Here is an 85,222-nt window from a genome sequence, read left to right as displayed (position 1 = left end):
CTTGTTGTTTGTTTTTTTGTTTTTTTCTACACCCCCCCCCCCCGGGGGGCCGGGGGGGCGGGGCGGCCCGCCCCCCCCCCCGGCCGGGGGAGCGTGGGGTCGCGGCGGGATCAGTGGCCGTTCGCGAGGACCTTGAGGCGGGTGTACGTGCCGTTGAAGCGGTTGCGGTCACCGACCGGATGGCCCGAGGAGGTGTGCTGCCAGATGCTGTGGTACTGCCAGCCGCGCGGCAGCGAGCCGACGGAGGAGCCGTAGCGCGGGATCCACAGCGGAGTCGTCCTGCCGAACTTCCCGGAGTTGCCGGTGCACCGCCTCCACCAGTTGGTGGAGGTGTAGATGACCGGGTAGCGGCCGGTCTCCTCCCGGTAGGTCCGCACGAAATCGCGGATCCAGCGGACCATGGCCTTGTGGCTCTTGCCGTAGCAGGTCGCGCCGTAGGGGTTGTACTCCATGTCGAGGGCACCGGGCAGGGTCTTGCCGTCCCTGGACCAGTCGCCGCCGTGGTCGGCGAAGTACTCCGCCTGGGAACTGCCGCTGGAGTGGTCGGGCAGCGCGAAGTGGTACGCGCCATGGATCATGCCGGATGAGTACGAGCCCCTGTACTGCTGCGCGAAGTACGGGTTCGTGTAGCTGGTCCCCTCGCTGGCCTTGACATACGCGAAACGCACCCCGGACTTGTGCAGCGCCTTCCAGCCGACCTTGCCGTTGTGGCTGGAGACATCGACGCCGGACACGGCCCTTCTGGACGACGCCCGCGGCTCGGAACCACCTGCCCGGTCGCCGCTGCCTTCGTGGGCCGCGATGGTGGAACCCATCCAGTCCTGTTCGGGGTGGGCGGGTCTCTTCTCGGCATCCGACGCCGTGGCTGAGCCGGGCAGCGCGAGGGGCAAAGCGAGCACGGAGAAGAGAGAAACGAGAGTTCCGGCCGCAATAGGGACTGTACGGCGGGCCGGACCGGATCTGCGCAAGGGCATCGCATGCCTCCGAAGGCCTTCGGTTGAGTCAGGTTCGGCAGCTTTTGAGCAGAATCCTGCCGATAAGAGACTTATACGCAGAACCGCCTGACTCTATGGCCCAACAGGCCGTCGGTCCGCCGACCGGCCCCGCATCTCACCCGTCTGGCGGTCGGAAGACGCCGCCCACGCCCCCGGTCCGGGCCCAGGTGCCGCACGACAGAGCGAAGCGGGCCCCGGCTACTGCCGGGACCCGCTCCACCGCGCAGCGGCGAACGCGCCATTCCGCCGCTTCGCAAGCTGCCTTATGCAGAGCCTGTCGGCTCGCTTGTGTTGTCCGTCATTCCCGTTGCCTCATCCGGCCGGACCGGCTGGGAGGGCCGGCGACGGCTCTTCGGCTCCGTCGGCTCAGTAGGCCGAGTTGACGTTGTCGATCGAGCCGTACTTGTCGGCCGCGTAGTTGGCAGCGGCGGTGATGTTGGCGATCGGGTCGGTGAGCTTCTTGGGCGTGCCGGACACGTGGTACGAGTCGAAGGTGGGCTGGATCACCTGGAGCAGGCCCTTGGACGGCACGCCGTTGACGGCGTTGACGTCCCAGTCGTTGACGGCGTTGGGGTTACCGGCGGACTCGCGCATGATGTTGCGGTGCAGGCCCTCGTAGGAGCCCGGAATGCCCTTGGCCTTCATGATGTCCAGGGACTCGCGGATCCAGCCGTCCAGGTTGTTCGGGTAGTCCTTGACGGCCGTGCGCTCGGTGGAGCGGTTGGCGGCCTGCTGGGCGCTGCGCTGCTTGGCGACGTCGGCGACCTTGACGTGGTCGACGGCCGAGGCGGTCACGGCGCGGCCGGTCTTGGCGTCGTCCGCCTTGGCCGGCTGGCCCTTCGCATCGACGGGCTTGACCGCGGCCGGGGCGTGCGCAGACGCCGCCTGAGCGGTGTCCGGAGCCGAGGTGAGGGCCAGGCCCGAGGTGGCACCCGCGGCGGCCAGAACGGCCACGGCGATCTTGTGGGTGCGGGTGATGCGGGTAATGCGGGCAGCGCGGGGCAGGGTAAAGCTAGGCATGCAGATTGACCTCTTCCAGGTACTGGGGACGGGGAGGCGGCCTTTTTTGGCGGCGCGTTCCGCACCGGAGGTCTTTGCCGCGATCGCCGTGGGGCGTGATTCGCAAGCTCGCTCTCAGTGCGTCGGAATCCATGGTTAACGCCCGTCCCGGATCGAGGCAATGGTGCTCGGTACTACTCATCTTCGTGAGATAAACCCGGATCCCTGAAGTGATAAGCGTCCCTGGCGGCGTTGGACCGGAATGGCCGCATGGAAATCAACTAGGCAGACTCGTAAGTGACGTACGTCGCGTGCCCCGAGTCACCTGAGAGCGGCCACAAAGGCCGCTTGAGCGGTCCGCATAAGTTGCCTGGCTCACACCGGAATTACCGGTCTCCGGCACCGTTCCGCCCGCGGACGGCAGCCGATTTATCCGGGCAACTGCCTGACGGGGAAGGCCGAGAATCCCCAAATGTGGTGCGGGGCACGGTGGCCGGGGCCAAATAGGGCGGCAATTGTGCTCTGTTTCACGAGCGGGCCGGAGTCCGGTTCTGCTGAAGTGCGGCGCAGGGGAAGAGGGTGTGCCGGATGGGCCGTTGGTGAGTCCCCGATACGGCGATACGGCGGTGCTGCTGGTCCGTTCGCAGCAGCGCCCGGGGCTGTCGCATGACTACGGGCCCTCCGCTCCCCGAAGGTGACACCGCACACAGCCATCACTCATCGTAGGGACGTACTCATGCTCCGTCGTCTTACCGCCGTTCTCACCGGTCTTCTCGTCTCGGGCTTCCTCGCGACGGGCGTCGCCGCCGCGGCGCCGGCCGATGGCCACCACCAGCGCGCTGAGCACAGCCGGCATGAACTCACGCCCAGGGAGCGGGCGGGACTCCGCTTCGCCGGCCAGATCCTCGACACCCTCTTCGGCGGCGGCACGGCGCGACGCGACCGCTTCTGACGCGCGATACCGGCCAGCGACGCCCGGCACCACGACTGACGCCCGGCACCACAGCTGACGCCCGGCACCGGCAGCGGCGCCGAACGGCAACGGCAACGGCAACGGCAACGGCAACGGCAACGGCCCCACCCGCGAGATGCGGGCAGGGCCACTGCCGTTGCCATGCCTGGGGCCGCACTGCGGCACCCGGATCAGTCTGCTCCGACCGTCCTCACGGTCGCGTCTCTCCGGCTCAGTAGGCCGAGTTGACGTTGTCGATCGAGCCGTACCGGTGGGCCGCGTAGTTGGCGGCGGCGGTGATGTTGGCGATCGGGTCGGTGAGCTTCTTGGGCGTGCCGGACACGTGGTAGGTGTCGAAGGTGGGCTGGATCACCTGGAGCAGGCCCTTGGACGGCACGCCGTTGATGGCGTTGATGTCCCAGTCGTTGACGGCGTTCGGGTTGCCGCTGGACTCGCGCATGATGTTGCGGTGCAGGCCCTCGTAGGAGCCCGGGATGCCCTTGGCCTTCATGATGTCGAGCGACTCGCGGATCCAGCCGTCGAGGTTGTTCGCGTACTGCTTGGGGGCAGCCTTCGGCGCCGCCTTGGGGGCGACCTTCGGCGTGGCTATGGCCTTGCGCTCGACGGACCGGTTGGCGGCCTGTTTGGCGACGTGGCCCTGCTTCTCGACCGCGGTGACCTTGAGGCGGGCGGCGACGGAAGAGGCGACCTGCTGGTCCTTCTTGCCGTCGTCGGCGCGGTCCTTCGCGGTGAGCGGAAGGCCGTTGGCGCTGACGGGCTTGACCGCGGCCGGTGCGTGGGCGGCGGTGGTCTCGGCGTTGCTCGGCGCCGCGGTGAACGCCAGCGCGGCGGTGCAGCTCGCGGCGGCCACCACCGCTGCGGAGACCTTCTGGGTGCGGGTGATGCGGGCAGGGCGGGGCAGGGTGAAGTTAGGCATGTGAATGTGACCTCTTCCAGGGCGTGGCAGCGGGGGAGGCGGCCTTCGGTTGGCGCGTGAGACCGAGGGTCATGGCCGCGTTCGCCGGTCTGGCCGAGGTCGCAGGCTCGTTCTCGGTGCTACGCCGAACATGGTTAGCGCGGGCCCTGGATGGTGGCAAAGATGCCTTGTACTACCTATCTTCGTGAGATAGAGCGAGATGTCCGTTGTAAATGCCGTGTTTCTCGGTAAGCACGCGGCAGGGCATCGACTAGGCCTGCTCGTACGTGACGTACGTCGCGTGCCGGGCATCACCCGGCACCGGCGTCAACGGCCCTTCCGCGGCACCGCGAAGTTGTCTGGCTCACACCAGGAAGAGGCATTTCTCCAAGGGCGCCGGCGGGTCATCGGGCCATTACGGAGAGGGTTGTTACCGCGCCCGGAGAGGGGCGGCGATAACGCTCGCGCCCCCTATGGAATCCATAGGGGGCGCGAGCGTGCGGCAGAGCCGACCGCGGTATTCAGTTCTCCAGCAGGCGCGCTGCGAGATGCTCGATCCGGTCGTGCCACGCATCCAGTGCGGCGTCCGCGTCGAATCCCCGCGGGCCGGTCTGGGTGAGGGTGAGCCGGGCGCCGTGGCCGGTGCCCTGGCCCAGCTCCCATCGGACCGTGCCCTCCGGGTGCCAGCGGTAGGCGAGCGCCGAGGGGGCCCGTACCTCGGTGACGGGCCCGGCCGGCGCCTCCCGGGCGGTGAAGCCCGCCGGCGCCTGCGCACCTTCCGCGGGCTCGTCTCCCGAGGTCAGCGCCGCCCAGACGGTCTCGGCGGGCCGTACGAGCTGGCGCTCGAAACGGATCCGCGGGCCGTCCGGGGTGTCCTCGACCACACCCTGACCGAGATCGAACTGCTCGATGTACGCCTCGTGCAGCTCCCCGGTGTCGCGGGGGACGGCCGTCGATGCGCCGTCGAGCAGCTGCGAGAGTGCGGTGAGGCACAGATGCCAGCCGGAGGCGAAGCTCGCGCCGCCGAACCGGTCGCCGAAGGTGTGCACCAAGGTCAGCAGTGAGCCGTCGCCGTCCGGTGTGATCTCCCAGCGCAGATGGTCCTCGCCCCAGGTGAAGGCGAAGAGCCGGGGCTCGTCGGCGTCGGTGACCGTACCGCTCATGGCGATACCGCTCACGCCGGGCATGTGGAAGGTCATCGCCCCGCCGGGCCGGAGGTCCACGGTGACCTCGGAGGGGAACCACTGTCCGATGTGCGCCGGGTCGGTGATCGCTGACCAGACCTTCGCGGGCGGATGGGCGAGCTTGCGCTCCATGCGCAGCGCGTTACGGCCGCCGCTGGTGGTGAGGCTGTCGGAGTGCGGGTTCATCGGGGGTCGTCCTCCATGACGTCGAGATGCCGTTCCAGGGCGTCAAGGCTCCCGGTCCACAGATGCCGGTAGTGCGCGAGCCAGGCGTCCAGCTCTGCCAGGGGCTCGGGCCGGAGCTCGTACCAGCGGCGCTGGGCGTCCTGCCGGACCTGGACCAGGCCGGCCTCGCGCAGCACCCGCAGATGCTTGGAGGTGCCGGGCTGGCTCAGTCCGAGCTGCTCCGTGAGCTCGCCGACCAGCCGTGGGCGCTCCAGGAGCAGGTCGAGAATCTTGCGCCGACTCGGCTCCGCGAGTACGTCGAACGGTAGGGGCATGACCCCAGTATGCGGTAGAGGTTATATAACCGCAAGGGAATGTGATCGTCCGTGGCCGGTCACACGCACGCGGGATCGGCCGCCGCCGCCTCCTCGCGCACCACCGGCGCGAGGCAGGGCGCCGAGCTCAGCGGCCCATCGGTGAAGAACCGCGCAGCCAAGTCCGCGACTTCCTGCGGCCGTTCGAGCACCACCCAGTGATCGGCGTCCGGAATCGTCAGAAAGCGGCTGCCCGGGATGGTGGCCGCGAAGGCCCGTTGCCGGGCCGGGGAGGTCACCGTGTCGTGCTCGCCGCTGAAGACGAGCGTGGGGATGCCGGTCAGGCCGCCGGAGAAGTCCGGACGGTCCGAGATCCCGCGCCGCAGCGAGTCGACGGCGTGCCGGGAGTTGCGGGCCGCATGCAGCATCGAGCGCCGGACATAGCGGTACGCCAGCCTCCGGTGTGCGACGTGCCGGCGGTCGTCGAGGCACATCAGGCCCTCGGCGACCAGGGTGGCGAAGGCCTCGGTGTCACCGCGCGAGAGATGGTCGGACGCCCGTCGCCACAGCTCCCTCTGCGCCTCGCTGATGTGTGCCGGAACTCCGCCCAGGGCGAGCCGTGCGATGCGCCCGGGGAACCGGCGGGCGCATCCGTAGGCCAGGCCCGCCCCGTAGGAGAAGCCGAAGAGATTGATCCGCGGGACCTTGAGATCGTCGATGATGCCCTCGATCGCCGCGCACACGACATCGATGCTCGGCCCCGGGGGGAGCGGATCGGCGCTCCCCATTCCCGGCAGGTCGGCGGTCACCACGTCCGCCAGGGGCCCCACGTGATCTTCCATCTGCGGCCAGCCGAACATCCCTTGCAGCGCGCCGCCCAGCACCAGCACGGGCTCGGTGATCCGCTCCGGCTGCTGCAACCGCCGGTAGGAATAGGACACCCCGTGCACCGACAAGGAGCGGATCGTTTCCTTGGACATGTGAGATTCCTTCTCGGGGCACCGGCGGGAACGGGCGCGCGCCGACGCGGCGCGCGGGGCGGTCTAGGGCGTGTCGTTTGGATCATGGCGGGCTCGCGGGGTCTGGCACGCACGCTCGCCGCGTTGTCGTCACTCGCCGACGCTCCGCGTCGACTCCCTCCTCCGCCTTGCGATCGCACGAACCAGACCCCGCTCCCTGATCCGCCCTGATCCAAACGACACGCCCTAGCGGGTCAGCACCAGTGCGGCGTTGTGCCCGCCGAAGCCGAGCGACGTCTTGACCGCGCAGTCGAACGCCGCCTGCCGGGCCTCCTTGTGCACGATGTCGAGCGGGATCCGCGGATCCAGTACCTGGAGGTTGGCGGTTGGGGGCACCAGCTGATGCTCCAGGGCGAGCACGGTGAGCGCGGTCTCGATCCCGCCGGCGGCGCCCAGTGCGTGCCCGGTCATCGCCTTGGTCGAGGTGACCATGGGGTGATCGCCGAGGACCCGCTGCAGCACGGCGGCCTCGATGTGGTCGTTGGCGACCGTCGAGGTGCCGTGCGCGTTGACGTGGCCGACCTCGTCGGCCTGCACCCCCGCGTCCGCCAGTGCGGTACGCAGCGCCAGCTCGATGCCCTTGCCCTCGGGCTCCGGGGCCACCGCCGAGTAGGCATCGCTGGACGCGCCGTAGCCGCGGATGTGGGCGCGGACGGGGGCGCGGCGGGCCCTGGCGTGCTCGGGCCGCTCCAGTACGAGGAGCCCGGCGCCCTCTCCGACCACGAAGCCGTCCCGGCCCGCGTCGAAGGGGCGGCACGCAGTGGCCGGATCGTCCCGGCGGGTGGAGACCGCCTTCATCTGGCAGGCGCTGGCGATCAGCAGCCGGGAGAGGACCGACTCCGCCCCGCCGGCGATGGCGATATCGCAGGCCCCGGCGCGCAGCAGCTGGTGCGCGGTGCCCAGGGCGACGGTCCCGGAGGAGCAGGCCGTGGCCACGCCCAGGCTGGGGCCGTGGGCGCCGAGATCCATGCAGACACTGCTGGCGGCGCTGTTGACGACGGTCAGCGGGGCGAGTTTGGGGGAGACCCGTCGAGCGCCGCGCCCGGCCATGGCGACATGCTGCTGGTCGTAGAACGGCAGCCCGCCGTGCGCGGAGCCGATGACCACCGCGACGCGGCTGCTGTCCCACGCTTCCGGGTCCAGCCCGGCATCGGCGACGGCCTCCCGGGCGGCGATCACCGCGAGCTGCGCGAAGCGGTCCATCAGCCGCTGGGTGGCCACACCGAGCAGCTCGGTGGTGTCCAGATCGGCGATGGTGTACATGAAGTCGCAGGGCAGATCGGCGAGTTCCTCTTGGTGGCTCACTCCGCCGGGCACCGTTTCCTGGGTGACGGAATGCCAGGTGGCCTTCGCCCCCACGCCCGCCGCGGTCACCAGTCCCAGTCCTGTCACGGCCGCGGAGAACGGCTCCTGGCGGGCCGTCATGCCGGCACTTTGCCGTCGACGGCCGCCACCAGCTGGCCCACGGTGTTCCGCGGGGTCAGTGACACCTCATCGAGGTCGATGTCCAGCCGTTCCTCGATGAGGACGCGGAGTTCTTCCAGCGCCAGGGAGTCGAGGCGCAGACCGCGCAGCGGAGCCTCATCGGTGATGTCGGCCGGGGCGACCCCGAACCGTTGGACCAGCAACGTGTTGACAACTTCTGCCGCATTCACGTGGCGCTCCTCCGCTTGTCGTAGGCGATGCTGCCAACCGCGTCGTGGGCGGGATTTCACCGGCGGCTCCGGCTGGTTTGACCACCCTTTATACGCCTTTGTCCTGATGACTCCCCAACCTTGGTAGCTCAATGGGGTGATGAGCGCACCGGGGTGGACAGGGCGTTGGCGCCTCGCCTTGCGGACGCCGCGGAAAGCACCTACGTACGTAACGCCGCGGACCGGCGAGAGGTACGGGCCACAGGCCGGCAGACTCCGGAATCTTCCGGTGTCAGGCCTCGTCGAGGGCGCTGGTCACCCGTCCCAACAGGCCCTGGAGCGTGCGGAGTTCCTCGATGGTGAGGCCGGTCGCGGCCAGCATCCTGCGGGGAACCGGCAGGGCCGCTTCGCGCAGGTCGTCGCCGGCGGGGGTGAGGTGGATGGTGACCGACCGCTCGTCCTCGGTGCTCCGTTCGCGGCGTACCAGACCGGCCGATTCCAGGCGTTTGAGGAGCGGGGAGAGGGTGCCGGAGTCCAGCCGGAGCCGTTCGCCGATGGCCTTGACCGGCTGGGAGCCGTGCTCCCACAGGACCAGCATGACCAGGTACTGGGGATAGGTCAGGCCCAGGTCCTTGAGGGCGTCCCGGTAGATGCCGCCGAAGGCCCGTGAGGCGGCGTGCAGCGAGAAGCAGACCTGGTGGTCGAGGCGGAGCAGTTCGGCGTCGGGTACCGGAGGCCTGGTCGCGGAGGTCATGGGTCCAGGTTAGCTCGCCCCAAGCTATTAAGTTGTGCGCAATCTAGTTGCGAGCAATTTAAATGTGTGTCACTGTGAGGGCATCGAGCGGCCGGGGAACGGCCGCCGCGCCAATGAAGGGGAACTGTGATGGACGCGCTGTACACCGCTGTCGCCACCGCCAACGGCCGCGAAGGCCGGGCCGTCAGCTCCGACGGTCAGATCGACCTGGCCCTGGCCATGCCTCCGGCCCTCGGCGGCAACGGCGCCGGCACCAACCCCGAGCAGCTCTTCGCCGCGGGCTACGCGGCCTGCTTCGCCAGCGCGATGAGCAATGTCGGCCGCCAGATGAAGCTCGACACCAAGGACGTCTCGGTCACCGCCGAGGTCTCCCTCGGCAAGGACGACACCGGCTTCGGCCTGGCCGTCGTCATGCGGGTGGAGCTGCCGGACACCCTCGCGGGCGAGACCGGGCGGCAGCTGGTCGAGGCGACCCACCAGTACTGCCCGTACTCCAAGGCCACCCGCGGAAACATCGATGTCGAGCTGGTCATCGAGTAGGCACACGGCGTGCCCGGCGGACCGGCCCCGGCGAGGTCGCCGGCCGGTCCGCCGGTCACGTACGGCTCAGACCGCGCGCGGGGTGCCGCGGTGCGGCCGGCCGCCGATCAGCTCCGCGTAGTGCCGGCCGCTGTCCTTGAGCGTGCGCGCCTGGGTCGCGAAGTCGACATGGAACAGGCCGAAGCGCTTGTCGTAGCCGTAGGCCCACTCGAAGTTGTCCATCAGCGACCAGGCGAAGTAGCCGGCGAGCGGTGCGCCCTTGCGGGCCGCGCGGGCGCAGGCCGCCACATGCTGGTGCAGATACGCGGTGCGCTCGGGATCCTCGACAGTGCCCTCGGGCCGGACGACGTCCGGGTAGGCGGAGCCGTTCTCGGTGACATAGATCTTGGGTGCCGCGTACTCCTCGGTCAGCCGCAGCAGCAGCGTCTCCAGGCCGCCCGCGTCGATCTCCCAGTCCATGCCCGTGCGCGGTACATGCAGCCGGCGCACCGGGCGGGCGAACGGCGGCGGGCCGGCCGGCTCGGCGGCCACCACGGCCGGGAAGTAGTAGTTCAGCCCCAGCCAGTCCAGCGGCTCCGCCATGGTCTCCGGATCCCCGGCGCGCTCCGGCAGCTCGACGCCGTACACCTCACGCATGTCCGCGGGAAAGCCGCGGCCGTGGACCGGGTCGAGCCACCAGCGGTTGGTGTGCCCGTCCATCCGCCGCGCCGCCGCGGCATCGGCCTCGGACCCGGTGGCGGGCTCGACGGTGCTCAGATTGTTGACGATGCCGATCTCGGCGCCCGGGGCCGCGGCCCGGATCGCCCGTACGGCCAGGCCGTGCCCGAGCAGCAGATGGTAGGAGGCACGCACGGCCGCCGGGAGATCGGTGAGACCGGGCGCCATCCTGCCCTCGAGATGGCCGATCCAGGCCGAGCACAGCGGCTCGTTGAGCGTGGCCCAGTGCGGGACACGGTCGCCGAGCTTCTCCGCGACCACCGAGGCGTACGCCGCGAAGTGCTCGGCGGTCTCCCGCTTGGGCCAGCCGCCACGGTCCTGGAGCGACTGTGGCAGATCCCAGTGGTAGAGCGTGGCGTACGGGGCGATGCCCGCTTCGAGGAGACCGTCGACGAGCCGGTCGTAGAAGGCCAGGCCCGCGGCGTTGACCCGGCCGTCGCCGTCCGGCACGACCCTGGGCCAGGCCACCGAGAACCGGTAGGCGCCGACGCCCAGTTGACGCATCAGCGCGATGTCCTCGCGCCAGCGGTGGTAGTGGTCGCAGGCCCGGTCGCCGGTGTCACCGTTGTCTATCTTTCCGGGGGTGTGCGCGTAGGTGTCCCAGATGGAGGGGGCGCGGCCGTCCTCGGCGACCGCTCCCTCGATCTGATAGGCCGACGTGGCCACGCCCCAGGCGAAGCCGTCCGGCAGGGCGGCGAAGTCGATCCGGTCGGTCACGGAGGTCCTTTCGGCGTGGGTCATTTGACGGCCCCGGCGGTGAGCCCGGCGACCAGATAGCGCTGCAGCAGCAGGAACCCGGCGACCACCGGGACGCTGACGACCAGGGACGCGGCCATGACCTGGTTCCAGTAGACGTCGTTCTGGGTGGCGTAGCCCTGCAGGCCGACCGAGAGGGTGCGGGTGGTGTCGTTGGTCATCACCGAGGCGAACAGCACCTCGCCCCAGGCGGTCATGAAGGCGTACACGGCGACCGCGATGATCCCGGGGAGCGCGGCCGGCACCACGACCCGGAAGAGCGCACCGAGCGCGCCGCAGCCGTCCACGTACGCGGCCTCGTCCAGCTCGCGCGGCACCGAGGCGAAGTACCCGGTCAGCATCCAGATCGAGAACGGGAGGGAGAACGTCAGATAGGTCAGGATCAGGCCGCCGCGGGAGCCGTAGAGGGCGACTCCGGTGGAGTTGCCGATGTTGACGTAGATCAGGAAGAGCGGGAGCAGGAAGAGGATGCCCGGGAACATCTGCGTGGACAGGACGGTGACGGTGAAGACCCGCTTGCCGCGGAACTGGTAGCGGCTCACCGCGTACGCGGCGAAGACCGCGATGACCACCGAGCAGACGGTGGCCGCACCCGCCACGATCAGGGAGTTGCTGAAGTACCGGGCCAGCGGGACCGTGTGCCAGATGTCGAGGTACGGGCGGATCGTCAGCCGGCTCGGCAGCCAGCGGAAGGCGCCCGAGACGTCCTCCAGCGGCTTGAGCGAGCTGCTGAGCATCACATACACCGGGAGCAGCACGAAGCCGGTCAGCGCGGTGAGGAAGATCCAGCGGGTCCACAGGAAGGAGCGGGGCGGGGCGGTGGGGGAGCGCCGGCGGCCGGCCGTACGGGCGGTGGCGCTAGGCATCGGCATGCTTCCTTCCGCGCGAGGTGGCCAGGAGATAGCCGGCCGTCACCACCAGCAGGAAGAGCAGCAGCAGGACGGACATGGCCGAGCCGGTACCGAAGTTCCAGGTGACGAACGAGGACTGGTAGATGTGGATGGAGAGCAGATCGGCGGCCTCCGGCGCGGCCCTGCCGAACAGCACATACGGCGTGTTGAAGTCGTTGAACGACCACAGGAACAACACCAGCACCAGCACCTGGTTGATGGGCCGTAAGGAGGGCAGAGTGATCCGGCGGATCTGCCGGACGATGCCCGCTCCGTCGAGCGCCGCCGCCTCGTAGAGGTCCTTGGGGATGTTCTGCAGCCCGGCCATCACCACGAGGAACGCGAACGGCCAGGTCTTCCAGACGGAGACCACGACCAGCGCGAGGAAGCTGTTGTTGCCGAGCAGCCAGAAGGGCCGGCCGTCGGTGAGGTGCAGCTGGTCGTGCAGCACATGATTGACCAGGCCGTTGTCCCTTTGGAACATGAAGGCCCAGGTGATCACCGCGGCGTAGATCGGCAGCGCGTACGGCGTGAGGAAGACGGCGCGCAGCAGACCACGGCCACGGAAGTTCTCCTGCAGGAAGATCGCGGCCGCGGTGCCCAGGAGCCAGCACAGACCGACCGTCAGCGCACTGAACGCACAGGTGACGAAGAACGAGTGCAGCAGGGTGGCGCCGACCGGGGCGTCGAAATCCACGGTGACGCGGTAGTTGCCCAGCGCCTTCCAGGGGGCCGTGCCCCAATTGCCGATATGGAGCTGGGTCAGGTCCTTGAAGCTCATCACGATGCCGATGACCATCGGGACGAGGTGGACCAGCAGCTCCAGCAGCAGCGCGGGGAGCAGCAGCAGATAGGGCAGGCCGACGCGGCGCAGCCTGGCGACGACCCTCATTTCGCCATCTGCTGCTCGGCCTTGGCCAGCCGCGCCTTGACCGAGGCGGTCGTCACCGGGTGGCCGGCGGCAGCGTCGGCGAACAGGTCCTTGATGGCGGTGCCCACGGACGTCTCGAACTGCGACTCCTCGACGACCTGCGGCAGCGGCGTGGCACTCGTGGTGAGAGTGTCGAGCAGTACCTTCGTGTCCTGGCGGTCGAACGCCGGGTCCTGCTGGGCGGCGGTGACGGGCGGTATGGAGCCGTACGTCTTGTTGAGCAGCCGCTGTTCGCCGTCGCTCGTCATGAACTTCACGAACTTCTGCGCGCCGTGCAGATTGTGGGTGTTCTTGAAGACGGCGATATTGATGCCGGCGAGCATGGAGTTGGTCTGCCGGCCGGTGCCCGGGGTGCCGGCCGGGACGGGCACCGGGACGACGCCCCACTCGTCCGGCTTCATCCCGTCGGCAGTGAAGGTGGTGGCCGCGGCCTGCCACAGCACCATCGCGGTCCGGCCCGTGGCGAAGTCCCTCAGCGACTGGTTCTGACCGTACTCGGCGTTGCCCGGGGCGATGATCTTGTCCTTGGCCATGAAGTCGATGTACTGCTTGACCGCCGCGACCGCGCCGTCCGAGGTGAAGGTGGGCTTGCCGGAGCCGTCGAAGAAGTCGGCGCCGTGCTGCTTGCCGAGGGCGAAGGCCTGATGGATGTTGTTGGTCAGCTGACCGCCCTCGGCGCCCAGGCCCCACTTGCCGTCCTTCGAGATCCGCTTGCCGTCCGCCACCAACTCGTCCCAGGTGGACGGGGGTTTGGTGATCCCGGCGTCCTTGAACATCTGCTTGTTGTAGTACAGCGCATAGGCCAGCGAGTACAGCGGGATTGCGGCCGGGTCCTTGCCCGCCATGCCCGTGGCGTCCAGTGCCGGTGCCAGGAAGCGGTCACGTCCGCCGATCGCGTCGAAGTTCGCCTTGTCCCAGGGGAGCAGCGCACCGGTGGCCTGCAGTGAAGCGGACCAGGTATTGCCGATGTTGAGGATGTCGGGGCCCTGGCCCGAGGTGGTGGCGGTGAGGATCCGGTTGAGCAGTTCGGGCCAGGGGATGACCTCCAGCTTGACCTTGATCCCGGTCTGCCGCTCGAACTTCTTCAGTTCGGGACCGAGGATCTTCTTGTCCGCCTCGACATTCGGTCCCTGGTTGGACGCCCAATACGTCAGCGTCTTGGGGGAGTCGTCGCTGCCCCCTCCGGGGCTCGTCCCGCCCCCGCATCCGGATGCCACGGCGGCGAGCGCGGTGACGGTGGCGGTGACGGTCGCGGCTCGGAGTATGCGCATGACGGATACGCCTCTCTCTGAGGAGTCCGGAGGTCGGCCATGTTCAGTTCCTGAACGGCCTCATGGCTTAACTTAGGATGTGAGTTAAGGCCCGAGAGAAGGGTGCGTCAAGGGATCGGACGCCGCCGGGTTGCGGGCGGGAAGGGAACCAGATGGTCGAGCGTCCCCAACGGACCGTGCGTGACCTGCGGAGAGCCAATCGCACCGCAGTTCTGGAACGGCTGTATTTCGACGGTCCCATGAGTCGGCAGGAGCTCGTGCCCGCAACAGGCCTCAGTTCAGGCTCCGTCAGCAACGTGGTCGCCGAACTCACCGAGGACGGACTGCTGGAGGAGGCCGGTGTGGTCGAATCCGACGGCGGCCGGCCGCGCACCCTGATCCGGGTGGCCCCGTCGAGCGGCTGCCTGATCGGTGTGGACGTCGGCGAGACCCGGGTCAGGGTCGAGCTCTTCGACCTCACGATGACCGAACTGGCCCGTTCGGAACTCCCGTTGACCCATGACGGCTACGACGTGCATCTGATCGTTCGCCATATCTCCGACGGCATCGCCACCGTGCTGCGGGAGAGCGGTACGGCCCCCGGCCGGCTGCTCGGCATCGGCGTCGGCGTCCCGGGCATCCTGGAACGGGGCGGGGCCGGTGGTGCGGTCGTGCACGGCCAGACCATCGGCTGGGACGCCGTACCCCTGGAGGAGCTGCTGCGGGACGCCGTCGAACTCCCCGCCGGTGTGGGCTTCTTCCTCAGCAACGGAGCCAAGGCGCTCGGCCAGGCGGAGATGTGGTTCGGCGGCGGCCGCGGCACCAAGGACGCGGTCATCGTGCTCTTCGGCTCCGGCGTCGGTGCCTGCATCGTGACCGACGGCATCATCGACGGCGGCGCACGGGACAGTGCGGGCGAATGGGGGCATCTGACGGTCAGCGTCCGCGGCCGGCGCTGCCGTTGCGGTGCCCGCGGCTGTCTGGAGGCGTACGCCGGGTCGGAGGCGCTGGTGCAGCGCTGGCAGGAGGCGGGCGGGCAACTGCCCGCGGACGCCGACGAGGAGACGGTGGTCACGGCCCTGATCGCCGCCGCCCACCCGCGGGACGGCAGTGCCGCCGCCGATCCGGTCGCGTGCTCCGTCCTGGACGAGACCGCGGAGTACCTCGGCGCCGGCATCTCCGACCTGATCAACCTCTTCAGCCCCGAACGTGTCCTCATCGGCGGCTGGGCCGGTCTCCAGCTGGGCCCGCACATCCTGCCCGCCGTCCGCGCCTACGCCACCGCCTACTCCCTCGCGCACCCCGCCGGCCGCGTCACCATCGGCCTCGGCATGCTCGGTCCCGACGCCGTCACGGTCGGCGCGGCGACGCTGCCGCTGGCGGACTTCTTCGCCCACGGGGGGCGGCGCGCCGCATCGGCCCGCACGCCGGAGGAGCGGGCCGCGGCGCCGCGAGGGCGCACCGTGCCGTTGGGGCGGGGTGGGTGAAGCGGCGTGGTGGTGCGGCGCCCGCGCGGGAGGCCCGAGCCCGTCGGCGGGAACGCGCCGCAGCCGGCCGCTCCCGCCGACGGGCGGGCCCTGCGCTGTCCCCTCAGGCGTCCTCGGCCGCGTACACCCGGCGCCCCCCGACGAACGTCTGCAGCACGCGGGTCGCGGCGATCTCCTCGTCGGCGCCGTCGAAGGGGTCACGGTCGAGGACGACCAGGTCGGCCAGCTTGCCGGGCTGGATGGTGCCGGTGTCGTCGAGGTGGTTGGCGTAGGCGCTGCCGGCCGTGTACGCGGCGAGCGCCGAGCCCAGGTCGATGCGCTGCTCGGGGAGGAAGACCGGCGCCGAGGGCGGGCCGTCCGGCGCGCGGCGGTTGACCGCGACATGCAGGGCGGCGATCGGGTCGGGGGAGCTGACCGGCCAGTCGCTGCCCGCCGCGAGGGTGGCGCCCGAGCGCAGCAGATCTCCGAACGGGTACTGCCAGGCGGCCCGTTGGGGGCCCAGGAAGGGGATGGTCAGCTCGTCCATCTGCGGCTCGTGGGCCGCCCAGAGCGCCTGGATGTTCGCCGTCGCACCCAGCCGGCGGAAGCGCGGGACGTCGTCGGGGTGGACCACCTGGAGATGGGCGAGGTGCGGCCGGGTGTCGCGCCGGCCGTTCGCCCGCCGGGCCGCCTCGACCGCGTCCAGCGCCTCGCGTACGGCCCGGTCGCCCAGGGCGTGGAAGTGCACCTGGAAGCCTTCCGCGTCCAGCAGGGTGACATAACTCCGCAGGTCCGCGGGGTCGATGAACGAGATGCCGCTGTTGTCGGAGGCACAGCCGCAGGCGGTGAGGTAGGGGCTGAGCATGGCGGCCGTGTGGTTCTCGGCGATGCCGTCCTGCATGATCTTGATGCTGGTCGCCCTCAGCCGCCCGCCCGTCAACTCCTCGCGCAGGGCGAGGAGTTCGGGGATCTGCTCGGCCCCGCGCGACCGGTCCCACCAGAGCGCCCCGGTGACCCGTGCGGTGAGCGTCCCGTCGCGCCGGGCGGCCGCATACGCCGGGATGGACTCGACCGTTCCGGGGCCGCGGCCCAGCATCGCGTCCTGCCAGGCGGTCACCCCGTAGCCGTGGAGCAGACGCTGCGCCCTGAGCAGGCCGGCGGTCTGTTCGGCGAGCGTCGCTTCCGGGATCAGGTCGGACACCAGCTGCATGGCCCCCTCCTGCAGCATGCCGGTCGGGCGGCCGCCGGCGTCCCGTTCGATGCGCCCGTCGGCCGGATCCGGTGTCCGGGAGGTGACCCCGGCCCGTTCCAGGGCGCAGGAGTTGGCCCAGCCACCGTGGTGATCGCGGTTGACGAGGAACACCGGGCGGTCGGGCACGAGGGCGTCCAGGAACTCCCGGGTCGGCATGCCGCCGGGGAACGCCTCCAGGGACCAGCCGCCACCCGTGATCCACGCTGCCTCCGGATGCGCTGCCGCATACGCGCTGATCAGCTCGCGGTACGCCTCAGCGGTGACCGCCGCGCTCAGATCGCACAGCGCCAACTCCAGCCCGCCGCCGACCGGATGGACATGGGCGTCCTGGAAACCGGGGATGAGCAGCTTGCCGTGCAGATCGACGACCTCTGTGGCGGGCCCGATCAGCTCGCGGACCTCCGCGTCGTGTCCGACGGCGACGATGCGGTCACCGCGTACCGCCACCGCGCTCGCCCGGGTGCGCGCGGGGTCGACGGTGTGCACGGGGCCGGAGAGGAAGACGAGGTCGGCGGTGCCGTCACCGGTGGTGCCACGGGGGGCGGCGTCCGGATTCGGCTCGGGGTCCACGGCGGTGCTGAGATCCATAGGGCAGTCGCTCCAGGCGTGTTGCGGGTGTGCCGGGTGTCCGGCGTCGGTGTCGGTGTCGGTGTCGTACGGGAAAGGGGAGGGCGGCTCGGGCGTACGGTCAGCCCTCCGACGGGCTGGGGAGGGCGGCGGCCTCCGCGTCCATCGGCAGGCTGATCGCATCGGCATCCGTCCCCCGGCCGGTGCGGAAGTACGGAGCGCGGCGTACCCACTTGGCCCAGGCGGCGGTGGCCAGACCCAGCAGGATGAACAGCGCGGGCAGCAGCAGCATGAACCAGCCGTTGTCCGGGCTCGCCTCGAAGTGGTCGCTCATGGTCGCGTAGTCCCAGACGAGGTAGATGCCGAGCCCGAACAGCGCCAGCGCGCTCATCGCCGGGACGACCACGTCCCGCAGCGCGCGCACCGCTCCGCTGCGCAGGCTGTCGCGGAAGCGCACCGCGCAGGCGAGCGCGGTGAGTCCGTAGTAGAGGGCCACGGTCAGACCGATCGAGTTGACGGCGGTGAGGATCATGTCGTTGAGCTTGGGGATGCCGACCGCGAGCACGGCGAGCAGCGCGGCGAGCGCCATGATCACGAGGGTGCCCACGGCGGGGGAGCCGTAGCGCGGGTGCACCCGCTGCCACACCGGGCCCAGCGTGCGGTCGCGGGCCATCGCCAGCGTGCCGCGGGCGGTGGGGATGACGCTGGACTGGAGCGAGGCGAAGGCCGAGCACATCAGGGCGGCCAGGGGCAGGGAGGCCCAGGGTTCCGGCGCCAGCTCGCGGCCGAGGAAGGTGAGCGCCTGCGGCCCGTTGTGGATGAGTTCGCCCGTGCTCATCACCCGCTGGAAGGCGAGCGCTCCGACGAGGAACAGCCCCAGCATCGCCACCAGTGCGATCAGTCCGCCGCGGGCCGCGTCGGTGGCGCTGCGGGTCTCCTCGTTGACACTGAACGCGGCGTCCCAGCCCCAGTAGAAGAACACCGCCAGCACCATCCCCTGGGCCAGTGCCTGGGGTGAGGAGATCTCGAAGGGGTTGAGCCAGGACAGCGAGAACGGCTGGTCACCCGTGAAGAGGGCGTAGCCGCAGAAGAGCAGCAGGACCGTGTACTCGAAGATCAGCAGCCACATCTGCAGCCGGGTCGCGGCCCGCACGCCCGTGATCGCGGTGACCGTGACGACGACCAGCGCGCCCAGACCGACGGCGGTGCTGATGCCCGTCGAGGCCGGGTCCAGCTGGAGCCCCCATACGCTGCGCAGGCCCATCTTGTTGAGGAACTGGAGCACGACGGAGCCGGTCACCGCACCCGTGTATGCCATGAAGATCACGTTTCCGACCAGCACCACCCACCCGGTCAGGAATCCGGGCCAGGGGCCGATGGACCGGCCCACCCAGGTGTAGCCGCTGCCACAGTTCGGCTCGGTGCGGTTGAGCCGGGCGTACGACAGCGCGATGCCGAGGATGGGCACGAAGGCCAGCAGCAACAGGGCGGGCGTCTGCCGCCCGGTGTAGGCGGCCAGCGTGCCCATTCCGATGCCGATGCTGGTGGTCGCGGCGGTGCTCGACGCGGCGATCGCCACCCCGTCCTTCACCCCCAGCGAGCGACGCATTCTCGCCGGGCCGGGGTCCTGCTGCACTGCGGAAGGCATGGCACTCACTCCTTGGACGGCGGGCCGGACCGGTCTCGGCCGGGCCAGGGTGACGGGGAGGTGCGGGTGGGGCGGCGGGGCAGGGCGGCGCGGGTCGGGCCCGGGGTCGCGGGACGGCTGCGTCGTACGGAAGGGGAGTGGTGCGGGATGTGGCACCGCGGTGATCCGTGTATGTCCGCCGATGAAACAGCCCCTTCCCCCTTGTGTCAACGGTGTTGACGTAACCTGGTGGTTAACTGATCCCGAGAGGGCCCGGGGGGCCGGGGCGGAGCGAAGCGGAGGGGTTCGGCGTGACGGAGAGCGAGCGCGTCCCGGTGGAGCGCAAGCGGCGTCGGCCGACCAGTTCAGGCGTGGTCCTGTCGGCCGACCTCATCGTCGACGCCGCATGTGAACTGATCGACGCCCAGGGGGCGCAGGCCTTCACCGTGCGCAAACTCGGCGCGGCTCTCGGCGCCGATCCGTCGGCCGTCTACCGCTACTTCCGCAACACCGAAGATCTACTGCTGGCGCTCGCCGACCGTCTCATCGGCGAGTCGATGACCGGCTTCGCTCCCACCGGCGACTGGGCCGCCGACCTGCGCGACTTCGGGCTGCGGGCCTACCGTTCCGCGCTGCGCCACCCGCAGATCGCCGTCTTCAGCACCGTCCGGGTCACGGGTCGGCCCCATGAGCAGCACGCGGTCGACACGGGCATCGGCCTGCTGCTCCAGGCCGGGTTCGACGAGGCCGCCGCCGTCCGCCACTACCACGCACTCGTCGACACCGCCCTCGGTCACGCGGCCCTGGACGCCGGCGTACTGCGGCTGGCTCCCGCCCAGCGCGCGGCGGACGAGCAGGCCTGGCAGGAGGAGTACGCCGGTCTGCCCGCGGAGGACTTCCCCAGCCTCCACCGCGTACGCGAGCACCTTCCGCTCATGGCGGGCTCGGCCGTCGAGCCCGCGCTCGATCTGCTCATTGCGGCCCTGCGACGGGAGGCGGGCGAGCGGGAGCGGTGACGGGCGAGCCAGGCATTTCGTTCCACCGGGTGCAAACATGAGGCATGCCCCTTCCACAGCGGATGCAGCTACGCGGACGGCGGGAACTGAGCCACGTCCTGGTGCTGATCCCGATCGGGCTCATCGCGGCGGTCTGCGTGATCGATGTTCTCGCGCCGCCCGACATCCATCTGGGGCCGCTTCTCGTCGCGGCTCCCGCGATCACCGCGGCCTTCGCCGGGCCGCGCCTGACGGCGGCGATCGGTGCGCTGGCGGTAGCCGCGCAGGTATTCATCGGCATCGCGCGCCAGGTGCTGTTCACCGGGAATCTGCAGGCCCAGATCGCCGCGCTGGTGGTCGTCTCCGGGCTGGTCGTGCTCCTCACCGTCGTACGGGAGCGCAATGAGCGCCGGCTGACACAGAGCCGCTCGGTGGCCGCGGTCGCCCAGCAGGTGCTGCTCCGGCCGCTGCCCGCGCGCAGTGGCGCGCTGGAGATCGCCTCCCTCTACCTCCCGGCCGAGGAGGAGGCGGGGATGGGCGGTGATCTGTTCGCGGCGGCGCGCACCACCACCAGTACCCGGCTGATCATCGGCGATGTCCGGGGCAAAGGGCTGCCCGCCTACGGTCACACCGCCCTCATCCTCGGCGCCTTCCGGGCGGCCGCCCACCGCCAGGCCACCCTGCCCAGACTGGCCGTCCATCTCGACGGCGCCGTCCGCTGGGACAGCAGCCAGTGGTACGACGTGCCGGGCGCCGAGACCGAGACGGAGGCGGCCCCCGACCCGGACCCCGCCCCCGACCCGGACCCCGCCCCCGACCTGGCTCCCGACCCCGGCAAGGATGCCGGCTCCCTTCCCGCCGCTCCGGCTGCCGGCCTCGCCCCCGTCGTCGACAACGACGAGACCTTCGCGACCGTCGCGCTGCTGGACATCCCCGACCAGTTGCCCGTGCTGCGCATCATCAACTGCGGTCACCCGCCTCCGCTGCTGCTGCGCGACGGACGCGCCATCCCCTTGTGGGGCGAGCGGACCGCGCTGCCGATCGGCCTCGGAGGCCTGGCAGGCGCCCCGGACTACGAGGTCGAGACCTTCCCCTTCGAGCCAGGAGATGTGCTGCTGCTCTACACGGACGGGGTGAGCGAGGCCCGTGACGACAAGGGCACCTTCTACCCCCTTGTCGAGCGCGCCGGCGCCTGGAACAACGGCAGCCCGCAGCAGGTTCTGCGCCGGCTGCGCGCTGACCTGCTCGCGCACACGAACGGCCGGCTCGGCGACGACGCCGCCGCGGTCGCGGTGCGGCGCCTGTCCGGCCGACCACAGCCCACCGGGGGGCCGGCGGCCTGACTACCGGGCAGCGGAGCTGACTACAGGGCAGCGGACCTGACTGCAGGGACGATCCGATATCTCAGGGATGAATTCCGTCACACTTAAGATTCCCGGCAATATCGGGCATAGCTCACGCCGCATTCTGCTCGTAAATTCCCTTTTCTCCGCTTCTCTTGCGATTCACCGCATCGCACTGAGTTATCGGCCCTTCCGTCTGCCGGCCCCCCGGTCCGCCGCCCTCCGTCTGACGCTTCCTCAATGCCGCGCCGCTTGATAGACACGTCCGCATCATCCGCAAGTGGCACAGGACGCGCACCATGAACGACCGCAACACCTCTGACCACCAGATATTCGAGCTCGACCTCGTCGCTCACGAAGCCCGGCGGCGGGCCGAGGTCGTCGCGGCGCTGGGTGACACCTGGGACCCCATCGCGGTGATGGAGGGCGAGGACGAGGCGTACCGGCTCCTCTACTCGGGCCTGGACGCGGAGCAGCAGGCCACCTACGACATGCTGGTCGCCGCCGACGTGCTGCCGGCCTCCGGGCAGGCCTGAGCATGCTGCCGCTCGACCCCACCGCCGATATCGGCCGCCGCGCCTGGGTCCCGTGCCCCGGCTGCCAGGACCACCAGGACTGCGCGACCTGCCTCGACGGCCGCACCTGCGGCGACCACTGGCGCTACCTCCTGTCGAACAAGGGCAGCGTGCTGCATCTGCAGTGCCCCAACTGCACCCACCTGTGGGCCTGGCAGTCGGGCTTCGGAGCGGGCGGCCGCACCGACGGCTGACGCCGCCCCCGGCTACCGACCCGGCCACGGCCCCCGCCGCCGGACCGCCGACGCGTACGGAACCGGCATCGGCCGCCCCCGGCGCGGCGCATCGCTCCCCACCGTCGCTCGCCCGCTACATCGGCCGCTCCCTGGCCTCCCCGTACGCCGTCTCCAGCGCCTTGTCAGCCGGTACGGCACGGTCCGGCTGCACCCCGACGCCCTCCCAGTTGGTGCCCGTGACGGAATTGACGGTGCGGGCCGTCGGAACGGTGACCGTGATGTGTTCCGTCACCGGATGGCGGGCGGTGGGGTGCGCACCGCCTCCGGTCACCTCACCGATCACCTCGGCGCGCCCGTGCGCCTGCAGCGTGTACGCCACGTCCTCGCCGCCCGAGAAGGTGGTGGCGCTGGTGAGCACATACAGCGGACGGTCGAGATAGCGCGGCGCGGGCAGATACGGGAGGGTCCAGTACTGCCGGGTGGAGCCGGTGGAGCGCTCGAAGAAGTCGTTGAGGTGCACCTCGTCGTCGGGGAAGAAATAGCTGCACCACATCGCGGCGCCCGCGGGCGAGCCGCCGCGGCACTCCCGCAGATCGAGAAGGAGAGCCCGGGTGTGCGTGACGAGCTCCATGGCCGCACCGATCGCGCGGGCGCCCTGGCCGGCGTCGGGTATCCACCGCACGTCCAGATAGCCGATATTGCCGTCGAGCTGCTCGGAGCGGCGGATCCCCTGGTTCTCGGCCCGCATCAGCGCGAGGAAGGCTGCCCGGCCCGTGTCGTCCGCGGGCTCGGCGGACCGGGGCTCGTCCTGCCACAACAGCCTGAGGTGTCTGTCCGGGCAGGCCTCCTGCAGATGCGCGGTCACCGCCGCGCAGAACGCGGCACCGCTCAGGGCGTCGTACTCACCGGCCGCCAGCCGTGCGCGGACCGCCCGGTCGGCCTCCGCGGCGCGCTGGGGGAAGACATAGCCCGCCATTATCCGGTCGAGGGCACTGTTGATGATCTCTGCGTTGTCGGGCATCACTGCTGATCCTCGCTTCGGGTCGGTGCGCCGAGGGTGCCGGTGCGGGTGTCTTCGCGCTGCGCTGCGGTGCGGTGCGCCCGGCGGCGGTAGCGTGCGGTTCATGGAGCCGCACGCACGATCGCTTTGGCTGTTGACCGAGCCGCTGCATGCGGTCTTCTACTTCGACGACGAGTGCCGTGGTCTGGGCAAGGACCTCGGCCTCAAGGGCTTCTGGATGGGGTATTTCGCCTCCCGCACGGCGCCCTTGGGAGCCGTGGAACCCGCGGCCGCCACGGCCGTACTCGGGGTGTTCGCCCCGGGGATGGTGGCCCGCGCGCTGCCCGCGGCCTGGAGCGTCGTCAGTCCGGCACATGTCCTCGACGAGCGCGGCAGCCGTGCGGCTCATGCACTGCGCGGGATCGACCCCGAGCTGGAGCGCACCGCGGCCGAAGTGCTGCCCCCGCTCCAGACGATCGTCGACGAGGCACCGGCCATCGCCCGCCCCCTGTTCGCCGCCAACCGGGTGCTCTGCGACCACGCCGACCCTGTCGAGCGCCTGTGGCAACTGGTCACCACCGTACGGGAGTTCAGGGGCGATGCACATCTCACCGTGCTCGCCGACGAGGGTCTCGACGGTTGCGAGGCCCTGGTCCTGGCCGCCGCATCGGGCCGCGTCCCCAGGGACACCATGCGGCAGGACCGCGGCTGGAGCGAGGAGGACTGGGCCGCCGCGGCGGACCGGCTGCGCGCCCGTGGCCTCGTGGACGCACAGGGCGACGCGACCGAACACGGCCGGCAGGAACGGGAGCGCATCGAGGAGGCGACCGACCGGTTGGCCGGACGGCTTCTGGACCCGCTGCCCGAGGCGGAGACGGACCGGATGCTGCATGCGCTGGAACCCCTGGTCCGGCGCCTCCTGGCCGCGGATGTGCTGCCTTTCCCCAACCCGATCGGTCTGCCGCACCTCGATGAGCCCGCGCCGCGCGGCGCCAACCCCCGGTAGGACCACATCGATGGAGTCCCCCCGGGGCCGCGGCGCCCGGCACGGCACCTCGCCCCGTTGTCGCCTCACCCGAGTCCGCCCCGTACGCGGCTGAAGCTCGGCCGTGCGGTCCACCGCACCGGACGCCGCGGCCCGCTCCGGGCCGATCCGGAGGACGCGTCCTAACCCAGCCGCTTTCCGGCCTCCTTGAGCTTCTGCGCCAGATCCACCGTGTCGGAAGCGGGCGGCGCCTGGACCGTGACCGGCTTGTTGACGTCGAAGAACCGTATGGTCACGTCCAGCGGGCCCTGGGCCGCCTGCGCACGCTCACGGAACTTCACGGTGCGGTCGCCGGGACCGACCCACATGTCGAGGTTGAGCTTGCTCACCCCGAGCTGCTCGTACTGCTCGATCACCTTCTTGCGGCGCTCGGTATCCAGCGCGCCCTTGGCGGCCCGCTTGTTCAGCAGGTCCGCCACCTCGACCACGCCGGCATAGTGCGTCGTCCGCACCCCGTCGACGGTCTCCTCGCCGACCTTCTTGACGTCGTCGGACTGGGGGAGCAAGGACGCCTGCGCCGCCGGATCCTGGTCGGCCTGCCGCTGCATCCCCCCGAGGCCGCCGGCCCCCTTGCCCTTCATGGCGAACTTGATCCAGTGCTTGCCGTCCATGGCGGCCGCCGCTTTCCCGCCCCCGCCGAGATACACCGCGTCCCCGACGAGCCGCACCGAGAACTCGCCCTCCTCCTTGCCTCCGGAGGCCTTCATCCGCATATCGATGGCGCGCGGGCGGATGCTGAACGACACCTTGCCGTCGACCGTCCCCTGGCCCGGGATCCGGCCGGAGAGCCGGTACGAGACGGAGTTGAGCTTGGCGCCCTTGTTGACGGCCTTCTGCACCGCGGCGACCGGCGTGGCGTTGATGCTCCCCGACGCGGCGGTGCGGCCGCCGGACGCCGTGCAGGCCGCCGTGCCGCACAGCACGGCTCCGGTGAGCAGCGTCCCTGCGACGCGGAACGAGGTACGGGAAAAATGAGTCATGGCCCCCCCAAGAACACATGGAACTATGAAAATGTCATCGATCATGACAGTAGCCCACGGCACCGACAATCCGCGTTGCTTATTTACGCGGACGTGTGACCAGGGAATATGACATCCAGACCACGCTGAGGGCGATCAAGGGCCGCGCACCGGAGTGATTTTCATCTGGTGGTTCGATGGGTGCTTTGGGGTGCTTTGCTGAACCAGATCGGGACACCTCTGCCCAAGAGCCGTTGAATGGGTATGGATCCTAGAGAGTTGTGGGACCGCAACGCCGTGCTGGCAGAAGCGTTTTGTCTGGGCGATGAGCGTGTGCGCGAGGCGCAGGCCAGACTTGACGAGGCGCAGGCCGACCGGTCACGCGTACTGGCGGCATTTGCGGTAACGGTGGGCAGTACCGGCGCGGTGGCCGGTCTGTTCGGTTTGAATGAGCGGGAAGTACGGATCGCCCGGCGCACGGTGGGCAAGGACGACGCCCGCGCCGTCGCCGAGGAGCTGCTGGCGGCCACCACGTCCGCCGCGCCACCGCGGGAGGCGGAGGAGGCCTCGCCAGGCCCCGATCCCGCCGCCGAATATTCCCACCAGAACCCGACTGCCGGAACGCGCCCCACCGGCCTGCCCCGCGAGGGTGCCGGCGGCACGGGGACAGCGGAACAGACCTGGTCCCCGGCGATGGACGCCGTACTCATCGGCAGCTGGCAGACCGGGGTGGACTTGCGCGAACTTGCCGCCGAATTCGGGCTCGACCTCACCCGCCTGGTCACCCGCGCCCAACAGCTCTCTGCCCAGGGGCGGTTCTATCCCGGCCCGGCGGAGAACCATGCGGGACGCCATCGGCGCGGCCCCGGCGATGTGCACGAGTCCGAATACACCATCCCCGCACAGCAGACGGCCGCCTGGAATGCCGCGCCCACGGGACACCCGATGGCGTCCGCCTGGCACACCGGCACGATGCCGACCACGGAGTCCGTCCCGGACATGGCCGCCCTGGCCTCGGAATGGGACAACGCTCTCGCCCCGTGGGGGACCCTCGCGCCCTCCCACGAGGATTCCGCACCGGCTCACCAGCCCTGGGCCCAATACCACCTCAGTTCCTGACACGGCACGATTCACTTGCGAGACGTACGTACCCTGCCTCGCAGGCCGGCACCGGCACTGCGGGGGACGACGCGTCCCCGCCCGGATTCCTGAGCGGGGACGAGGAGAAGGGAGCAGCCCGAGGCCATGGCGACGGATGACGCGCGGGCCGGTGCGCTGGACGGGAAGGTCGCGCTGGTGGCCGGCGCCACGCGAGGCGCCGGGCGCGCGATCGCGGTGGAACTCGCGCGCGCCGGTGCCGCCGTGTACGCCACCGGACGCAGCAGCCGGACCGCGGGCCGCTCGGAGATCGACCGGCCGGAGACGATCGAGGAGACCGGGGAACTGATCACCGCGGCCGGGGGCACCGGCACGGCCCTGCGGGTGGATCACCTCGACAGCGAGCAGGTCCGCGACCTCGTCCGGCGCATCGAGCGGGATCACGGGCGCCTCGACATCCTCGTCAACGACATCTTCGGCGGCGACGCATACGCCCAGTTCGGCACCACCCTCTGGGAGCACGATCTCCCCGGCGGCCTGCGGATGCTGCGCATGGGCATCGACACCCACGCGATCACCAGCCACCACGCGCTGCCGCTGCTCATCCGCCGCCCCGGCGGGCTGGTGATCGAGATGACCGACGGCACCGCGGAGTACAACGCCGCCTACCGTCACCACGAGGGCTTCTACTACGACCTGGTCAAGGCCGCCGTACAGCGGATGACCCTGGCCCAGAGCCATGAACTCGCCCCGCACCAGGGCGTCGCCGTCGCCGTGACACCGGGCTGGCTGCGCTCGGAGAAGATGCTCGAGGCCTTCGGGGTGACCGAGGACAACTGGCGGGAGGCGACCGTGAACGTGCCGCATTTCTGCATCGCGGAGTCCCCGAGCTATGTCGCGCGGGCGGTGGTCGCCCTCGCCGCCGACCCGGACGTCGCGCGCTGGACGGGCACGGTCGTCTCCAGCGGCCAACTCGCGCCCCTCTACGGGTTCACCGACACCGACGGCACCCGCCCCGACTGCTGGCGCTACGTCGTCGAGGTCCAGGACCGGGGCCTTCCCGCCGATGACACGGGCTATCGCTGACGGCTGCCCGCAAGGTCGCCGGCCGGTTGCCAGGTCCTCCGTGGCCCGGCAACAAGGATCCGCCTCGTAGGACTCCGTCCTGGTGGCGCTGCCGGCACGACGGTGTTCACCTCGCCCCGCGCCGGTGGATGTGCGCGGCCCTGTGTGCGGAGTTCAACTCCCGCCGAAATGATCAAGTTGACGATGTAACCATTTGCGCGGCTCATGAGTCTGACTCGTGAAAGGACCGTCACGTTATCCCCACAACTGCATAAGGAGAATCCCCATGCGTAAGACCCTGGCCGTAGCCGCGGCCCTCGCGGCGTGTGCGCTCACGGCCGCGCCCGGCCGGCCGGCGGAGCTCCTCGCGACGGGCTCCGGCTGGAAGCTCGCGACCCGGCTCGGCGTCACCAGCCTCAGCCCGTCCCGCCAGTACACGATCACGTTTGCCACGGCCGCCATGAAGTCCCGCTACACGCCTTACCTGACGGCTGCCGTGTCCCAGGTCAAGGCGGCCGGGGTGAAGCTCGTCATCGGCGGCGTCGAGTTCGTCAACCCGGCGAAGTGCGGTCCCGTGGGGCACATTCAGTACACCGAGATGTACCGGCCGCTCGGCCGCGGCGGCTACAGCCAGGCCATGCCCTGTCCCCACCCGCCCAAGGGCGTCGGCACCGGCGGAATCGTCGCCATCGACACCGAGTACTGGGACGGCAGCTGGCCGATGCCGGAGTACAAGCTGCGCAACACGCTGGTGCATGAGCCGCTCCACGCGCTGGGTCTCGATCACCCCAATCTGGATCTCAACAAGGACGGGAAGGCCGTCGACGGCGAGTGCGTGGCCACCCGCTACGGCAACACGCCGGTCATGTGCTCGCCCAACGGCGGCTACCGGACCTCCGCGAGCATGGGCCGTCTCACGGGCTTCGACACCGCCGGCCTGAAGGCCCTGCTGGCCAACGCCCGGGCGCAGGGCATCAAGTAGCCCGTGCCGCCCGCGGCGCCATGGGGTGTCCGCAGGGGAAACGGCCTCTGGGTCTGGGTGAGCACCTCGATGCCGGCCGACCCCGATGTGGGCTGTCCAGCCCGCCGTCTCCCCCACAACCGGCGACAGCGTCCCCGCCGCGATGCCGCTGGACTTGATCGCGCGGCCGACAGCTTCCTCGTTGTGGTAGGCGGCGGCGGTGTCCAGCAGGCGGTAGCCGGCGGCGAGCGCGTCGGAGACGGCGCGTTCGGTGTCCTCGGCGGGGATCTGGTAGACGCCGAAGCCGAGGAGCGGCATATCGATGCCGTTGTTGAGGGTGACGAACTGCATGAGCGGGGTGTCCTTCGCCGTGTGCCGGCTACGGAAGTGGTGGGGGTTCAGGGGCGGATGAGAGCCTTGAGGACCTGGCGGTCGGCCATGGCCCGGTAGGCCTCCGGCGTCCGGTCGAGGGTGAAGTCCCGGTCGAAGACGCGGCCGGGGGCGATCGTGCCGTCCAGGACGTCGGGCAGCAGGTGCCCGATGTAGGCGCGGGCGGGGCTGGCGCCGCCGGTCAGGGTGATGTTGCGCAGGAACTCGGCGGGGCCGATCGGTCCCTGCTCGTACTGCGGGACGCCCAGGCGGCTGATGACGCCGCCGTCCAGGACGGCGCCGAGGGCGGTGTCGAGGGCCTGGCGGGTGCCGACGGCCTCGATCACCTTGTCCACGCCGCCGGTCAGCTCGTGGACGCGGGCGATGCCCTCCTCGCCGCGCTCGGCGACGACATCGGTGGCACCGAACTCGCGGCCCAGACCGGTGCGTGCCTCATGCCGGCCCGCGAGCAGGATCCGCTCGGCGCCGCGCCTCTTGGCGGCGATCACCGCGCACAGGCCGACCGCGCCGTCGCCGACGACCAGCACCGCATCGCCGCGGCCGACGCCGGCGGTGACCGCGCCGTGATGGCCGGTGGTCATCACGTCCGACAGCGCCAGCAGGGAGGGCAGCAGCGCGGAGTCGGCGGCCACCGGCAGCCTGACCAGGGTGCCGTCCGCATGCGGGACGCGGACGGCTTCCCCCTGGCCGCCGTCGACGCCGTCGACGCCGTACCGGCCGCCGTTCCGGCACGAGATGTGCAGACCCTTGACGCAGTAGTCGCAGGTGTTGTCGCTGTAGGTGAACGGGGCGACGACCAGGTCACCCGCCTTCAGCCCGGTCACGTCCGCGCCGGCTTCTTCGACGACGCCGAGGAACTCGTGGCCCATGGGGCGGCCGATGTCGGTGGCGGGCATCGACTGGTACGGCCACAGGTCGCTGCCGCACACGCACGAGGCGACCGTGCGCACGACGGCGTCGGTCGGCTTCACGATCTTCGGGTCGGGCCGGTCCTCGACGCGGACGTCTCCGGCTCCGTACATCACTGCTGCACGCATGAAAGGGGGTACTCCAAACAGGGGGACGGCCGCCGCGCCGAGCGGCGGGGCGGCAAGCGCAGGATCAGCGTTCGAGCATCTGTGCCTGCGCCTCGGTGTGGGTGTCGCCTGCGGCGGGCGGCAGGCTGCTCAACGCGTCGAGCTGCTCGCCGGTCAGCGTGATCGCGTCAGCGGCGGTGTTCTCCTCCACGCGGCTGACCCGCTTGGTGCCGGGGATCGGAGCGATGTCGTCGCCCTGGGACAGCAGCCAGGCCAGTGCCACCTGCGCGGGTGTGGCGCCGACCTCGACGGCCAGGGCCTGCACCTCGTCGACGATCGTGAGGTTGCGCTGGAAGTTCTCACCGGAGAAGCGGGGGTTGTCACACCGGAAGTCGGATGCGTCGAACTGGTCGGTGGAGCGCACGGTGCCGGTCAAGAAGCCGCGTCCGAGTGGCGAGAACGGCACCAGACCGATGTTCAGCTCCCGCAGGACGGGCAGGATCCGCTCCTCGATCCCGCGCGTCCACAGGGAGTACTCCGACTGCACCGCGGTGACCGGCTGGACGGCGTGGGCGCGGCGGATCGTGTCCGGGCCGGCCTCCGAGAGACCGAAGGCGCGCACCTTGCCCTCGGCGATCAGCTCGGCGACGGCGCCGGCGGTCTCCTCGATCGGCGTGTTCGGGTCCACCCGGTGCTGGTAGTACAGGTCGATGTGATCGGTGCCCAGCCGCTTCAGGGAGCCCTCGACGGCGGCGCGGACGTTGGCCGGGCCGGAGTCCAGGTTCCAGGCCCCCTCACCGCTATGGGAGACCAGGCCGAACTTCGTGGCCAGCACCACCTGGTCCCGGCGTCCCTTCAGCGCCCGGCCCAGCAGCTCTTCGTTGGTGTAAGGGCCGTAGATCTCGGCGGTGTCGATGAGCGTGACGCCCAGTTCCAGCGCCCGGTGTACGGTCCTGATCGACTCCGCCTCGTCCGTGCCGGAGCCGGTGTAGCCGTGGGACATACCCATCGCGCCGAGACCGATCCGGGAGACTTCCAGGTCACGCAACTTGATGTAGCGCATTTCGCCCTCTCCGATTCGTGGCGTGCTCGGCACCCTCACTCGCGCCTGACCAGCCAGATCGCGCCTGGGATGGTTCTTGCGGCGGCCGGGGTACCGGCACCTTGCTCCTTCACCTTCGCCCGGAAGACGCCGATGTGGCAGGGCGGGCTCTTCGGGGGTAATGACAGGGCCCCCCTCCCGTCTGCGTGGCGGATGCTCAGCGGGTGAGACTGGAGTCATGGCATCCGAGAGCGCGCACAGCGAGGGCGCCGAGCTGGGCCGCTACCTGCGCGCCCGCCGCACCCAGACCAGCCCCGAACACGTCGGCCTCACCGTCGGCGCCGGCATCCGGCGCACCCCCGGCCTGCGCCGCGAGGAGCTGGCCACCCTCGCCGGCATCAGCATCGACTACTACGTGCGCCTGGAACGCGGCAAGGAGACCCGCCCCAGCCCCGCCGTCCTCGACTCCCTCGCCCGCGCCCTGCACATGGACGACCAAGAGCACCAGCACCTGCGCGAGCTCGCCGCCCGCGCCGCCCGCTACGTCCCCGAGCCGCCGCCCGCGCCCAGCCGCACCGTGCGCCCCCACCTCAAGCTGTTGCTCGAATCACTGCGCCCGAACCCGGCCTACGTGATCAGCCGCAGCATGGACATGCTCGCCTGGAACCCCGGCGGCCTCGCCCTCTACGCGGGCCTGGAAGACTGGCCTGTCAAGCATCGGAATCTCGCCCGGTATCTGTTCCTGCACCCCGCGGCCCGTGATCTGTTCGTCGACTGGGACCGGCAGATCACCGCGTGTGTCGCCCGCCTGCGGGCTATCGCTGGAACGGCCCCCGACGCTCCTGACCTCACCAGCCTCGTAGGCGAGCTGCTTCTCAAAAGCCCCGAGTTCGCGGGCTTGTGGGAACGCTACGAGGTGACCGGGCGCAAGCCCGCACACAAGACCTTCCACCACCCCCAGGTAGGCACCGTCACCCTCACCTCGCAGTCACTGCACGTGGAAGGCACTCCCGGCCAGCGCATCGGCGTCTACACCGCAGAACCCGGAACCCCCGACCACGACGCCCTGCTCCTGCTCGATCTGACCGCACCTCGACCGGTGAACACTTCCACACCGGCCACCTCAAGAGGTCCTGAGCAGCAGCCGTAAAGCGAGCCTCGGTGACATTGCGTAGCAGGGCATACGCCTTCGTCCGTCGCACGCACGACGAATGCAGTCACCCACCACACTGTGGAAATGCCTTTTCGATGACAGCAACCGTTACCTGACCTCCTCCGCGGTGTGGGCGGGCATCGGGGTAACACGGCCATGACGTGGGGTTGGGGGCGCGTGGTCAACTCCACCGTGACAGTCGGTCTCCGTCCCGGCGGAGGCGAAACCGCCGCGCGTCGCCATCGCCTGCGGTCAGGCGAATCGTCTGTGGCCGGAGAGAAACATCGTGAGTATGGAGACATCCAACCCCGTTGTGCAAAGCGGCATTTCATGGCCCCTTCCAGTGGCCGATACGGTCGGATTCATGAAGTGGAATTTTCCGACGGCCGAAAAACTCGCGGCTGCCTTGCGTGCCGGTGAAGTGACCTCGGCGGAACTGACCGACGAAGCGATCGCCCGTATTAAGCGGGTCGACAAGGCGATCAACGCGATCTGTGTGCCGGACTTCGACCGTGCACGGGCCGCCGCGCGCGGCGCCGACCAGGCGCGCGCCCGGGGTGAGGACCGGCCGCTGCTCGGCATACCGGTGACGGTCAAAGAGTCCTACAACATCGCCGGGTTGCCCACGACCTGGGGCATGCCGCAGTACCGGAACCATGTGCCGCCCGAGGACGCGGTACAGGTGTCGCGGCTCAAGGCTGCCGGCGCGGTGGTGCTCGGTAAGACCAATGTGCCGTTGGGGCTGCAAGATATACAGAGCTTCAACGAGATCTACGGCACCACCAACAACCCGTGGGATCACGGTCGCACGGCGGGCGGGTCCTCCGGCGGGTCGGCGGCGTCCCTGGCGTCCGGATTCGGCGCGCTGTCCATCGGCTCCGACATCGCCGGTTCATTGCGCACCCCCGCACATTTCTGCGGCGTCTACGCACACAAGCCGACGCTCGGGCTGGCGGCCAACCGCGGCATGGTCCCGCCGCCCGCGCCGGCATTGCCGTCCGACCTCGACCTCGCCGTCGTCGGTCCGATGGCGCGCACCGCCCGCGACCTCACGCTCCTGCTCGACGTCATGGCCGGGCCGGACCCGCTGACGCTCGGCGTCGCGTACGACTTGACGCTGCCTCCCGCGCGCCACGAGCGGCTCCGCGACTTCCGGGTCTTGGTCCTCGACGAGCATCCGCTCATTCCGACCGGGTCCGCCGTGCGGGCGGGCGTGAACCGGGTCGCCGCCGCGCTTGTCGACGGCGGCGCCCGCGTCGAACGGCGCAGTCGGCTGCTGCCCGACCTGACCGAGGCCGCGACGCTCTACACGCAATTGCTGATCTCGAGCTCCCCCGCGCGTTTTCCCATCGAATCGCACGAGCAGCTGCGGACCCGCGCCGCCGGACTGCGCGCGGACGACCAGAGCTTGGACGCTGCCCGGCTGCGCGCCACGGTGTTCAGCCACGGCGACTGGATTGAGGCGAACAACCGTCGCGAACTCCACCGCCACGGCTGGCGGCAGCTGTTCGCCGAGTTCGATGCCGTGGTGTGCCCGATCACGCCGACGCCCGCGTTCCCGCACGACCACACCCCCAATCTGTTGGAACGGCGCATCGACATCGACGGCGTCGAGTACCCGTACCTCGACCAGCTCGTCTGGGCCGGTCTGGCCACCATGCCCGGTCTACCCGCCACCGCCATACCAGCGGGCCGGTCCCCCGAGGGGCTGCCGGTGGGAGTGCAGCTCATCGGTCCGATGTTCGAGGACCGCACCCCGCTGCGGCTGGCCGAACTGCTCGAGCAGAAGATCGGCGGCTTCCAGGCACCGAAGTAGGGCGTAACTACCTGGGTGTCCGTCGAGGGCGAGGTGCCGATCACGACGTGATCCTCCGAATGCGCACAGCCGCTGCCCGGCACGCGAATAGCACCAGCCCCCCGCAACACGACAGAAGGTCGTCGCGGCAGGTCAGCGGCGTGCAATTTCATCCGTGGCCCGGCGAACCACGGGTAAACGCAGTGGAGTTGAGAGGGCCCACCGATGAAGAAGCCTGAGACAGCGCAGAAGGCACAGGTCACAGAGCCGCCATAGGAGGCCGAGCGCGAGACCCTACATCCCATTGAAGGGTTTCAGGCTCCGTGTCCTTTCCTCCGCTGCCGTGTCATGGCGAGGGCAGTCCTCACCCTCTAATGCCGCATCAGGCAACGTTCGCCCTGTTGCCGGGCGGTGTCAGCCCGTGCTGAGTGGCGCGGTTCACTCGTCCTCCAGCTGGTGGTCGGCCCAGACGTAGCTTTCGGGCAGCAAGTCGGTGATAAGGACCGTTCGGATGCGGTCGTCTTCGCCGACGATGACCTTGAGGGTGGGGAAGTAGTCGAGGAGGACCTGACGGCACCGGCCACACGGGGGAACAACTCCGCGGTCGCGGTCTCCCACGGCGACGATGGTGTCCAGTTCGTAGGCGCCCTGGGTGGCTGCCGCGCCGATGAGGACCAGCTCGGCGCAGGGGCCTCCCGTGAAGTGGTAGGCGTTCACCGCGGTGACGATCCGGCCGTCCTGGGCACGGGCCGCGGCTGCCATGGTGTGGTTGTCGCCCCGGCAGCGAGTGCGGGCGACGTGAGCCGCGGCCTGGATGAGTTCGTGGTCGACGTGGGGGGTCTGCCTAGTCATCAGGCGACGTTGACCCGCGTGACGAGGGTGCGCAAGCCAATTTCGGCGGTGTGCTTGTTCCGCCAGATGATCTAGCGACGGATCATGCTGCCCTGCCCCTTGTGGCCGGCGTGGTCAGTACCGTCCAGCGCGAAGTAGCGCTGGGAGGTGAACCGGGCGTCGACGCGGTTGAGCCAGGACCTGCTGGTCGGGGCGTACGCGAATTCGACGCCCATCTTTCGGCATGGTCGTCACCTACAGCCGGTAAGGAGAGCGAGTTGCGGTAGTCGATGTCAGCGCGCGGGGTGGCCATGCCGATCAGGAACGCCAGCCCGGCGCGGCGGGTGGCTCGGCCGGCGACCGTGCCGCCCTTGATCCCGCGACTGGTCCGGATCTGCAGGAACACCACCATCACGGTGTTGACGGCGATTGCCAGACCGACGAACCACCGTGGTGCGTCCGCGTGCAGGACCACCCACAGCGGCAGGGCGAACGACAGCACCTCGATTTGGATCCACATGATGCCGTCGAGCACGACGAACGCCACGTACGGCTTGTCCTTGAGCGCGATCCACCGGCCTTCCTCGCGCGGGGACGGCAGGGGTTCCAGCTGCGGCAGCTTGACCAGGACGGCGGCACTGCCGATGAACGTCAGCGCGTTGGCCAAGATGAGGGCTCAGTAGGCGAAGTTGCTGTCGATCTGCACCACCGCACCGGCCGCCAGCGCGCCGAACGTGCCGGCGAGCATGGCCACCGATCGCAGGTAGGAGCGGAACTTCGGCACCTCGTCACCGCCGAAGCGCCGGATCATCGGGCCACGAGCCGCACCGCCGGACGAACCGGCGAGGTCCGTCACGGCCACGGCCAGCGTGAACGCCAGGAACGAGTGGGCGAACAGCAGCGACGTCATGGACAGGGTCTGGATCAGCAGAGTGATCAGAAAGATGTCCCGCGGGCCGCGGCGGTCGGCGAGATGTCCTACCGGATCCCGGCGATCAGACCGACCACCCCCGCGACACTGAGGCCGAGGCCGACCTGCCCGATGGACAGGTGGATCGCCCGAAGGGCGTACAGCGGCACGGTTGCCAGGAAGGCTGCGGTGCCGAGCTGCTTGACGAAGCCGGCGAGGGCCAGCTTCCGTTGGGGGCCGGACTCCAGCAGCAGCCCTCGCCGTACCAGCCAGGATGGGGTCGCGTCGCCGATTTCCCCAGCGGTGCTGTGGGTTGACGTGGTGGGGGCTTGACTCACCCTGTACTCCAATGTCTGTCGATCGTGCCGTTCCGAGATCAGGGGTGAGTACGTGAAGCCGGTGTGCCGCATGGTTTGCTTCGCCGCGAGGATCACGAGGCGGCGAACTGCTCGTCGAGAGACTGAGCGATCATGGACGCGCCTTCCCAACACCCCCCGCACCGTGGAGGCTTGAGACGCGGCAGGCGTGGAGTATGCCCAGGTGAGAGCCATGATGAGAAGGCACCTGGGGTCGGGTGAATGTCACAGCGAAATCGGGAATCTGAGCACGGCAGGCCCGGTTATGGATAGTGGTGCTCGCCTCTCATGGACTCCTGTCACGAGGAGGAGAGCGGCGGTGCCGGTGCCGAGGGAGACGTGCCCTCGCTTGTCCGAACCGCTCTGGGCGGCGGTTCCGCTGCCGCTCTTGTTGGCCGTACTGGAGGACGGCGCCCCGGTGCAGCACTTGGAGAGCTCCTTTGGGGCGAGCAAGCCGCCCGGCCGTGAGGACTTGACGTCGGTGCGCGGGAGCTACGACGCATGGATCGCGGCGGTACTGGAGACCGAGTTCGCCAGCTGACGGCCGGACACCTGCCACGTGGATCCCAGGCCCCGCCGCGCAGCGCCCCTGTCGAGGCGGGGCCGGCTCGTTGTCGGGGGCTCGTGCGACACTGAACTGAGCGCCTGCACCTGCCCGTTGTCCAGGTGTAGGGACCGTGCTCCGTCCGCCTGTCACTGGGAAACCGTGACACCCGGATCTCCGGCTCAAGTCGGGTGGGTCCACTCGCAGCCGCTGCGGTGGCCGCGCCGCCCTCGCCCGTCCTTCGGGCGGAGCGTTGTGCTGTCAGCCGTTGTCCCAGTCGTGCTGGTCGCCCCCGCACCATTCGACCCACGTGCGGTCGTCGAGGAGGGTTCCGGCTGCGGAGTAGCCCGGCCCGGCGCAGGAACTCGACCGCATCGGCAACTTTGGCGACCGGTGGTGTGTTGGAGTCGCTGCTGACATGGACATTTGCGTCGCGTAGGTGTCAGTGACGAGGCGTGGTCCTATGCTCTGCGCATGGGGACGGGCAGCGTGCGGCGGCAACCGGAGTTGGTGGACTGCGGAGGCGATGCGAAGGCGGGTGCGGTGCTGGTCCTGCCGGGCGGCTTCGTCCGCGGCCGCGGTCGGTACTGGCGCTTCGTCGAGATCGAAATCCGCAACCTCCTCCCCCTGCTCACCGGGGAAGTGGACGGCCCGGCCGTCCACCTCCTGCGCTACCACTGCCGCGGCTGGAACGGAGGGCGCGCAGACACCGCCGTCGACGCCCGCTGGGCGCTGGAACGGATCGAAGAGCGGCACGGGGCTGTGCCCGTCGCAGTGGTCGGCAACTCCCTCGGCGGTCGCGCTGCCTTCCGCGTAGCCGACCATCCGCGCATCACCACCGTAGTCGGCGTGGCGCCCTGGCTGCCCGATCAAGAGGGCGTCGAACACCTTGCAGGGCGCCGGGTTTTGATCGTCCACGGAGAGCGCGACCGCAGCGCGGCCAGCGCCCGCCGCTCCCTCGCCTACGCCGAGCGCGCCCGGTCGGTCGTCCCTGACCTGGCCCGCCTGGAGGCTCCCGGCGAGGGCCACTACCTGCTGCGCCGATCCGCCGACGTCTGGGCCGCGACGGCCGGTTTCATCCGCGACGCCCTGGACATCGCCGCCCCGCCCCCGCCGCTGGCCGAGGCCCTGGAGCGGGCCCGGGGCTGCGACCTGCGCACCCCCCTCCCGGTCCTCCGACCCGCGGCATCCAAGTGACCGGGGCGAGCGGGATTCACCGCGGTGACTGCAGATCAGCCTCATCGTCCCTCGTACCTGACGGAGAGAACCCGGGCGGTCGGAAAAACACCCCACGGCGGCCTCAGACGCCCTACAAGCGAGCGATCAGGTCCCAGAAATAGCGGTCGGTACAGTCGTCGCTGTACGCAGCTCCAGGATCTGCTCGCGCGCGGTGACCGGTCGGCCGCCGGTGGCGGACAGCAGATGGACGATGATCGGCGCGTGGTCCCACATCTGCTGGGCGATGGCGATGTGCCGCCGACGTCGTACGCATGCCGGCAGACGCGGTCGGCCATCAGCGCCAACAGTTCGTCCTTGCTGCGCACGTGGTGGTGAGAGGCTGCCTGCGTGGGTGCCAGCGGCTCTCAGTTGCCGCGGCGTACCCGGGCCGCCTTGCGGGCCTCGGCGAGCTTGCGGGCCTCGCCGGCCTTGCGGGACTTGCCGCCGGTGCCGCGGGAGGCGTCCTTGCTGGTGCCGAGGCCGCGGAAGGGGGCGTTGGTGTTCTTGGTCCGGGGTGCGGGGGGCCCACCGTCGAGCGGGGTGCCGGAGGGGGCCTTGGCTCCGGTGATCCGGCTCAGCTCTGCCTCACCCGAGCGCACCTTGGTGGTCGTCGGCTCGATGCCGGCCTCGGCCATCAGGCGGCTCATCTCGCGGCGCTGGCCCGAGAGGACCAGCGTGACGACGCGGCCGGACTCACCGGCCCGGGCGGTGCGGCCCGCCCGGTGCACATAGTCCTTGGGCTCGGTGGGCGGGTCGACGTTGACCACGAGATCGAGGTCGTCGATGTGCAGGCCACGGGCCGCGACATTGGTCGCCACCAGGACGCTGATCTGGCCGTTCTTGAACTGCGCGAGGGTCCGGGTGCGCTGCGGCTGGGACTTGCCGCTGTGCAGGGCCGCGGCGTGCACCCCGCTGGCCCGCAGGTGCCGGGTGAGCTGGTCGACCGCGTGCTTGGTATCCAGGAACAGCAGTACGCGGCCGTCGCGGGCGGCGATCTCCGTGGCGACGGCGTACCGGTCGGGGCCGTGGACGATCAGCACATGGTGGTCCATGGTCGTGACCGCGCCCGCGGACGGGTCGACCGAGTGGACGACGGGGTCATGGAGGTAGCGCCGGACCAGGTGGTCGACGTCGCGGTCCAGGGTGGCGGAGAAGAGCATCCGCTGGCCGTCGTGGTGCACCTGGTCGAGCACCTCGGTGACTTGTGGCAAGAAGCCCAGGTCGCACATCTGGTCAGCCTCGTCGAGGACGGTGATCCGGACCCGTCCCAGGCGGCAGGCCCTGCGCTCGATGAGGTCGTGCAGGCGGCCAGGGGTGGCGACGACGACCTCGGCGCCGTCGCGCAGCACAGCGGCCTGCCGGCCGATCGACATGCCGCCGACGACCGTGGCCATCCGCAGCCGGAGCGCATCGGCATACGGCGCGAGTGCCTCGGTGACCTGCTGGGCCAGCTCCCGGGTAGGCACCAGGACCAGGGCGAGGGGCTGCTTCGGCTCCGCGCGCCGCCCGGCCGTCCGTGCGAGTAGTGGCAGGCCGAAGGCGAGCGTCTTGCCCGATCCGGTGCGCCCGCGCCCCAGGACGTCGCGTCCCGCGAGGCCGTGGGGCAGTGTGGCCGCCTGGATCGGGAAGGGCTCGCGCACGTCGAGCTCGGTGAGCGTTCGCAGCACCTCGGCCGGCAGTTCCAGCTCGGCGAAGGAGGCGACCGAGGAAACCGTCGGGGTGAGGGCCACCGGCCGGGCGAGGTCGCCGTGCGAGGTGCCGAGGCGGTCCGAGTGGTTCATGAAGAGCCTTCCGCGTGGGGAACATACCGAGGAAGGCCCGGCAGGAATGAGCAGCCGACGAACAAGGGGAACCGGACGGACGGAATTGCCGGCCGTCACGGCCGTCCAAACGTTTGAGGCTAACACAAAGTGACAGTGTGCCCCGGCGCTGTGGTGCTTATCGCTCCGCCTGTGCCGGTGACGCGACACATGCTGAGGGCCATTCCGACGAGTCGAGTGGAGCTCTCTCTCAAGGCGTCATCATCTGCATCTGGTGACGAGATTCTGCGAGACCTACCAGGAGCGAGCAGTCGGGGAGGCGGTGGAAACCCGCCTCCGATCAACCCCCTCAGCCCGCCGTTTCCCCCGCATCCGGCGACAGCGTCCCCGCCGCGACCAGGGCGAACAGGGCTATGCCCAGGAGGATGCGGTAGATCACGAACGGCATGAAGGACTTGTGGGAGATGAATTTCATGAACCATGCGATCACGGCGTAGCCGACGACGAAGGCGATGAGCGTGGCGACGAGGGTGGGGCCCCAGGCGACATGGCCCTCGCCCGCGTCCTTGAGTTCGAAGACGCCGGAGGCCAGTACCGCCGGGATGGCGAGCAGGAAGGAGTAACGGGCGGCGGATTCGCGGGTGTAGCCCATCAGGAGGCCGCCGCTGATCGTGGCGCCGGAGCGGGAGACGCCGGGGATGAGCGCCATGGCCTGGCAGACGCCGTACAGCAGGCCGTCCTTGACGCTGAGGTCCGTGAGGGTCTTGCGCTGCTTTGCGGCCCGGTGCCGGCCGCCGGTCTCGTCGCGGGCGGCCAGCCGGTCGGCGATGCCGAGGACCACGCCCATCACGATGAGGGTGGTGGCGATCAGCCGCAGATCGCGGAACGGGCCCTCGATGGCGTCCTTGAGCGTGATGCCCAGGACGCCGATCGGGATCGAGCCCACGATCACCAGCCAGCCCATCTGGGCGTCGTGGTCGTGCCGCAGCTCACGGTTGAAGAGGGAGCGGGCCCAGGCCGAGATGATCCGGCCGATGTCCTTGCGGAAGTAGATGATGACGGCCGCTTCGGTGCCGATCTGGGTGATGGCGGTGAACGCCGCACCGGGGTCCTGCCAGCCGGCGAACGCCGCGGTCAGACGGAGATGCGCACTGGAGGAGATCGGAAGAAACTCGGTCAGCCCTTGGACAAGTCCGAGGACGAAAGATTCAAACCAAGACATGGAAAATACGGTATCCAAGGGTGGTCAAGCGCTGACCTGCGCAAGATGGGGGAAAACGGACCGTGGCGGTCGATGTGGATCATCGTCAACAGGGGGCAGCGTAACGTCCGAAGATGTCCGGGGGACCAAAGGGGCCCGGACGTACGGTGCCCGCCCCGTGGCCGTCGCGGGAGAAACCGGCGCCCGGCCGAACCGCTGTCAGCGTCCGCGCAGCGCCTTGCGTTTGCACCACGCCACCACCAGTGCGGCCAGTGCGCTGACGGCGATGAAGCCCATGGCGAGGAGGAACGCCGGTGAGGTGGGCGTCGAGGCCCGCGCGCCGGCCACGGCGTAGGCCGCGGTGTTCGGAATGCTGCCGAGCGCCGTCGCGACGAGGTAGGGGACCCAGCCCATACGGGAGACCGCGGCGCAGTAGTTCGTGGCGCAGAACGGCAGACCGGGGAAGAGCCGGATCGCCAGCATCGAGCGGAAGCCGTGCTCGCTCAACTGCCGGTCGGCGGCCGTCAGCCAGCGGGCACGCAGCAACGGGCGCAGGGCGTCCTGCCCGAGCAGCCGGCCGAGCCCGAACGCCAGCCCGGCGCCCAGGACCGTACCGGCGAGCGCCGTGGCCAGCCCGGCCTGGCTGCCGAAGAGGGCCCCCGCCGCGAGATTGAGGACCGGGCGCGGGACGAAGGCGGTGGTGCTCACGCCGTACGCCAGAGCGAAGACCACGAGGGCGGTCGGGCCGGACAACTCGGCGGGCCGGGCGTCAGCCAGGAGGTGCTGCGGCTGCCACCAGAGCGTCATGGCCGCGCCGCAGGCCAGCAGGGTGAGCAGCAGGCCCAGCCGGAGCCAGGGGGAGAACAGCACACGCGTGCAGCGCGCGGCGAGGCCGTCGGGCGTTGCGGCGGGCGGGAACATCCCGGGAGCGTAACCGACGGGGGTGACGGGGAGCCGTAACGTTGCCCGCATGGCCCAGAAATCGGACCCGCCGTCGAGCGAACTGGCCGACACCGTCCTGTCCCGGCTGACCGCCGCGTACCCGCCGGCCGGGGACCCCGTACGGGCCGCGGGGTCTGCCGCGTACCTCAAGGGTGTGTGCCCCTTTCTCGGTATCCCCACCACTGAGCGGCGGGCCCTCGACCGCACGGTCCTCAAGGACCTGCCCCGGCCCGACGAGACGGACTGCACGGCCGTCGCGCTGCGCTGCTGGGCCCTGCGCGAGCGGGAGTACCACCACTTCGCGGTGGACTACCTCCGTCGGCATGTGAAGGGTTGCTCGTCCGGCTTTCTGCCGGTCGCCAGGCAGCTGGTGACCACCACGTCCTGGTGGGACACGGTCGATGCGCTCGCCGCCCATGTGGTCGGGGCGCTGGTGGCCGCCGATCCGCGACTGGCCGGGGAGATGGACCGCTGGATCGAGGACGACGACCTCTGGGTGGCGCGTACCGCCCTGCTGCATCAACTGCGGTTCAAGGAGCGGACGGACGCCGGCCGGCTCTTCACCTACTGTCTGCGGCAGGCCGGGCACCGGGACTTCTTCATCCGCAAGGCGATCGGCTGGGCGCTGCGCGAATACGCGAAGACGGACCCGGAAGCGGTGCGCGATTTCGTGGCGGCACACCGGGAGCGGCTCTCCCCGCTGTCGGTGCGTGAGGCCATGAAGCATCTGTGAGGTCCTGACGCGTCGCCAGGCGTCAGCGCGGCGTACCGGGACGGCGGCCATAAATCGGTCGACGCCGCGGCGGGCGCCCGGCACCATATGACGCATGTCCCGGTACGCCTTCCTCCCGCTCCCGTCCGCAGTCGCGGACGAGCCGAAGGCTGCTGTCGATCTCCTCGCGGCCGTCGCCGCGGCCCACTGCGTTCCCGCAGCCACCGCCGTCGCGGCGGTCGCCGTCCCGGCCGCCGCAGCGGCCGACGGCGCACGAAGCTGACCCTCTCCGGATCGTCCGGCGGACCCCGCAGGGGGAGGGTCGGCCGGTCTCAGGGGTCCCCACGGCGCCAAGTCGCCGTCCTCACCGCATTGTTGCGAGGAAGAACACCATGCCCAAGACGGCATATGTGCGCACCAAGCCGCACCTGAACATCGGCACCATGGGTCATGTCGACCACGGCAAGACCACGCTGACCGCGGCCATCACCAAGGTCCTCAGCGACCGGGGGAGCGGGACCTTCGTGCCCTTCGACCGGATCGACCGGGCCCCGGAGGAGGCCGCCCGCGGCATCACCATCAACATCTCGCATGTCGAGTACGAGACCGGCACGCGGCACTACGCGCATGTCGACATGCCCGGCCACGCCGACTTCATCAAGAACATGGTGACCGGTGCGGCGCAGCTCGACGGCGCGATCCTCGTCGTCTCGGCGCTCGACGGGATCATGCCGCAGACCGCCGAGCATGTGCTGCTCGCCAGGCAAGTGGGCGTCCGGCATATCGTCGTGGCCCTCAACAAGGCCGACGCCGGCGACCCGGAGCTCACCGACCTGGTGGAGCTGGAGGTGCGCGAACTGCTGAGCACGCACGGCTACGACGGGGAGCGCGTACCCGTCGTAAGGGTCTCGGGGCTGCGCGCCCTGGAGGGTGACCCGCGCTGGACGGGGGCGATCGACGCGTTGCTGGACGCCGTCGACACGTATGTCCCGATGCCCGAGCGGTATGTCGACGCGCCCTTTCTGCTCCCGGTGGAGAACGTGCTGACCATCACCGGCCGCGGCACGGTCGTCACCGGGGCCGTCGAGCGGGGCACGGTGCGGGTCGGCGACCGGGTCTCGGTGCTCGGCGCGGAGACCGAGACGACGGTCACCGGGCTGGAGACGTTCGGCAAGCCCATGGAGTCCGCCGAGGCCGGGGACAACGTCGCGCTGCTGCTGCGCGGTCTGCACCGCGACCAGGTGCGCCGCGGGCATGTGGTCGCCGCGCCGGGCAGTGTCACACCGCGGCGCCGCTTCACCGCCGAGGTGTATGTGCTCTCCACCGAGGAGGGCGGCCGCCGTACGCCGCTGTCCACCGGTTACCGACCGCAGTTCTACCTCCGCACCGCGGACGTGGTCGGCGACCTCGACCTCGGTGAGCGGGGCGTGGCCCGGCCCGGCGAGACGGTGACGGTGTCGGTCGAACTGGGCCGGGACGTGCCGCTGGAGCGGGGACTGGGCTTCGCCATCCGCGAGGGCGGCCGCACCGTCGGCGCGGGCACGGTGCGCACCGTCGAGGCGTAGGACACCGCAGGTCATCAGGCTGCGCCCGGCACCTCTCCAGGTGCCGGGCGCAGCCGCCTGCTGTCGTGGCGGTCGCGCGGGTGCGAGACTGCTCGCCCGGATGAACGGGCACGAGGGCGATCGCGCCGCGCGGTGCGGGCGGTCGGCCGGACAAGGGCGGGAGACCTGATGACGGGCACGGCACTGGTCCTGGGCGGCGGAGGGCTCACCGGCATCGGCTGGGAGATCGGTGTGCTCGCCGGTCTCGCCGAGGCGGGCCTCGACCTCGCCGACGCCGATGTCGTCATCGGCACCTCGGCCGGATCGATCGTCGGCGCCCACCTCACCTCCCGGCACCTCACCCTGGAGGAGATGTACGAGCGCCAGCTCGCCGTGCCCGAGACCCGCTCGGCCGCACGTATGGGCCCGGCCGCGCTGGCCCGGTTCGCGGCCATCGCGCTGCGCTCCCGGGACACGGAGTCCTTCGGCGTACGGATGGGAAAGCTGGCGGTTGCGGCCCGTACCGTCACCGAGGCCGAACAGCGCACGGCGATCGCCCGGACCCTGAAGCTGACCGACTGGCCGGCCCGCCGGCTGGTGATCACGGCGGTGGATGCCGCGACGGGGGAGCGGACCGCCTTCGACGACACGAGCGGGGTCCGGCTGCTCGACGCGGTGGGCGCGAGCTGCGCGGTCCCCGGAATCTATCCGCCGGTCACCATCGACGGCACCCGGTGGATCGACGGCGGGGTGCACTCCAGCGCCAACGCCGATCTGGCCGCCGGATACGGTCGGGTGGTGATCGTCGCGCCGATGGCGGCCAGTGGTGGGCCGATCGCCGGACCGCGGGCGCAGGGGGAGCAACTGGCGCGCCGGGGCGCCCGGGTGCGGGTGCTCACCCCCGACCGCGCGGCCAGGTCGGCGTTCGGCCGCAATGTCCTGGACCCCGCCAAGCGCGCGGACGCGGCCCGCGCGGGGCGCCGGCAGGCGGCGGCCGAGGCGGCTCGGATCCGTCAGGTCTGGTCGGACTGAACGGCCCGGCGGGACAGGCGGCCGGGGCCGGGACACCGTGGCCGCACCGGCACAATGGGACGGTGGACGAAGCACCCGAGCCGATACCCGTCACCCGGGCCGTGGACTGCGGCACCGCCAAGCTGCTGCCGGACGTGGACCGGCCGCGCGCCTGGCTGCTCACGGTGGACGACGCACCGCAGTCGTACGTGGACCTCGACGCGCCCGCACATCTGGAATTCGAGTATGTGCGCCGGCTGGCACACGTCCTGGACGAGGTGGCCGACCCGGGACGCCCGCTCGATGTGCTGCATCTGGGCGGCGGGGCGCTGACCCTGCCGCGCTATCTCGCCGCCGTCCGTCCGCACTCCCGGCAGGACGTCATCGAGGCCGACCGCGGGCTGCTCGCCCTGGTGACGGAACATCTGCCGCTGCCGGGCGACTGCGGGATCGCGGTGCATGCCCAGGACGCCCGTACGGCACTTGAGGTGGCGCCGCAGGGCAGCGCCGATGTCATCGTGGCGGACGTCTTCGGCGGCTCGCGGGTGCCGGCGCACCTCACCTCGGTCGAGTACGCGCGGGCCGCCGCCCGGGTGCTGCGACCGGACGGCTGCTACGCCGCGAACCTCGCGGACGGTGCGCCGTTCGGCTTTCTGCGCGGCCAACTCGCCAATTTCGCCACGGTCTTCGAGCATCTCGCACTGATCGCCGAGCCCTCGGTGCTGCGCGGCCGCCGGTTCGGCAATGCCGTGCTGCTCGCCTCGCGCGCACCGCTCCCGATCGCCGCGCTCGCCCGGCGGGCGGCCGGTGACGTGTTCCCGGCCCGGGTCGAGCACGGTGCGGCGCTGCGGCGGCTGATCGCGGACGCGGTCCCCGTACAGGATGCCGAGGCGGTGGCGTCCCCGGTGCCACCCGACGGCGCGTTCAGCGTCGGCTGAGCGCGGCCCGCGGCTGCCGCGCACCGGCCGCTGTGAGCGCTCACTCCGCCTCCGCCGCATGCGGTTCCGTCGCCTCGGCCGCACGGGGGACCGCCCGGCCGGCGGCCGGCTCCGGCCTCGTGCGCCGGGTCAGCCGCCGCACCTCGGGCACGCACAGCACCGCCGCCGTCAGCAGCGCGATCAGTGCGGAGCAGCCCCACAGCGCCGCCGTCCGGCCGATGAGGTCCTGTACGGGGCCGGCCAGCGCGGTGGCGAGCGGGACCATGGCCAGGGACCCCAGCCAGTCGTAGGACGAGACCCGGGAGAACTTCTCCTCGGGGATCTCCTGGTGCAGCGCCATCATCCACGTCACCGCGAAGACCTCGACCGCGATCCCGGTGCCGAACATCACCGCGGTGAGTCCGGCCGCGGGGAGGGGGACGGCGAGCGCGGCGGACGGGAGGGCGAGCGGGAAGACGCACAGCGCACCGGTGAGCAGGAGGCGATGCGGTCTGACCCTGGTCATCATGAGGGCGCCGCCCGCCGTGCCCGCACCGAAGGCGGCCAGCGCCAGCCCCCAGGGGCCGGGGCCGCCCAGATGCTGCTCCGCTACCAGCGGTCCGTAGACCGCCTCGGCGGCCGATACCACCGCATTGACGAGGGAGAACTGCACCACCACCGCCCACAGCCACGGCCGGGAGACGACCTCGCGCCAGCCGTCCCGCAGATCGTGCAGCAGCCCACCGCCGGGCGCCCGTGCGGCGACCCCGCTGACGTCGAGGAATGCGCGCAGCACGGCCGCGAGGGCGAACGAGACGGAGTCGATGGCCAGCACCCAGCCGGGACCGACCACGGCGACCAGTGCGCCGCCGAGCGCGGCGCCGCCGATGTTGGCGCCGTTCATGCCCATACGGAACACGGCGAAGGCGCGCCCCGCCTGGTCGCCGGAGACACTGGCGAGCACCATGCCCTCGGAGGCCGGCGCGAAGAACGCCTGCCCGGTGCCGCCGAGGGCCGCCAGCACGGCCATCTGCCACAACCGCGGCTCGCCGGCCAGCACGAGCAGCGCGAACAGGCCCTGGGAGACGCAGCTGAGGGCGTTCGCGGCGACCATCACACGATGCCGGGGCAACCGGTCGGCGACCGCACCACCGATCAGCAGGAAGAGGACGAGCGGGACCGTCCGTGCGGCGGCCACCAGCCCGACGTCGGTGGCGGAGCCGCCGGAGGCGAGCACCGCGAAGGCGGTGGCGATCAGTGCGCCGGAGCTGCCGAGGTTCGCGATCACCGTGGCGCCTGTGAGCAGCAGATAGTTGCGCCCCGCCCACGCGGGGCGGGCCATCACCAAGAGAGCACCTGTGCGGAGGGGACCGTGTGGGACCACTTCCGGCTCGGGGTACCCGCCGCTCGGCACCCGCGGTGTGCCGGCGCCTTCACCCACCCGTCATCGCTGTGCTGTTGTCCTGGCCACATGAGCGTCAACGATAGGCAGGGCAGTGGGGGGGCCGCACAGGGCCGTCCCCTTCCGGCCACCACAGGCCCGGCGTCCGTCGGGTCCCGGTGACCGTCACGGCCGGCGGCCGGAAGGCATCCGCGGCATCCGCCCCTTCACACCTAAGCTACCGCTAGGTAACATGACGCTCATGTCCTCCGAGACCCTGCCGTCTATCGGCGAAATGATGGCGGCATCCGTGCCGATGGCCCGCACCCTGAACCTCGAGTTCGCCGAGACCACCGCCGAGCGCGCCGTGGTCCGCATGCCCGACCAGACCGACTTCCACAACCACGTCGGCGGACCGCACGCCGGCGCGATGTTCACCCTCGCCGAGTCGGCGAGCGGCGCCATCGTGATGGCGGCCTTCGGCGACCAGCTCGGCCGGGCGGTGCCGCTGGCCGTGCGAGCCGAGATCGGCTACAAGAAGCTCGCCATGGGACCGGTCACCGCCACCGCGGAGCTGGGCCGGACGGTGGCCGAGGTGGTCGCCGAGCTCGACGCCGGCGAGCGCCCGGAGTTCCCCGTGAACATCGCCATCACCCGCGAGGACGGCGCGGTCACCGGCGAGATGAGCATCGTGTGGACCCTGCGCCCCAACAAGTGAGCTGCTTCACAGCGGGGTTCTCCCCGGCCCGTCGTGCCCCGCACGGCGGGCCGTCGTCGTCTTTCCGCGGACCGCGCGGCTCCGGATCGGGCCACGGAGCCAGGTGTTGCCTACCGCACATGGATTCGGCTCCCTGACGGCGCGATCGAGTACGCTTCCCGGGCGTGCTGTGGCGCGCCAGGGGATCGACCGGCACCGGAGCCATGAGGATGTCGGGTCACGGCCCACGGGGGCCCTACACCAGCGGAGGAAGCGGCGTTGCACATCCAGGAGTGGCTGGAGACGGTACCGGCCGTGAGCGTCTACCTCCTGGTGGGGGTGGTCATCGGACTGGAGAGCGTCGGCATTCCGCTGCCCGGCGAGATCGTCCTCGTGAGTGCGGCGATTCTGGCGGCGACCCAGGACCACATCAATCCGTTCGTGCTGGGCGCCTGTGCGTCCGCCGGCGCGATCATCGGTGACTCCATCGGGTATCTGATCGGACGCAAGGGAGGCCAGCCCCTGTTGCAGTGGGCGGGCCGGAAGTTCCCCAAGCACTTCGGCCCCGACCATGTCGCCATGGCCGAGGCGAAGTTCGACAAGTGGGGTATGTGGGCGGTCTTCTTCGGCCGTTTCGTCGCGCTGCTGCGCATCTTCGCCGGCCCGCTCGCCGGCGTACTGAAGATGCCGTACTGGAAGTTCCTGATCGCCAACGTCCTCGGCGGCATCATCTGGGCCGGCGGTACGACCGCGCTGATCTACAGCGTGGGCATCGTCGCCGAGTCGTGGCTCAAGCGCTTCTCCTGGCTCGGACTGGTCGCCGCCCTGCTGTTCGGTGTCGGCTCCTTCTTCCTCATGAAGCACCGAGCGAAGAAGGCGGCCGCCGCGCGCGAGGTGGCGGAGACCCCGGTCGCCACACCGGTCGACTGACCTTCCCCGGGACTGCCGCGCCACCTGCGCGCGGCTCGTACGGTCTTCAACGGCAGTCAGGCGTTCACCTGACGCAAGTCACCTGAGGGTGCGGGCCGGTTGACGAGCGGTGTCACGTCAGGGCATCAGCCAGACGTCGGGGCCGCCGTCGCGCCATTCGAAGACGCCGGTGTCGTCCCAGACGAACTTCATGGTGCAAAAACCGGCCCGGCGCAGTATCGCGGCCACATCGCCGGGGCGCAGCGCCCGTCCCAGATCCTGTCCGTTGAGTGTCACACGGCGACCGCCTGAGAACGGCGGGTGCACGATCACGGGGGCACGCTTCATGCTTCCCAGCATGCGACCGGCCCGGCGCTCCCGCATCCCGAACGTGGCCAGTACGTCACACAACGTGTCAACCGGCGTCTTGCGGAGACCGGCCCGGCCCTGCGGACCCCGCCCGCTGCCGCGAGAAGAACGGCCGCGCCCGTACGCCGGACCCGCCGCGCTGCCACCACGGGATCTCCCCGTCGGCGTCCGGCAGTGCCGACCCGCCGCGCACCGCTCGCCGCAGTGCCGCCAGCATGCTGCGGACCCCCGCGATGAACAGCGGATTGCCGATGAGCTTCTTGGCCACCAGCGCCTTGTGGCAGGCGCGCAGCGCCGCCGCCGGTTTCCCGTGGGCGCTTTCGGTGAGGGCATGGGCGTAGAGGACCGTCGAGTACAGCCAGTAATCGCCGTCGGAGTGCCGGACCTCCCAGGCGCGGCGGGCCGCCGCCCGCGCCCCTTCCGCATCCAGCGGCGACAGCGCGATGGCGAGCAGCGCCCAGCTGTGGGCGGGCCCCGGCCCGAACCACGGATCCCTGGGGTGGTGCCGGGCCGCTTCCTCCAGGCACGTCACGGCCGCCGCGGTGTTCCCGCGGTACAGCTCCAGCACGGCGTGGGCATGCGCGATACGGGCCAGTCCGTCGGAGTCCGCATGCATCACCGCCGCCGTCCATGCCTCGTCGAGCAGCGCCTCCGCGGTGGCGAGCGAGTGTTCCTGCGCGGCGAGATAGCCGGCCAGCCACAACGCCCGGGCCCGCAGCGCGGTGTCGTCCCGGGAGAGCAGCAGCAACCGGTCCAGGTGGGCCCGCCCCTCGCGGCGGAAGCCGCAGGCGGCCCAGTGGAACCACAGTGACACCGCGATCTCCAGCGCGCCGAGCGCATCCTCCGCGTCCTGCGGTGGCCGGGTCAGCGCCGCGTCGAGATTGGCCTGTTCGTCCTCCACCAGTCGCACGGCGACCTGCTGGTTGGGGCCCTGCCAGGCGATCTGTGCCTCGGCCGCGAGCGCCGCACAGGCCTGCCGGAACCGCCGTAGCGCCGCGGACTCCTCGCCCGCCTCGCGCAGCTGCGTCCGCCCGAAGTCGCGGGCGGCGCGCGGGAGTCGGTAGCGCGGCGGCAGCGCGGCCCCGGTGTCCTCGTGCGCGCCGCCCGCGTCCCGTACGCGTTCGACGACCGAGGCCGTACGGAGCCGTTCCAGTGCCCCGTCGACCGCCGCTGCAGGGACGTCACTGCTGGTACAGACGCATCCCGCGAGCCAGGGGTCGAAATCGCCGGGAAGCACCGAGAGCCTCGCCCATACCCGGCGGTCGGTGGGCGAGCAGAGGGCGTAGCCCGCGGCCTGCGCGGCGTGCAGCGAGGTGTGCCGCACGGTCGCCGCCGGCCCCGAGTAGAACAGCGGACCGTCCGTGCCCACCTGCGCGGCGAGCTGCGGCAAGGACATCCGGTCCAGCTGGTGCGCGGCCAGCGCGATCGCCAGCGGTGAGCCCTCCAGCGCCTGGCACACCGCGACCAGGAGCTCGGGCGCCGCGGCTCCGGTCCGCGCGGCCAGCAGCTCGACGGCCGGTCCGGCGATCCCCTCGCCCAGCGTCACCGGAAGCGGCGCGAGCTCGACGACCCGCTCCTCGGCCAGCCCCAGCGGGCCACGTGCGGTCGCCACGATGCGCAGCGACGGGTCGGCGCGCAGCAGCCGTCGCACGAGCTGTGCGCACTCGGCGAGCACCGGGTCGCAGTCGTCCAGCAGTACGGTCACGCGATGCCGCCGGCAGTGCGCGGCCAGCGCCGCGAGGGCCGTACCGCCGGCGGGAGCGCACGCCGGGGTGGCATCCGTCCGGCCCGCCCGGCCGAGCAGCGGTGCGCTGACGCAGGGGTCGGCCGTATGCCGGGCGAGGGGCCGGGCGGTGTCCCGGCATGCGGTGTCCGACTGCCCCGCCGCCCGGAGCAGTGCCTCGGTCAGACCGCCCTCGGCCAGACCGTCCCAGCAGCCGACCCGGATGACCGTGCCGCCGTGCCGAGCGGTGTGCTCCGTCAGGACGGCGCGGGCCAGCACGCTCTTGCCCACCCCGGCGGCCCCGGTGAGCGTCACCAACTGCGCACCGGCCAGCAGCCCGGACACCTGCTCATGCTCAACGGCCCGCCCCACTACGCCGGGCGGTGGCCGGTGATCGGCCCACGCGGTCATCGGTCATCCCCAACCACGGCACAGCGCCGCGCCCTTCCGAACTGGGAACCCACCATGCCAGAACCGACCGTCCGGTAAACAACGAGTGGGCTCATCGAACGAGGGAAACCCGGCCCCTGAATTTGACGTGACGCGATGTCTTCTGGAGGGCCCGGGAGGGTGGACGACCAGGTCACCGCGGTCGGGGGCGGCGTTCAGGACACTTCGGCCGATTTTAAAGTGGTGTCTTTCGACCGGCGTCGCAGTGGCAGCGTGGCTGCCCGCGGCCGGCCCAAGGATCCGAGGAGAACGTCCCGATGAAGTGCCTGCGCGTCCATGCTGCGGTAAGTGTGGTGGCTCTGGGGCTGCTGGCCGGTTGCGGCGGCGGCAGGGACACCGTCGACGCATCGAGTGTGCCGCGGCTGCGGGCCCATGTCGCGGATGCCCGCAACGGACAGCCCCGGGTGGCGGAGCCGCGAGGCCCGCGCTCCTCCTTCACCCCGTTCCGTACGGCCGGGGGCGGCACCGAGGTCGTGACGACGAAGTGGCACGGGCGCAAGTCCGGTTTCACCGGGGACATTTGGGCCTGGGTGCCGCCGGAGTATCACCGGTCGGAGTACGCCACGAGCGGCTTTCCGGTGCTGATCGCGCTGCCCGGCGCCTACGGCTATCCGTTCAACTACTGGGCCGGGGACGCCTTTGCGCTGGAGGAGCGGATCGCGGAGTGGTCACGGCAGGGCAAGACGCTGCCCTTCATCGTCGTGATGCCGGTGCTCAATCCCGGCAGGAAGTACTACGACGGCAGCGACATCCCGGGGCAGCCGAAGATGGGGACCTGGCTGACCGAGGACGTACCGGACTTCGCGCGGGCCAACTTCCGTACGTACGACAGCCGCGACGGCTGGGCCTTCATGGGGTCCTCGTCCGGTGGGTTCGCCGCGCTGAAGGCCGTGCTCAAGGAGCCGCGGAAGTTCAAGGCAGCCATCGTCAACGGGCCCGACACCGCGCCGGATTCGCCGTTGTGGCAGGGGCACTCGGCCGAGATGCGCGCCAACGACCCACGCCACCTGGCGCGGCAGCTGGCCGCGCGGAAGGGCTTGCCGGTCTATCTGGCCTTCGAGCTCGGCAGCAAGGAGGTGGCGGTGCCCGACGTGAAGCGCTTCATCAAGGACTACACCGGCGGGCCGGTCCACTCCACGCTCTTCGAAATACCGGACGGTGTGCACAGCGGTCACACCTATATCCGGCGGATGGCCGACTCGCTGCACTGGATCAGCGAGCGGATGCAGGGCCCCGTGCCGTCCGTTTGACGCACCGTCGCCCAGGTGGTCGCACGGGCGGGGTCCCCCTGTTGCCGACGACGGGCCGACCGTAAGAATTGTCCGTGACCCGGCCGGTGGGCGTGGCCGGCGTACGACGTCTGCCCGCTGGAAGGAGAGCCGTGCGGAATCTGCGAGTGGCCGGCCTGGCGCTGGCCGGTACGGCTCTGTTTGGTGGGGAGCCTCACGGCGGGCAGCCAGTGGCTGGGGGAGCGGGACGCGACCAGTGAGGTGAACGGGACCACCGATACCGTCCCGCGCGACGAGGTCGCCCGCTCGATCTCGGGCCATCTGTCGCTTCCTGTGATCCCGCGGGGCCCGCGCTCGGTCGACTGCGCCGGGGACCTGCGGGCGGTCGAGGGGGCGCGGACCCACTGCACCGCGCACTACCTGCGGGGGACCGACCGCGGCATGACCGTACGTGTCGTCCGGGTCCGCGGCGGCGAGATCACTTACGTCCACGACGCCCCGCATCGCTGACGATCCCCCCGTTCACGGCGTGGGCCACGTCACATCAGCTCGTGCCGACGGCTCGTCAGGACGGGGCCGACGCGCTTGCTCCAAGACCTGGCAACGCGCCCAATGGCCCCAAAACAGGCCTTTGTTGAATCTCCATCAGATCTGTGCAGTGTTCAGATCGCCGTTGGACGACGGGTGTTGCTGTGATGCTAAGATCATCGCACTTGCCAACGGGGTAGTCACCTGATAAGGCAGGAAAGAAATTCCGCGCATTGGCCTATGAAAACCGCCACCCCGGGGAGAACTATGCCATTAGCCGGCCCTTTGATGGCTTTCTGGCAGGCGACTGTGCGTGGCCGTTCACGTATGTCTGGGGGCGCGATTGATTCTGCACGTCGTGGCCAGACATATGACACCTGGTGGCTCCGTCGTCCGAAGAGAGTCCTATGACGCAATACTTCCAGGATCCAGCGTTCTGGGGTTTGATCGCTGGTACCCCTGTCGCCGCAACCGCGATTATTCGCGGCAGGAAGAAAATTACGGAACTTCGACAAGACAAGGCTGAGCTCAAGCAGCACTACGCCACTCTTGAAGACCACTACACGGAGGCCGTGGAAGAGGCCAAGGACCGGGCGGAGGAGGCCACCAAGACCACACTGAAGGCCGCCATGCGGACTCTGCAGGGTCTTGCGAGCGAGCAGCAGCTGGCGATTTCCAAGCTGCAGGAGACGTATGGCGAGCACAAGATCCTGCAGGATCTGCTCGACATCGACCACATGAACTCGCAGTTTGCGCGGCGTGCTCAGTCCATCGCCGTGCTCTGTGACGGCTGGCTCGGCCGGCGACGGCACAACGCCTCGCTCTACGATGTGGTGCGCAGCGCGAAGGGCCGTATTCGCCATTTCACGCGCGTCGAGATCCGGTCGCAGAGTAATTTCGCCATCGTGAGCCGCGCAGTTGAACCGGTTGCGCTGGTGCTCGCCGAGCTGCTGGACAACGCCACCAGCTATTCGGCGCCGGAAACGATGATCGAGATCAATATCCGTCCGGTGCCCAAGGGCGTGTGCATCGTCGTTGACGACGCCGGTGTCGGGATGAACGAGGAGGAGAAGGCGCGCGCCGCCCAGCTGCTGTCGAGCGAGAATGCGGCCAGCGTCTCCAGTCTCGGTAACCCGCCGCAGTTCGGATTCACCGTCATCGGTGTGCTCGCTGCCCGCTACGGTTTCAGCGTTTCGGTGGATTCCACCTCTCCTTACGGCGGCGTACGCGCGGTCGTCCTGCTCCCCGACGATCTACTGACGTCTTTGCACGAGCCCGAGGAGAGTGCTGCCGTGGCCGCGTCCGCCCCGTTGCCGCCGGAGAACCCTCCTGGTCACGCGGCCCTCGGCAGCCCGCCTCCGGCCCCCGCCCCCGGATACCCGGCCGCCGGCCCGCCGCCTCCCGGCGCTCCGCCCGCGGGGCAGCCGGCTTCCGCTCACGCGGCTCCCGAGACGACGTCCGGCGGTCTGCCGAAGCGCCGCCGCCGCGGTGCGATTTCCATCGTGCCGACCGATTCCGAGAACACACAAACACCGGCCCGCGACAGCGCAAAGGCCGCGTCCGTCATGGGCGCATTCCAACGCGGCACGCAATCCGGCCGTCGTTCCACCAATGCAAGCGATGAAGGGCATGAGGTTCAGTGAACTACGATCTGTCGTGGATGCTTGACAGTGCTCTGGAATTGCCTGAAGCGCAGCATGCCATTCTCGTCTCCGCCGACGGTCTGCTCATGGCCCGCTCGAAGGAAGTCGGCCGGGACCACGCCGACACCGTCGCCGCCGCGATGAGCGGAATGCAGTCGCTGAGCCGCACGGTCGCCGATTTCTGCCATGGCGGTGCGCCCGCGAGCCGCCCACAATGGCGGCAGACACTGGTCGAGTTCGACCATGGCTGGGTCTTTCTCATCTCGGCCGGCGAGGGCGCGTATCTCGCGGTTTCGGCGTCGCCCGATGTCGACATGGCGGAGATCACCTTCCGTATGCAGCAGCTTGTCGGCCAGCTCGGTAAGGCACTGACCAGCCCGCCGCGTGAGAGGGCTGATATCCAGCCATGACAACCGATGACGAGCCGGAGCTGGAACACGAAGCAGCGGAATTAGTGCGGCCGTACGTCATCACCAACGGCCGAGATCTTCTTGACGGCAGCGATTTCTCGCTGATCACTCTGGTCACCGTGCATGCGGAACCGCCCCGGACGAAGCCCCTCGATCCGGAGAAGCTCCGTCTGCTGGAACTGTGTTCGGGAGGCTTTCTGTCGATCGCCGAGATAGCCGGGCACACCCGGCTGCCGGTGGGTGTCGTCAAGATTCTGGTATCCGATCTCGCGCGGGAGGGTTATCTGTTCTCGCGCGCGCCCATACCGAGTGCTCAGCTTGTCGACCGGCAAATCCTTGAGGAGGTGCTGAATGGGCTCCAGGCTCGCTTTGGATGACGGCGTGTACTTGCGCAATTCAGTGCAGACCGCGGCGAAGATCCTCGTGGTCGGACATTTCGCCGTAGGGAAGACCACATTCATCGGGACCATGTCCGAGATTCCTCCGCTGCGGACCGAAGAAGTAATGACCCAGGCGGGCGCCGGAATTGACGACCCGAAAGGCGCGCCCGGCAAGACCACGACCACGGTCGCCATGGACTTCGGCCGGCTCACGCTCAGCGAGAAGCTGGTCCTGTATCTGTTCGGAACGCCCGGACAGCAGCGGTTCGTTCAGGTGTGGGAAGACGTGACGCGGGGGGCGCTCGGTGCGCTGGTCCTGGTCGACCCACAGCGTCTCGATGAGTCCTTCCCTGTCATGGACCTGGTGGAACACTACGGAATCCCGTACGCCATCGCCGTGAATCGGTTCGACGGGACTCCCTCTCATTCGCTCGATGAGATACGGGAGGCGCTGGACCTGCTTCCTGAGACGCCCGTCGTCAACTGTGACGCACGGGACCAGCGTTCCTCGGCGGATTCCCTGATCGCCCTCGTCCGATATCTACAGTCCCGCGTCAACTAGGAGCTCAGGCATGCAATCTCACTCGGAATTCCAGACTCCGCCGCCCGGCTGCCCGGCACACGCCGGTGGCGAAAGGACGCCCCTGCACGGGCCGGAATTCGCCGCCGCGCCGGACGTGTTCTACGGCATGCTGCGGCAGCAGGGGCCCAGCGCGCCCGTCGAGCTGGCTCCCGGTGTGGAGGCCGAACTTGTCACGGACTACGCCACAGCGCTCCATGTCCTGCAGAATCCGGACACCTTCGCGCGGGATTCCCGCCGCTGGCGCGCGCTGAACGAGGGGCGTGTTCCGATGGACAGCCCCGTGCTGCCGATGATGATGTACCGGCCGAATTGCATGTTCTCCGACGGCGCCGAGCACCTGAGGCTGCGCCAGGCGGTGACGGAGAGCTTCTCGCGTCTGGACATGCACCGTGTGAGCAGGCATGTCGACCGTGTCGCCGCGTACCTCATCGACCAGTTCAGCGTCCGGGGCAAAGCCGACCTGATCAGTGACTATGCGCAGCTGCTGCCGCTGCTGGTCTTCAACGACCTCTTCGGCTGCCCGGCGGAGATAGGCGACCGGCTGATCAGTGCCATCTCCAATCTCTTCGACGGTGTCGATGTGGAGCGGGCCAACGAGGTCATGGCGGGTGCCCTGTTCGAGCTGGTCACGCTCAAGCGCAGCACGCCGGGCGACGACATCACCTCCTGGCTGATGCAGCACCAGTCGCGGCTGACCGACGAGGAGATGGTCCACCAGCTCGCCCTGCTCATCGGGGCGGGTACCGAGCCGGTGCAGAACATCATCGCCAACGCGCTGCGGCTGTTGCTGTCCGACGAGCAGTTCGCCGGCGGCCCGCAGGGGGGCGGTGACGTCCTGGTCGAGGACGCCATCAACGAGGTGCTGTGGAACAGCCCGCCGATCGCCAACTACGCCACCCACTACCCGGTGCACGATGTGGAACTCTCCGGGAACAAGCTGGCAGCCGGGACGCCGGTGCTCATCAGCTTCGCGGCGGCCAACGCGGACCCGAGCCTGTCCGCGAGCCGGCAGACGTTCAGCAAGCGGGCCCATCTGGCCTGGGGAGCCGGCCCGCATGCCTGCCCGGCGAAGGATCCCGCGCTGCTGATCTCCATACGGGCGATCGAGAAGCTGCTGAACGCGCTGCCCGACATCGAGCTGGGCGTTCCTGCGGACACGCTGACCTGGCGGCCCGGCCCGTTCCACCGGGCGCTCAACGCGCTGCCCGCCCGCTTCACTCCGGTACGCAGCGCGAGGCGCGGTTCGCTGCCCGCCGCGGCGGCCGGTCCCGACGGCGGAGACACCCGGGCCCGGGAGCAGCAGAGCAAGCCTCAGAAGGGCAGTTGGTGGAGTGGATTCCTCAGCTGGTGGCGAGTGTGACCTTCGCTACAGAGTGAATGTTCGCTGATCGCATGAATGTTCAGCCATAAGGGTATGCAGGGCTGGCGACTATCCAGTGATCTTCTGAAAGAAGGTGTCGCCTTGCAGCCTGCTCTGGCCGCTGCCCCCGTCGACCGGCGCAGTGTGGTTTCGCTTTTTTCCCGTCTGCGCACGGCCGATGGCCAGTCGAATCCGTTGCCGTTGTACGCGAAACTCAGGGCGATAGGGGATATCGTTCCGGCGCCGTGGGGCGGCCACTTGGTGACCTCATACGGTCTTTGCCACCAGCTTTTGCGAAGTAGATCCTGGCGGGTCCCGGACAGCGATTGGCGGGCCCGCCAGGACGATGCCGCCCGCTGGAGCGCGAGTGCGTCACGCCAGATGGGCGGCACCCTGCCCATGCTCAACCCGCCGCACCACACCCGGGTGCGGCGGTTGGTGGGCAACGTTTTCGACCGCAATTCCATGGCCGAGATGAAGGCGTCGGTCGAGCAGACGACCAGTCGACTGCTCGACCGGTTCGAAGAAGAACTCACGCACGGCCCGGCCGATTTCTGTGCACTGGTCAGTGAAGAACTTCCGGTGATTACCATCGGCGAATGGCTGCAGATTCCGCCGGCCGACTATGCGCTTTTGCGCTCCCTCACCCACGACCAGGTATATACCCAGGAACTGTTTCCGACTCCGAGCCAACTCTTGCTCTCCGACGAGTCGAGCCGCCAATTGCGGGACTATTTCACATCTTTGGTGAGCGAGCGAAGGAGAAATCCGGGGAATGACCCGGTCTCGTCATGGCTCCGCGCCTGGGACATGCAGGAGCCCGACCGGGAAGCCGCCGACGAGGACGTCTACTTCCTGACGCTGTTCATGGTCCTGGCGGCGCTGGAGACGACGGCGCATGTCCTCTCCAGCGCGGTCCGGCTGCTCCTGGAGCACCCCCGTCAGCTGAACTGGCTGCGCATCCATCCCGAGCAGATACCGGACGCGATCGACGAGGTGCTCCGCCACGACGCCCCGATCCACATGATCAGCCGGGTGGCTCCCGAGGACACCGAACTCGCCGGGGTGACCGTCCACAAGAACGAGATGGTGCAGCTCATGGTCGGCGCCGCCCATCACGACCCGGACCACTTCGTCTCCCCCGGAGCCTTCGACATCAGCCGCCGGGCCTCCCATCTCGGCTTCGGCGGGGGAATTCACTATTGTCTGGGCAACGCGCTGGCGCGTCTGGAGGCGGACTGCCTGCTCACCGCGCTGCTGGAGCGTCTGCCCGGACTGAGGATCAGCGCTCCTCCCCTCTGGGAACCACGCGTGGCCTTCCGCCGCCTGATCACGCTTCCGGTCGTCCGTGTCTGACATACCCGGCGCACCGGTCTCCCGCACAGCGGAACAACGAAACAAGGAACGGCCATGATGCACGACTTCAAGTCTCTCCTCGTGACACACGAGGGACCCGTCCTCACAGTGCAGTTGAACTGCCCCGAGACAGGCAACGCCATCTCCGGGGAGATCCTCGACGAGCTGCTCGTCGTACTGGGAGCCCTGGACGACGAGGCCGGTATCAGGGTCCTGGTCCTCTCCGGCGCGGGCGAGGACTTCTGTCTGGGCGGTGACCGGGCGGAGTTCCCCGCCCTGCTCGCCGAGGACCCCAGCGGAGTGGGGCTGCGGGCCCTCGGCAACAAGGCGCGACGGGTGTGTGATGCCCTTGCGAGCACCGACGCGGTGACCATCGCGCGGTTGCACGGCGGGGTCGTCGGGGCCGGAGTGGGGCTCGCGGTCTTCTGCGATCTGCGGGTCGGCGCGGACACCTGCCGCTTCCGGCTGCCGGAGCTGGGGCTGGGGGTGCCGCCCGCGTGGGGCGGGATCATGCCGCGGCTGCTGCACGAGGCGGGCGCGGCGAGGATCCGTGAGCTGATACTGACCGCCGACAACTTCGACGCCGCCACCGCGCAGGAGCTGTCCATCCTCCACAACGTCGTCCCCGAGGATCAGCTCGACAGCGCCGTCACGCGGTGGATCAAGCCGCTGGTCCGCCGTTCCCCCTCGGCCCTGCGAACCGCGAAGCTGATGCTGAACGCGTACGCCAACGCCAACCGCCTCGCGGACGCCACCCTGTTCGATGCCGAGCTGCTGTCCTCCGCGCTGACCGCTGCCGCCTCCGCCCGGCGCTGAGCCGCGGACCGCGGTGCGGGCCCTTCCAGGGTCCGCACCGCGGCGGCGGGCCGGGCTTCGCTCGGCCGCGTGGCCGGCTCACTCCCCGGTGGCCGTGAAGGCCTCTCGGTGCTGTGCCGCCAGTTCCACATACATCGTGGCGTTGACCGTGAGGAGTTCGCGCTCCTCATCGGTCAGCTCCCGCTTGACCTTCGCCGGCACTCCGGCCACCAGCGAGCCGGGCGGCACCCGCAAGCCCTGAGGGACCAGCGCCTGCGCCGCCACCAGCGAGCCGGCGCCGATGTGCGCCCCGTTCAGCACCGTGGCACCCATGCCGATCAGGACATCGTCCTCGACGGTGCAGCCGTGCAGGACCGCGTTGTGCCCCACCGAGACCCGCGCGCCGACCGTCACCGGAAAACCGGGGTCCACATGCACCGTGCAGTTGTCCTGGATATTGCTGTCGGCGCCGAGCACGATCGGGCCGCAGTCGGCCCGCAGTACCGCGTGGTACCAGACGCTGGAGCCCGCTGCCATGGTGACCTCGCCGAGCACGACGGACGTCGGGGCGGTGAATGCCTCCTGATCGACCTTCGGCTCCTTGCCGCCCACCGGTGAAATCAATGCCCGTCCTGCCATTTCCGGATCTCCTTGCCGTTCCGCGCCGCGCCAACAGCACCGTAGACGACGGTCGCTGCGCCGGGCAGGGACAGCCGCCGGTGGGGCGAAGATCACAGCCCGGCGCGCGGCCCGCCGCCCGGGAGGCTGAGTACGGTGTGCGGGTGCCGACAAACCAGAACGTGTTCTCATCCGTCGCGGCCTGGCGGCGCCGGGCCGTGTCGCGCGCCGTCCACCGCGGCGCGCGCTGGGTGAGGGAAGTCGCGGCCGTCACGGCCGAGCGCCCCGGCCCGTACCGCTTCCGGCGGATCGGCACCGGCACCCGGCTCGCCTTTCCGCAGGGCACGGTCTTCGGTGACCCGTGGATCGAGCTCGGCGACCACTGCATCATCGCCCAGGACGTGACGCTGACGGCGGGCATGATGCCGGATCTCGACCTCGGCCCGGACCCGATCCTCACGCTGGGGAACGGTGTCGTGCTGGGCCGCGGCAGCCATGTGATCGCGGATGTCCGGCTGACGATCGGCAACGACTGCTTCTTCGGCCCCGGTGTCTATGTCACCACCACCAACCACAGCTACGACGATCCCGAGGTGCCGGTCGGCAAGCAGTGGCCGCGCACCGACCCGGTGGCCATCGGCTCCGGCAGCTGGATCGGTACCGGGGCGGTGATCCTGCCCGGTGCGCGACTGGGCCGGAATGTGGTGGTCGCGGCCGGCGCCGTGGTCCGTGGTGAGGTTCCCGATCATGCCGTGGTGGCCGGCGCCCCGGCCCGGGTCGTCCGCAGCTGGGATGCCCAGCAGGGCTGGCAGCCGCCGCTGCGCACCCCGACGCCGGTGCCGATCCCCGACGACGTCACCCCGGACCAGCTGCTCGCCCTGCGGGCCTGGCAGGCGGACGAAGCCAAGGAGGCGTACGAGGCGACCTGAGCCGCCGTCAGACAGACGCGGGCCGCCCGTTGTCGGGCCCGTCTCCGTCAGTTCCCCGAGGCGAGCAGGACCGAGCCGACCAGTGCGAGGGAGGCACCGGCCGTCTGGATCGCCCGCATCCGCTCCTTGAGGACGCCGAGTGCGGCGAGCGTGGTGACGACCGGGTAGAGGGAGGCGAGCACCGCCGCCATGGTGACCGGCCCGTTCTGGGCGGCGAGGGCGTAGGTGCCATTGGCGGCGACATCGGCGATCCCGACGAAACCGAGCGCGGGCAGCGCGCCCCGGAGGGCCGGGAGCCCGCCCTCGGGGAGCGCCGGGGTGCCACGCCGCACCGACGCGTACAGGGCGGCTCCGCCGACGGCGACATTGCACACCCGCTGGACGAACAGGGCGAGGAAGAGGCCGGTCACGGTCGTGGACGCCTCCGAGATCAGGGCCATCACCGCGCCGAACCCGAGCGCCGAGACCAGCGTCAGCACGAGGGTCTGGCTGGCCACGGACGCGCCGCTGATCCGCGGGCCGCCGGCCAGCAGGACACCGATCACGGCCACGACCATGCCGGTGACCTGCAGCAGCCCCGGCCGTTCGCCCGCCACGATCCCGACGCCGAGCGGTACGAGGATCGTGCCGACCGAGGCGACCGGGGAGACCACGCCCATCGGGCCGAGCGCCAGGGCGCGGTAGAAGCAGAGCATGGCGGCCGGCCCCACGACACCCGCCCCGACCGCGAACCACAGCTGCGGTCCGGCCTCCCGCCAGCCGCCGGTGGCCAGCACGATGGTGCCCAGCACCACGGCGGCCAGGGCCTGCGAGACGACCACCACGGTCAGCGCCTGCAGCCGTCGGGTGAGCAGTCCGCCGCCGAAGTCGGCGAGCCCCCACAGAAGGCTGGTGGCCAGGGCGAAGACCGCTGTCATGGTGAAACCTCGCAGTACAGTGAACCGGACGCTGAAGTACACCACACCGTAGTGCAGCATCTTGCATCACGGCATCTAATATATTGCCCTTCGACTGGGACGGACCGTGACGGACCTCGATCAGCTCACGCAGTCGCTCGCCCGCAACCTCAAACACTGGCGCGCCGAGCGCGGCTTCACCCTCGATGCGCTGGCGGCCCGCGCCGGGGTCAGCCGAGGCATGATCATCCAGATCGAGCAGGCCCGGACGAATCCGAGCGTGGGAACCACCGTCAAGATCGCGGACGCGCTCGGCGTCAGCATCACCACGCTCCTCGACTACGAGCAGGGCCCGCAGGTGCGCATCGTGGCGCCGAGCGAGGCGGTCCGGCTGTGGTCCACCGAGGCCGGGAGCTTCACCACGCTCCTCGTGGGCGCGGAGGCACCCGGACCGTACGAGCTGTGGGACTGGCGGCTGATGCCCGGCGACAGCAGTGCCTCCGATCCCCATCCAGCCGGCACCGTCGAACTGCTGCACGTCCGGGCCGGCACGCTGACGCTGGTCGTCGACGGCGAGGAGCACACGGTGCCCGCCGGCGCCTCGGCGACCTTCGAGGCCAAGGTCACGCACGGCTACCGCAACGATGGTGGGGAACCGGTCGAGATGACCATGTCGGTGATCATTCCGCTCGCCCGCTGAGACGGCCCGCCACCGGTCCGTGACGACTGTTAACTTGGCGCCATGCCCGTGCCGATGGATGCCTTTGACGATGTCCGGCCCGCAGTGGAGTGCCTGGACCTGCTGACCGGGCCGGTGGCCGCCGCGATCCGCGGCTGGAGCGGATCCGTACCGGTCGAGGAGCTGCGCTTCGTCGACACGGACCCGGCCATCGCGGACACCGCGCTGCTCGTCGAGCGCTACGGCCCCTGGCTCCTGGAGCAGTCGGCCAACTGCGTGGTGGTGGCCGGCAAGCGCGGCGGCGAGGCCACCCTGGCCGCCTGTGTCGTCCTCTCGCACACCCGCGTCGATGTCAACGGCGTGGTACGGCGTCAGCTGGGCGCCCGCAAGGCGTCGTTCGCGCCGATGGACAAGGCGGTCGGGGAGAGCGAGATGGAGTACGGCGGGATCACCCCGATCGGTCTGCCCGCCGACTGGCCGCTGTTGGTGGACTCCGCCGCCGCCGACACCCCCTACGCCCTGATCGGCAGCGGCAGCCGCCGCGGCAAGCTCATCGTGCCCGGCAAGGCGCTGGCCGAACTGCCCGGCGCCACGGTCCTGGACGGGCTGGGTATCGCCTAGGCACGAGGGCGGACAGGGCGGCCGGGGTCCCGCGGCACGTTCGGCCGCCCCCTACGGGACGAACGCCCCGGTCCGCAGATCCAGCGAGAGCGCCGTGGAGTGCTCGGAGAAACCCAGACTCCGGTACAACGGCTCGGCATCGTCGGTGGCATGCAGATCGACCCGGGTGACGCCCCGCTCGGCGAACCAGCCGAGCAGAGCCTCTGTCGTGGCGCGCGCATAGCCGCGGCCCCGGTAGCGGGGGTCCGTGCAGACGTTGAAGACGAAGCCGAAGCGCCCCGTCGGATGGCTCGGTGCCGGCAGCCGCTCCTCGATCGTGCCGAGCGCGCAGGCTGCGAGATGCGGAGCACCGGCCTCCGCACCCGCCACCACGAATCCGGCCAGCCGCGCCCGCGGCCCGGTCAGCTGCCGACGCGCCGTCGCCTCCGCGTCCCGCTCCCAACTCCCGGGAGAATCACGCCCGTTCATGGCGAGGAACATCAGACGGCGCAACCGGACCAGCTCGGCGGCGTCCTCGGGAACAGCGGCGCGGGTCACGATCATGCCCGGACGCTAACGCACCCGCCGCTCAGCCCAAACGGGGTATCTCAATCGCCGGACAACGGTCCATCACCATGTCGAGACCGGAGTCGCGCACCCGGTCCCAGGCCGCCTCGTCGACCACCCCGAGCTGGAACCAGACGGCCTTCGCCCCGGCCGCCACGGCCTCGTCGGCAACGCCGCCCGCCTGCTCGCTGTTGACGAACACATCGACCACATCGACCGGGAAGGGGATCGCGGCCAGCGAGGGATACCCCTGCTCACCATGCACCGTCTCGGCCTTGGGATGCACCGGCACGATCCGCTTGCCGTAGCGCTGCAGCACCTCGGCGACACCGTGCGCCGCGCGCCGCTCATTGTTCGACAGGCCCACGACCGCCCAGGTGTCGCCGAGCTCGGTGAGGATCCTGCGGATCGTGCTGGGGTCGCCGTACACGCACTGCCTCCTGCGGATGGAAGGGTCCTGTGCCGCTCAACGGACGGCGCGCCCCGGAGATTCCCGCGGGAGACGACAAGGCCGTGCGGCGTGCAATGACCGGCGCGCGCCGCACGGCAGACGCCCCGCCCGAAGGGGAAGACGGGCGGGGCGGGTCTTTGGTGCCGGCGGCTCAGTTGGCGCCGCGGGCCATGCCGCTGCCGGCCATGCCGGCCCCGACGACGGTGCTGCCCGTGGCGGCACGGGCCGGCTTGCCGATCCCCCGGCCGCTGCCCACCGGCTCGGCGCCGCCGGCCCCGGTACCCGGGCGCGGCCCTACGGGCGCGGCCGTGTCCCGCGTCTCGTCCGCCGTTCCGGACGCCTCGGCCAGCGTGGCGCGCAGCTCCTCGGTGTCCACCAGCATGCTCACCGGGCCGGTCGGGTTGAGGTACAGCGCATGGCCCGGCGGCAGCTGCTCGACGAGTTCGGCCATCGGCCGCCGGTCGTACAGCAGACGGCCCACCGATTCGAGGTAGCTCTGCGAGGTGTAAACGGGGATCACCGGGGTGCCCTCGGGCGAGGCGGCGGCCAGTGGCGTACCGGTCGCGGTCACCAGGACGGATACCTCCGCGCGCGCCAGCGCCTCGGAGACGGCGTCTCCCGGTCCGTAGCCGGTCGCGGCGAGTTGCAGCGCGCTGTCGACCGCATCGGTCGGCTCCGGCCAGTCCAGCATCTGGGGCGACGGCCGGTACTCCGGATTGTCGCGCCACTCCACGATCTCGCCCGTCGGGTCCGAGCGCCACTGCCCGATCAGCGCCCAGAGGGGCGGTGGCCCCTCTCCCTGCCAGGTCAAATCCACCATGGCCAGCCAGTGGTCGGGTGCCTTGCGTGCCGCCTCGATGACCTCCGGCGGGGGCTCGGGCATCTCCTCACCCGTCACGGGAACGCCCGCCGTCATCGCCGACTGTGTGCTCTCTTCCATGCAGCCCTCCGCAAACCCGCCGTTCCTACACGTACGAGCGGGGCCCCGGAAACACGAGGCTCTCGCACTGACCTCACAGTGCCCACGGCCGGGGCGGTCGTCGCACCGACGCACCGTGCGGACGGGGTGAGTACGCCGCCTGGCCGTGCGGACTGCGCCCGTACGGCGGACACCCGCGCCCTTACGGCGGACACCCCAGCGCGGCGCGGACCGGCCGGACCGGCCGGTATCCGCATGTCACAGGGGCCGCATAGGCTGGTCCGATGCAGGAGCAGTACCGCACGCTCGCGCGCGAGGGCGTCCATGAGATCGAGATCAACAAGTCCCGCTTCCTCTGCGCGCTCGCTCCCGTAGCGACCGAGGCCGAGGCCCAGGACTTCATCGCGCGCATCCGCAAGGAGCACCCCACCGCCCGCCATCACTGCTTCGCCTACGTCCTGGGCGCCGACGGCGGCATCCAGAAGGCGAGCGACGACGGCGAGCCGGGCGGCACCGCGGGCGTACCGATGCTGCAGATGCTGGTGCGCCGTGAGGTCCGCTATGTCGTCGCCGTCGTCACCCGCTACTTCGGCGGCGTCAAGCTGGGGGCCGGCGGCCTCATCCGGGCGTACGGAGGCGTCGTCGGCGAGGCACTGGATGCGCTGGGCACGGTCATCCGGCAGCGCTTCCGCCTGGTGACGGTGACCGTCGACCACCAGCGCGCGGGCCGGTTGGAGAACGATCTGCGCACGACGGGACGGGCGGTGCGTGAGGTGACGTACGGGGCGGAGGTATGCATCGAGATCGGGCTGCCGGAGGCCGACCTGGATGCCTTCCGCGCCTGGCTCGCGGACTCCACCGCCGGCACCGCGAGGCTGGAGCTCGGCGGCGAGGCGTACGGGGATCTCTGACCGGCGGGGCGGGCGGGCCGGGCGCCGGGCTCGGTAACGGGCGCTCGGTGACGGGGGAGGGCCGGTGACGTGGTGGTGCTCGGCGGAGGGTGCCGTCGTGTGGCACCGCCCCGATGACGTGGAGGTGCTCGGCGGCGGGGCACGCTGCGCGGCACTGCCACGGTGACGGCCGGGGAGGGGGTGCCGACCACGCCGGAAAGTTCGGTCCGCACCGGTGCGGACGGGGCGCCGGTCGTGTCAGCCTGTGGCGCGGCGAGAACAGGCCGCGAAGCAGCTGCTCGTGTCGGCACGAGAAAGGGCCGCTATGCCTGAACTCCTCGATGAGCACGTGGGATTCGTCCGCCGGATCGGCCTGTTCCAGGCCACCGCCATCAACATGAGCCAGATGTGCGGCATCGGTCCCTTTGTGACCATCCCGCTGATGGTCGCCGCGTTCGGCGGGCCGCAGGCCGTGACCGGGTTCCTGGCGGGTGCGGTCCTTGCGCTCGCGGACGGGCTGGTCTGGGCCGAGCTGGGTGCGTCGCTGCCCGGTGCGGGAGGCAGCTACGTCTATCTGCGGCAGGCGTTCCAGTACCGGACCGGCAAGCTGATGCCGTTTCTGTTCGTCTGGACGGCCATGCTGTTCATCCCGCTGGGGATGTCCACCGGCGTGATCGGCTTTGTGCAGTACCTCGGTTATCTGTGGCCGGACATGAGCCCCGGGCAGGGCGACCTCGTCGGCCTCGTCGTCACGGTGGGCATCATCGGGCTGCTGTGGCGGCGGGTGGAGAACATCGCCAAGCTCACCGTCGTGCTGTGGACGGTGATGATCGCCTCCGTCGTCCTGGTCATCGCCGCCGCCTTCACCCACTTCAGCCCCGAGCGCGCGTTCACCTACCCCGCCCATGCCTTCGAGCTGACATCCAGTCACTTCTGGATCGGCTTCGCGGCCGGCCTGACGATCGGCATCTACGACTACCTCGGCTACAACACCATCGCGTACATGGGTGCCGAGATCAGACAGCCCGGCCGCACCATCCCCCGCGCCGTCATCACCTCGATCCTCGGCATCATGACGATCTATCTGCTGCTGCAGATCGGCACCCTGGGCATCGTGAACTGGAAGGACATGCTCGACCCGAACTCCACGGCGTCCTCCTCCGTGGCCTCCGCCGTACTGGAGAAGGCCTGGGGCAAGGGTGCCGCCGACACCGTCACCGTGCTCATCCTCATCACCGCCGTCGCCTCCGTCTTCACCGGACTCCTCGGCGGCTCCCGGGTTCCTTACGACGCCGCCCGCGACCGGGTCTTCTTCCGCCCGTACGGCAAGCTCCACCCTCGTCACCGCTTCCCCGTACTGGGCCTGCTGACCATGGGAGCCGTGATGGCCGTGGGCTTCCTCATCGGACGGCACACCGACCTGGCCACCATCATCCAGTTGCTGACCACGGTCATGGTGATCGTGCAGTCGCTGGCTCAGATCGCGGCGGTGACCGTGCTGCGCCGCCGTCAGCCGGGCCTGCGCCGCCCGTACCGGATGTGGCTCTATCCGCTGCCGAGCGTCGTGGGGCTGGTCGGCTGGCTGGTGATCTACGGCTACGCGGACCGCAACTCGCCCGGCAGACACCCCATCGAATGGTCGCTGGCGTGGGTCGGGGCGGGCGTCGTGGCCTTCCTCGTATGGGCCCGCTACGAAAAGGAGTGGCCGTTCGGACCGAAGCGGATCAGCGAGGAGTATCTGCACGGGGCGGATCCGGACACCGAGCGCCCCGGCGGAGACGAGGGGGAGAAGGGCGTCGAGGGCACAGTGGGGGCCGCCGGGGGCAGCTGACGCCCATGCCATGGTGAGCGCGCCTGCAGCCCTGCGCAACGGTGCGGCCGGCTTCCTCCTCGGCTGTCGGAGCTGACACCGGGAGGGGGAGGTGATCCGGGCCGTGGCCAGAGGACTGTCGAACGCTGAGATCGGACGCCAACTGGCCCCGGGGAAGGGACGGTGAATGCTCACGTCAGCCGTGCGCTCGCCAAGCTGGGGCTGTCCCACCGGGTGCAGAGGACAGTGCTGGTCCGTGACGCGGGCATGAAGCAGCTTCCCCGCAGATACGGGCCGGAAGCGGGTGCACGGGTGAGGGCTTCGCCCCCGGATCGAACGTCAGCAACGCCGGCGGGCCGGCCGCGAAATCCTCTCAAGGCCCTGGCGGCAAGAAAGGCGGCCAGGGCCGGGCGTCGATGTCACGCCGGGTGGTCCGGGGCCGCCGGGCCTCCTGGGGCCAGGAGGCAGTGGGGAGCCCGGGGCCGAGCCGTCTCCTCCGATGAAGGTGGAAGGGCTGTCGGTGCAAACGGCCCGGCCCCGGGCTTGGTGGTGCGGTTCGGCAGTGGTCGTCCCGGGCAGCGCCAGATCATCGGCCCTGCCCGGGACGGCTCCTGTCCTAGCGGCTGCCGGCCATGCCGCCGCCGCCGGTGTGCACGCCACCGGCCGGACGGTGGTGGTGGTGCTTCTTCTTGTGGTGCTTCTTCTTGACGTGCTTGACGACGTGCTTGACGACGTGCTTGACGACCGTGTGGTGGCGGACAATCACCCGGCGCTCAAGGCCGTTGATGCAGGTGTTGCCGAAGGCCGGGTTCAGCAGCCCCACGATATTAATGGTGTTGCCGCACACGTTGACCGGAATGTGGACCGGGACCTGAATCGCATTGCCCGACACCACTCCGGGTGAGTTGGCCGCGCCGCCGGCCGCGCCACTGTCTGCGAACGCTGCCGAAGCGCCACCCAGGGCAGTACTTGCCGCAAGAGCGGCCAGAGCAGCCACCCGCGTGATCCGTGACATAACAATCTCCCGATCGATCCAAGCGGCTCACTGCCGCTTCCTGTACTTCCCTTCGGCTCGTGCGGCCTCACCGTGAGGGGATTTGCCAAGGTTTCACACTTTCAGGGCATAAATAAGGTTTGATGCTGCTCGCTTGCCGCAGTGCGGCTGGCGACTTATCCGATCTTCTGCCCCCGTCGGCGGCCGGGCACCTCGGTCCGCGATTCCTGGCCACCGGTCGAAGTGCCGACGATACGCAGACCTCCCGAGAACGCCCGCAAGATGTGTGTCGGTCCGGTGAATTGCGCGTCCGCACGCGAGGCGACCCTCACCGCCCCGACGCGGCAGCCGCCGCAGGATTCGAGCGTTCTTTCGATGCCCGCCTCTGCTCGGTACCGGCCCGCGGGCCCGGGCCGTCGCACGTCCGTGTGCTTGTGGTGACTGACTTGTTGGAGGCCTCGACACATCTTGAGTCCCGAAACGGAGCGAAGGAGGGATTGTCTGGGACGGCTACGGACGCCCCTGTCCCTTCGTCGGAACGCGGACGAGCCCGCGACACCGTGTCGGTCGGCATCATTGTGGCGGTGCTCGGAGTGCGAGTGGTGAAGACGTGGACGGAATTGCCCTGACCTGTTCCCTATGACGCATGTGGAGTGCGTCGCCATCCTTGAACCGGCCGCAAAGAGCGCCTGACCTGCAGGTTCGGGTGGTGTGCGTAATGTGCGGTGTGGGCTTTACGGGCGACTGAAGCTGCAGGTCGCGCAGCGCGCCAAGCCCGGTTTGCAGGTTCGACCTTACGGATGCTGGGGGCGGGGTTCTGGGACGTTAGGCGTGCGGATCGGTCCGTTGAGCGGGTCCAGGCGTTGAACGTGGTTTTCGGCCCATGCGATCCAAGTCTCGGCATCCTCCCAGGCCTGTCCGGCGGGCAGGGTCTGCGTGTGGAGGCGGAGTGCGCTGATGTACTCGGCCAGGCTCGCTGCGCGCCGCCAAGCTTCGTGTTGCGCTTCGAGGCGCTGGACGCGGTATGCCTCTACGAATTCGGTTTTCGCCTGCTGCTTCGCGGCTTCCCAGCGCAGCCGTGTCTGCCGTGTTTTTTCCAGGTCCGCGAGTCGCGTTCGTTCGGCGGCTTCTCCACGGAGGTCTACCTCCTGCGCGATCTCGGCGAGCTGCTCCTCAAGGAGCCGTTCGCCGGTGTCGGGTCACTCACCGGCCTGGTGATGCAGCCCGCCGCTGACGCAGACTCTCAGACGGTCGGCGGGGGAGTAGTCGTAGCACGGGATCCTGGTCCAGGAGTACTTTTCGGCATCGGCGAGTTCCTTCGTCGTGGGGGTGTGATCCGTCCGGTCCTGTTCCTGGAGGACGAGGAAATCGCATTTCTGCCCCTGGGCAGTGATCGTGAAGTGGGGCGGTCCGTTTCGTCGGCGATGAGGCGGCGGCGCACCGTGCGCTGTGCCGATCGCGCTGGCGTGACCCGCCTGCTGCGTTGCAGTGAGCAGGGCGTGGATGAGATGGAAAGCTCGGTTCTGAACGGACTTGGTCAGCCCCACGGGCTGGGGAAGGCCGGCCTTCCTCCACCTCGGCGCATCCCATGCCGCCCGATGCGGGAAGGCGCCGCCGGTCGAGCTTTCCGATGGTGGTGACCGGAACGGGGTCGAGTACCACGAAGGCGCCGGGACTTCTTGCGGAGGGCACCAGCGCCGTACGAACGCCCGCAGTGTCCTGGGAAGACGGCGCCGTCGATTCGGTCGGCCAGCTCCTTGCCGCAGAGGATGAGACCGCCTCGCGGGCACGCGAGGGTCTTGAGCGTGGTGGAGGTGACGACATCGGCGTAGGGAACCGGGTTCGGGTGGAGACCTGCCGCCACGAGGCCCGCGAAGTGCGCCATGTCGATGAGCAGGCGTGCCCCCCCACCTCGTCGGCGATGCGCCGGAAGGCGGAGAAGCCGATCCGCCGGGGGTGCGCCGACCAGCCCGCGACGATCAGTGAGGGCCGGTGCTGGCGGGCGAGTTCGGCGTCGTCGATGTCGATGCGGGAGTCCTCGGCGCGTACCTGGTACGACACCACGTTGTAGAAGCGCCCCGAGAAGTCCGCTTCATCCCGTGGGTGAGGTGGCCGCCGTGCGCGAGGCCGAGCGCGAGGATCGTGTCCCCGGGCTCCAGCAGGGCCGTGGAGGCGGTGGTGTTGGCCCGTGCGCTCGAATGGGGCTGCACGTTGGGTGGTCGGCGTTGAAGAGGGACGTGGCACGCTGGAGGGTGAGGCTCTCGATGACGTCGACGTTCTCGCGGCCCGCACCGTAACGCTTCGACGGACACCCTTCGGCCAGCTTGTTCACCAGAATCGAACCCTGGGCATCGAGGACTGCTTGCGGGGTGACATTCTCCGAGGGCGATCATCGACAGTTCGCTGTTCTGCCCCTGCCACTCGCTCTCCAGAGCCGCGGCGACATCGGGGTCGACGGCGATGATGTCTTCTATGGCCATGCTGGTGGGAATCCTATTCAAGGGTGTTTTAGCCTCTTGGGTGCCGCGGCCCTCGTCGGCGGATTTCGAGTGGCATCACAGGTCGAGGAGCGGGGAGCGAACATGCTGCTGTATTCGCCACAGGAATCGGGCCAGGGCCTCGTGTTCCGTCGCGCATCGGAGGGCCACGGTGTGATTTCGTGGCGGGGCAGGCAGCGTATGGGCACGGATAACCCTTCCTTAAGAGGCAGAGAAAATATGCCTGTTCATGGCCTGTGACCCGGCCTCGCCCGCCTCCGGTGCGCTACGGCTCACCGCGATGCCGTATTTATTCCGGATCCGAGCAGGTGTGCGCCGGGAAGAACGGCCCCTCTCTTTGCGCGGTCGAAGTGAGAACCTAGACTGGCCCAACTCGGCTGAGTTCGCAGACGGGAGGAGTGCGAGGCTCTATGCGGCCCGCGATCCGGTAGCGCGTTGCGGACGATCCGATGGAATCATTCGACGGGTGGCCGCGCCTGCTGCGGGGAGGGAGAATGGGAAGGCCACCACGGGGATTTCCGCAGAGACCCGTCGAGTTGTGAGGCCCCTTGCCGATCCAGAAGTAGCGATGCGGATCCGGATACCCCGCAGGTCCGTCGTTGCTCCGCCCGGCGCTCTTCTCCCCCGGAAGGGCGCTTCGGTGGTTTCTGGGGCGGTCTCCGGCTCAGCCAGACCTGAGCTGCTTCCCGTCGGGAGGCGGGGGAGTGGACCGCAGACCTGACCTACTGCCCAACCATCCGGAACACAAGGACGACCGCCGTGAATATCCGCGAGCTTACCGAAGTCCAACTCCACGCCCTGGAGTCGGTCGGGGAGGAGTGGCGCGCCCACGGCCTCGCGACCGGCCCTGCCGACCGTGCCGAGGCCGAGGCGGGTGTCGCCGATGCCCACCGTGCGGCGGGCCTGGAGCCTCCGGCGACATTCGTCTGGCTCGACTCGCCCCTGGCCGGAGCCGTGGGGGCCTGGATCATGTCGGGTGAGAAGCCTCATCCCCGCGTCCCAGGCCGGACGTGGGCCCAGGTCGAGGATCAGATACGGGCCCAAATTCCCGGCGGGGCCGAGGCCGACCTCAGGGAGCAGGGCGGGGCTCAGGTCCATGACCGGCTATGGAAAGAGATCCTGGCCCAGGTCCTGGACCGGGTCAGGACCCAGGTCGAGGACGAGGTCCGGACTCAGGTCCAGGACCGGCTCTCCGCGTGTGGGATCTGGCATCGGGTGGGGGATCAGGTACGGGCTCAGCTCGGGGACCATCTCGGGTCCGGGGTTCACGATTCCGTACCCGGCCAGCACGACGCCGAATGGCTCGCGGGCTACGACTACTTCCGTTCCCACTGCTCCGTCGCGGAAGCCGGCCGGCTCGACGGCATCATGCGCGTCGCGCGGTCGGCTGGGCGGTGGTGGCCCTTCGAGAACGCTGTCATCCTCACCGAGCGCCCCACCGTGCTGCACCGCGACGGGCAGGCCCGGCTCCACTGCGAGACCGGCCCCGCCCTCGTCTATCCAGACGGATTCGCCGTCTGGGCCTGGCACGGCGTACGCCTCCCCCCGGAGCCGGTCAGGACGCGCCCCGTCATCGACCGCACGGATCGCGATTTCGAGGGCGAAGCCCTCGTCGTGCGCACGGACTTCTCCGACGACGAAGAGTGGCGGGCGGTCGTCGAACTGCTCCATCAGCACGACGGCGAGAGGGAAGTGCGCACCCACGTGGTCGATGACCGGGCATTCGCCGAGGCGCGCCCGGATGAGGTGGTGCTGTCGACCATCGCCGGCGACCCGGGGCTCGAAGTCGTGTTTCTGGCCGACGCCGCCACGATGAAGGGGGAGCACGCCCTGCTCGCGGTCTCGACCAGGAGGCAGGATCTGTGCGAAGAGGAGCAGGAACTCGATCGCGAGTTCCGGCTGCTGCCGCCGACGGTCAATCTGATGCACGTGAACCTGGCCATCGGGCACCTGGACTTCTGGGAATTCGCATATGAGGCCCTGATTTCTCCGGACCACATCGTGCGAGGGTGATTGTGACGGGCAGGACGCTTCTGCCGCCGGTCGCCGAGAACCGTCGGCCGGTGCGCTCAACGCGACGGCTGCGGATCGCGGGGCCACGGACGTCGGGTGCGCCCTTCATGTGAACACCCGGCAGCCCAGGCTGCGGAGCCCTTGGCAGGCGGCGCCGATGCCCGCTTCGACTGCGTACGCACCCGGTCCGATCCGGCCGGGCGGCGCCCAACGGGCAGAGCGGCCTCGGGAGGTCGGGAGGGCAGCGGCGGGATGGCCGAGTCCTTCCTTGCTCCCGTACGGCACTTGATACTTCGCCGGCTTCGCGGCACATACGGATGCCGTTCGCCCTCAAGCTGACGGGCCGTCGGGCGGTGGTCTCCGAGGCGGGCGGCGGCCTACTTGGAGCGTGCTGCGGCTTCCGCTGCAGAACCATCATGCTCTCGTAGGCGCCCTCCAACTCCACGGTGCTCTCCCACAACCAGGCGCTCAGCGGTGATGTGACGCGCGGCGAAGGCGGGGCGTCGGCGCCGTTACCGCTACTACCGTTGCCGTGCCCTTGATCTTCACGCTGGCCTTCGGCGTCACCTGCGGGCTCGTACGGGAGGAGCGCGGGGTGCGCCAGCGGTAGCGGAGGCGAGGAGACGCAACCCCGTCGTGAGCGCCGCCGCGCCCACGGTGGTGGGCACGGTGGGAAGCCCAACGGCGTGCAACGGGTGCACAGTTGTGGCACCCGCGAAGGCGGGCGGCACATAGAAGTCGCCCCAGAGCAGCGACTGCGGCACCTGTGCGAACACCCTGCTCACCAGGCGGCCGCCGTTGGCCGTGACGACGCCGAGCCCTACACGCTGGCCACGCACAGCGGCATCACGCTGGACCGCTCCTCGGCCGCCCCGCCGCCGAGGAGATCCGGCACGGCCGCCGCGACCCGCTGCTGAGCGGCTTCGAACCCGGGCAGGCTCACCTCAGCCGGCCCGGCGGCCTGCGCCCCGCCGTCCGCGGCGCGCGACCCAGGGCTCCAGCGACCGGGTTCTGCACGACGTACGAAGACGCCGTCTCAGCCGGTGAGGTGACGGTGGCAGAGGGGCCGCGCCCGTGCCGACGAAGAGGAGGAGGCGCTCAGGCTCGCGTTCGCAGGGCCGGTGGAGTCGTCGGCAGACGGGAGGGGCGTGAGGCGCCGTGGAAGTGGCGGATGGAGAGGGCGGAGAGCGGCGTGGTGCGCGTCGTGCCGGCGTCGATCAGCGTCGCGACGACCTCGGCCGCCGGAACTGCTATCCATCGGCGAACAGCCAGCGGTTCTTCTGCCCGACGGCGCAGCTCCCGACGTGGAGCGGCAGCCCCACCTTGTCGGCTGTTCTCACCTTGCCTATCTGGAGGCAGGCCGAATTGCTCGCGTAGTTGCGGATGAGCAGCTTTCCGTCCTTCGTCGGGTCTATCCACCACAGCTGATTGCCTGGGCCGCTCGTATCGCAGTAGCCTTGCTGCACTACGGCTTCGCTGGATACCGACTTCGTTCCGGGCAGATCCAAGCATTCGCCGGACTTGACATTGCGAATGGTGATGAGGTCGTGCCCTCCGCGGTTTTTGCGGTTTTGGATCACGTTCATGTTCCACACCTGATTCGAGTCGCCGGACTTGCGGCATCCGAATTGCTCGACCGCGTTGATCGTCTTGTCTTTACCACGGAGAGGGGCGGCGCACCTCCTGGTGGCCGCATTCTGCATCAGAATATGGGAGAGATCCTGGTGCGCGGCTTTGGCGGACTTCGGCGAGGCCTTCTTGGGCCGGCCCTTCTTTGACAGGTCCGGCAGCAGCGACGTGACCGGCCCCTTGGCCGCCGTCCCGCCTGCCTTCTTCCCTCCTCGCCCTCCGTCCTCGGACGAAGGTGAGCCGTCTTGGCCGCCAGTGGAGTGCGACGAGTCGTCGTCGCCTCCGGACGGCGAGGGTGACGCACTGCCGCTCGCCGATGGTGAACGCGAGGGCTTCTTCGAAGAATCTGCCACGTTCTTGGAGTGGCCACTGTCGTGGTAACTCCGCCACGCGCCCAATCCCAGTGCGCCACCCGCGACTAGAGCGAGAACGGCTATCGCACCTGCGATCTTGACCGCGGTACGGGAGTGCTCACCGGGTTGACGTGATGTCGTGGTCAAGGCGTCGACAATTCGGGCTCGGAAGCGCCGTTTCACGTTCTCCTGTTGCGAGTCACTCAACACTGCATCCTCTCGTGCGTCCCTTTTCCGCATTCGGCATCGAGCCGAACGCCTTCGGTCGGCCCGCGGACAGCGCCGCCTGTCGCCTCGCCCCCGAGCACAAACTCCTCACGGAAGTAAACCAGAGCAGGGCCTTTGCGCGGGAGAGGGTCCGCTGAACGACTATTTAATCCGGAACGCCACGGCGGTTCCCGGAAAAACCAATCTGCAACGCACCGGATTCGCCATCGCCGGAGCTTCGTCATTGCCGGCAGGACCATTCGGCAGATTCGTGCGGGCATCCCCGGGCTCACAGGGCCGGGAGCAGGGGGCAGGGCGTTGAGATGGCTGGCCTCCGCGGTGTCGAGGCCAGTCGCACGGCTCCTCTGATCACCTCCTGGTCGGGAAGAGGCAGGGCCCGAGGCGGGAACCGCGGGGTGAGCCCGGCCAGCCGTTGCCGCAGCGGCGGGACGAGTACGTCTCCCACCGCCGCGACGGCCCTGAGAGCACCACGAGTTCGGGGTCGAGCAGCCTGGCGGGCGTGCCGACCGCGTACGCGGACCGGGAGCCAGCTCCCGCTGCTTCGCCGGGCGTTCAATGTCACACAACTGTCACCGCACCGGGGTCCGCCTTGACAGGTCCGTGCCTGATTGCAAGCCTGATGCAGAGCTTTCGAAGACTCTTTAATTAAAAGAGAGACAGGGCGTCAGAAGGTGGTGTGCAGAAGGAGCACACGAACCTGACCGGCATGGAAGCTGTGCCAGAAGCATGTCCGGACCCCGATGACGCACCCGTGCGCCGCACATCGCACCCTGCGTATGCGAATGGGCACCTGTTCCGTCGACCGGGGCACCCCCGCGTCTGGCGCGCCATCTGTCTGGCTGTTCGTCCCCGACGGGACGCGCTGTGCACGACCGCGTCTCGACCATGAATCGAGGATCACGAGGTGGATTTCGACGAGCTGGGATACTTCCTGCGGGTACGCAGGGAGGCGTTGAGGCCGATCGACGCCGGACTCGCATCGGGTGGCCGCCGCAGGACCCCGGGGCTCCGCCGAGCCGAAGTCGCGTTGCTGGCAAACCTGTCGGTCGACTACTACGAGCGTCTGGAACAGGGGCGCTCCGGCTGCCCCTCGCAGACGCTCCTGGCCAACTTGGCCCGCGCCTTGATGCTCACCAGCCATGAAGAGGCCTACCTCTTCAATCTGGCCGGCTACCCGCCGGCGGCCGAGTCCGGAGCCAACCGCGGCGTCGGTTCGGGCACGCTCTTCCTGCTCGAATCGATCACCGCAATACCCGCGACTGTGGTCGACGGCCTGACCGACGTGCTCGCGCAGAACGCGCTCTCGGTCTCGGTCACGGGGGCGTGGGCTGAGAGGCCGGGGCGTCAGGCCAACATGGCCTGGCGGTGGTTCACGGAGCCGGAGTCGCGGAGCAGGATCTTCTTCAACGATGAAGAGGAGACAGGGCGTGAATTCGTCGCCAGCATCCGTGCCACCTGGGCGGCTCGCGGTCGTGACTGTATGTCGACCGAGCTCATCGCGGACCTCAAGGCCGCCAGCAGCGAATTCACGCAGCTCTGGGAGGAGATGTGCGTCGGGCGGTTCAGCTCGACGAGTAAGACGCTCGTCCACCCCGACCTGGGGCGGCTCGACATCTACCGCGAAACTGTGGCGATCACCACGACGGGGCACCTTCTGGTCCTGCTCAGGCCGAGGACCGATGAGACGGCCGAACGCTTCGCGTCGATCACGCACAGGACAGGGATTTTGGAGCCCGTGGGCCCGTGATTCATGACCTTGTGACGGGTGCTCAACACCTCGCGTGAGACGGCGAATCGTGCCCCCGGGGGCGCGCCGACTTCTGACCGTGGCAGGCGCCCGGCGCGCCTGCCACTCGCCCCAGGCCGGTGGGCGGCCACCTGACCGGGACCTCCCGGGCCTGGTATCCCCGACCGCACACCGGCGGACGCGACTCAGCGGCCTCACGACGCCGGTCGGCTGAGCAGCGACAACGAGCCTGCCGTCCCCGCGGGAACCGCGGAGCCCGGCACTCGGAGGGAGACCGATCGCCGCTTCCCCTTCAAGTACCTGGTCGCCTCCTGGCGTTCCGTACGTCCGGTCCGTTGCACGCGGACGCTGTCGGCCCGCACAACCAGCGCGACGGCCCCCATGGCGGCGACCGCTTCACCGAGCCTCGCCGAACGGAGCCCTATGCGGGGGCGTGTGCCAGGGATGGCGTGGGCGTCCAGCTCCCGCTCAATGGGTTCCATCACGGCCTGACCCACCTCGGCGAGTTCACCGCCGACCACGATCGCGCCGGGTGCGACGGTGTTGGACAGCGCGGCGAGCACTCTGCCGACCTCGACGGCGGCGTCGGTGAGGACCTTTCGGGCCGTGTCGTCGCCCGTATGCATCGCCGTCACAAGCTCGGGGAGGTCATCGGCTGTGCCGCCCGCGTCCCGGTACCTCCTCAGCACGGCACCGACCGAGGCCACCGTTTCCAGGCACCCCACGCCACCGCAGCGGCAGGGCGCGCCCCCGGGGTCGACGGTGATGTGACCGAGTTCGCCCGCGGCGCCGGCTGTGCCTTGGTGTAAGGCGCCGGCCATCACGAGCCCTCCTCCGACCTCGTGGGAGAGCCTGAGGTAGAGCACGTCGTCTTCGTCCGTCGCCGCGCCCCAGGTCAGTTCGGCCAGTGCTGCGAGCCGGGTGTTGTTGTCCAGGCGTACGGGCACGCCGAACCGCTCCCGTACGAGCGAGGAGATTCCGGCCTGAGTGCCCGTCGGCTGGGGGGCGTCCTGCATGATCGCGGGGTCGAAGATTCCCACGCCTACGGCTTTGAGCGTTCCAGGCCGCAGGGTTCCGTCGGTCAGCCCGGCCGCCAGCTTGTGGGCCGTGTCGATCCGTTGGTTCCACGGCACTGTCTGCGCGTGCTGTTCGCTCGCCGTTCCGATGATCTGGTTCGCCGCATTCGCGACGGCGACTCGGATGAAATTCCGCGTGAATTCGATGCCGATTACGCGTCCGGCATGCGAATTGAGGGACAGTTCTTCGACGGGACGGCCTGGCTTGCGTTTGCCCATGCCAGGGACGGATGCCCTGATGGTTCCCTGGTCGACGAGTGAGGCCACGGCGTCATACAGCGTGGTGCGCGGCAAATGACTCAGATTCATCATCTGAGATCGCGTCAGTGCACCGTGCTGGTGCAGCAGCCGCAACACCAGTTCCTCGTTCTTCTTTTGAGCCTGCCGCAGCCAGCTTTCCTGGTCTTGCGGGGCCCGTGGGTCGAATTGAAGGTGTTCGTCGAGGGTCTGTTCGTTCACGGAGGGTCTCCGATGGTGCTCGCGCTCTACGCGATGATGTGCGGAATGCGGGTCACTCGACGCAGGGAGTAAGGGGTATTGCCTTTCCGTTCCCCGTGGCGTGCGGCCGGCTCACCTGCGCAACGGCGAGCCGGAGCCCTGTGCGTACGCTCAGGACTCTACTGGCGCAACGAGAGGGACTTGCGTTCTCAGCATCGCCCTGACGAACCGGGTATCGGGCGAACGCCTGTTATGGATGCGGCCCGCGCGCCGCCGCTTCGAAGGAGCGCCGTGGAACAGAACAGTCACCGGCCGACTGCGCGCACGCCGTGGGGTCGACGCCGAACAGTTTCACCATGCCGGGCCCCGCACTTTTCGTCGACGCGAAGGTAGAGGTAACCGCGGTCCATGCCTTCCCGGTGCGCCTACTCATCCGCCCACCGGATGACTTCTTTCACGTCATCTTCGAATCTCGTGCAGGCAGGCGGTGCAGGCGCCGAGCTTGAGGGCCATTGCTCTCTCGTTCGAGGCGGTTCGAGGTCGTACGAGGTGGTTCCGGCGGGCGGGCCCCTCACGGCCGCGCCGCTCGTTGCGCGAGGACTCGACGACCGCCTGGATGATCTTCATGGTCCTCAGCGGATCGAGGTGATGACGGGGGAGCGGCGAAAGGTGCAGCCGACGACAGTCGTGACGCCGGCGGTGCGCTCCAGCGCGGCCATCGCGCGGGCGTCCTCGAGCGGTCCTGCCAGCGGCTTCTCGCACAGCACGTGCTTGCCGACGGCGACCAACGCCTCCGCGATCCGGCGGTGCAGCGCATTGCCGACGACGATGCTGACGGCGTAGATCGACGGATCCTCGGCCACGGCCTCCCAGCTCGGGAGCGCCTTCTCGTAACCGTAGCGGCGGGCGGCGTCCTCGGAGAGTTCGACGTTGGCGTCGGCTATCGCGGCCGGGCGGACCGGCGGCAGACCGGCGCCGAAGACCGTGTTGACGTTGCGGTAGCCGGCGGCGTGGCTGCGGCCAGCCATTCCCGCTCCGGTCACTGCTACGGAGATGGGGTCGGCGGACGCGGTCATGGGGCGTGAGCCTTTTCAGGGGAGTCGGAGGGAAGCAGGGGAACCGGAGAGAAGCTGCCTGTGGAGGTAAGCGGCCTGTTCAGGCGGCGAGCTGCTCGCGGAAGGGGGACTCGATGGCTTCCATCGAGCGCCCCTGTGTCTCGGGAACGGTGCGGACGTAGAAGACGTACGTGGTGATGTTGATCGCGGCGAAGATCAGGAACGTGGCCCCGCCGGCCGGACGTCGGCCAATGGTCGCCGCCGGGGTCGGCGGAGCCTGCGGTCGGTCGCCTGATGCAGGCGCCGATCCGGGCGGCGATCGTCTCGGCCCTATCCGTCCCTGACGACGCGGAAGCCGATGTTCCCCGCGGAGCTGTCGGGGCTGTTGCTGGAGCGGGCGGCGACCCTGTAGCGGTTGCAGTAGGAGTCGTGGCACAGGTACGAGCCGCCGCGCATGACGCGTGTGGTGCCGTCGCGCGGTCCTGTGGGATCGACGCAGGGCCGGTCGTCCGGGGATGAGTCGCCGTCCACCAGTCCGCGCACCATTCCCATACGTTGCCGGCGACGTTGTGGAGGCCGTAGCCGTTGGGCTCGAAGGCGGTGACGGGGGCGGTGCCGAGATAGCCGTCTTCTGCGGTGTTGCGGGTGGGGAAGCGGCCCTGCCAGATGTTGCATCGGTGCTCGCCGCCGGGTGTCAGCTCGTCGCCCCAGGCGAAGCGCTTGCCCTGAAGACCCCCGCGGGCGGCGTACTCCCACTCGGCCTCGGTCGGCAGCCGTGCCCCCTCCCACCGGGAGAAGGCGACCGCGTCGGTCCAGGAGACGTGCGTGACGGGATGGTCCGCGCGGTCGGACACATCGCTGCCAGGACCTTCAGGCGCCGCCCAGTACGCTCCCTCGACCCCGCACCACCAGGGGGTGCTCTCGGGGCGCGGCCTGATGCGGCGCAGTGCGCCTGGCAGGAACTTGGCGAAGACGTACGACCAGCCGACCGAGCGATGCGCGCCATCGGTGGCGACGGAGGTGGCAGCGCGAGCCCTGCTCGCGAGACGGCCCGTCCGTCATCCCAGCCGGGGTGGGGCGCCCCTTCCTGAGGTCGAGCGTACTTGCCGGGGCCCGATGTGCCGGATCCGACCGGTCAGCAGGCCGGAGCTCACGGGGCGGGTGCCGGGGCAAGGGCGTCGAGGTACTGATGCTCCGCGGTGTCGAGGGCCAGTCGTATCGCACCCGTGACGACGGCCTGGTCGCGCAAGGGCGATGCCTCTACGCGGGGAACACGCGGGACGAGCTCGGCCAGTCGGCGACGCAACGGCGGGATGAGTACGTCTCCCTCTGCTGCGACGGCGCCCGTGATCACCACGAGTTCTGGGGCCAGCAGCATGGTGAGCGTACCGAGGGCGTACGCGGCTGCCTCAAGACCCTCTTCGACGATGGCGGCGGCGCCGGTGTCGCGTTGACGGGCCGCCTCGAAGACGTCGCGAGCGCTCACTCGCTCGGGGTCCCCAGCCGCCAGGGCGTACAGCTCGGCGCCCGGTGTGCCGGGCCTGGGCGGCTCGGCCTGGGCGGACATCCTCGCGAGCATCGATGCCCCGCCGTGCCGGACCGTGGAGGCGATGCCGTCTTCGGAGGAGTGATCACCCATCAGTGAGAGGAAGTCGAGGTCGCGGGCGCTGTTGACGTGACCGCGCACGAGAGTTCCGCCGGTGCACATGCCCACCCCGAGACGCTCGCCGGCCAGCAGGCAGACGACGTCGTCGAACGCGCCCGCGCGGCCTCGCCAACGCTCGCCGATGAGGGCGAGGTTGCAGTCGTTCTCCACGCGCACATGCTTGCCGAAGTCCTGGGCCAGGGCGGCGTGCAGATCGACCCCGAGGAACCCTGGGATGCCGGTGCGCAGCCGCACGACGCCTCCGGCGTCGACGGTGCCGCTGGTGCCGACGCAGACCGCGAGGACCTGGTCGTCGCGGAGGCCCGCCTGACGCACGGTGTCGACGGCGAGTTCACGCACTCGCGCGATGCGTCGCCGCGGGCTGATGGAGGGGTCGTCGAACTCGGTTTGCGACTCGACCATGGTTTCGCCGTGCAGGTCGGCCAGGGCGATGCGGACGCTGTGCGCACCGATGTCGATGCCCAGGACGTAACCGGCGGTCGGCTTGAAGGAGAAGACCCGCGAGGGGCGGCCGCGCCCCGGCGTACGTCCGCAGGCGCGGTCGCTGGTCTCGCAGACCCAACCGAGTTCTACGAGGCGCTGCGCGGCGGCGTGCACGGTGGGCCGTGACATTCCGGTGGTGTCCACCAGGTCGCCGGAGGACATCTCCGCCCGACCCGGTGGGCGTTGGCGCAGTTCCGACAGGATCCGCGCTGCGTTGACCTCACGAGCCCAGGCGGAGGTAGCGATGTCGCCCGCCATCTGCTGCGGCGCTCCCCTCGTACTGTGTCGGGACGGCTTGTGTGCGTCCGCGCCCTTGACCTCCCCGAGTGGTCCCGGAAGCCTAACGCGAGCTGTTAATAAATCACGCTGATTAAAACCTGTCGACATCCGCGTGCCCGCGGCCGTGCAGAGCTGCCTCTGCCTCCGGGCGGCGGGCTGATCGAGCTCGGGCCTCCCGCTGTCGAGTTGGGCGTTGCTGCGGACATGGCGCCGTCCCGGGCGGCCGTCCCCGCAGCCCACCCTGACCCGGCCGCCGACCGCATCCTCAGGCCGACCCCGAACCGAATCCAGAATCCACGACGATCGGAGCGCACAGCCATGGCTTCCGACGAGGCACCCGCGTCCGCCGCCGGCGCGGCGGACGGCGCGCCTCCCCGCCGATCCATGCGCCCGGTCATCGCCGCCAGCCTCTCCGGCGCCGCGCTGGAGTGGTACGACTTCAACCTCTACGGGCTCTCCGCCGCCCTGGTCCTCAACAAGATCTTCTTCCCCGACGTCAGCCCGGTGATCGGCACTCTGGCCTCGCTGGCCACCTTCGGCGTGGGGTTCGTGCTGCGCCCCGACTTTCGAACCGGAGTTGGCCCGGTTCTGACCTGTCATGTGAACGGCACTGCTGTGACCGTCTGCACATGCACGAGATCCGCTGGAGTGACCTGGCACCAGGTGCGCGGGCGGGTTCCTTCCTGTGCGTGTGTGCGTCGGCAAGAGCCGGGGCCCGAGCTCGCGCTGCCGGCCAACATATCGGTCGACAACAACCAGGGAAGAGGGCGGCAATTGCTGGGCAGGCATTCGTGCCACCTGGGCCGCCCGCGGCCGGGACCGTGTCTCGAGCGGGCTCGTCGCCGATCTCCAGGCCGCCGGCCGCGAGTTCGTCGCGTACTGGGAAGAGATGGGCATCCTGACGTCCGACTCGATGGACGAGACGCTCATACATCCCGATCCGGGACTCCTCGAGACCTGCCGCGAAACAGTCATGACCACCACATCGGGTCACTACTGGTGGTACTGCGGCCGAAGACCCCGGAAACCGCCGAATGCTTCGCGGCGGCCCGGGATGGACGGCAGCGCTCGATGCTCGTCAAGCCGATCGGTTGAGTGCCGGGGGTAAGCCGGTTGCACCGACGCGGCCCACCCTCACATCGGGCCGCGTGCCCTCGGGGCCGGATCGGGCGAGGCCGCCCAGTGCGGGGTGGCCCGCTGACGGCTCGACTGCCTTTGGCCGTCGCAGGCTGCTCGGCAGGCGAACGCCAGCACCTCCGGGACGGAGAACCAGCGCCACGGCGCCCAGAGCGGCCACCGCCGTACCGAGAGTTGCCGGGCGGAGAGTCATCCGGTTCCTGATGCTCCGTACGACGTGGGTCTCGAGCTCCCGCTCGATCGGCTCCATCACGTACGGGCCTGCCTCCGCGAGCTCGCCACCGACCACGATCAGGCTCGGTGCGACGGTGTTGGACAGCGTGGCCAGTACTCTGCCCGCCTCAACTGCCGCCTCCGCGAGGACGGTTCGCGCCCTGCGGTCGCCGGCCTTCGCCGCCGCCACGAGATCCGACGGATCACGGGCCTCTCCGCCGGCGGCGCGATACTTGCCGAGCACCGCCTCGACCGAGGCCACCGTCTGCAGACATCCCACGCCACCGCAGCGGCAAGGCGATCCCCCGGGGGAGACGGTGATATGGCCGAGCTCACCCGCGGCGCCGTATGTGCCTCGGTGCAGCGCTCCGGCCACAACGAGCCCGCCACCGACCTCATGGGACAATTCCAGGTAAAGCACGTCGTCCTCACCCGAAGCTGCACCCCAGGAAAGCTCGGCCAAGGCCGCCAGCCGCATGGTGTTGTCCAGGCGTACCGGTACGCCGAAGCGTTCTCGAACCAGCGACGACACCCCTACGGGGTCGGCCCTGGGAGAGTCACCCGGTGCGGCCATCGGGCCGAGCACTCCGATGCCGACCGCCTTCAGCGGTCCCGGCTGCAGCGCCCCGCCCGTCAAGCTGCGTGCCAGTCGGTGAGCCGCATCAACGCGCTCCCCCCAGGAAGCACTTGGGGAATGGGGCTCGGTTACGGGGCCTATGATCTCGTTTGCCGCGTTGGCCGCGGCCACTCGGACAGCTTGCTGCGCAAATTCAATCCCGATCAGTTGGGTGCCACTTGGATTCAGCGTCAGCTGTTCCATGGGGCGACCGCGCTTGCGCTTTGCCACCTCGGGAACCGACGCGGTGACAGCGCCGTTGTCGACAAGAGCGGCCACGATGTCGTAAAGCGTCGTGCGTGGCAGCCCGCTGAAGTCCATCAATTGGGATCGCGTCAGCGCACCGTGCCGGTGCAGCAGGCGCAATACCAACTCCTCGTTCGTCTTCCGAGTCTGCAGCACAGAGATTTCCCGATACGCGTTCCGGTTTACGGTGAGTGCGGATCTCTGATGCGATGTGATCCGCGATCGAATTGCCGACGTACGCCTCACCGTCTTGCGGGAAAAGCGAACCAGCATCCTGCGCAAATTGACTGCAGGCTTCGGCGGCATCGTTCGTGTTGACGCGGAGCCGATCGGCCAAGCAGGTTCCCCACTCGTTGGCCGTGCCCTGCACTCTACGGCGGGAGCAGCAGGGGCCACCCGGAGAAGGGTCGCCCTGTCAGGGCCAGGATCAGGAGGACGATGTTCTGCCGACTGTCCCGGTCTACCTTACGGAGGAAGTCGGGGACCGGGGTTTCCGGAAGCAGAAGGGGCAGATCTGCGCTGCGACACGGGCTTTGTCGAGAAGGCGCAGCCAACTGTCGGTGGGTTCGGTGCCCGTACGGATGAGAACGTCGAGAAAGTGTGAAGCAATGGCGCCACAGAAGTCGAGGAATACTGCGGTCGACTGGACCGCCTCCATTTGTCTGGTGGCGGCCGCACCGCTCGTCACGGGATGCATGAACGACGGCACGAACGACGACTCCAAGAAGCCGGCTTCTTCGAGCAGCAAGCCTGCCTCTGGGGCGACGCCCGGCTCCCATTCGGGGAAGCAGTCCTCCGGCGCCGGTCGGCAGGGAAGCGGGGGGCGGCCCGCGGCGGGGCGGCGGCCTCCCGGGGGCGGCCGGCGACACCCCAGCGCCAGACGGCCTCAGCC

General features: G+C 69.8%; 81 protein-coding genes and 5 pseudogenes. 40 read left to right on the top strand and 46 right to left on the bottom strand.

Annotated elements, in window-relative coordinates:
* Positions 1 to 110: 110 nt before the first annotated feature.
* Positions 111 to 974: a lysozyme gene (locus tag ACWGI6_RS10365; RefSeq protein WP_453267092.1), complete on the bottom strand. Its 864-nt coding sequence runs from the start codon at positions 972 to 974 to the stop codon at positions 111 to 113.
* A 387-nt stretch (positions 975 to 1,361) separates the two neighbouring features.
* Positions 1,362 to 2,015, bottom strand: coding sequence for a transglycosylase SLT domain-containing protein (locus ACWGI6_RS10360; RefSeq protein WP_453267091.1), 654 nt, complete (start codon positions 2,013 to 2,015; stop codon positions 1,362 to 1,364).
* Between the two features lie 715 nt (positions 2,016 to 2,730).
* Between ACWGI6_RS10360 and ACWGI6_RS10355 the strand changes: the two genes are divergently transcribed.
* Entirely contained in the window at positions 2,731 to 2,946 is a 216-nt protein-coding gene (locus ACWGI6_RS10355; protein ID WP_393905760.1) for a hypothetical protein, read from the top strand.
* Between the two features lie 232 nt (positions 2,947 to 3,178).
* On the opposite strand, the gene ACWGI6_RS10350 is transcribed toward ACWGI6_RS10355, so the two are convergent.
* From ACWGI6_RS10350 to ACWGI6_RS10320, 7 genes are all read right to left on the bottom strand, one after another.
* Complete coding sequence (locus ACWGI6_RS10350; RefSeq protein ID WP_453267090.1) at positions 3,179 to 3,883, bottom strand: transglycosylase SLT domain-containing protein; 705 nt, start codon at positions 3,881 to 3,883, stop codon at positions 3,179 to 3,181.
* A gap of 500 nt (positions 3,884 to 4,383) precedes the next feature.
* On the bottom strand, positions 4,384 to 5,232 hold the full coding sequence (locus ACWGI6_RS10345) for an SRPBCC family protein (RefSeq protein WP_453267089.1): 849 nt from the start codon (positions 5,230 to 5,232) through the stop codon (positions 4,384 to 4,386).
* A complete protein-coding gene (locus ACWGI6_RS10340; RefSeq protein ID WP_453267088.1) occupies positions 5,229 to 5,546 on the bottom strand; it encodes an ArsR/SmtB family transcription factor in 318 nt (105 codons plus the stop codon). Before ACWGI6_RS10340 ends, ACWGI6_RS10345 begins: the two co-directional genes overlap by 4 nt.
* A gap of 59 nt (positions 5,547 to 5,605) precedes the next feature.
* Positions 5,606 to 6,505, bottom strand: coding sequence for an alpha/beta fold hydrolase (locus ACWGI6_RS10335; RefSeq protein WP_453267087.1), 900 nt, complete (start codon positions 6,503 to 6,505; stop codon positions 5,606 to 5,608).
* Between the two features lie 225 nt (positions 6,506 to 6,730).
* On the bottom strand, positions 6,731 to 7,969 hold the full coding sequence (locus ACWGI6_RS10330; RefSeq protein ID WP_453267086.1) for a beta-ketoacyl-[acyl-carrier-protein] synthase family protein: 1,239 nt from the start codon (positions 7,967 to 7,969) through the stop codon (positions 6,731 to 6,733).
* Positions 7,966 to 8,199 (bottom strand): acyl carrier protein, encoded by a 234-nt coding sequence (locus ACWGI6_RS10325; protein ID WP_453267085.1) that lies wholly within the window; start codon positions 8,197 to 8,199, stop codon positions 7,966 to 7,968. The genes ACWGI6_RS10330 and ACWGI6_RS10325 overlap by 4 nt, the downstream gene beginning before the upstream one ends.
* 271 nt (positions 8,200 to 8,470) lie before the next feature.
* Positions 8,471 to 8,932 carry a MarR family winged helix-turn-helix transcriptional regulator gene (locus ACWGI6_RS10320; RefSeq protein ID WP_453267084.1) on the bottom strand — a complete coding sequence of 154 codons (462 nt, stop codon included), beginning with the start codon at positions 8,930 to 8,932 and terminating at the stop codon, positions 8,471 to 8,473.
* A gap of 129 nt (positions 8,933 to 9,061) precedes the next feature.
* Here ACWGI6_RS10320 and ACWGI6_RS10315 point away from each other — a divergent pair, with 129 nt between their 5' ends.
* Entirely contained in the window at positions 9,062 to 9,472 is a 411-nt protein-coding gene (locus ACWGI6_RS10315) for an organic hydroperoxide resistance protein (RefSeq protein ID WP_453267083.1), read from the top strand.
* Between the two features lie 66 nt (positions 9,473 to 9,538).
* Here the strand turns inward: ACWGI6_RS10315 and ACWGI6_RS10310 are convergent, their stop codons facing one another.
* Genes ACWGI6_RS10310 through ACWGI6_RS10295 form a run of 4 tightly spaced genes read right to left on the bottom strand, consistent with a single transcriptional unit; the run spans position 9,539 to position 14,037 of the window.
* On the bottom strand, positions 9,539 to 10,930 hold the full coding sequence (locus tag ACWGI6_RS10310; protein ID WP_453267082.1) for a GH1 family beta-glucosidase: 1,392 nt from the start codon (positions 10,928 to 10,930) through the stop codon (positions 9,539 to 9,541).
* On the bottom strand, positions 10,927 to 11,817 hold the full coding sequence (locus tag ACWGI6_RS10305) for a carbohydrate ABC transporter permease (protein WP_453267081.1): 891 nt from the start codon (positions 11,815 to 11,817) through the stop codon (positions 10,927 to 10,929). The genes ACWGI6_RS10310 and ACWGI6_RS10305 overlap by 4 nt, the downstream gene beginning before the upstream one ends.
* Complete coding sequence (locus tag ACWGI6_RS10300; protein WP_453267080.1) at positions 11,804 to 12,727, bottom strand: carbohydrate ABC transporter permease; 924 nt, start codon at positions 12,725 to 12,727, stop codon at positions 11,804 to 11,806. The genes ACWGI6_RS10305 and ACWGI6_RS10300 overlap by 14 nt, the downstream gene beginning before the upstream one ends.
* Positions 12,724 to 14,037 (bottom strand): ABC transporter substrate-binding protein, encoded by a 1,314-nt coding sequence (locus tag ACWGI6_RS10295; protein ID WP_453267079.1) that lies wholly within the window; start codon positions 14,035 to 14,037, stop codon positions 12,724 to 12,726. The genes ACWGI6_RS10300 and ACWGI6_RS10295 overlap by 4 nt, the downstream gene beginning before the upstream one ends.
* A gap of 152 nt (positions 14,038 to 14,189) precedes the next feature.
* Between ACWGI6_RS10295 and ACWGI6_RS10290 the strand changes: the two genes are divergently transcribed.
* Complete coding sequence (locus tag ACWGI6_RS10290; RefSeq protein ID WP_453267078.1) at positions 14,190 to 15,503, top strand: ROK family transcriptional regulator; 1,314 nt, start codon at positions 14,190 to 14,192, stop codon at positions 15,501 to 15,503.
* Between the two features lie 103 nt (positions 15,504 to 15,606).
* Here the strand turns inward: ACWGI6_RS10290 and ACWGI6_RS10285 are convergent, their stop codons facing one another.
* Positions 15,607 to 17,322 carry an amidohydrolase gene (locus tag ACWGI6_RS10285; RefSeq protein WP_453267077.1) on the bottom strand — a complete coding sequence of 572 codons (1,716 nt, stop codon included), beginning with the start codon at positions 17,320 to 17,322 and terminating at the stop codon, positions 15,607 to 15,609.
* 100 nt (positions 17,323 to 17,422) lie between these two features.
* On the bottom strand, positions 17,423 to 18,949 hold the full coding sequence (locus ACWGI6_RS10280; protein ID WP_453267076.1) for an APC family permease: 1,527 nt from the start codon (positions 18,947 to 18,949) through the stop codon (positions 17,423 to 17,425).
* A gap of 290 nt (positions 18,950 to 19,239) precedes the next feature.
* Between ACWGI6_RS10280 and ACWGI6_RS10275 the strand changes: the two genes are divergently transcribed.
* The 4 genes from ACWGI6_RS10275 to ACWGI6_RS10260 all read left to right on the top strand — a co-directional run bounded on the left by ACWGI6_RS10275 (position 19,240) and on the right by ACWGI6_RS10260 (position 22,035).
* Positions 19,240 to 19,944 (top strand): helix-turn-helix domain-containing protein, encoded by a 705-nt coding sequence (locus tag ACWGI6_RS10275; RefSeq protein WP_453267075.1) that lies wholly within the window; start codon positions 19,240 to 19,242, stop codon positions 19,942 to 19,944.
* A 44-nt stretch (positions 19,945 to 19,988) separates the two neighbouring features.
* The gene (locus tag ACWGI6_RS10270) at positions 19,989 to 21,266 is read left to right on the top strand and encodes a PP2C family protein-serine/threonine phosphatase (protein WP_453267074.1); all 1,278 of its coding nucleotides are present in this window, start codon (positions 19,989 to 19,991) and stop codon (positions 21,264 to 21,266) included.
* Between the two features lie 299 nt (positions 21,267 to 21,565).
* Positions 21,566 to 21,802, top strand: a complete 237-nt coding sequence (locus ACWGI6_RS10265) for a DUF6400 family protein (RefSeq protein WP_453267073.1) — start codon at positions 21,566 to 21,568, stop codon at positions 21,800 to 21,802.
* Between the two features lie 2 nt (positions 21,803 to 21,804).
* Positions 21,805 to 22,035, top strand: a complete 231-nt coding sequence (locus ACWGI6_RS10260; RefSeq protein WP_393905741.1) for a hypothetical protein — start codon at positions 21,805 to 21,807, stop codon at positions 22,033 to 22,035.
* 115 nt (positions 22,036 to 22,150) lie between these two features.
* Here the strand turns inward: ACWGI6_RS10260 and ACWGI6_RS10255 are convergent, their stop codons facing one another.
* Complete coding sequence (locus ACWGI6_RS10255) at positions 22,151 to 23,038, bottom strand: S41 family peptidase (protein ID WP_453267072.1); 888 nt, start codon at positions 23,036 to 23,038, stop codon at positions 22,151 to 22,153.
* 103 nt (positions 23,039 to 23,141) lie between these two features.
* On the opposite strand from ACWGI6_RS10255, the gene ACWGI6_RS10250 reads away from it, so the two are divergent.
* Entirely contained in the window at positions 23,142 to 24,023 is an 882-nt protein-coding gene (locus ACWGI6_RS10250) for an SCO6745 family protein (protein ID WP_453267071.1), read from the top strand.
* A 161-nt stretch (positions 24,024 to 24,184) separates the two neighbouring features.
* Here ACWGI6_RS10250 and ACWGI6_RS10245 read toward each other — a convergent pair whose 3' ends face one another.
* Positions 24,185 to 25,042 (bottom strand): hypothetical protein, encoded by an 858-nt coding sequence (locus ACWGI6_RS10245; RefSeq protein ID WP_453267070.1) that lies wholly within the window; start codon positions 25,040 to 25,042, stop codon positions 24,185 to 24,187.
* A gap of 237 nt (positions 25,043 to 25,279) precedes the next feature.
* On the opposite strand from ACWGI6_RS10245, the gene ACWGI6_RS10240 reads away from it, so the two are divergent.
* The 3 genes from ACWGI6_RS10240 to ACWGI6_RS10230 all read left to right on the top strand — a co-directional run bounded on the left by ACWGI6_RS10240 (position 25,280) and on the right by ACWGI6_RS10230 (position 28,166).
* The gene (locus ACWGI6_RS10240) at positions 25,280 to 26,140 is read left to right on the top strand and encodes a hypothetical protein (protein WP_453267069.1); all 861 of its coding nucleotides are present in this window, start codon (positions 25,280 to 25,282) and stop codon (positions 26,138 to 26,140) included.
* A 126-nt stretch (positions 26,141 to 26,266) separates the two neighbouring features.
* Positions 26,267 to 27,205: an SDR family oxidoreductase gene (locus ACWGI6_RS10235; RefSeq protein ID WP_453267068.1), complete on the top strand. Its 939-nt coding sequence runs from the start codon at positions 26,267 to 26,269 to the stop codon at positions 27,203 to 27,205.
* Positions 27,206 to 27,470: 265 nt separating this feature from the next.
* A complete protein-coding gene (locus ACWGI6_RS10230) occupies positions 27,471 to 28,166 on the top strand; it encodes a hypothetical protein (RefSeq protein WP_453267067.1) in 696 nt (231 codons plus the stop codon).
* A 141-nt stretch (positions 28,167 to 28,307) separates the two neighbouring features.
* Here the strand turns inward: ACWGI6_RS10230 and ACWGI6_RS10225 are convergent.
* The 3 genes and pseudogenes from ACWGI6_RS10225 to ACWGI6_RS10215 form a co-directional block, all read right to left on the bottom strand.
* Positions 28,308 to 28,496, bottom strand: a pseudogene (locus ACWGI6_RS10225) (aldo/keto reductase); the annotation flags it as partial.
* 47 nt (positions 28,497 to 28,543) lie between these two features.
* On the bottom strand, positions 28,544 to 29,572 hold the full coding sequence (locus ACWGI6_RS10220) for an alcohol dehydrogenase catalytic domain-containing protein (protein WP_453267066.1): 1,029 nt from the start codon (positions 29,570 to 29,572) through the stop codon (positions 28,544 to 28,546).
* A 64-nt stretch (positions 29,573 to 29,636) separates the two neighbouring features.
* Positions 29,637 to 30,614: an aldo/keto reductase gene (locus tag ACWGI6_RS10215; RefSeq protein ID WP_453267065.1), complete on the bottom strand. Its 978-nt coding sequence runs from the start codon at positions 30,612 to 30,614 to the stop codon at positions 29,637 to 29,639.
* 217 nt (positions 30,615 to 30,831) lie between these two features.
* Between ACWGI6_RS10215 and ACWGI6_RS10210 the strand changes: the two genes are divergently transcribed.
* Positions 30,832 to 31,743, top strand: coding sequence for a helix-turn-helix transcriptional regulator (locus ACWGI6_RS10210; protein ID WP_453267064.1), 912 nt, complete (start codon positions 30,832 to 30,834; stop codon positions 31,741 to 31,743).
* A gap of 367 nt (positions 31,744 to 32,110) precedes the next feature.
* Positions 32,111 to 33,562, top strand: coding sequence for an amidase (locus ACWGI6_RS10205; protein ID WP_453267127.1), 1,452 nt, complete (start codon positions 32,111 to 32,113; stop codon positions 33,560 to 33,562).
* A 417-nt stretch (positions 33,563 to 33,979) separates the two neighbouring features.
* Here ACWGI6_RS10205 and ACWGI6_RS10200 read toward each other — a convergent pair whose 3' ends face one another.
* The 4 genes and pseudogenes from ACWGI6_RS10200 to ACWGI6_RS10185 form a co-directional block, all read right to left on the bottom strand.
* Positions 33,980 to 34,393 carry a cytidine deaminase family protein gene (locus ACWGI6_RS10200; RefSeq protein ID WP_453267063.1) on the bottom strand — a complete coding sequence of 138 codons (414 nt, stop codon included), beginning with the start codon at positions 34,391 to 34,393 and terminating at the stop codon, positions 33,980 to 33,982.
* Positions 34,393 to 34,602 (bottom strand): annotated as a pseudogene (locus tag ACWGI6_RS10195) (transposase); the annotation flags it as partial. The pseudogene ACWGI6_RS10195 and the gene ACWGI6_RS10200, both read right to left, overlap by 1 nt.
* A 446-nt stretch (positions 34,603 to 35,048) precedes the next feature.
* Positions 35,049 to 35,282: a hypothetical protein gene (locus ACWGI6_RS10190; protein ID WP_453267062.1), complete on the bottom strand. Its 234-nt coding sequence runs from the start codon at positions 35,280 to 35,282 to the stop codon at positions 35,049 to 35,051.
* Positions 35,283 to 35,350: 68 nt separating this feature from the next.
* Positions 35,351 to 35,620, bottom strand: coding sequence for a hypothetical protein (locus ACWGI6_RS10185; RefSeq protein WP_453267061.1), 270 nt, complete (start codon positions 35,618 to 35,620; stop codon positions 35,351 to 35,353).
* A gap of 367 nt (positions 35,621 to 35,987) precedes the next feature.
* Here ACWGI6_RS10185 and ACWGI6_RS10180 point away from each other — a divergent pair, with 367 nt between their 5' ends.
* Complete coding sequence (locus tag ACWGI6_RS10180) at positions 35,988 to 36,179, top strand: hypothetical protein (protein ID WP_453267060.1); 192 nt, start codon at positions 35,988 to 35,990, stop codon at positions 36,177 to 36,179.
* Positions 36,180 to 36,656: 477 nt separating this feature from the next.
* Positions 36,657 to 37,379 carry an alpha/beta hydrolase gene (locus ACWGI6_RS10175; RefSeq protein ID WP_453267059.1) on the top strand — a complete coding sequence of 241 codons (723 nt, stop codon included), beginning with the start codon at positions 36,657 to 36,659 and terminating at the stop codon, positions 37,377 to 37,379.
* A 126-nt stretch (positions 37,380 to 37,505) separates the two neighbouring features.
* Here the strand turns inward: ACWGI6_RS10175 and ACWGI6_RS10170 are convergent, their stop codons facing one another.
* From ACWGI6_RS10170 to ACWGI6_RS10155, 4 genes are all read right to left on the bottom strand, one after another.
* Entirely contained in the window at positions 37,506 to 37,634 is a 129-nt protein-coding gene (locus ACWGI6_RS10170) for a hypothetical protein (protein WP_453267058.1), read from the bottom strand.
* Between the two features lie 131 nt (positions 37,635 to 37,765).
* A complete protein-coding gene (locus ACWGI6_RS10165; protein ID WP_453267057.1) occupies positions 37,766 to 39,181 on the bottom strand; it encodes a DEAD/DEAH box helicase in 1,416 nt (471 codons plus the stop codon).
* Positions 39,182 to 39,509: 328 nt separating this feature from the next.
* Positions 39,510 to 40,382, bottom strand: coding sequence for an undecaprenyl-diphosphate phosphatase (locus ACWGI6_RS10160; protein WP_453267056.1), 873 nt, complete (start codon positions 40,380 to 40,382; stop codon positions 39,510 to 39,512).
* A gap of 198 nt (positions 40,383 to 40,580) precedes the next feature.
* On the bottom strand, positions 40,581 to 41,282 hold the full coding sequence (locus tag ACWGI6_RS10155) for a TVP38/TMEM64 family protein (protein WP_453267055.1): 702 nt from the start codon (positions 41,280 to 41,282) through the stop codon (positions 40,581 to 40,583).
* A 49-nt stretch (positions 41,283 to 41,331) separates the two neighbouring features.
* Between ACWGI6_RS10155 and ACWGI6_RS10150 the strand changes: the two genes are divergently transcribed.
* The 5 genes from ACWGI6_RS10150 (at position 41,332) to ACWGI6_RS10130 (ending at position 45,508) form a co-directional block, all read left to right on the top strand.
* Positions 41,332 to 42,036 (top strand): DNA alkylation repair protein, encoded by a 705-nt coding sequence (locus ACWGI6_RS10150; RefSeq protein ID WP_453267054.1) that lies wholly within the window; start codon positions 41,332 to 41,334, stop codon positions 42,034 to 42,036.
* A gap of 94 nt (positions 42,037 to 42,130) precedes the next feature.
* Entirely contained in the window at positions 42,131 to 42,298 is a 168-nt protein-coding gene (locus ACWGI6_RS10145; protein ID WP_453267053.1) for a hypothetical protein, read from the top strand.
* Between the two features lie 109 nt (positions 42,299 to 42,407).
* Positions 42,408 to 43,580, top strand: coding sequence for an elongation factor Tu (gene tuf, locus ACWGI6_RS10140; RefSeq protein WP_453267052.1), 1,173 nt, complete (start codon positions 42,408 to 42,410; stop codon positions 43,578 to 43,580).
* Positions 43,581 to 43,748: 168 nt separating this feature from the next.
* Positions 43,749 to 44,591, top strand: a complete 843-nt coding sequence (locus ACWGI6_RS10135; RefSeq protein WP_453267051.1) for a patatin-like phospholipase family protein — start codon at positions 43,749 to 43,751, stop codon at positions 44,589 to 44,591.
* 62 nt (positions 44,592 to 44,653) lie between these two features.
* Positions 44,654 to 45,508 (top strand): spermidine synthase, encoded by an 855-nt coding sequence (locus tag ACWGI6_RS10130; protein WP_453267050.1) that lies wholly within the window; start codon positions 44,654 to 44,656, stop codon positions 45,506 to 45,508.
* 40 nt (positions 45,509 to 45,548) lie between these two features.
* Here the strand turns inward: ACWGI6_RS10130 and ACWGI6_RS10125 are convergent, their stop codons facing one another.
* Positions 45,549 to 46,829, bottom strand: a complete 1,281-nt coding sequence (locus tag ACWGI6_RS10125) for an MFS transporter (RefSeq protein WP_453267049.1) — start codon at positions 46,827 to 46,829, stop codon at positions 45,549 to 45,551.
* A gap of 301 nt (positions 46,830 to 47,130) precedes the next feature.
* Between ACWGI6_RS10125 and ACWGI6_RS10120 the strand changes: the two genes are divergently transcribed.
* Positions 47,131 to 47,586: a DUF4442 domain-containing protein gene (locus ACWGI6_RS10120; protein WP_453267048.1), complete on the top strand. Its 456-nt coding sequence runs from the start codon at positions 47,131 to 47,133 to the stop codon at positions 47,584 to 47,586.
* 258 nt (positions 47,587 to 47,844) lie between these two features.
* Positions 47,845 to 48,495: a DedA family protein gene (locus ACWGI6_RS10115; RefSeq protein WP_393910079.1), complete on the top strand. Its 651-nt coding sequence runs from the start codon at positions 47,845 to 47,847 to the stop codon at positions 48,493 to 48,495.
* A 117-nt stretch (positions 48,496 to 48,612) separates the two neighbouring features.
* Here the strand turns inward: ACWGI6_RS10115 and ACWGI6_RS10110 are convergent, their stop codons facing one another.
* A complete protein-coding gene (locus ACWGI6_RS10110; RefSeq protein WP_393910080.1) occupies positions 48,613 to 48,822 on the bottom strand; it encodes a hypothetical protein in 210 nt (69 codons plus the stop codon).
* 67 nt (positions 48,823 to 48,889) lie between these two features.
* Positions 48,890 to 50,977 (bottom strand): ATP-binding protein, encoded by a 2,088-nt coding sequence (locus ACWGI6_RS10105; RefSeq protein WP_453267047.1) that lies wholly within the window; start codon positions 50,975 to 50,977, stop codon positions 48,890 to 48,892.
* A 296-nt stretch (positions 50,978 to 51,273) separates the two neighbouring features.
* Here ACWGI6_RS10105 and ACWGI6_RS10100 point away from each other — a divergent pair, with 296 nt between their 5' ends.
* From ACWGI6_RS10100 to ACWGI6_RS10060, 9 genes are all read left to right on the top strand, one after another.
* Positions 51,274 to 52,266, top strand: coding sequence for an alpha/beta hydrolase (locus ACWGI6_RS10100; protein WP_453267046.1), 993 nt, complete (start codon positions 51,274 to 51,276; stop codon positions 52,264 to 52,266).
* Between the two features lie 183 nt (positions 52,267 to 52,449).
* The gene (locus ACWGI6_RS10095) at positions 52,450 to 52,755 is read left to right on the top strand and encodes a DUF4333 domain-containing protein (RefSeq protein WP_453267045.1); all 306 of its coding nucleotides are present in this window, start codon (positions 52,450 to 52,452) and stop codon (positions 52,753 to 52,755) included.
* A 425-nt stretch (positions 52,756 to 53,180) separates the two neighbouring features.
* A complete protein-coding gene (locus tag ACWGI6_RS10090; RefSeq protein ID WP_453267044.1) occupies positions 53,181 to 54,416 on the top strand; it encodes an ATP-binding protein in 1,236 nt (411 codons plus the stop codon).
* On the top strand, positions 54,413 to 54,826 hold the full coding sequence (locus tag ACWGI6_RS10085) for a roadblock/LC7 domain-containing protein (RefSeq protein ID WP_053209822.1): 414 nt from the start codon (positions 54,413 to 54,415) through the stop codon (positions 54,824 to 54,826). Before ACWGI6_RS10090 ends, ACWGI6_RS10085 begins: the two co-directional genes overlap by 4 nt.
* Entirely contained in the window at positions 54,823 to 55,203 is a 381-nt protein-coding gene (locus ACWGI6_RS10080; RefSeq protein ID WP_393910085.1) for a DUF742 domain-containing protein, read from the top strand. Before ACWGI6_RS10085 ends, ACWGI6_RS10080 begins: the two co-directional genes overlap by 4 nt.
* Positions 55,178 to 55,768, top strand: a complete 591-nt coding sequence (locus tag ACWGI6_RS10075) for a GTP-binding protein (protein WP_453267043.1) — start codon at positions 55,178 to 55,180, stop codon at positions 55,766 to 55,768. Before ACWGI6_RS10080 ends, ACWGI6_RS10075 begins: the two co-directional genes overlap by 26 nt.
* Before the next feature lie 10 nt (positions 55,769 to 55,778).
* A complete protein-coding gene (locus ACWGI6_RS10070; protein ID WP_453267042.1) occupies positions 55,779 to 57,149 on the top strand; it encodes a cytochrome P450 in 1,371 nt (456 codons plus the stop codon).
* A 36-nt stretch (positions 57,150 to 57,185) separates the two neighbouring features.
* The gene (locus tag ACWGI6_RS10065; protein ID WP_453267041.1) at positions 57,186 to 58,505 is read left to right on the top strand and encodes a cytochrome P450; all 1,320 of its coding nucleotides are present in this window, start codon (positions 57,186 to 57,188) and stop codon (positions 58,503 to 58,505) included.
* 54 nt (positions 58,506 to 58,559) lie between these two features.
* Positions 58,560 to 59,321 carry an enoyl-CoA hydratase/isomerase family protein gene (locus ACWGI6_RS10060; protein WP_453267040.1) on the top strand — a complete coding sequence of 254 codons (762 nt, stop codon included), beginning with the start codon at positions 58,560 to 58,562 and terminating at the stop codon, positions 59,319 to 59,321.
* Positions 59,322 to 59,399: 78 nt separating this feature from the next.
* Here ACWGI6_RS10060 and ACWGI6_RS10055 read toward each other — a convergent pair whose 3' ends face one another.
* A complete protein-coding gene (locus ACWGI6_RS10055) occupies positions 59,400 to 59,939 on the bottom strand; it encodes a gamma carbonic anhydrase family protein (protein WP_453267039.1) in 540 nt (179 codons plus the stop codon).
* Between the two features lie 143 nt (positions 59,940 to 60,082).
* Between ACWGI6_RS10055 and ACWGI6_RS10050 the strand changes: the two genes are divergently transcribed.
* The gene (locus ACWGI6_RS10050; protein ID WP_393910091.1) at positions 60,083 to 60,847 is read left to right on the top strand and encodes an acyltransferase; all 765 of its coding nucleotides are present in this window, start codon (positions 60,083 to 60,085) and stop codon (positions 60,845 to 60,847) included.
* Positions 60,848 to 60,894: 47 nt separating this feature from the next.
* On the opposite strand, the gene ACWGI6_RS10045 is transcribed toward ACWGI6_RS10050, so the two are convergent.
* Entirely contained in the window at positions 60,895 to 61,764 is an 870-nt protein-coding gene (locus ACWGI6_RS10045; protein WP_453267038.1) for an EamA family transporter, read from the bottom strand.
* A gap of 106 nt (positions 61,765 to 61,870) precedes the next feature.
* Between ACWGI6_RS10045 and ACWGI6_RS10040 the strand changes: the two genes are divergently transcribed.
* The gene (locus tag ACWGI6_RS10040; RefSeq protein ID WP_453267037.1) at positions 61,871 to 62,443 is read left to right on the top strand and encodes an XRE family transcriptional regulator; all 573 of its coding nucleotides are present in this window, start codon (positions 61,871 to 61,873) and stop codon (positions 62,441 to 62,443) included.
* A 42-nt stretch (positions 62,444 to 62,485) separates the two neighbouring features.
* Positions 62,486 to 63,043 (top strand): YbaK/EbsC family protein, encoded by a 558-nt coding sequence (locus ACWGI6_RS10035; RefSeq protein WP_453267036.1) that lies wholly within the window; start codon positions 62,486 to 62,488, stop codon positions 63,041 to 63,043.
* Between the two features lie 51 nt (positions 63,044 to 63,094).
* Here ACWGI6_RS10035 and ACWGI6_RS10030 read toward each other — a convergent pair whose 3' ends face one another.
* The 3 genes from ACWGI6_RS10030 to ACWGI6_RS10020 form a co-directional block, all read right to left on the bottom strand.
* Positions 63,095 to 63,586 (bottom strand): GNAT family N-acetyltransferase, encoded by a 492-nt coding sequence (locus tag ACWGI6_RS10030; RefSeq protein WP_453267035.1) that lies wholly within the window; start codon positions 63,584 to 63,586, stop codon positions 63,095 to 63,097.
* 25 nt (positions 63,587 to 63,611) lie between these two features.
* On the bottom strand, positions 63,612 to 64,019 hold the full coding sequence (locus ACWGI6_RS10025; RefSeq protein ID WP_393910096.1) for a CoA-binding protein: 408 nt from the start codon (positions 64,017 to 64,019) through the stop codon (positions 63,612 to 63,614).
* Between the two features lie 172 nt (positions 64,020 to 64,191).
* Positions 64,192 to 64,980 (bottom strand): type VII secretion system-associated protein, encoded by a 789-nt coding sequence (locus ACWGI6_RS10020; RefSeq protein WP_453267034.1) that lies wholly within the window; start codon positions 64,978 to 64,980, stop codon positions 64,192 to 64,194.
* A 263-nt stretch (positions 64,981 to 65,243) separates the two neighbouring features.
* On the opposite strand from ACWGI6_RS10020, the gene ACWGI6_RS10015 reads away from it, so the two are divergent.
* Both ACWGI6_RS10015 and ACWGI6_RS10010 read left to right on the top strand, forming a co-directional pair.
* Positions 65,244 to 65,870 carry a YigZ family protein gene (locus ACWGI6_RS10015; RefSeq protein WP_393910098.1) on the top strand — a complete coding sequence of 209 codons (627 nt, stop codon included), beginning with the start codon at positions 65,244 to 65,246 and terminating at the stop codon, positions 65,868 to 65,870.
* A gap of 304 nt (positions 65,871 to 66,174) precedes the next feature.
* Positions 66,175 to 67,680, top strand: coding sequence for an APC family permease (locus tag ACWGI6_RS10010; protein ID WP_453267033.1), 1,506 nt, complete (start codon positions 66,175 to 66,177; stop codon positions 67,678 to 67,680).
* 760 nt (positions 67,681 to 68,440) lie between these two features.
* On the opposite strand, the pseudogene ACWGI6_RS10005 reads toward ACWGI6_RS10010, so the two are convergent.
* A pseudogene (locus ACWGI6_RS10005) lies at positions 68,441 to 68,674 on the bottom strand (chaplin); the annotation flags it as partial.
* 917 nt (positions 68,675 to 69,591) lie between these two features.
* On the opposite strand from ACWGI6_RS10005, the gene ACWGI6_RS10000 reads away from it, so the two are divergent.
* Positions 69,592 to 70,293, top strand: a complete 702-nt coding sequence (locus ACWGI6_RS10000; RefSeq protein ID WP_453267131.1) for a hypothetical protein — start codon at positions 69,592 to 69,594, stop codon at positions 70,291 to 70,293.
* 68 nt (positions 70,294 to 70,361) lie between these two features.
* Here the strand turns inward: ACWGI6_RS10000 and ACWGI6_RS09995 are convergent.
* Positions 70,362 to 71,133 (bottom strand): annotated as a pseudogene (locus tag ACWGI6_RS09995) (serine hydroxymethyltransferase); the annotation flags it as partial.
* A 777-nt stretch (positions 71,134 to 71,910) separates the two neighbouring features.
* On the opposite strand from ACWGI6_RS09995, the gene ACWGI6_RS09990 reads away from it, so the two are divergent.
* Positions 71,911 to 73,164 (top strand): DUF6924 domain-containing protein, encoded by a 1,254-nt coding sequence (locus ACWGI6_RS09990; protein WP_453267032.1) that lies wholly within the window; start codon positions 71,911 to 71,913, stop codon positions 73,162 to 73,164.
* An 820-nt stretch (positions 73,165 to 73,984) separates the two neighbouring features.
* Here the strand turns inward: ACWGI6_RS09990 and ACWGI6_RS09985 are convergent.
* On the bottom strand, positions 73,985 to 74,107 hold the full coding sequence (locus tag ACWGI6_RS09985; RefSeq protein ID WP_453267031.1) for a hypothetical protein: 123 nt from the start codon (positions 74,105 to 74,107) through the stop codon (positions 73,985 to 73,987).
* A 307-nt stretch (positions 74,108 to 74,414) separates the two neighbouring features.
* The gene (locus ACWGI6_RS09980) at positions 74,415 to 75,353 is read right to left on the bottom strand and encodes an RICIN domain-containing protein (RefSeq protein WP_453267030.1); all 939 of its coding nucleotides are present in this window, start codon (positions 75,351 to 75,353) and stop codon (positions 74,415 to 74,417) included.
* A gap of 925 nt (positions 75,354 to 76,278) precedes the next feature.
* Between ACWGI6_RS09980 and ACWGI6_RS09975 the strand changes: the two genes are divergently transcribed.
* Positions 76,279 to 77,121, top strand: a complete 843-nt coding sequence (locus ACWGI6_RS09975) for a helix-turn-helix transcriptional regulator (RefSeq protein ID WP_453267029.1) — start codon at positions 76,279 to 76,281, stop codon at positions 77,119 to 77,121.
* Between the two features lie 194 nt (positions 77,122 to 77,315).
* On the opposite strand, the gene ACWGI6_RS09970 is transcribed toward ACWGI6_RS09975, so the two are convergent.
* The 5 genes and pseudogenes from ACWGI6_RS09970 to ACWGI6_RS09950 form a co-directional block, all read right to left on the bottom strand.
* Entirely contained in the window at positions 77,316 to 78,656 is a 1,341-nt protein-coding gene (locus ACWGI6_RS09970; protein WP_453267028.1) for an ROK family protein, read from the bottom strand.
* Between the two features lie 438 nt (positions 78,657 to 79,094).
* Positions 79,095 to 79,262 carry a hypothetical protein gene (locus tag ACWGI6_RS09965; protein ID WP_453267027.1) on the bottom strand — a complete coding sequence of 56 codons (168 nt, stop codon included), beginning with the start codon at positions 79,260 to 79,262 and terminating at the stop codon, positions 79,095 to 79,097.
* A 5-nt stretch (positions 79,263 to 79,267) separates the two neighbouring features.
* On the bottom strand, positions 79,268 to 79,711 hold the full coding sequence (locus ACWGI6_RS09960; protein WP_453267026.1) for a Gfo/Idh/MocA family protein: 444 nt from the start codon (positions 79,709 to 79,711) through the stop codon (positions 79,268 to 79,270).
* Positions 79,712 to 80,020: 309 nt separating this feature from the next.
* Positions 80,021 to 80,715 (bottom strand): annotated as a pseudogene (locus ACWGI6_RS09955) (formylglycine-generating enzyme family protein); the annotation flags it as partial.
* A 125-nt stretch (positions 80,716 to 80,840) separates the two neighbouring features.
* Positions 80,841 to 82,097, bottom strand: a complete 1,257-nt coding sequence (locus ACWGI6_RS09950) for an ROK family transcriptional regulator (RefSeq protein WP_453267025.1) — start codon at positions 82,095 to 82,097, stop codon at positions 80,841 to 80,843.
* Between the two features lie 339 nt (positions 82,098 to 82,436).
* Between ACWGI6_RS09950 and ACWGI6_RS09945 the strand changes: the two genes are divergently transcribed.
* Complete coding sequence (locus ACWGI6_RS09945) at positions 82,437 to 83,213, top strand: hypothetical protein (RefSeq protein WP_453267024.1); 777 nt, start codon at positions 82,437 to 82,439, stop codon at positions 83,211 to 83,213.
* Here the strand turns inward: ACWGI6_RS09945 and ACWGI6_RS09940 are convergent.
* Positions 83,197 to 84,603: an ROK family protein gene (locus tag ACWGI6_RS09940; RefSeq protein ID WP_453267023.1), complete on the bottom strand. Its 1,407-nt coding sequence runs from the start codon at positions 84,601 to 84,603 to the stop codon at positions 83,197 to 83,199. The two genes, ACWGI6_RS09945 and ACWGI6_RS09940, sit on opposite strands and share 17 nt — an antisense overlap.
* Positions 84,604 to 85,222: the final 619 nt, after the last annotated feature.

It is taken from the genome of Streptomyces sp. NPDC054786 (assembly GCF_053611685.1).
This window is presented reverse-complemented; position numbering and strand designations above follow the sequence as displayed.

What these genes read in the sequence shown, in the direction of transcription:
- ACWGI6_RS10365 (WP_453267092.1), bottom strand. Translation starts at nt 974, where the DNA reads ATGCCCTTGCGCAGATCCGGTCCGGCCCGCCGTACAGTCCCTATTGCG.
- ACWGI6_RS10360 (WP_453267091.1), bottom strand. Translation starts at nt 2,015, where the DNA reads ATGCCTAGCTTTACCCTGCCCCGCGCTGCCCGCATTACCCGCATCACC.
- ACWGI6_RS10355 (WP_393905760.1), top strand. Translation starts at nt 2,731, where the DNA reads ATGCTCCGTCGTCTTACCGCCGTTCTCACCGGTCTTCTCGTCTCGGGC.
- ACWGI6_RS10350 (WP_453267090.1), bottom strand. Translation starts at nt 3,883, where the DNA reads ATGCCTAACTTCACCCTGCCCCGCCCTGCCCGCATCACCCGCACCCAG.
- ACWGI6_RS10345 (WP_453267089.1), bottom strand. Translation starts at nt 5,232, where the DNA reads ATGAACCCGCACTCCGACAGCCTCACCACCAGCGGCGGCCGTAACGCG.
- ACWGI6_RS10340 (WP_453267088.1), bottom strand. Translation starts at nt 5,546, where the DNA reads ATGCCCCTACCGTTCGACGTACTCGCGGAGCCGAGTCGGCGCAAGATT.
- ACWGI6_RS10335 (WP_453267087.1), bottom strand. Translation starts at nt 6,505, where the DNA reads ATGTCCAAGGAAACGATCCGCTCCTTGTCGGTGCACGGGGTGTCCTAT.
- ACWGI6_RS10330 (WP_453267086.1), bottom strand. Translation starts at nt 7,969, where the DNA reads ATGACGGCCCGCCAGGAGCCGTTCTCCGCGGCCGTGACAGGACTGGGA.
- ACWGI6_RS10320 (WP_453267084.1), bottom strand. Translation starts at nt 8,932, where the DNA reads ATGACCTCCGCGACCAGGCCTCCGGTACCCGACGCCGAACTGCTCCGC.
- ACWGI6_RS10315 (WP_453267083.1), top strand. Translation starts at nt 9,062, where the DNA reads ATGGACGCGCTGTACACCGCTGTCGCCACCGCCAACGGCCGCGAAGGC.
- ACWGI6_RS10310 (WP_453267082.1), bottom strand. Translation starts at nt 10,930, where the DNA reads ATGACCCACGCCGAAAGGACCTCCGTGACCGACCGGATCGACTTCGCC.
- ACWGI6_RS10305 (WP_453267081.1), bottom strand. Translation starts at nt 11,817, where the DNA reads ATGCCGATGCCTAGCGCCACCGCCCGTACGGCCGGCCGCCGGCGCTCC.
- ACWGI6_RS10300 (WP_453267080.1), bottom strand. Translation starts at nt 12,727, where the DNA reads ATGAGGGTCGTCGCCAGGCTGCGCCGCGTCGGCCTGCCCTATCTGCTG.
- ACWGI6_RS10295 (WP_453267079.1), bottom strand. Translation starts at nt 14,037, where the DNA reads ATGCGCATACTCCGAGCCGCGACCGTCACCGCCACCGTCACCGCGCTC.
- ACWGI6_RS10290 (WP_453267078.1), top strand. Translation starts at nt 14,190, where the DNA reads ATGGTCGAGCGTCCCCAACGGACCGTGCGTGACCTGCGGAGAGCCAAT.
- ACWGI6_RS10285 (WP_453267077.1), bottom strand. Translation starts at nt 17,322, where the DNA reads ATGGATCTCAGCACCGCCGTGGACCCCGAGCCGAATCCGGACGCCGCC.
- ACWGI6_RS10280 (WP_453267076.1), bottom strand. Translation starts at nt 18,949, where the DNA reads ATGCCTTCCGCAGTGCAGCAGGACCCCGGCCCGGCGAGAATGCGTCGC.
- ACWGI6_RS10270 (WP_453267074.1), top strand. Translation starts at nt 19,989, where the DNA reads ATGCCCCTTCCACAGCGGATGCAGCTACGCGGACGGCGGGAACTGAGC.
- ACWGI6_RS10265 (WP_453267073.1), top strand. Translation starts at nt 21,566, where the DNA reads ATGAACGACCGCAACACCTCTGACCACCAGATATTCGAGCTCGACCTC.
- ACWGI6_RS10260 (WP_393905741.1), top strand. Translation starts at nt 21,805, where the DNA reads ATGCTGCCGCTCGACCCCACCGCCGATATCGGCCGCCGCGCCTGGGTC.
- ACWGI6_RS10255 (WP_453267072.1), bottom strand. Translation starts at nt 23,038, where the DNA reads ATGCCCGACAACGCAGAGATCATCAACAGTGCCCTCGACCGGATAATG.
- ACWGI6_RS10250 (WP_453267071.1), top strand. Translation starts at nt 23,142, where the DNA reads ATGGAGCCGCACGCACGATCGCTTTGGCTGTTGACCGAGCCGCTGCAT.
- ACWGI6_RS10245 (WP_453267070.1), bottom strand. Translation starts at nt 25,042, where the DNA reads ATGACTCATTTTTCCCGTACCTCGTTCCGCGTCGCAGGGACGCTGCTC.
- ACWGI6_RS10240 (WP_453267069.1), top strand. Translation starts at nt 25,280, where the DNA reads ATGGGTATGGATCCTAGAGAGTTGTGGGACCGCAACGCCGTGCTGGCA.
- ACWGI6_RS10235 (WP_453267068.1), top strand. Translation starts at nt 26,267, where the DNA reads ATGGCGACGGATGACGCGCGGGCCGGTGCGCTGGACGGGAAGGTCGCG.
- ACWGI6_RS10230 (WP_453267067.1), top strand. Translation starts at nt 27,471, where the DNA reads ATGCGTAAGACCCTGGCCGTAGCCGCGGCCCTCGCGGCGTGTGCGCTC.
- ACWGI6_RS10220 (WP_453267066.1), bottom strand. Translation starts at nt 29,572, where the DNA reads ATGCGTGCAGCAGTGATGTACGGAGCCGGAGACGTCCGCGTCGAGGAC.
- ACWGI6_RS10215 (WP_453267065.1), bottom strand. Translation starts at nt 30,614, where the DNA reads ATGCGCTACATCAAGTTGCGTGACCTGGAAGTCTCCCGGATCGGTCTC.
- ACWGI6_RS10210 (WP_453267064.1), top strand. Translation starts at nt 30,832, where the DNA reads ATGGCATCCGAGAGCGCGCACAGCGAGGGCGCCGAGCTGGGCCGCTAC.
- ACWGI6_RS10205 (WP_453267127.1), top strand. Translation starts at nt 32,111, where the DNA reads ATGAAGTGGAATTTTCCGACGGCCGAAAAACTCGCGGCTGCCTTGCGT.
- ACWGI6_RS10200 (WP_453267063.1), bottom strand. Translation starts at nt 34,393, where the DNA reads ATGACTAGGCAGACCCCCCACGTCGACCACGAACTCATCCAGGCCGCG.
- ACWGI6_RS10190 (WP_453267062.1), bottom strand. Translation starts at nt 35,282, where the DNA reads ATGACGTCGCTGCTGTTCGCCCACTCGTTCCTGGCGTTCACGCTGGCC.
- ACWGI6_RS10175 (WP_453267059.1), top strand. Translation starts at nt 36,657, where the DNA reads ATGGGGACGGGCAGCGTGCGGCGGCAACCGGAGTTGGTGGACTGCGGA.
- ACWGI6_RS10170 (WP_453267058.1), bottom strand. Translation starts at nt 37,634, where the DNA reads ATGTGGGACCACGCGCCGATCATCGTCCATCTGCTGTCCGCCACCGGC.
- ACWGI6_RS10165 (WP_453267057.1), bottom strand. Translation starts at nt 39,181, where the DNA reads ATGAACCACTCGGACCGCCTCGGCACCTCGCACGGCGACCTCGCCCGG.
- ACWGI6_RS10160 (WP_453267056.1), bottom strand. Translation starts at nt 40,382, where the DNA reads ATGTCTTGGTTTGAATCTTTCGTCCTCGGACTTGTCCAAGGGCTGACC.
- ACWGI6_RS10155 (WP_453267055.1), bottom strand. Translation starts at nt 41,282, where the DNA reads ATGTTCCCGCCCGCCGCAACGCCCGACGGCCTCGCCGCGCGCTGCACG.
- ACWGI6_RS10150 (WP_453267054.1), top strand. Translation starts at nt 41,332, where the DNA reads ATGGCCCAGAAATCGGACCCGCCGTCGAGCGAACTGGCCGACACCGTC.
- ACWGI6_RS10145 (WP_453267053.1), top strand. Translation starts at nt 42,131, where the DNA reads ATGTCCCGGTACGCCTTCCTCCCGCTCCCGTCCGCAGTCGCGGACGAG.
- tuf (WP_453267052.1), top strand. Translation starts at nt 42,408, where the DNA reads ATGCCCAAGACGGCATATGTGCGCACCAAGCCGCACCTGAACATCGGC.
- ACWGI6_RS10135 (WP_453267051.1), top strand. Translation starts at nt 43,749, where the DNA reads ATGACGGGCACGGCACTGGTCCTGGGCGGCGGAGGGCTCACCGGCATC.
- ACWGI6_RS10125 (WP_453267049.1), bottom strand. Translation starts at nt 46,829, where the DNA reads ATGGCCCGCCCCGCGTGGGCGGGGCGCAACTATCTGCTGCTCACAGGC.
- ACWGI6_RS10120 (WP_453267048.1), top strand. Translation starts at nt 47,131, where the DNA reads ATGTCCTCCGAGACCCTGCCGTCTATCGGCGAAATGATGGCGGCATCC.
- ACWGI6_RS10110 (WP_393910080.1), bottom strand. Translation starts at nt 48,822, where the DNA reads ATGAAGCGTGCCCCCGTGATCGTGCACCCGCCGTTCTCAGGCGGTCGC.
- ACWGI6_RS10105 (WP_453267047.1), bottom strand. Translation starts at nt 50,977, where the DNA reads ATGACCGCGTGGGCCGATCACCGGCCACCGCCCGGCGTAGTGGGGCGG.
- ACWGI6_RS10100 (WP_453267046.1), top strand. Translation starts at nt 51,274, where the DNA reads ATGAAGTGCCTGCGCGTCCATGCTGCGGTAAGTGTGGTGGCTCTGGGG.
- ACWGI6_RS10090 (WP_453267044.1), top strand. Translation starts at nt 53,181, where the DNA reads ATGACGCAATACTTCCAGGATCCAGCGTTCTGGGGTTTGATCGCTGGT.
- ACWGI6_RS10080 (WP_393910085.1), top strand. Translation starts at nt 54,823, where the DNA reads ATGACAACCGATGACGAGCCGGAGCTGGAACACGAAGCAGCGGAATTA.
- ACWGI6_RS10075 (WP_453267043.1), top strand. Translation starts at nt 55,178, where the DNA reads ATGGGCTCCAGGCTCGCTTTGGATGACGGCGTGTACTTGCGCAATTCA.
- ACWGI6_RS10070 (WP_453267042.1), top strand. Translation starts at nt 55,779, where the DNA reads ATGCAATCTCACTCGGAATTCCAGACTCCGCCGCCCGGCTGCCCGGCA.
- ACWGI6_RS10065 (WP_453267041.1), top strand. Translation starts at nt 57,186, where the DNA reads ATGTTCAGCCATAAGGGTATGCAGGGCTGGCGACTATCCAGTGATCTT.
- ACWGI6_RS10060 (WP_453267040.1), top strand. Translation starts at nt 58,560, where the DNA reads ATGATGCACGACTTCAAGTCTCTCCTCGTGACACACGAGGGACCCGTC.
- ACWGI6_RS10055 (WP_453267039.1), bottom strand. Translation starts at nt 59,939, where the DNA reads ATGGCAGGACGGGCATTGATTTCACCGGTGGGCGGCAAGGAGCCGAAG.
- ACWGI6_RS10045 (WP_453267038.1), bottom strand. Translation starts at nt 61,764, where the DNA reads ATGACAGCGGTCTTCGCCCTGGCCACCAGCCTTCTGTGGGGGCTCGCC.
- ACWGI6_RS10035 (WP_453267036.1), top strand. Translation starts at nt 62,486, where the DNA reads ATGCCCGTGCCGATGGATGCCTTTGACGATGTCCGGCCCGCAGTGGAG.
- ACWGI6_RS10030 (WP_453267035.1), bottom strand. Translation starts at nt 63,586, where the DNA reads ATGATCGTGACCCGCGCCGCTGTTCCCGAGGACGCCGCCGAGCTGGTC.
- ACWGI6_RS10020 (WP_453267034.1), bottom strand. Translation starts at nt 64,980, where the DNA reads ATGGAAGAGAGCACACAGTCGGCGATGACGGCGGGCGTTCCCGTGACG.
- ACWGI6_RS10015 (WP_393910098.1), top strand. Translation starts at nt 65,244, where the DNA reads ATGCAGGAGCAGTACCGCACGCTCGCGCGCGAGGGCGTCCATGAGATC.
- ACWGI6_RS10010 (WP_453267033.1), top strand. Translation starts at nt 66,175, where the DNA reads ATGCCTGAACTCCTCGATGAGCACGTGGGATTCGTCCGCCGGATCGGC.
- ACWGI6_RS09965 (WP_453267027.1), bottom strand. Translation starts at nt 79,262, where the DNA reads ATGAAGATCATCCAGGCGGTCGTCGAGTCCTCGCGCAACGAGCGGCGC.
- ACWGI6_RS09960 (WP_453267026.1), bottom strand. Translation starts at nt 79,711, where the DNA reads ATGACCGCGTCCGCCGACCCCATCTCCGTAGCAGTGACCGGAGCGGGA.
- ACWGI6_RS09950 (WP_453267025.1), bottom strand. Translation starts at nt 82,097, where the DNA reads ATGGCGGGCGACATCGCTACCTCCGCCTGGGCTCGTGAGGTCAACGCA.
- ACWGI6_RS09945 (WP_453267024.1), top strand. Translation starts at nt 82,437, where the DNA reads ATGGCTTCCGACGAGGCACCCGCGTCCGCCGCCGGCGCGGCGGACGGC.
- ACWGI6_RS09940 (WP_453267023.1), bottom strand. Translation starts at nt 84,603, where the DNA reads ATGCTGGTTCGCTTTTCCCGCAAGACGGTGAGGCGTACGTCGGCAATT.